The organism is Microbacterium sp. SLBN-154, assembly GCF_006715565.1.
Taxonomy (GTDB): Bacteria; Actinomycetota; Actinomycetes; order Actinomycetales; family Microbacteriaceae; genus Microbacterium.
On record NZ_VFNL01000001.1, the window covers coordinates 1,290,971 to 1,406,313 of the forward strand.

100 protein-coding genes, 1 tRNA gene and 1 riboswitch (2 of these 102 running past the window's edge) are annotated in these 115,343 nt (G+C 70.1%); of the genes, 60 read left to right on the forward strand and 41 right to left on the reverse strand.

What is annotated here, in order from left to right:
* The 3 genes in view from FBY40_RS06410 to FBY40_RS06420 are tightly spaced (at most 17 nt apart) and all read left to right on the forward strand, a layout consistent with a single transcriptional unit that may run on beyond the window.
* On the forward strand, positions 1-422 hold the 3' portion of the coding sequence (locus FBY40_RS06410) for an ABC transporter ATP-binding protein (protein ID WP_200829938.1). The gene continues 349 nt to the left of window position 1, outside the view; the window shows 422 of its 771 coding nt (coding positions 350-771); its start codon lies off the left edge, out of view; the stop codon is at positions 420-422.
* A complete protein-coding gene (locus FBY40_RS06415; RefSeq protein ID WP_141937336.1) occupies positions 419-1,291 on the forward strand; it encodes an ABC transporter permease in 873 nt (290 codons plus the stop codon). The genes FBY40_RS06410 and FBY40_RS06415 overlap by 4 nt, the downstream gene beginning before the upstream one ends.
* A gap of 17 nt (positions 1,292-1,308) precedes the next feature.
* Positions 1,309-2,319 (forward strand): ABC transporter substrate-binding protein, encoded by a 1,011-nt coding sequence (locus tag FBY40_RS06420; protein ID WP_141937337.1) that lies wholly within the window; start codon positions 1,309-1,311, stop codon positions 2,317-2,319.
* On the opposite strand, the gene FBY40_RS06425 is transcribed toward FBY40_RS06420, so the two are convergent.
* Positions 2,320-3,225, reverse strand: a complete 906-nt coding sequence (locus FBY40_RS06425; protein ID WP_200829939.1) for a LysR family transcriptional regulator — start codon at positions 3,223-3,225, stop codon at positions 2,320-2,322. It abuts the gene before it with no gap.
* A gap of 103 nt (positions 3,226-3,328) precedes the next feature.
* Between FBY40_RS06425 and hisD the strand changes: the two genes are divergently transcribed.
* From hisD to FBY40_RS06440, 3 genes are read left to right on the forward strand one after another with little or no spacing between them, the layout of a single operon-like run.
* Positions 3,329-4,663, forward strand: a complete 1,335-nt coding sequence (gene hisD / locus FBY40_RS06430; RefSeq protein ID WP_141937341.1) for a histidinol dehydrogenase — start codon at positions 3,329-3,331, stop codon at positions 4,661-4,663.
* A 16-nt stretch (positions 4,664-4,679) separates the two neighbouring features.
* Positions 4,680-5,540: a nitrilase-related carbon-nitrogen hydrolase gene (locus FBY40_RS06435; RefSeq protein WP_141937343.1), complete on the forward strand. Its 861-nt coding sequence runs from the start codon at positions 4,680-4,682 to the stop codon at positions 5,538-5,540.
* Positions 5,537-7,018 (forward strand): purine-cytosine permease family protein, encoded by a 1,482-nt coding sequence (locus FBY40_RS06440; protein ID WP_141937345.1) that lies wholly within the window; start codon positions 5,537-5,539, stop codon positions 7,016-7,018. Before FBY40_RS06435 ends, FBY40_RS06440 begins: the two co-directional genes overlap by 4 nt.
* Here FBY40_RS06440 and FBY40_RS06445 read toward each other — a convergent pair.
* A complete protein-coding gene (locus tag FBY40_RS06445) occupies positions 7,003-7,710 on the reverse strand; it encodes a MerR family transcriptional regulator (RefSeq protein WP_235014634.1) in 708 nt (235 codons plus the stop codon). The genes FBY40_RS06440 and FBY40_RS06445 overlap by 16 nt on opposite strands.
* A 79-nt stretch (positions 7,711-7,789) precedes the next feature.
* Here FBY40_RS06445 and FBY40_RS06450 point away from each other — a divergent pair, with 79 nt between their 5' ends.
* Together FBY40_RS06450 and FBY40_RS06455 are read left to right on the forward strand one after the other, a co-directional pair.
* Positions 7,790-8,236, forward strand: a complete 447-nt coding sequence (locus tag FBY40_RS06450) for a DUF6194 family protein (protein ID WP_141937347.1) — start codon at positions 7,790-7,792, stop codon at positions 8,234-8,236.
* Between the two features lie 3 nt (positions 8,237-8,239).
* Positions 8,240-8,776, forward strand: coding sequence for a putative immunity protein (locus tag FBY40_RS06455; protein WP_141937349.1), 537 nt, complete (start codon positions 8,240-8,242; stop codon positions 8,774-8,776).
* Here the strand turns inward: FBY40_RS06455 and FBY40_RS06460 are convergent.
* Positions 8,766-10,238 carry an HNH endonuclease gene (locus tag FBY40_RS06460; RefSeq protein ID WP_141937351.1) on the reverse strand — a complete coding sequence of 491 codons (1,473 nt, stop codon included), beginning with the start codon at positions 10,236-10,238 and terminating at the stop codon, positions 8,766-8,768. The two genes, FBY40_RS06455 and FBY40_RS06460, sit on opposite strands and share 11 nt — an antisense overlap.
* 356 nt (positions 10,239-10,594) lie before the next feature.
* On the opposite strand from FBY40_RS06460, the gene FBY40_RS06465 reads away from it, so the two are divergent.
* On the forward strand, positions 10,595-11,557 hold the full coding sequence (locus FBY40_RS06465; protein ID WP_141937353.1) for a CPBP family intramembrane glutamic endopeptidase: 963 nt from the start codon (positions 10,595-10,597) through the stop codon (positions 11,555-11,557).
* A 248-nt stretch (positions 11,558-11,805) separates the two neighbouring features.
* Here the strand turns inward: FBY40_RS06465 and FBY40_RS06470 are convergent, their stop codons facing one another.
* A complete protein-coding gene (locus FBY40_RS06470; protein WP_141937355.1) occupies positions 11,806-12,696 on the reverse strand; it encodes a helix-turn-helix transcriptional regulator in 891 nt (296 codons plus the stop codon).
* A 453-nt stretch (positions 12,697-13,149) separates the two neighbouring features.
* Here FBY40_RS06470 and FBY40_RS06475 point away from each other — a divergent pair, with 453 nt between their 5' ends.
* Positions 13,150-13,596, forward strand: a complete 447-nt coding sequence (locus FBY40_RS06475; protein WP_141937357.1) for a VOC family protein — start codon at positions 13,150-13,152, stop codon at positions 13,594-13,596.
* Between the two features lie 204 nt (positions 13,597-13,800).
* The gene (locus FBY40_RS06480; protein ID WP_235014637.1) at positions 13,801-14,538 is read left to right on the forward strand and encodes an alpha/beta fold hydrolase; all 738 of its coding nucleotides are present in this window, start codon (positions 13,801-13,803) and stop codon (positions 14,536-14,538) included.
* A gap of 203 nt (positions 14,539-14,741) precedes the next feature.
* Here the strand turns inward: FBY40_RS06480 and FBY40_RS06485 are convergent, their stop codons facing one another.
* The 11 genes from FBY40_RS06485 to FBY40_RS06535 all read right to left on the reverse strand — a co-directional run bounded on the left by FBY40_RS06485 (position 14,742) and on the right by FBY40_RS06535 (position 27,420).
* Positions 14,742-15,131, reverse strand: coding sequence for a DUF1697 domain-containing protein (locus tag FBY40_RS06485; protein ID WP_141937361.1), 390 nt, complete (start codon positions 15,129-15,131; stop codon positions 14,742-14,744).
* A 280-nt stretch (positions 15,132-15,411) separates the two neighbouring features.
* Positions 15,412-15,966: a DUF2510 domain-containing protein gene (locus tag FBY40_RS06490; RefSeq protein ID WP_200829940.1), complete on the reverse strand. Its 555-nt coding sequence runs from the start codon at positions 15,964-15,966 to the stop codon at positions 15,412-15,414.
* 117 nt (positions 15,967-16,083) lie between these two features.
* Positions 16,084-16,656: a YdeI/OmpD-associated family protein gene (locus tag FBY40_RS06495; RefSeq protein ID WP_141937363.1), complete on the reverse strand. Its 573-nt coding sequence runs from the start codon at positions 16,654-16,656 to the stop codon at positions 16,084-16,086.
* 76 nt (positions 16,657-16,732) lie between these two features.
* Entirely contained in the window at positions 16,733-18,454 is a 1,722-nt protein-coding gene (locus FBY40_RS06500) for a SulP family inorganic anion transporter (protein ID WP_235014639.1), read from the reverse strand.
* Positions 18,455-18,650: 196 nt separating this feature from the next.
* A complete protein-coding gene (locus FBY40_RS06505; RefSeq protein ID WP_141937367.1) occupies positions 18,651-19,742 on the reverse strand; it encodes a fatty acid desaturase family protein in 1,092 nt (363 codons plus the stop codon).
* A gap of 114 nt (positions 19,743-19,856) precedes the next feature.
* On the reverse strand, positions 19,857-20,780 hold the full coding sequence (locus FBY40_RS06510) for an N-acetylglucosamine kinase (protein ID WP_141937369.1): 924 nt from the start codon (positions 20,778-20,780) through the stop codon (positions 19,857-19,859).
* Positions 20,777-21,733, reverse strand: coding sequence for a glycoside hydrolase family 113 (locus tag FBY40_RS06515; protein WP_442922855.1), 957 nt, complete (start codon positions 21,731-21,733; stop codon positions 20,777-20,779). Before FBY40_RS06515 ends, FBY40_RS06510 begins: the two co-directional genes overlap by 4 nt.
* Complete coding sequence (locus FBY40_RS06520; protein WP_141937371.1) at positions 21,730-24,213, reverse strand: glycoside hydrolase family 2 protein; 2,484 nt, start codon at positions 24,211-24,213, stop codon at positions 21,730-21,732. Before FBY40_RS06520 ends, FBY40_RS06515 begins: the two co-directional genes overlap by 4 nt.
* Positions 24,210-25,058, reverse strand: a complete 849-nt coding sequence (locus FBY40_RS06525; RefSeq protein ID WP_141937374.1) for a carbohydrate ABC transporter permease — start codon at positions 25,056-25,058, stop codon at positions 24,210-24,212. The genes FBY40_RS06520 and FBY40_RS06525 overlap by 4 nt, the downstream gene beginning before the upstream one ends.
* Positions 25,055-26,038, reverse strand: a complete 984-nt coding sequence (locus FBY40_RS06530) for a carbohydrate ABC transporter permease (protein WP_141937376.1) — start codon at positions 26,036-26,038, stop codon at positions 25,055-25,057. Before FBY40_RS06530 ends, FBY40_RS06525 begins: the two co-directional genes overlap by 4 nt.
* 62 nt (positions 26,039-26,100) lie before the next feature.
* Positions 26,101-27,420 (reverse strand): ABC transporter substrate-binding protein, encoded by a 1,320-nt coding sequence (locus FBY40_RS06535; protein WP_141937377.1) that lies wholly within the window; start codon positions 27,418-27,420, stop codon positions 26,101-26,103.
* A gap of 267 nt (positions 27,421-27,687) precedes the next feature.
* Between FBY40_RS06535 and FBY40_RS06540 the strand changes: the two genes are divergently transcribed.
* Positions 27,688-28,701: a LacI family DNA-binding transcriptional regulator gene (locus tag FBY40_RS06540; RefSeq protein WP_141937378.1), complete on the forward strand. Its 1,014-nt coding sequence runs from the start codon at positions 27,688-27,690 to the stop codon at positions 28,699-28,701.
* Positions 28,702-28,710: 9 nt separating this feature from the next.
* Here the strand turns inward: FBY40_RS06540 and FBY40_RS06545 are convergent, their stop codons facing one another.
* The gene (locus FBY40_RS06545) at positions 28,711-29,163 is read right to left on the reverse strand and encodes a pyridoxamine 5'-phosphate oxidase family protein (protein WP_141937379.1); all 453 of its coding nucleotides are present in this window, start codon (positions 29,161-29,163) and stop codon (positions 28,711-28,713) included.
* 177 nt (positions 29,164-29,340) lie between these two features.
* Here FBY40_RS06545 and ppsA point away from each other — a divergent pair, with 177 nt between their 5' ends.
* The gene (gene ppsA / locus FBY40_RS06550; RefSeq protein ID WP_200829941.1) at positions 29,341-31,731 is read left to right on the forward strand and encodes a phosphoenolpyruvate synthase; all 2,391 of its coding nucleotides are present in this window, start codon (positions 29,341-29,343) and stop codon (positions 31,729-31,731) included.
* Positions 31,732-31,750: 19 nt separating this feature from the next.
* On the opposite strand, the gene FBY40_RS06555 is transcribed toward ppsA, so the two are convergent.
* The 5 genes from FBY40_RS06555 to FBY40_RS06570 all read right to left on the reverse strand — a co-directional run bounded on the left by FBY40_RS06555 (position 31,751) and on the right by FBY40_RS06570 (position 36,214).
* Positions 31,751-32,251, reverse strand: a complete 501-nt coding sequence (locus FBY40_RS06555) for a GNAT family N-acetyltransferase (protein ID WP_141937383.1) — start codon at positions 32,249-32,251, stop codon at positions 31,751-31,753.
* A 35-nt stretch (positions 32,252-32,286) separates the two neighbouring features.
* The gene (locus FBY40_RS06560) at positions 32,287-33,117 is read right to left on the reverse strand and encodes a universal stress protein (RefSeq protein WP_235015057.1); all 831 of its coding nucleotides are present in this window, start codon (positions 33,115-33,117) and stop codon (positions 32,287-32,289) included.
* Positions 33,118-33,209: 92 nt separating this feature from the next.
* Positions 33,210-33,285, reverse strand: a tRNA-Met gene (locus tag FBY40_RS17300).
* A 56-nt stretch (positions 33,286-33,341) separates the two neighbouring features.
* Positions 33,342-35,138: an arsenical pump-driving ATPase gene (gene arsA / locus FBY40_RS06565; RefSeq protein WP_141937386.1), complete on the reverse strand. Its 1,797-nt coding sequence runs from the start codon at positions 35,136-35,138 to the stop codon at positions 33,342-33,344.
* A gap of 80 nt (positions 35,139-35,218) precedes the next feature.
* Complete coding sequence (locus tag FBY40_RS06570; protein ID WP_141937387.1) at positions 35,219-36,214, reverse strand: helix-turn-helix transcriptional regulator; 996 nt, start codon at positions 36,212-36,214, stop codon at positions 35,219-35,221.
* Positions 36,215-36,275: 61 nt separating this feature from the next.
* Here FBY40_RS06570 and FBY40_RS06575 point away from each other — a divergent pair, with 61 nt between their 5' ends.
* The gene (locus FBY40_RS06575) at positions 36,276-37,340 is read left to right on the forward strand and encodes an ATP-binding cassette domain-containing protein (RefSeq protein ID WP_141937388.1); all 1,065 of its coding nucleotides are present in this window, start codon (positions 36,276-36,278) and stop codon (positions 37,338-37,340) included.
* On the forward strand, positions 37,337-38,146 hold the full coding sequence (locus tag FBY40_RS06580; RefSeq protein ID WP_141937390.1) for an ABC transporter permease: 810 nt from the start codon (positions 37,337-37,339) through the stop codon (positions 38,144-38,146). The genes FBY40_RS06575 and FBY40_RS06580 overlap by 4 nt, the downstream gene beginning before the upstream one ends.
* A gap of 193 nt (positions 38,147-38,339) precedes the next feature.
* Here the strand turns inward: FBY40_RS06580 and FBY40_RS06585 are convergent, their stop codons facing one another.
* A complete protein-coding gene (locus FBY40_RS06585) occupies positions 38,340-38,825 on the reverse strand; it encodes a DUF6326 family protein (RefSeq protein ID WP_141937391.1) in 486 nt (161 codons plus the stop codon).
* Between the two features lie 134 nt (positions 38,826-38,959).
* On the opposite strand from FBY40_RS06585, the gene FBY40_RS06590 reads away from it, so the two are divergent.
* Positions 38,960-39,643, forward strand: a complete 684-nt coding sequence (locus FBY40_RS06590) for a TetR/AcrR family transcriptional regulator (RefSeq protein WP_235014641.1) — start codon at positions 38,960-38,962, stop codon at positions 39,641-39,643.
* Here FBY40_RS06590 and FBY40_RS06595 read toward each other — a convergent pair.
* From FBY40_RS06595 to FBY40_RS06605, 3 genes are all read right to left on the reverse strand, one after another.
* On the reverse strand, positions 39,622-40,185 hold the full coding sequence (locus FBY40_RS06595; protein WP_141937393.1) for a dihydrofolate reductase family protein: 564 nt from the start codon (positions 40,183-40,185) through the stop codon (positions 39,622-39,624). The genes FBY40_RS06590 and FBY40_RS06595 overlap by 22 nt on opposite strands.
* A 79-nt stretch (positions 40,186-40,264) precedes the next feature.
* Positions 40,265-40,897, reverse strand: coding sequence for an alpha/beta hydrolase (locus tag FBY40_RS06600; RefSeq protein ID WP_235014643.1), 633 nt, complete (start codon positions 40,895-40,897; stop codon positions 40,265-40,267).
* Complete coding sequence (locus FBY40_RS06605; protein ID WP_141937394.1) at positions 40,894-41,862, reverse strand: ring-cleaving dioxygenase; 969 nt, start codon at positions 41,860-41,862, stop codon at positions 40,894-40,896. The genes FBY40_RS06600 and FBY40_RS06605 overlap by 4 nt, the downstream gene beginning before the upstream one ends.
* A 132-nt stretch (positions 41,863-41,994) precedes the next feature.
* Between FBY40_RS06605 and FBY40_RS06610 the strand changes: the two genes are divergently transcribed.
* The 3 genes from FBY40_RS06610 (at position 41,995) to FBY40_RS06620 (ending at position 45,303) form a co-directional block, all read left to right on the forward strand.
* Positions 41,995-43,008: a hypothetical protein gene (locus FBY40_RS06610; RefSeq protein ID WP_141937396.1), complete on the forward strand. Its 1,014-nt coding sequence runs from the start codon at positions 41,995-41,997 to the stop codon at positions 43,006-43,008.
* A 187-nt stretch (positions 43,009-43,195) separates the two neighbouring features.
* Positions 43,196-44,161 carry an ABC transporter ATP-binding protein gene (locus FBY40_RS06615; RefSeq protein ID WP_141940060.1) on the forward strand — a complete coding sequence of 322 codons (966 nt, stop codon included), beginning with the start codon at positions 43,196-43,198 and terminating at the stop codon, positions 44,159-44,161.
* Positions 44,158-45,303 carry an ABC transporter permease gene (locus tag FBY40_RS06620; protein ID WP_141937397.1) on the forward strand — a complete coding sequence of 382 codons (1,146 nt, stop codon included), beginning with the start codon at positions 44,158-44,160 and terminating at the stop codon, positions 45,301-45,303. The genes FBY40_RS06615 and FBY40_RS06620 overlap by 4 nt, the downstream gene beginning before the upstream one ends.
* A gap of 345 nt (positions 45,304-45,648) precedes the next feature.
* Here FBY40_RS06620 and FBY40_RS06625 read toward each other — a convergent pair whose 3' ends face one another.
* On the reverse strand, positions 45,649-46,635 hold the full coding sequence (locus FBY40_RS06625) for an aldo/keto reductase (RefSeq protein ID WP_141937399.1): 987 nt from the start codon (positions 46,633-46,635) through the stop codon (positions 45,649-45,651).
* Between the two features lie 181 nt (positions 46,636-46,816).
* On the opposite strand from FBY40_RS06625, the gene FBY40_RS06630 reads away from it, so the two are divergent.
* A complete protein-coding gene (locus FBY40_RS06630; RefSeq protein WP_141937400.1) occupies positions 46,817-47,212 on the forward strand; it encodes a hypothetical protein in 396 nt (131 codons plus the stop codon).
* A 79-nt stretch (positions 47,213-47,291) separates the two neighbouring features.
* On the opposite strand, the gene FBY40_RS06635 is transcribed toward FBY40_RS06630, so the two are convergent.
* The gene (locus FBY40_RS06635) at positions 47,292-48,332 is read right to left on the reverse strand and encodes a lactonase family protein (RefSeq protein WP_141937402.1); all 1,041 of its coding nucleotides are present in this window, start codon (positions 48,330-48,332) and stop codon (positions 47,292-47,294) included.
* Positions 48,333-48,508: 176 nt separating this feature from the next.
* Here FBY40_RS06635 and FBY40_RS06640 point away from each other — a divergent pair, with 176 nt between their 5' ends.
* From FBY40_RS06640 to FBY40_RS06685, 10 genes are all read left to right on the forward strand, one after another.
* The gene (locus tag FBY40_RS06640; RefSeq protein WP_141937404.1) at positions 48,509-49,909 is read left to right on the forward strand and encodes a hemolysin family protein; all 1,401 of its coding nucleotides are present in this window, start codon (positions 48,509-48,511) and stop codon (positions 49,907-49,909) included.
* Positions 49,906-50,955, forward strand: a complete 1,050-nt coding sequence (locus FBY40_RS06645; protein WP_141937406.1) for a CNNM domain-containing protein — start codon at positions 49,906-49,908, stop codon at positions 50,953-50,955. Before FBY40_RS06640 ends, FBY40_RS06645 begins: the two co-directional genes overlap by 4 nt.
* Before the next feature lie 12 nt (positions 50,956-50,967).
* Positions 50,968-53,436, forward strand: coding sequence for an ATP-dependent helicase (locus FBY40_RS06650; protein WP_141937407.1), 2,469 nt, complete (start codon positions 50,968-50,970; stop codon positions 53,434-53,436).
* A 520-nt stretch (positions 53,437-53,956) separates the two neighbouring features.
* Complete coding sequence (locus FBY40_RS06655) at positions 53,957-55,084, forward strand: SseB family protein (protein WP_141937409.1); 1,128 nt, start codon at positions 53,957-53,959, stop codon at positions 55,082-55,084.
* Between the two features lie 50 nt (positions 55,085-55,134).
* A complete protein-coding gene (ligD, locus tag FBY40_RS06660; protein ID WP_141937410.1) occupies positions 55,135-56,169 on the forward strand; it encodes a non-homologous end-joining DNA ligase in 1,035 nt (344 codons plus the stop codon).
* A 555-nt stretch (positions 56,170-56,724) separates the two neighbouring features.
* A complete protein-coding gene (locus FBY40_RS06665) occupies positions 56,725-57,330 on the forward strand; it encodes a hypothetical protein (protein WP_141937412.1) in 606 nt (201 codons plus the stop codon).
* Between the two features lie 92 nt (positions 57,331-57,422).
* Positions 57,423-59,009, forward strand: coding sequence for a S1C family serine protease (locus tag FBY40_RS06670; RefSeq protein WP_160141367.1), 1,587 nt, complete (start codon positions 57,423-57,425; stop codon positions 59,007-59,009).
* A 58-nt stretch (positions 59,010-59,067) separates the two neighbouring features.
* Positions 59,068-61,944 (forward strand): BTAD domain-containing putative transcriptional regulator, encoded by a 2,877-nt coding sequence (locus FBY40_RS06675; RefSeq protein ID WP_141937416.1) that lies wholly within the window; start codon positions 59,068-59,070, stop codon positions 61,942-61,944.
* Positions 61,941-64,700, forward strand: coding sequence for a BTAD domain-containing putative transcriptional regulator (locus FBY40_RS06680; RefSeq protein ID WP_160141368.1), 2,760 nt, complete (start codon positions 61,941-61,943; stop codon positions 64,698-64,700). Before FBY40_RS06675 ends, FBY40_RS06680 begins: the two co-directional genes overlap by 4 nt.
* A 190-nt stretch (positions 64,701-64,890) precedes the next feature.
* On the forward strand, positions 64,891-65,952 hold the full coding sequence (locus FBY40_RS06685) for an ATP-dependent DNA ligase (protein WP_141937421.1): 1,062 nt from the start codon (positions 64,891-64,893) through the stop codon (positions 65,950-65,952).
* A 43-nt stretch (positions 65,953-65,995) separates the two neighbouring features.
* Here the strand turns inward: FBY40_RS06685 and FBY40_RS06690 are convergent, their stop codons facing one another.
* Positions 65,996-67,183, reverse strand: coding sequence for an AI-2E family transporter (locus FBY40_RS06690; protein ID WP_141937423.1), 1,188 nt, complete (start codon positions 67,181-67,183; stop codon positions 65,996-65,998).
* A gap of 177 nt (positions 67,184-67,360) precedes the next feature.
* Between FBY40_RS06690 and FBY40_RS06695 the strand changes: the two genes are divergently transcribed.
* The gene (locus tag FBY40_RS06695) at positions 67,361-68,644 is read left to right on the forward strand and encodes an acyl-CoA dehydrogenase family protein (RefSeq protein ID WP_141937425.1); all 1,284 of its coding nucleotides are present in this window, start codon (positions 67,361-67,363) and stop codon (positions 68,642-68,644) included.
* 3 nt (positions 68,645-68,647) lie between these two features.
* Here FBY40_RS06695 and FBY40_RS06700 read toward each other — a convergent pair whose 3' ends face one another.
* Complete coding sequence (locus FBY40_RS06700) at positions 68,648-69,322, reverse strand: TetR/AcrR family transcriptional regulator (RefSeq protein ID WP_141937427.1); 675 nt, start codon at positions 69,320-69,322, stop codon at positions 68,648-68,650.
* Between the two features lie 104 nt (positions 69,323-69,426).
* On the opposite strand from FBY40_RS06700, the gene FBY40_RS06705 reads away from it, so the two are divergent.
* Positions 69,427-70,164, forward strand: a complete 738-nt coding sequence (locus FBY40_RS06705) for an FAD-dependent oxidoreductase (RefSeq protein WP_160141369.1) — start codon at positions 69,427-69,429, stop codon at positions 70,162-70,164.
* 52 nt (positions 70,165-70,216) lie between these two features.
* Here FBY40_RS06705 and FBY40_RS06710 read toward each other — a convergent pair whose 3' ends face one another.
* Positions 70,217-70,663: a small multidrug efflux protein gene (locus FBY40_RS06710; RefSeq protein ID WP_141940061.1), complete on the reverse strand. Its 447-nt coding sequence runs from the start codon at positions 70,661-70,663 to the stop codon at positions 70,217-70,219.
* Positions 70,664-70,867: 204 nt separating this feature from the next.
* Between FBY40_RS06710 and FBY40_RS06715 the strand changes: the two genes are divergently transcribed.
* Both FBY40_RS06715 and FBY40_RS06720 read left to right on the forward strand, forming a co-directional pair.
* Positions 70,868-72,106 (forward strand): sensor histidine kinase, encoded by a 1,239-nt coding sequence (locus FBY40_RS06715; protein WP_235014645.1) that lies wholly within the window; start codon positions 70,868-70,870, stop codon positions 72,104-72,106.
* Positions 72,103-72,705: a response regulator transcription factor gene (locus FBY40_RS06720; RefSeq protein ID WP_141937431.1), complete on the forward strand. Its 603-nt coding sequence runs from the start codon at positions 72,103-72,105 to the stop codon at positions 72,703-72,705. Before FBY40_RS06715 ends, FBY40_RS06720 begins: the two co-directional genes overlap by 4 nt.
* Positions 72,706-72,717: 12 nt before the next feature.
* Here the strand turns inward: FBY40_RS06720 and FBY40_RS06725 are convergent, their stop codons facing one another.
* Complete coding sequence (locus tag FBY40_RS06725; protein ID WP_141937433.1) at positions 72,718-73,209, reverse strand: hypothetical protein; 492 nt, start codon at positions 73,207-73,209, stop codon at positions 72,718-72,720.
* Between the two features lie 295 nt (positions 73,210-73,504).
* On the opposite strand from FBY40_RS06725, the gene sucC reads away from it, so the two are divergent.
* The 5 genes from sucC to FBY40_RS06750 all read left to right on the forward strand — a co-directional run bounded on the left by sucC (position 73,505) and on the right by FBY40_RS06750 (position 78,253).
* Positions 73,505-74,668, forward strand: coding sequence for an ADP-forming succinate--CoA ligase subunit beta (gene sucC, locus FBY40_RS06730; RefSeq protein ID WP_141937435.1), 1,164 nt, complete (start codon positions 73,505-73,507; stop codon positions 74,666-74,668).
* 28 nt (positions 74,669-74,696) lie between these two features.
* A complete protein-coding gene (gene sucD, locus FBY40_RS06735; protein WP_141937438.1) occupies positions 74,697-75,599 on the forward strand; it encodes a succinate--CoA ligase subunit alpha in 903 nt (300 codons plus the stop codon).
* A gap of 5 nt (positions 75,600-75,604) precedes the next feature.
* The gene (locus tag FBY40_RS06740; RefSeq protein ID WP_141937440.1) at positions 75,605-76,054 is read left to right on the forward strand and encodes a nitroreductase family deazaflavin-dependent oxidoreductase; all 450 of its coding nucleotides are present in this window, start codon (positions 75,605-75,607) and stop codon (positions 76,052-76,054) included.
* Positions 76,055-76,124: 70 nt separating this feature from the next.
* Positions 76,125-76,661, forward strand: coding sequence for a hypothetical protein (locus tag FBY40_RS06745; RefSeq protein WP_141937442.1), 537 nt, complete (start codon positions 76,125-76,127; stop codon positions 76,659-76,661).
* The gene (locus FBY40_RS06750) at positions 76,658-78,253 is read left to right on the forward strand and encodes a polysaccharide deacetylase family protein (RefSeq protein WP_141937444.1); all 1,596 of its coding nucleotides are present in this window, start codon (positions 76,658-76,660) and stop codon (positions 78,251-78,253) included. Before FBY40_RS06745 ends, FBY40_RS06750 begins: the two co-directional genes overlap by 4 nt.
* Before the next feature lie 33 nt (positions 78,254-78,286).
* On the opposite strand, the gene FBY40_RS06755 is transcribed toward FBY40_RS06750, so the two are convergent.
* Positions 78,287-79,765, reverse strand: a complete 1,479-nt coding sequence (locus FBY40_RS06755) for an NCS2 family permease (RefSeq protein ID WP_442922856.1) — start codon at positions 79,763-79,765, stop codon at positions 78,287-78,289.
* Positions 79,766-79,826: 61 nt separating this feature from the next.
* Here FBY40_RS06755 and FBY40_RS06760 point away from each other — a divergent pair, with 61 nt between their 5' ends.
* From FBY40_RS06760 to purH, 3 genes are read left to right on the forward strand one after another with little or no spacing between them, the layout of a single operon-like run.
* The gene (locus FBY40_RS06760) at positions 79,827-81,245 is read left to right on the forward strand and encodes a cell division protein PerM (protein ID WP_200829942.1); all 1,419 of its coding nucleotides are present in this window, start codon (positions 79,827-79,829) and stop codon (positions 81,243-81,245) included.
* 4 nt (positions 81,246-81,249) lie between these two features.
* On the forward strand, positions 81,250-81,876 hold the full coding sequence (gene purN / locus FBY40_RS06765) for a phosphoribosylglycinamide formyltransferase (protein ID WP_141937447.1): 627 nt from the start codon (positions 81,250-81,252) through the stop codon (positions 81,874-81,876).
* Between the two features lie 41 nt (positions 81,877-81,917).
* Positions 81,918-83,522 (forward strand): bifunctional phosphoribosylaminoimidazolecarboxamide formyltransferase/IMP cyclohydrolase, encoded by a 1,605-nt coding sequence (gene purH / locus FBY40_RS06770; RefSeq protein WP_141937449.1) that lies wholly within the window; start codon positions 81,918-81,920, stop codon positions 83,520-83,522.
* Between the two features lie 17 nt (positions 83,523-83,539).
* Here the strand turns inward: purH and FBY40_RS06775 are convergent, their stop codons facing one another.
* Positions 83,540-84,973, reverse strand: coding sequence for a dihydrolipoyl dehydrogenase family protein (locus FBY40_RS06775; RefSeq protein ID WP_141937451.1), 1,434 nt, complete (start codon positions 84,971-84,973; stop codon positions 83,540-83,542).
* Positions 84,974-85,272: 299 nt separating this feature from the next.
* Between FBY40_RS06775 and FBY40_RS06780 the strand changes: the two genes are divergently transcribed.
* The 10 genes from FBY40_RS06780 to FBY40_RS06825 all read left to right on the forward strand — a co-directional run bounded on the left by FBY40_RS06780 (position 85,273) and on the right by FBY40_RS06825 (position 98,858).
* Entirely contained in the window at positions 85,273-86,295 is a 1,023-nt protein-coding gene (locus tag FBY40_RS06780; RefSeq protein ID WP_141937453.1) for a LacI family DNA-binding transcriptional regulator, read from the forward strand.
* A 41-nt stretch (positions 86,296-86,336) separates the two neighbouring features.
* Complete coding sequence (locus FBY40_RS06785; RefSeq protein ID WP_141937455.1) at positions 86,337-87,626, forward strand: extracellular solute-binding protein; 1,290 nt, start codon at positions 86,337-86,339, stop codon at positions 87,624-87,626.
* 1 nt (position 87,627) lies between these two features.
* Positions 87,628-88,614: a carbohydrate ABC transporter permease gene (locus tag FBY40_RS06790; protein WP_141937457.1), complete on the forward strand. Its 987-nt coding sequence runs from the start codon at positions 87,628-87,630 to the stop codon at positions 88,612-88,614.
* Complete coding sequence (locus FBY40_RS06795) at positions 88,611-89,450, forward strand: carbohydrate ABC transporter permease (RefSeq protein ID WP_141937459.1); 840 nt, start codon at positions 88,611-88,613, stop codon at positions 89,448-89,450. Before FBY40_RS06790 ends, FBY40_RS06795 begins: the two co-directional genes overlap by 4 nt.
* Entirely contained in the window at positions 89,447-90,535 is a 1,089-nt protein-coding gene (locus FBY40_RS06800) for a glycoside hydrolase family 130 protein (protein WP_442922857.1), read from the forward strand. The genes FBY40_RS06795 and FBY40_RS06800 overlap by 4 nt, the downstream gene beginning before the upstream one ends.
* Before the next feature lie 21 nt (positions 90,536-90,556).
* Positions 90,557-92,596 (forward strand): hypothetical protein, encoded by a 2,040-nt coding sequence (locus FBY40_RS06805; protein WP_141937463.1) that lies wholly within the window; start codon positions 90,557-90,559, stop codon positions 92,594-92,596.
* A 94-nt stretch (positions 92,597-92,690) separates the two neighbouring features.
* Entirely contained in the window at positions 92,691-94,379 is a 1,689-nt protein-coding gene (locus FBY40_RS06810; RefSeq protein WP_235014647.1) for a DNA-3-methyladenine glycosylase 2 family protein, read from the forward strand.
* Complete coding sequence (locus FBY40_RS06815; RefSeq protein ID WP_141937464.1) at positions 94,376-94,891, forward strand: methylated-DNA--[protein]-cysteine S-methyltransferase; 516 nt, start codon at positions 94,376-94,378, stop codon at positions 94,889-94,891. The genes FBY40_RS06810 and FBY40_RS06815 overlap by 4 nt, the downstream gene beginning before the upstream one ends.
* Positions 94,892-95,151: 260 nt before the next feature.
* Entirely contained in the window at positions 95,152-97,044 is a 1,893-nt protein-coding gene (locus FBY40_RS06820) for an ABC transporter ATP-binding protein (protein WP_141937467.1), read from the forward strand.
* Positions 97,041-98,858, forward strand: a complete 1,818-nt coding sequence (locus tag FBY40_RS06825) for an ABC transporter ATP-binding protein (RefSeq protein WP_141937468.1) — start codon at positions 97,041-97,043, stop codon at positions 98,856-98,858. The genes FBY40_RS06820 and FBY40_RS06825 overlap by 4 nt, the downstream gene beginning before the upstream one ends.
* A 7-nt stretch (positions 98,859-98,865) precedes the next feature.
* Here the strand turns inward: FBY40_RS06825 and FBY40_RS06830 are convergent, their stop codons facing one another.
* Positions 98,866-99,318, reverse strand: coding sequence for a GNAT family N-acetyltransferase (locus FBY40_RS06830; RefSeq protein WP_141937470.1), 453 nt, complete (start codon positions 99,316-99,318; stop codon positions 98,866-98,868).
* Positions 99,319-99,495: 177 nt separating this feature from the next.
* Here FBY40_RS06830 and FBY40_RS06835 point away from each other — a divergent pair, with 177 nt between their 5' ends.
* A complete protein-coding gene (locus FBY40_RS06835; protein WP_141937472.1) occupies positions 99,496-101,715 on the forward strand; it encodes an NADP-dependent isocitrate dehydrogenase in 2,220 nt (739 codons plus the stop codon).
* Positions 101,716-101,751: 36 nt separating this feature from the next.
* On the opposite strand, the gene FBY40_RS06840 is transcribed toward FBY40_RS06835, so the two are convergent.
* The 3 genes from FBY40_RS06840 to FBY40_RS06850 form a co-directional block, all read right to left on the reverse strand.
* Positions 101,752-102,720 carry an acetylxylan esterase gene (locus FBY40_RS06840; protein ID WP_141937474.1) on the reverse strand — a complete coding sequence of 323 codons (969 nt, stop codon included), beginning with the start codon at positions 102,718-102,720 and terminating at the stop codon, positions 101,752-101,754.
* A gap of 40 nt (positions 102,721-102,760) precedes the next feature.
* Entirely contained in the window at positions 102,761-104,281 is a 1,521-nt protein-coding gene (locus FBY40_RS06845; RefSeq protein WP_235014649.1) for a L,D-transpeptidase family protein, read from the reverse strand.
* A 96-nt stretch (positions 104,282-104,377) separates the two neighbouring features.
* Positions 104,378-104,857: a hypothetical protein gene (locus FBY40_RS06850; RefSeq protein WP_141937476.1), complete on the reverse strand. Its 480-nt coding sequence runs from the start codon at positions 104,855-104,857 to the stop codon at positions 104,378-104,380.
* A gap of 122 nt (positions 104,858-104,979) precedes the next feature.
* Here FBY40_RS06850 and FBY40_RS06855 point away from each other — a divergent pair, with 122 nt between their 5' ends.
* The 6 genes from FBY40_RS06855 (at position 104,980) to FBY40_RS06880 (ending at position 111,153) form a co-directional block, all read left to right on the forward strand.
* Entirely contained in the window at positions 104,980-106,161 is a 1,182-nt protein-coding gene (locus tag FBY40_RS06855; RefSeq protein WP_141937478.1) for an ROK family transcriptional regulator, read from the forward strand.
* 68 nt (positions 106,162-106,229) lie between these two features.
* Entirely contained in the window at positions 106,230-107,468 is a 1,239-nt protein-coding gene (locus FBY40_RS06860) for an extracellular solute-binding protein (RefSeq protein ID WP_141937480.1), read from the forward strand.
* A gap of 80 nt (positions 107,469-107,548) precedes the next feature.
* A complete protein-coding gene (locus tag FBY40_RS06865; protein ID WP_141937482.1) occupies positions 107,549-108,544 on the forward strand; it encodes a carbohydrate ABC transporter permease in 996 nt (331 codons plus the stop codon).
* Positions 108,541-109,422, forward strand: coding sequence for a carbohydrate ABC transporter permease (locus FBY40_RS06870; protein WP_235014651.1), 882 nt, complete (start codon positions 108,541-108,543; stop codon positions 109,420-109,422). Before FBY40_RS06865 ends, FBY40_RS06870 begins: the two co-directional genes overlap by 4 nt.
* Positions 109,422-110,381: an ROK family protein gene (locus FBY40_RS06875; protein ID WP_141937484.1), complete on the forward strand. Its 960-nt coding sequence runs from the start codon at positions 109,422-109,424 to the stop codon at positions 110,379-110,381. Before FBY40_RS06870 ends, FBY40_RS06875 begins: the two co-directional genes overlap by 1 nt.
* The gene (locus tag FBY40_RS06880) at positions 110,374-111,153 is read left to right on the forward strand and encodes a glucosamine-6-phosphate deaminase (RefSeq protein ID WP_141937485.1); all 780 of its coding nucleotides are present in this window, start codon (positions 110,374-110,376) and stop codon (positions 111,151-111,153) included. The genes FBY40_RS06875 and FBY40_RS06880 overlap by 8 nt, the downstream gene beginning before the upstream one ends.
* On the opposite strand, the gene FBY40_RS06885 is transcribed toward FBY40_RS06880, so the two are convergent.
* The 4 genes from FBY40_RS06885 to FBY40_RS06900 form a co-directional block, all read right to left on the reverse strand.
* Positions 111,141-111,554, reverse strand: a complete 414-nt coding sequence (locus tag FBY40_RS06885) for an NUDIX hydrolase (protein WP_235014653.1) — start codon at positions 111,552-111,554, stop codon at positions 111,141-111,143. The two genes, FBY40_RS06880 and FBY40_RS06885, sit on opposite strands and share 13 nt — an antisense overlap.
* Entirely contained in the window at positions 111,551-112,924 is a 1,374-nt protein-coding gene (locus tag FBY40_RS06890) for an FAD-binding oxidoreductase (RefSeq protein WP_141937488.1), read from the reverse strand. The genes FBY40_RS06885 and FBY40_RS06890 overlap by 4 nt, the downstream gene beginning before the upstream one ends.
* Entirely contained in the window at positions 112,921-113,388 is a 468-nt protein-coding gene (locus FBY40_RS06895; protein WP_141937490.1) for a YrdB family protein, read from the reverse strand. The genes FBY40_RS06890 and FBY40_RS06895 overlap by 4 nt, the downstream gene beginning before the upstream one ends.
* 68 nt (positions 113,389-113,456) lie before the next feature.
* Positions 113,457-114,986 (reverse strand): family 20 glycosylhydrolase, encoded by a 1,530-nt coding sequence (locus FBY40_RS06900; protein ID WP_141937492.1) that lies wholly within the window; start codon positions 114,984-114,986, stop codon positions 113,457-113,459.
* A gap of 57 nt (positions 114,987-115,043) precedes the next feature.
* Positions 115,044-115,145: riboswitch (ZMP/ZTP riboswitch) on the forward strand.
* 28 nt (positions 115,146-115,173) lie between these two features.
* On the opposite strand from FBY40_RS06900, the gene glyA reads away from it, so the two are divergent.
* Positions 115,174-115,343: the 5' portion of a serine hydroxymethyltransferase gene (gene glyA, locus FBY40_RS06905; protein WP_141937494.1), read on the forward strand. It continues 1,105 nt past the right edge of the window; 170 of the gene's 1,275 nt are visible here — the first part of the coding sequence; it begins with the start codon at positions 115,174-115,176; the stop codon falls past the right edge of the window.

The following is a 115,343-nucleotide window of genomic DNA, read 5'->3' on the forward strand; positions in this document are numbered from 1 at the left end:
AATCGCTCCTGGCAACGGTGGGACTGGCGGGAAGCGAGGCTCGCCACCCCGATCACCTGTCGGGTGGGATGCAACAGCGCGTCGCGCTTGCGCGGCTGCTGATGACGGGCGCGCGCATCCTCCTTCTGGACGAGCCGTTCGGAGCGGTCGACGAGTTCACGCGGGAGAAGCTCAACTTCGAGCTTCTCCGCATCCAGAGAGACACCGGCGCGACGATCCTCCTTGTCACGCACAGCATCACTGAAGCCGTGCTCATGGGTGATCGCGTGATCACGATGACTCCCCATCCCGGGAGGATCGGCCGCGTGGTCGGCGTCGACCTCGGACCCGACCGAGACCGCAGCGTGCTGCGGAGTGCGGCATATCTCGATGCGGTCAACGACGTGCGTGACACCTTCGACACCGATCGGAGCGCAGCGTGAGCGGTTCTGCGCGAAAGGGCGCGGTAGTGTCGGCCCGCGCGATCTGGCCCGCCGCCGGCCTCTTCGTCGTCCTCGTCGTCGCCCTCGAGTTCGTGGCGAGTGTCGGACTGGTCAGTGCCTTCGTCCTACCGCGCCCCTCCGAAGTCTTCTTCTCCCTCTCCGATCTCCTGCTTTCGGGCCGGGTGTGGGAGCACGTAGCCGCCACGACCTTCGAGACGGTGGCGGGATTCCTCATCGGATCGGTCGCGGCATTCGTTCTCGCCGTTCTCGCCTCGATGTCCGACCTCGCGCGCCGCGCGGTCTACCCGTACGTGATCGCCCTTCAGGTCACGCCCCTCATCGCCGTGGCCCCGCTGATCATCGCGTGGCTGGGGTTCGGCTACTCGTCGAAGATCGCCATAGCCGCGCTCATCTGCTTCTTCCCGGTCTTCGTGAACACCGCCGCCGGCATGATGTCGACGGATCGGACCGAGGAGGAGCTCTTCCAGTCGCTGCGCGCCGGGAAGATGCAGACACTCGTACGGCTGCGCCTCCCTCGGGCACTGCCGACCATCTTCGCGGGGCTGAAGACCGCGATGACCCTGGCCCTGATCGGCGCGGTCGTCGGCGAGTTCGTTTCTGCGGAACGCGGGCTCGGAGTCCTCGTCACCCGCTACAGCTATCAGCTCGCCGTTTCGGCGGCGTTCGCCGTCGTCATCCTTCTCACAGCGCTCGGCTTGCTCCTCTACGGCGCGATGGTGCTTGTAGAGCGCTACGTCGTCTACTGGCGATCCGACAGTCGGCTCCTGGCGCGAGAGCGTCGGCAGAGCACCCGTTCCGAACCCACCCCGTCGCCGTCAACCCGCACCGCCGCGGGCGTCGAGACGTGAACGCAAAGGAAGAGAACATGTCCACAGCACTGAAGAGGTCGTTCGCCACCGTCGCGGCCGGTTCCCTGGCCCTGGCCGTGGTCGGATGCAGCATGGGCGGGGGTGGCGAGAACGGGACGGCTACGGTGCGCTGGGCGCAGCCAACCCCGGAGTCGATGGCGTACTTCCCCTATATCGTCGCCGATGAGCTCGGCTATTTCGCCGACGAGGGCGTCGAGGTGGAGCTCGCGCCCACGAGCGAGGACCTGTCGACCGCCGCGCTCGTCTCAAGCGGATCCGTCGATATCGGCGCCGCGTCGGCGGGTGAGATCTTCTTCGCCCTGCAGACCGACCCGGAGTTGACGGTCGTGTATGACGCCGCCAGCTTGTCGCCAGAGGGGATCGTCGTTCCTGCCGACAGCTCGGCGACCAGCGTCGTCGACCTCGAGGGTGCCACCATCGGCATCGCCTCCGACGAGGAACGATCCCTCGTGGCCGCCGCGCTCGAGGCTGAAGGGATGTCTCTCGACGATGTGAGCCTCGTCACGGTGGGTGGCGGCGGCCAGGTGATCGCGAACGAGCTCGACGGTGGACAGTTCGATGCCTTCGCCGGATCCGTCCTCGACTTCGCCGCGGTCCAGGCTGTCGGCTACGAGCTGCGGCAGATCACGCCGGAGGCCATCGCCACTACGCCGTCCGGCGCGTACGTTATCTCAACCGATGCCGAGGAAGACGTCATCGAACGGTTCCTTCGGGCGATGACCCGCGCCACCGCGTACGGTCTGGAGAACCCCGACGAGCTGGAGTCCATCCTCCGCGAGCGCGTACCGGAGGAATGGGAGAACGAGGATGTCGCTCGTGCTCTCTTCGAATTCGGGCTCGAGGTCTGGACGCCCCGTGAGGGCGGGCAGTACGGCACCCTCGACCCCGAGGTGTGGCAGATGGCACAAGATCGGCTGGTCGCCGCCGGGGAGCTCGATGAGGAGATCGACCTGGACCGACTGCTCGACGATCAGTTCATCGAGTCGGCGAACGGCGCGATCGACTAATCACGTAGGGGCGACCTTCGCCAGCATGGTCGTCTCGGCCAGTTCGGCCAGGCGCCGTGTGGCGGGGGAGAGGTAGGTTCCCTCCCGCCACACCAGCGCGACCGTGTCGTACATCGGCTCGGCGAACGGCGTGACGCACACACCCTCGGGGAAGGTCGCGCCCTCGGCGATCGTGCGGCAGACCATGGTGTCGGCGGCTCCCGTGGCGACGAGATTCAGCGCCGTTTCGACATGCTCCACTTCGATGGCGGGCTCGATCGTGAGCCCGCGGAGGCGCGCGCGCTCGAGGAGCTGGCGCCGGGTGGGGTCGTTCCACCCCGCGTAGGCATCGTAGAGCACGAGCTTCGCGCGAGCCACTTCCTCGATGGAGACCGGGCCCTGACCAGGATGCCGCTGCGCGGAGACATAGACCACCTCATCGCGGAAGAGCGGCTTCACCTCGAGGCCCTCGTCGGCGACGGGGAGCACGACGAGACCCGCTTCGATCTCACCGCCCGCCACCGACTCGGCGACGAGCGACGAGTTGAGGCCGACCAGTCGGACCTTGACGTGCGGATGCCGCGTGTGAAACCGCTGCACGAGATCGGAGAGGTCGTAGTAGGCGGCGTTGCGCAGAACGCCGAACGTGCATGTTCCGCCTTCGAGCGAGACCAGCGCGTGGATCGCATCGACTCCGTTCGTGATGGCGGTCACTGCCTGCACCGCGTGCTCCCGGAGCTCCAGCGCAGCGGAGGTCGGTACGAGGCGGCGCGGTCCCCGGGTGAAGAGCTTCAGGCCGAGTTCCCGCTCCAGCCGCGCGACCAGCTCCGAGACCGACGCCTGCGTCGAATCCAGTTCCACCGCTGCTGCGGTGAAGCTTCCGCGCTCGAGAGCGGCGAGGAATGCCTTCAGCTGCGTCAATGTCACCGGTCGCCCCCTCTTGCAGTCTGTCATCCATAGGGTAACCCTGTGGAATCCACAATATGCACTGGGCTTGTGGGGGTACGGCGCGCTCTTTAGGGTGGCTCGCATGCGCTTTTCCCCCCGACTGCTCGACCAGCTGAACGGTTCGTTCGTCCATCTCAAGACCCCCGGGATCGACGCACCGGCGGCACAACGCGACCCCGATGTCATCCGCACGGTGACCGAGATGCTGCAGAACATCGAGCGAGGCGGACTCGACGCCGTGCGCGACTACGCCCGTCAGCTCGACGGCTACGAGGATGGCGACATCGAACTGACGAGCGATGAGATCGCGCGGAGCGGTGACCGGCTCGACCCCGAACTACGCGAGGCCATCGAACTCGGGGCATCCCGCACCCGGGCTTTCGCGGAGACGCAGCGTGCGAAGCTCGTCGACTTCTCCACCGAGCTCGAGCCCGGTCTCGTAACAGGCGTCCGCTATCTGCCGGTGTCGCGCGTCGGCGCCTACCTGCCGGCGGGGCGCTTCCCCCTCACCGCCTCGGCCTTCATGACGGTCGGCGTCGCCAAGGCGGCCGGCGTCCCCTCGGTCATCGCGTGCACGCCGCCGCAGCCCGACGGTCGCGCGAACGATGCGGTGGTCTACGCCGCCCACGTCTCGGGAGTCGACCGTGTCTTCCTCCTCGGAGGCGTGCAGGCGCTCGCGGCCATGGCCTTCGGCCTGCTCGAGGACTTCCCGGTCGACATGCTCGTCGGAGCCGGCAATGCCTATGTCGCCGAAGCCAAGCGTCAGCTGTTCGGCACGGCGGCGATCGACCTGCTCGCCGGTCCCTCCGAGGTCGCGGTCATCTCCGACGAGACGGCTGATCCCGAGATCGTCGCCGCAGACCTGCTCGGGCAGGCCGAGCACGGGCCGAACTCCCCGGCTGCCCTCGTCACGACGTCCGATTCTCATGGTCTCGCCGTTCGCGATGCCGTCGAGCGACAGCTCAAGACCCTGGCGACCGCGTCGATCGCAGGCCCGGCGTGGCGCGACTACGGTTCGATCACCGTCGCAGCCGACCGCGAGACCGCCGTCGCGCTGATGGACGACCTCGCGCCCGAGCACCTCGAGGTGATCACCGCCGATGACGACTGGTACCACGACAATCTGCGCAACTACGGCTCGATCTTCCTCGGCGAGTGGAGCACGGTCGCGTACTCCGACAAGGGGATGGCGGGCACCAACCACGTCCTGCCCACCGCGGGCGGCGCGAAGCACAGCGCCGGGCTCTCGGTGTCTCGGTTCCTCAAGCCGCTGACGTTCCAGCGCATATCCCGCGAGGCGACGCCGAGCCTGGCGCACGCCGTACAGGTCATCTCCGACTCGGAGGGTATGGCTGCGCACAGCGCCACCGCGACCATGCGCCTCGCGACCTACCGACAGCCCGCCCACACGGCCTGAGTGAGGAGCGACGACGATGGAGCACACCGACCAGGGCGACCCCGCGTCGAGGCGAGTGCACGCCGTCGCGCTCAGCCCCCACATCCAGTTCGGTGACGTGGACGGGAACCTCGCCCGTCTCAGCGATGCTCTCGCTGAGGTGTCTGACGACACCGACCAGCTCATCGTTGCCCCGGAACTCGCGACGAGCGGTTACGTCTTCGCGGACCGGGCGGAGGCTCGAGATCTCGGGATGTCGCGAGACGACCCGCGACTTGCGAGCCTGTCCCGCGTGATCGGCCCCCGCACCGTCGCGGTCGTCGGGTTCTGCGAGCGCCACGGTGATGACCTCTTCAACAGCGCCGTCGTCGTCACCCGCGAGGGGATCCAGGCCGTCTATGCGAAGTCTCACCTCTGGAGCGCCGAGTCGACGATCTTCCGCCCGGGCACGTCGGCCGGGATCGTGGTCGACACCGAGATCGGGCGCGTCGGTGTGGCCATCTGTTACGACAACGAGTTCCCCGAGGTTCCTCGCGGGCTCGCGCTCGCCGGTGCCGATATCCTCGCCCTGCCGGTCTGCTGGCCCCTCGTGCCCCGACCCGATGGTGAGCGCGCGCCGGAGATCGTGCAGGCGATGGCGGCGGCGCGATCGTCACGGCTGCCCACGGTCATCGCCGATCGGCACGGCTCGGAGCGCGATGTCGTGTGGACCGGCGGAACCGCCGTGATCGACGGTGACGGCTGGGTCGTCGCCGAAGCCGGCGGCGCCAGCACCGAGACTGTGCTCGACATCACTCCCGGACATAAGGCTCTCGGCCCGTGGAACGACCTCTTCGGCGATCGCCGTCCCGACATCTACGCATCACCCGACCCCCACACCCGAGAGGGATCATCATGAGCAATCCGCAGCCCGAGATCCGAGAGACGCAGGTCGCTCTGCCCGCGACCGGTGGTATCGAGGTCAAGTCGATCGACTGGGTGCCGCTGTCGGAGCGGACCGGCAAGCCCACGAGCCTGTTCTCCCTCTGGTTCATGTCCAACGCGAACCTCACGACGCTGGCGACCGGCATGGTGGGTGTGGCGATGGGCGCCAACCTCATGGTCTCGCTGGTCGCGATCGTCTTGGGCGTCTGCGTCGGTACGGTGTTCACCGCGTTCCATTCGGCGCAGGGGCCGCAGCTCGGTCTGCCGCAGATGATCCAGTCGCGGGCGCAGTTCGGCTACCGAGGAGTGGCGCTCGTCTGTCTGGTGGTCATCGCGAGCATCGTCGGCTTCAACATCTTCAATCAGCTGCTCGCCGGTGATGTGCTCACGACAACGACCGGGGTCGACGCCGGCGCGGGCTGGTACATCCTCATCACCGCCCTTGCGCTGACGCTGGCAATCGTCGGTTATCACTGGATCCACCGTGTGCAGAAGTGGCTGACGTGGCTCTTCCTCGCGACCTTCGGCATCTTCACGGTCGTTGCGGTGGTCGCCCTGCCGCTGCCCGCCGAGGCGCTGTCTCTGGGGGACATCAACTGGCCGGCGTTCCTCGTGCAGTTCGCCGCGGCGGCGGCCTATGCGCTGGGCTGGGCCCCGTACGTGTCGGACTACTCCCGTTACCTTCCCCCGCAGACGAGCCCCCGTCGCGCACTGTTCTACACGTCCGCGGGTGTCGTGGTCGGAGCAGGATGGCTCATGGCTCTGGGTGCCTTCGTCGCGTCGCTGTTCAGCGACGCCGACCCCGTGGGAGCGATCGCTGCGACCGCTGACGCCCTCCTGCCCGGCCTCGGCGTCTTCCTCCTCTGGAGCGCGCTTCCTGCCCTCGTCACGGTCATCACGATCAACATCTATGCCGCCAGCATCGAGCTGATCACGGTGGCTGACTCATTCGTGAAGGTGCGCCCGACCCGGATGACGCGGATCGTCGCGTGCACGATCATCGGCCTCGCGGGGCTGCTGGGCGCCGTGTTCTCGACCGGTGAGTTCCTCGACTCGTTCGGCAGCTTCCTGGTGGTTCTGCTCTACGTGCTCGTGCCGTGGACCTCGGTCAACCTCGTGGACTACTACTTCGTCCGGCGCGGACGCTACGCGATTGCAGAGATGTTCCGCCCGCACGGCATCTATGGGGCATGGGGATGGCGGGGCATCACCGCCTACGTCATCGGCATCGCCGGGATGATTCCGTTCGTCGTCACAACGTGGTTCGTCGGTCCGATCGCCCAGGCCATCGGAGGCATCGACATCGCCCTGTTCGTCGGACTCGGGGCGTCGGCTCTCGCCTACATCCTGCTGGCGCGCGGACTCGACCTCTCGGCGGAGCGTGCGCTCGCTGCGGAGGAGGGCGAGGCCTTCGGCGTGCGATCCGTCTCCTTCGATCAGGCCCGCGGGTGAAGACCGCTCAGCAGCTTGTGAAGATGCCCCGACGCCTCGAGCAGCGCGACACTGCGCCGCGTGAGGTCGGAGAGCCGCTCCTCGAGAAGCCGCCGCGCATCCTCCGTCATCCCGTCGGTGCGGAGCTGACCGAGAAGGCGCGCGATCGGTGGGATCGGATACCCGCCGGCCCTCAGGGCGGCGACGATCCGCGCCTCGCTGATGGCCCTCGCTCCGTACCGACGAGCACGGGCCGCGGCGCTGCGATCGGGGGCGATCAGGCCTTCCTTCTCCCAGTGACGCAGAGCCGAGGTGCGAACGCCGAGCGCATCGGCCAGCTCGCCGATCGACATCACGTCGCGTTCGTCGAAGACGTCGGTGCGGTCAGCGAGAACCGCGTCGAGCCCTCGGAGGGCTTCCCTTATCCGCCCTCGTGATCGCGAGATCTCTGCGTGCAGGTCATCGATGCGTTCGGCGGCGGCATCCATCGGTTCCTCGAGCACCGCAGGCATGATCCGTCGCGCGGGAACAGGTCCGATCGCAGCGGCCAGCGCCCGGTAGGCGCGGAGGGCGACGATGTGACGAGGTCTGTAGCGCCGATATCCGTTCTCGCCCCGGTCAGCGGCGGGGATGACCCTCAGCCGCTCGAGGTCGCGCACCTGCTGTGTGGAGTAGCCGACCTGTCGGCCGGCGGCCGCGGTTGTCAGTGACACCTCTTGAGGGTTACGCACGCCAATCCCTGCCCTTCATACCCCGAAGTCCACATAAGCACATCAAGTTCACGATGGAGTCATGGAGATACAGGAGATCGTCGACGCCGTCCGAGCCTTCGATGGTGTACTCGTGGTCATCCCCGACGAGAAAAGTGGACTGCCCGAGCTCGCGTGGGGTGATGTGTTCCTCTCCTACGCACCCGACGGCGTCACGCCGGAGCGTAGTCAGCCCTACGCCACCGTCGTGACGAAGAACTACCCCGACGATGAGGCGTCGGAGCTTGACGAGCCCGGGCGCTTCCGAGTCAACATCCACGTCGGTCGCGAGCAGGTCGCGTCGCTGACGGATGCTGCTGCGCACCCCGCCGCGGCAGACACGTTCGTGCGGCATCCGCTCTACGGCGACGTCGGATGGGTGGCGGTGGTCAACCCGGGGCCGAAAACGTCCGAACGGGTGCTCATGCTCCTTCGCGACGCGCACGAGGCTGCGCGCGCCCGCGTCATCCGACGTTCGAAGGGGAGCTGAGCCGTGGGTTCGCCGCAGACGCTGAGCGGGACAGACCGTCGCCTCGTCGCGGCGTGGGCGGCGGATTGCGCCGAGCGCGTGCTGCCGCTGTTCGAGCGTGTTGCGCCGGATGACCCGCGCCCGCGCGATGCGATCGCACGGACCCGGGCCTTCGCCCGAGGAGAGCTCGAAACCGCCGGCGAGATCCGCCGCCGCTTCGTCGCCGGTCGTGCGGCTGCCGGTCTCAGCGACGCGGCAGCAGTGGCCGCAGCCCGGGCGGCGGCGCAGGCGGCTGCCGTCGCCCACATGGGTGCACATTCACTCGGGGCGGCGGCCTACGCCGCGCGGGCGGCACGTCTGGCAGCGCCCGGAGATCCCGACGCAGCCGCCAGGGAGATCCGCCGGCAGATCGGGGCGTTGACCGATGAAAGCCAAGCGGCGCTCATGCGGCTGCCCCTTCTCGGGGAAAACACGGCAGGACCGCTCGGCGCTGGACTTCTCGCGCGCGGCGACGTGGCAGCGCACATCCGGCTGATCCAAGCATCGCTGGTCACGATCTGACGCGTGCGTCCACTGCCGATGTCCGGCTTTGCGCTCGCGGACAGCGGCTCCGAGACGCACGAGCCAATCGCTCAGAACGGTGCGGGTTCGTGGGGGTTGTGGGCGGGTTCGTCGGTGATCCGGAACTCCAGGCCCGGGTTGGTCCATTTCGCCCAGAGGTCGTCGGGGAGGTCTTCGTCGGGGGTGAAGTGCACCCCTGGCCGGGTGGGTTTTCGACGTGGATCCGCCCGGTCGGGGAGGTCCACTCGATCACCCCACCGTCGAGTTGCCTGACCCGCCAGGCGGTGAACTGTTTCATGCTGTGGTGCCTCTGGCACAGACAGCAGAGGTTGCAGATCTCGGTCTTTCCGCCGAGGGCGGCGTCGTGGTTGTGGTCGACCTCGCATCTGCGGGCGGGCATCCGGCATCCCGGCCACCGGCAGTGCTTGTCCCTACCTTTGAGGAACCGCACCATCTCCCCGGTCGGCCGGTACGTGTCGGTCGCCATGGTCAACCCCGTGATCGGGTGGACGAGGAGCCGCTCCCACGGGCTGTCACTGTTCCCCGCGAGTAGCCGCGCCGTCTCCGCGTCGATCGGTCCCACCCCGGCGAGGTCGCACGGGACGTCACTCTGCCCCATCAGCGCCATGACGGGGATCACGACCTGCACCTTCGCCGTGATCGCCCCGAGCCTGCCCGGCTGATCTTCACGACCTGCGGGCGTCAGGCTCGGGGCGGCGGTGAGGAGCATGTCAGCGAACACATCCGCCCGGACCTCGTCTAGGGACCGGGTATCCGGCGCGACGTCATCATCCGGCTGCGGTTCCCGCGCAGCGATGACCTCGTTCGCTTCGTCGGTGATGCGTTGGAAGATCGCCTCGATCAGCACCGTGGAGTGCACCGCCCGCAGCTCCGACATCCCCTCCCCGATCGGGTACCGGACGATCTTCCGCTCCCGAAACGCCCCCGCATGCCGCTCCGTCAAGGTCCGCGGGTTCATCCGCTCCGCGAGGATCTCCAGATCCGCCCGGGCACGACCCGGGGTCTCGTCCAGACAGATCTCCGCCGCAAGCTGATCGAACTCACCCCTCAGCTCCGGCGGCAACCGTCGCCCGACATCCTCCACCACCGCGACATGCGCGCGAGTGATCAGCCCCTTCTCCAAACAGTGCACCGTCGCGGGGTAATCCTTCACCAACGCGAATGCGCTGTCGATCTGCCGTTGCACGGACCGGTCCGACAGCCGCACCGCCGCCGCGATCTCGGCCGCCACACCCCGCAGCGCCATGTCCCGATCCCGCACCACCGCGGTCCACCCCTCCGCCAGCCGCGCCGCGAACGCTCCCGCCTCAGCAAGCGCACGCGTCTGCTCGGCCTCCGCCGCAGCCAACGCCGCCTGCGCAGCCTCCACCCGTGTCAGCACGTCGGTCAGCTCAGACCGGTCCTCGTCACTGAGGAGAGTGAGCCGCGGGTTCGAACGCATGTATGAAGCATCCCACCTACCTCCGACATCGGGTTTCGAATCCTCTCCGACAAGGCTGCCCTACCCAACAGCCACCCAAGCGGCACGCTCCGGACTCCGCCCGGCGGGCCGGTCCCACTGCGCGCAGCGGACCAAGACGATGACCCCGTCGACAACCCCTCCGGCGTAGTACATCAGCATGGCGCCTGTTTCGGCCACGCCAGCGCGACACCGAGCGAAGGGCGCGCGTAGATCTATCTCGCGAGGATGCTCTGCGCCGCCATTGCCGCGAGCAGCACAGCCCCTCGAAGTCCTCAAGCTGGCGCGCCACCCGCCCACGGTGTAGCGTCCATCGTACTTGCGGCCGGGAGGTAATCGTGCTCGCACTGATGCGTCGCTTTCCGCTGATCTCCTTCTTCACGATCGCGGTCGCTCTGTCGTGGATTGTGGTGCTCGTCCATGTCGTGCCGCAGCCGAACCTGCCGACGACGTGGGTGACCATCGTCTTCATTACCGCGGGTCCGTGCGTCGCGGCGTTCGTGATGCAGACCGTTCTCCACGGCCGCGCCGGCGTGATGCATCTTCTTCGGCGACTGGTGCGAGTGAAGGTGAGCTGGATCTGGTACGTGGTCGTTCTCGTCGGCATCCCGCTGGTGCTCGTCCTCGGGACCCTTCCGCTCCCGGGCGCGGTCGAATCCTTCGACCCGACCGTGTCTCCGGTGCCGCCCGCTCTGCCCGGACTGCCCGGCGGATGGGCCAGCTACGTGGGATACTTCGCGCTCGTGCTCTTCGTCGGCGGACCGCTGCTCGAAGAGCCCGGATGGCGCGGCTTCGCTCTGCCCAGGATGCAGTCGAAGCTCGGCTACTGGGGACCGCTTGTCGGCACGCTGTTCCTCGGTGTGCTGTGGGCGCTCTGGCACTTCCCTCAGTACATGATGCCGACGTGGGCGGCTCAGAACGGGGGATTCAACCTCCCCGCGATGCTCATCTACATCGCCAGTGTGATTCCGATCGCGGTGATTCTGACGTGGATCTACAACCGCACCCGGGGCAGTCTCTTCATGACGGTGCTCGCCCACACGTCGGTCAACGCGTTCTCGATCTATATCGGTCCCCTGTTCCCCGCGCAGGCGGGGAGCCTGGTCAATGGTTTCATCGGCTTCGGCGGTGCCGCGCTTCTGCTCATCGTCTTCACGAAGGGTCGTCTCGGCTTCGACCACTACCTGCGGGAGGTCCCGGCCGACGAGCTGCGCCTGGACGGCGCCGACGGAGCCTCTGCCGTTGACCGAACGTCTGCGAAGGGGCCATCGACCGAGAGTTCAGCGGCGGGCCGGCTGTGAGCCGATGCGAGAGCCCGCCGTCGTCGGAGCTCGTGGACTGACCTCCGATGCGCTCGCCACTGGCCGGGTCGACCGCAGTGCGCGTCGTCGACACCGACGAGCAACGCCTCGACAGCAGGAAGATGCCGATGAGACGCGAGCTGGGCCGACGTGCCCGTTTATGCAGCAGTTGAAGGGTGCGTTTTCGTGCCAAGATCGAGCGGCCGCGTCGGGGGGCCCGAGCGTGCACGTCGAGATGGAGAAGCTCGTCATCCCTCCGCGAACCGGTCCGCCAACTGCCTCCGCGAGCTGATCCCCAGCTTTCGGAAGACCTTGCGCAGGTGATAGTCGACCGTGTTCGGGCTGATGAACATCGACGCGGCGATCTCGGCGTTGGTCGCGCCGCGCGCGGCGAGCAGAGCCACCTGACGCTCCTGGTTGCTCAGAGGGTCCACCGGCGCTGAATCTGACGGGACCGAGCCGCCCGCGGCGAGGATTTCGCGCCGCGCCCGCTCGGCGAACGTCGTCGCCCCGACAGCCTCGAAGTCGCGAAGAGCCTGCTCGAGCTGCCACCGGGCGTCGGAGCGCCGACGTACCCGGCGGAGCCACTCGCCGTAGAGAAGACGCGTCCGCGCGGCGTCGCCCCGATGCGTTGACGGGAACTGTGCGACGGCGTCGGCGAAGTGGTGCTCGGCACCCGCGTCATCCGACAGCAGCGCCAGGGATCTCGTGAACAGTGCCCGCGCCACCACGGAGCCGCTCGCGTCGGCGTACACCTGGATCCGGTCGAGCGCCCACTCCGCCGCCGCACGGTTGCCACTGCGAACGGCGCCCTCGACATACTCCGGCAGGTGATGGAAGCTCGCCTGCAGAAAGGGATGCCGCACCAGCGGCGTCAGCCGCTCGAACGCCGACTCGTACGACCCGGCCGCGATCTCGTTGATCGCGATCGCTCCCAGGGCCATCCGCGAGATGCCGCCCCATCCCGCCTCGTGGATGGCGTGGGTGATCTGCTCCACCACCGTCGACGGCGTGCCCTGCCACGCGAGGAGAGTTGCGTTTACTGCCTGCTCGTCACCGAAGCCCAGGGCGCGACGAAGTTCGGCAGACTGCTCCACATAGTCGAGTGCCGCCTTCGGGTTCACACGACTGAGCTCCACCGCGCTCAGGATCCACGTGCAGGCATCCACATCGCGGAGCGCGCCCGTCGAACGCCCGATCTCCGCCGACCGCCGCAGCAGCCGCTGAGCGAGGGTGCGGCACGTCTGGCAGCGCCTGGAGATCCCGGCTGCCTCTTCTCGGGGAGAACACGGCAGGACCGCTCGGCGCTGGACTTCTCGCGCGCGGCGACGTGGCAGCGCACATCCGGCTGATCCAGGCGGCGCTGACGACGCGATGAACGCCGCTGTTGAAAGCGCTTTCACCGGCGGATGGCACGGTGAAGGCGCGTTGGATGGAGCTCCACTGGCGCGAAATGGTTACCGGGCGCAGACGAATCCTCAGCCGTTCCCGGCTGCGCTCGGGTTGACTTTGACGCAGCGTCAACGAGCAAGCGGAGACCTATGACCAACTCACCTGACCTTCTCGAGGGCGTGACTCGTGACATCTACGGGATGCCCGCCTTCATCTCGCTCGATGTCCGTGACGTCCGCGCTGCCGCCGAATGGTTCACCGGCGCGCTCGATTTCATCGAGCTTTTCGCCATGCCTCCTGGTGATGACCCGACTCTCATCCACCTGCGGCGATGGAGGTATCAGGACATCCTGCTACGCCGCAGTGAGGACGATGCACATGTGGGCGTCGGCATCCAATTGTCCGTGTCTGCGACCTACGACGAGCTCGACGGTCTCGCGGCCCGCGCACGCGCCTACGGGCAGGCCGATGTCGATGGTCCGGCCGATACGCCATGGAACACCCGGGACCTCGCCCTGGTCGGCCCGCAGGGGCTCCGGATCGTTCTGACCGCTCGACGTCCCGCACCTTTGCGGGACGCAGCCTTCACCGCGAACATGGAGCGGTGGTCAACCGAACAGCAACAAGCGAACGACACGTCGCGCTGACGGATCCCTAGGTCCCTGGGGCGGGCGAGTCTGTCAGTGCAGGCGCTGGGGCCGGCGTGGGTGGACTCGAATCCGCAGCCGACCTTCCCCCACGGGTCACCAGAGCACCCACCACTACTCCTGCGGATTCGCACCTCCGCCGTTCGGAACGGTCCCGCCGGCAGGGCTCGGTTGCTGGAGGGATCTGTGGAATAGGGTGTGCGGATGAGTGAGCGGGATCCTTGGTTCGAAGAACGCGGGTCTGGCCCGGTCCTTGTGGCGTTGCACCCTGGCGGGACGGATTCACGCTCGCTCGCACCTTTGATGGCGCATCTGGACGGGTACCGCCTCATCTTGGTCGATCGTCCTGGCCACGGCCGCTCCCGCGACGTCGCTGGCGAATGGTCTTTCGACGAGATGGCCGACAGCGTCGCCGAGGTCCTCGCAGCTTCAGCGCCAGAGGGAGCGCACATCTTCGGATGGAGCGATGGCGCGATCGTGGGATTGGCGCTCGCACTGCGTCATCCGCACCTCGTGCATTCCCTCGTTTTCGGGGGCGGCGTGTTCCACCGCGATGGGTGGCTGAACGGAGTACTCGACGGTGAACCTCCGGCCTTCATGGCCGATGCGTATGCCGAGGTGTCACCCGATGGCGCGGAGCACTGGCCCATCGTGATCAGGAAGGCGGAGCAGCTGCATCTGCGCGAACCGACGTTCACCGTCGAGCAACTGCGCACTCTCGTCGTGCCGACGCTCATCCTCGTCGGGGATGACGACGAAGTGCGCGTGGACCACCTGCTCTCCATGCTCGAGGCCGTCCCCGACGGCGAGCTCGCCGTGGTCCCCCGCGCGACCCATGGGCTCATCGTGGAAAAGCCCGAACTCGTCGCCCGTCTCATCCGAGATTTCCACGCCGACGAGAAGTCGGATGGGGTCGCACCGATCCGGCGAGCCACACGATGAGGGATCCGTACCCGCTCAGCCGGTCATCCGATGGCATCGGATGGATCGGCGGACTGCGCCGCGAGAAGTCGTCACGGACTTTCGTGGCGGTCCAGTAGTCGGAGCACAGTTCCCAAAGACCGCGAGGTCGCGGGGCCGCCGATCGTGCGCTCGACTGCGGGCGTGCCGTTGCTCTCGCGCTCTCTCTCGTTGAGCACCACGACCTAGCCCGGGCCGGATGCCATCATCCTGCAGCGGCGGCGCTCCGCTTCGTGCGTCGCGAGCTGGTGGTTAATGTCCAGCGTCCCGCCCGAGTGCACCGTGAGCTCCATGCGCGACAGCGTCGGGGAGCCCTCCCAATCCCGAGCGATAGCCGCGAGGTCGGATGCGGGCATCACGAAGCAGTCGCGTGGAAAACCCCGGGCGCCCAGCATCCCAACGACGTCAGCGACGATCCCGTCAGCATCCGCCGCCTCGAAGACGACGGTTCCGTTGCTCTGGAACGGCATCGCGTCGTCAATTCCTGCCGAGACGAAGGCCTCCACGATCATCGCGGTAGAGGGGTGCCCACGCTGACCCTGATTGACGTTTCGCAAGAAGGCGACGGACAGCACACTTGCACGATAGCCGTCTGTGCAATGTCACCCGGAGCGATGGTGGATGAGCCTCCTTTCTGAAACGCGTCCCGATCGTCACGACGGGACAGCGCCCGACGGGGTGGCGGTGGATATTTCGGGGTCGGGCGTTTCGTCTCGCTGCGCTCGCTCAACGACCGGCGCGGGTCGGGCGTTTCGTCTCGCTGCGCTCGCTCAACGACCGGCGCGTCCCGGTCGTTGAGCGAGGGTGCGGAGCATCCGAGACGAAACGCGTCGCAGCATTCCCGTGCGCGGCTCGTTACGGCCCCATCGACCGCACGGCGTTGGCGCGGCGCACCAGGCTGGGGAGGAGGAAGAGGTCGACCACCCACCAGATCGCCGCCGCGATGATCATCGGTATCCCGATCAGCAGGATCGACAGCAGCCACCCGCCCCACCACAGGACGTTGAAGACGATCGCTGACGGGATGAGGCCGAGGTAGAAGCGGTGCGCGGCGACGCCTCCGAGGAGGAGCAGGAAGAGGTAGGCGATCCCCACGTCCTTGGCAGGCGCGCCGTTCTGGGGCGCCGGCGGGGCGAACGGCCCCCACTGCGATCCGTCCCACCACCGCAGCGCTCCCGTCGGACCGGGATACCACCCGGCGGGCGCAGACCCGACAAGGGGAGTCATCGGCACGGTCGCGACGGTGGTCGTCGCGCGGGGCGGTGGCAGGTACGGATCGAGCGCCTCATACTCAGCGGTTGCGCTCGGCGCGCCGACGACATCGGCCGACCAGCTCTTGCCGTCCCAGAAGCGCTTCCCTCCCGCGGGAACGTCGTACCAGCCGGCCGGGGGAGTCGGGGGAGGGTTCATCGTCGTGGTCCTTCGCTTGGCATCACCGGTGGCGCGCCCGCCCAGAGTAACTCTCGAAGTCCTCCGTGACCGGGGTGCAGGGCATCTTCCCGGCTGCCACGCCGCCGCAGATCCGCCCTAGTGAATCGTCTCGCCGCGCTGGAGCATGGCGACGTACTGGGCGACGCGCGCAGCGCGCGACTTCGCCCGCTTGAGGTTGCTGATGCGGAAGGTCATCGCGAAGCGGTTCTGCGCAGACTGCGCGGCGAACGCGGCGGCAACCTGGGGATCAGCGTCCAATGCGGCCTGCAGTTCGGCGGGAATCGCGCCGTCGCTCTGGCGGTAGGCGGCGTCCCACCGCCCATCGGCTTTCGCGCGGTCGATCTCGCGCTGCCCGGCGGGGCGCATCCGTCCCTCACGCACCAGACGCTCGGTGTGCGCGATGTTGACCTTCGACCAGACTCCACGGGGGCGGCGCGGAGTGAAGACCTGGAGGAAGTAGTCCGCGTCGAGCGACTGCTTCTGCCCGTCGATCCAGCCGAAGCACAGGGCCACGTCGAGCGCTTGGGCGTAGGTGATGCCCGGCTCGCGTGATGAGGTCTTGCGAACGCGCAGCCTCACGCCGTCGGGGCCGGGATCGGACTCGAGCCAGCGCTCCCACTCCTCGACCGTGTCGACGTGGAACTCGGGCTTGTCGGAGGTCGCGACCATGCTCGAAGGGTAGACGTCCGCGCCGACACAGCGCCGTCGGCGAGTGACGACTCACGTCGCAGCGCCGCGGCAGAGCTCAGCTGACGGCCCCATCGCCCGCGCTCTGAGCGAGCTGGGCCTGGACGGCGCGGTGAACGTTGCCGTGGATGTGATCGGTGCCGATCCGGTCGAGCACGCCCTCGGCATCCAGCGCGGGGGTCACCTGCGGCTTGATCCGTGCCAGTCGCAGGGCGATTGCCTGCGCTTCGGCGAGGTCGACGAGCTCAGTGAGTTTCGCCGCGCCCTGCGAGTCGACGAAGGCGACGCCCTCCAGATCGATCACGAGGGCCGTGATCGGCGGCTCTCCGGAGACGATCTCGCGCACGCGTTCGTCGAACGCCTCGGCGGTGGCGAAGAACAAGCCGCCGTCGAGACGGATCACCGCGATGCCGGGGAACGTCTCATCCGCGGGGTTGAGGCCGATATCGCGGAAGACCTGCGTGCCGGGCTCGCGGCCGAGGAGCGGCATGGCGGGCCGGGTCGACACGAAGATCAGCCACAGAAGCGACAGGGCGATGCCGATCACGATCCCGAAGAGCACACCCGACGAAAGCACGCCCACCGTCGCTGCCACGGCGATCCAGAAGTCGAATCTCGACACCCGCCGGAGGCGGGAGAACTCCGTGAGGTCGATCATTCCGAAGACGACCGCATCGATGATGACCGCTCCCAGCACCGCCTTCGGCAGATCGGAGAAGAGCGGTGCGAGGAAGATCAGCGTCAGAATCACCAACCCTCCCGTGGTCAGCGACGCGACGGGAGTCCGGGCCCCGGCCGATTCGTTGAGCGAACTGGCGGACAGGCTCGTGGAGACCGGCATCCCCTGAACCAGACCCGCGCCGACGTTCGCCATGCCCTGCGCGACGGCCTCCTGGTTCGGGTCGATGCGGTAATGGTGTCGGGTCGCGAACGAGCGGGCGTCGCCCGCCGTCTGCGAGAACCCGATGAGCAGCAGCGCCAGCGCCGCGATCACGATCTCGGGAACGTTCTGCACGACGATGTCGAGGCTCGGCACCTGAGGAACGGGAAGACCGCTCGGCACCGCGCCGACCAGCGCAACGCCTCGCTCGCCCAGATCGAGCAGGGAAGAGGCGAGAAGTCCGCCGACCACGAGCACCAGGGCACCCGGGACCTTCGGCGCCCAGAATCGCAGGGCCAGGATGACAGCGAGAGCCGTGGCGCCGACCAGCAGGGTCGGAAGATGGATGTTGCCGAGACCGACGATCCACGACGCGAATTCGCGCCAGACGGTGTCGCCGTCGGACGATGTCCCGGTCAATTTCGGCAGCTCGCCGACGACCACGTCGAGGGCAGCCCCGGCGAGGAACCCGGTGACCACCGCCCTCGAAAGGAACTGGGCGATCCAGCCCATCCGGAACAGCGCGAGAAGCAGGAGAAGGATGCCGGTGACCACCGTGATCGCGGCCACGAGCTGCGCGGCATCGCCGCCTGTCACTCCGGTCACGATGACCGCGCCCCCGGCTACGGTCGCCAGCGCCGAACTCGGACCGGTCGAGATCTGCCGCGACGTGCAGAACAGCGCGTAGATGATCGCGCCCGCCGCCGCGGCGTAGAGGCCGTTTTGCACGGGTACGCCCGCGATCTCGGCATATCCGAGGTTCTTCGGCACGATCATCGCCACGACGGCGACACCCGCGATGAGATCGGGGCGCAACCACCGTCGCTCGTACCGTGGCAACCAGTGCACGATCGGGAGGAAACCTCCGGTGCCGCTCCCCGCCGCTGTCTTCACGCTCACCTCCGACCGAGGGCTGGAACCGTCCGGGCACGGTCCGCGTGCTCTCATCCACTGCGCGGCGGGGTGCTGCTGTGCCGGGGCCGGCGGCCCACCCACGTCAATGTGGACCGAGAGCGTGCCCGGGGCATCATCCGTGCGGGATGATTCCCGCGCGATGCGGACGCGACGGCGGGGGCCGAACCCGCACCGCCTTCGGCTACACGGCCTGCCGCTGCTCCAGGAGGGGGCAGGCGAACGGGTCGCGCTCGCCGAGGCCGACCCGGTTGATGTATCGGACGACGATGGCATACGACTGCCAGAGTCCGGTCTGTGTGTACGCGACGTTGTGCGCGCGACAGTAGTCGGCGATCATCCCGGACGCGGCCCGGAGGTGCGGGCGGGGCATCGAGGGGAAGAGGTGATGCTCGATCTGGTAGTTCAGTCCTCCCATGACCGTGTCGAGGAGCACGCTGCCGCGGATGTTGCGGCTCATCAGCACCTGACGGCGGAGGAAGTCGAGCTTCAGCTCGGCGGGCACCAGGGGCATCCCCTTGTGGTTCGGCGCGAACGACATGCCCATGTACACACCGAACAGACCCAGCTGCACGCCGAGGAAGGCGAGCGCGATCCCGGGAGAAAGAACGAGGAACACCAGCGTCAGGTAGGCCACGATGCGCACGGTGAGGAACGTGATCTCCACCGGTCGACGTCGAAGCGGCTCACGCGAGAACACCCGCCGGATGCCGGCGGCGTGCAGCGAGAGGCCCTCCAGAAGCAGAATGGGGAAGAAGAAGAGCCCCTGGTGGGCCATGAGCCAGCCGGCAGGGCCACGGCGCCGCTGCTCCGCCTGATCGGGCGTGAACGAGATCACCGGGAGCTCGATGTCGGGGTCGGAGCCGATCTTGTTCGGGTTGGCGTGGTGGCGGGTGTGCTTGTGCTGCCACCATCCGTAGCTCATCCCCACGAACAGGTTGCCGATGACGAGCGACGTCCAGTCGTTCCAGCGGCCCGAGCGGAAGATCTGCCGGTGCGCGGCGTCGTGGCCGAGCATCGCCACCTGGGTGAGGATGACCGCGAGCACCGCTGCCGTCAGCAACTGCCACCACGAGTCGCCGATCCAGATGAACACCAGCACGAACGCTGCGAGCACGACAGGCACGGCGAGGAGCTTCGTCCAGTAGTAGCCGTACCGGCGACGCATGAGCCCGCTCGAGGTCACCAACCGTGACAGCTCGGTGAAGTCGTTCGCGAGCTTGGGGCTCGTCCGCCGCACGGCAGAAGACGCGTCAGGGTGAGTGATCGATGTCATGGCGTGTCCTCTGTGATCCACCCGTGGCGCGCTCTCGCGTCACACCGATGTCAGGGTCCAGGGCATCCGATTACAGAGTAGGGGCGTCACGACGCGGTGACCACAGGGGTTGACTCACGCCACCGACACGTGCGAGAGCAGTGGGTGGCCCGGGCCGAGGCGGGCGAGCTCGGCCGTACCGTCGACCCCGGCGCCCTGTGCGGGGCGAAGGTGCGCCCGCGGATGCCGGAGGGCGAGCTCGTGCGCGAAGCCGGCGCGGATGACCTCGGCGCGGAAGACGCCGCCGATCGCGGCGACCTGGGCCTGGGCATCCGGGTCGTCGGCGACGCGGTCGAGGGCCGTCGCCACGGACAGCGCCAGCTCGGCGGCGGCGCGGCGACAGATGTCGGCCGCCACCTCGTCGTCGGCGGCGAGTTCGGCGACACCGCGCGCGAGCGCGGCGATCTGAGCCACCCGGTCGTCGGCACCCTGCAGCTCGATGTAGGCACTCTCGACCACGGGCCACCGCTCGGCGACGAGCCCCGAGAGCGCAGTGCGCGGACCACGCCCGTCGTAGGCGCGCATCACGGACTCGAGGGCCTCGCGGCCGATCCAGTAGCCGCTGCCGGCGTCGCCCATGATGTTGCCCCACCCGTCCACCCGTGCGACGCGGTGCTTCCCCACGGCGAGGGTGACCACACCGGTTCCGGCGGCGACGACGGCGCCCGGACGATCGCCGAGCGCCCCGAGGTAGGAGGTGACCGAGTCGTGGGCGAGGAGCACCCGATCAGGTGCCTCGGCGGCGACCGCGGCGCGCAGCGACGAGGCATCCGACTCCGCCTCGGTGAGGCCCGAGACCCCGGCCGCCAGCACGTCGATGCGCACCTCGTGGTGGCGGGCTGCGGCGATCGCGACCGACGCCAGCTGCGGCAGCAGCGGCTCATGGGTGCGGATACCGGGGAAGACCTGATCGACCGGCGCCGCCCCGTGCGGCGCGACGCGCACCTTCATCCCCGTCTGGCCGGCGTCGATCGCGACCACCGCGCTCCCCGCAGTCATCGCGCAGCCTCCCTCTGCCAGCGGTGGTACGTCTCACGCATGTGCTCACCCGCGGGTTTGCCGTACGGGCAGTAGTCGTCGTTCTCGGCCGCATCCTCGCGCGCGTACAGCCGCGCCGGCCAGTCCCAGAGCATCAGCCCGCCCACCCAGTCGCGGCTCTCGCATGCGGCGAACATCTCGGCGTAGTACGCGCGCTGCTCCTCTCCCGACGGCGCGCCGGCGAGGCCCCAGTCGTTCGGCAGCCGCGCCGACCCCTCGCGGCTCGGGCACCCCGCCTCCATGAAGAAGAACGGCTTGTCCTCGCGCGTCACCACGGCCTCGATCCGGTCGAGGTGCCGCGTCCAGGTGCCGGTGGGGTAGTAGCCGCTCGAGGAGATCACGTCGACGGCATCCCACCAGGTGATGTGATCCTCTTGGTATTTGTCGCAGTTGTAGGTGAGCGGACCGGAGTACACCGCGCGGATGTCGGCGATGAGCGCCCGCCAGTGCGACTCCTGCCCGTCGGCGCGCACCATCTCGCAGCCGATGCAGAGCATCGCCACGCCCTCCGCCTCGGCGATCCGGGCGGCGTGCAGCAGAAACCGCCGGTATGAGGCGAACCACTGCGTCCATGACGGCTCGCCCGGAACATCCCAGTCGAAGAAGCCGATGTGCGCCCGCCACGTCCCGTCGGCGACGTTCACCACGGGCTTGAGCACCACTCTCAGCCCGAGCCGGTGGGCGCGACGGATGGCTGCGACGATCTCATCGTCGGTGACCGTGGGTTCGTTCTCGAACGGGATGTCGGTGGAGAACGCGGTCGCCTGCTCGGCCGCGTACGCCAGCGCCGTCCAGGTGACCCCGTGCTCGGCCATCGCGGTCATCGAGGCGTCCGCCGCGGGAGTGTCCCACTCGCCGCGGATGCCGACCCAGCCCCACGTCATGCCGCAGACCGGCCTGCCATCGAGCGTCACGGGCTCACCAGTTCGTTGAGGGTGCGAGCCACGCGCGGGGCGGCCAGCTGCGCAGCATCCAGGGGGCCCTCGTGGCGGATGCGCACAGTCGTGCGCTCGCCGGGAAGGAGCGTGATGAGGCCCTCCTCGGCGTGCGCCGCCGGGTCGACCTTGTCGACGAGGAAGGTAAGGTCGCGCACCAGCGAGGTCGCGGTGACGGTGACGGCGCTCCCGCCCTCGGCGGGGGAGACCTCGAGGTCGAACTCCGCCGGAGGAAGCGCGCTGTCGCGCGCCTCGGTGAAGAACCACGTGCCGCGCACATCACCGGCGTCCGCGATCAGGAACTCGGCGTTCGCGGCATCCGTCTGCGCCAGCTCGCTCGGCAACGCGAGCGTCGCCGTCCCACGCGCAGCGACGGCGTACCCGAGCGACTCGGCCGCGCGGACGTCGCCGCCGAAAGTGAGACGACGCACGTGCAGCGTGCCCGACCACTCCTCGCCGGTGTCATTCGTCACGATGGCCGCCAGCCCGCCATCACGCGGCTGGAAAGAGACGGTGCGCGGCGCGAAAGCGCGCCGCAGCGCGTGGAAGAGCGGCTTCGGCCGCTCATCGCCGTCGATCGCCGCCCACGAGGTGACCGGCCAGCAGTCGTTGAGCTGCCACACGATCGCGCCCATGGTGTGCGGCGCCCACGAGCGGAAGTGCTCCAGCGCCGTACGCACCGCGATCGCCTGGTTCAGCTGCATCGCCCAGTGCCAGGTCTCCATGTCGTCGGGCACGCGCAGGTGCGGTACGAGCCCGGCGGCGAGCTTGACGTTGCCCTCCATCGCCTTCTGGTGCACGATCATGCCCGGCGACTCGGGTGTGAGCGGGTCGTCCGACACCGAACGGCGGAGGGTCGTCCACGCGGGTGGGCCCTGCCATCCGAATTCGGCGACGAATCGTGGCCGGTGCTCGCGGTAGGTGAGCCAGTCCTGCCGGTTCCACTGCTCCCACAGGTGCATCGACCCGTGCTCTTCGGCGTTCGGGTGCTGCCCGCCCGGGCTGAAGGGACTCCCTGGCGCGTACGGCACGTGCGAGGCGAGCTCGGAGATGAGACGGGGAAAGAGGTCGTAGTAGTAGTACGCGCCCCAGGTGCGCCCGTCGAGTCGGCGCTTCCAGTCCCAGTCCTCGTAGCCCCAGAGGTTCTCGTTGTTGCCGGTGAGCAGGACGAGTGAGGCATGGGATGCCAGACGCACGATGTTCTCGCGTGCCTCCGCCTCGATCTCGGAGCGCAGCGGCTCCTCCTCGGGGTACGCGGCGCAGGCGAAGAGGAAGTCCTGCCAGGTGAGAAGGCCGAGCTCATCGCACAGGTCGTAGAAGTCGTCGCTCTCGTAGATGCCGCCGCCCCACACCCGGATGAGGTTGAGGTTCGCCTCGAGGGCCTGGCGCAGCCGCCGCTCGTACCGGGCACGGTCGACCCGAACCGGCAGGGCGTCGTCGGGGATCCAGTTCGCACCCTTGACGAAGACCGGCTGGTCGTTGACGACGAGGGTGAACGGTGTACCGGCGGCATCGGGAGCGGTGTCCCACTTCACCGTGCGGAAGCCCACGCGGCGCTCGGCGGTGTCGACGGTCTCCTCGGCTTCGAGCAGGTCGACCGCCACCTGGTACAGGTGGGGCTCGCCGTAGCCGGCAGGCCACCAGCGCTCGACCTGGTCGAGCTGAACCTGAACCGTGACGTCGTCGTCGCCTGCCGGCATCGAGACGACGGTCTCGGCCTCGTCGACACGGAGCCGGACGCGCAGATCATCCGTTGCCGTCCGCGCGGCATCCGCTCGTTCGATGTGGACGGTCGCGGCGACGCGTCCTCCCTCGCCGTCGGGCGCGGCGTGGGTGCGTACCTCGGCCAGCCGCGCGGTCGACCACGACTCCAGGCGCACCTCTCGCCAGATGCCGGAGGTGAAGGTGGCGATTCCCCAGTCCCAGCCGAAGTTGCAGGCCGATTTGCGGATCGCCTCATAGGGGAGGGGATAGGGCCGCGGGCGGGCGCCGAGCGCCACACTCTGCGCGTTGGCGTAGGGCACCGGCGCGGTGAAGTGCACCACGAGGTCGTTCTCACCCTCGCGGAGCAGCCCGGCTTGGTCGAGCGGGATGCGGCAGGAGCGGTGCTGATTCGCCGTCTCGGCGACGGTGCGCCCGTTGACCTCGACGCGGGCGACGGTGTCCAGTCCGTCGAAGACGAGGTCGTGGCGCTGGTGGCCGTCAGGGCCCCACGAGAACGTCGTGCGGTAGGTCCAGTCGACCCGGCCGATCCAGGCGAGGAGCGCCTCGTTGTCGTCGAGGTACGGGTCGGGAATGAGGCCGGCGGCCAGCAGGTCGGTGTGCACGCAGCCGGGCACCTCCGCAGGCACGGGCACGTCGATCACCTGCGTCCGCAGCGCGTCGGGCACCGGGCCCGCGGTGGCCTGCAGGGTCCATCCGTCGGTGATCGGGCGGCGGATGAGAGGGGTGAGGGTCACTTGACGGCTCCGGCGGTCAGGCCGCGATAGATCCAGCGCTGCAGAGCGAGGAACGCGACGAGGGTGGGGATGATGACGAGGATCGTTCCGGCGGCGATGATCTCCCAGTTCGCGCCGAACGGTCCTTTGAACCGGAACAGCGACGTGGAGATCAGGCCCTCCGACGGCAGGTACAGGAAGGGGAGATAGAACTCGTTGTAGATGGCGATGCCCTTGATGATGACGACCGTGGCGATCGCGGGCTTGAGCAGCGGCAGCACGATGCGCCAGTAGATCGTCCACCGGTTCGCGCCGTCGATCATCGCCGCCTCGTCGAGCGAGACGGGGATGGACTGCATGAACTGGATGAAGATGTAGATCGAGATGATGTCAGTGCCCATGAACAGCAGCACGAGCGCCGCCATCGAGTCGTAGAGCCCCAGGCCGTTGATGATCTGGAACGTCGCGACCTGGCTCGTCACCCCGGGGATCAGCGTGGCGACGAGGAAGAGCCCCACGACGAGCTTCTTTCCGCGGAAGCGGAACCGGTCGAGGGCGTAGGCGGCGGTGGTGCCGATGAAGATCGTGCCCACGAGCGAGAACGCCAGCACGATCGTGGTGTTGATGAACCCTTCGACCATGCCGCCCTGCTCGAAGGCGATCACGAAGTTCTCGATGTTGAACCACGACCCCGGGGCCTCGAAGGGCCCGGTCGTGCCGATCTCCTGCGAGGTCTTCAGGCTGGCGATCAGCACCACCGACAGGGGCACGAGCGTGACGACGACCCCGGCGATGAGCGAGAGGTACTTCACGGTCGCGCCGATCGAGCGGCCGGCGCGGGGAGGACGAAGGGCGGTCGCACTCATGTCAGGTCCACCTTCTCGTCGGGGAACACCCTGCGTTGCACCCAGGTCACGATCAGCACGATCGCGAGCAGCACGATCGCCATGGCCGACGCCAGCCCGACCTGTCGGAAGGTGAACGCGGTCTGCAGGGTCTGGATCACGAAGGTCGAGGTGCCGTTGGCGCCGCCGGTCATGATGAACGGGATCTCGAAGACAGAAAGGCTGCCTGCGACGGCGAGGATGAAGCTGAGCCCGATGATCCGACGGATGCCGGGAAAGGTGAGCGCCCAGAACTGCTGCCAGTCGTTGGCGCCGTCGATCTCGGCGGCCTCGTACAACTCGCGGGGGATCGACTGCATCGCGCCGAGGAACAGCACGAAGTTCATGCCGGTGTAGCGCCAGACGCTCGTGCCGGCCAGGGAGAAGTTCGCCACGTCGGGGTCGCCGAGCCACTGCGGGGTGTCGGCCACGCCGAACCAGCCGAGCACGGTGTCGAGCGTGCCGCCGGGCTGGAAGAGGTAGAGGAAGACGAAGCCGATCGCGACGCCGTTGATGAGGTAGGGGAAGAAGAGCACCCCGCGGAAGAAGTTCGAGAACCGGGTGCGGGTCGACAGCAGCGCGGCGAAGTACAAAGCGATCGCCATCTGCACGAAGGCGCCGATGAAGTAGTAGATGCTGACGAAGAACACCCCGAACACGCGAGGGTTGGTGAACACCTCGAGGTAGTTCTGCAGTCCGATGAAGTTCTGCTCTTTGTCGATGCCGTCCCAGTCGGTGAGGCTGTACCAGAGCATGTTGGCCGCAGGCAGGTAGGTCAGCAGAAGCAGCAGACCGACCGCGGCCGCGATGAAGAGGTAGGGCGTCAGTCGATTCAGGATGCTGCGCGGGCCGGCCGGGCGGCGGTCACGGCGCCGGCTGGGGCGCGGCGGCCGGGGGGAGATCGGGACGATGGCGGGACCCGGCGCGGCGGGGGCGTCGGGGGCTGCGGCGGTGAACGACATGATTCCTCCGTGGTTCCGGCCGGGGCGGGATGCCCCGGCCGGAACCGATCAGTGGTGCGGGCTCATCCCACCTGAGCGCGGGAGTCGGCCCACGCGGTGTTCAGTTCCTCGAAGTACGACTCCTTGTCGCCGTCAGCGGCGCCACGGGCGATGTCGACGAGCTTCTGGCGGTAGATGTTGCCGTAGAGGTCGATCTGCGCGCCGTCGGCGATGTCGTTGACGAGCGACTCCTCGCCAGCGGGGGCGGGGCTGAGCTCGAGCAGCTCGACGCCCTCCTCCTCGAGTCCGCCGAGGTTCGACGGCAGCGGGTCGGTCGTGAGTGCCGAGACCATGCCCTGCGTCTCAGTGAAGCCGGACTCCTCCAGGAGGAAGTCGATCCAGGCCTTCGCCGCGGCCTTCACGTCGGAGTTGACGTTGATGCCGAGGTTGTAGTCGCCGCCGACCATGGCGTACTGGGTGCCGTCGGACGCGGTGGCGGGAAAGGTCATGTAGCCCACGACATCCGCGGACTCGCCGTTGTCTTCCGCGGCGGCCTGCAGCTGCGAGATCGCCCACGATCCGAGTCCCATCACGCCGATCTTGCCGGTGGCGAAGTCGACCTTCGACTGCTCCCAGTTGGTGGTGAGCGGGTCGTCTTCGGTATACCCGCCGGCGACGGCGTCGAAGATGAGCGAGTCGATGGCGTAGATGTCGGTGCCCTCGGTCCAGGGAGCGTCCTCCGTGGTCATCGCGTTCATCGCGTCGGCATCGCCGCTCGGGGCGCCGATGTTGCTGGTCCACTGGCTGAGCGGCCAGCCGTCCTTGTAGTTCGTGTACATCGGGATCGCGTCGGTGTTCTCCTCGATCGCCTGCAGCGCCGCGAGGAACTCCTCCTCGGTCTTGGGCACCTCGGTGACGCCCGCCTCTTCGAAGACGGCGGTGTTGTAGACCAGGCCGTTGGCGTTGCCGCCGAGTGCGAGACCGTACTGCACGCCGTCGAAGCTCTTCGGGGCCAGGAACCGGTACGTGCCCTCGAGGTCGTCGGTCTGGCCGAGCGGCTCGAAGTAGTCGGCGAACTGGTCGGGCTGCACGCTGTTGGGGATTCCCAGCACGTCGCCGTAGCTCTCCGTCGACAGGCGGGTACGCATCTCACCCTCGTAGTCGGTGATTCCCTCGAAGGTGACCGAGGCGTCGGGGTACATCTCGGTGAACTGCTCGGCGTATGCCTCGAAAGTGCCGTCCTGCACCAGGTCGGTGCGCCAGGTCACGAAGGTCACCTCGCCCTGCACCTCGCCGTCGATGGTGTTATCGGGGTCGTCGGCCCCTGCGCCACCCGCGCAGCCGGCCAATGCCAGTGCGCTCACCACCCCGAGGGAGGCGATCGCAATCGTCTTGCGCCTCATGTGCATCTCCTTTGCAGATTCACCGTTGATCCGTCTGTGCGGCCGCGACCTCGCGGCGTCTCGGTAGACGATATGACCCAATGTCCTACGTTGACAAGACGAGCTGACAAGGTTGTCCGGGCTTGACCAGTGGGCATTTCTCCGGCGAGAATCCCCTTGATCGGGTATTTTCACGAGTCATCCGGTTGAAGAGGAGGTTCGGATGTCCCATTTCATGTCCACGTCAGACATGACTGATTCCCACGACGTCGACGCGGGCGGAAGTCGATGACCTCGCAGCGTGCGACCGTCGAAGACGTGGCCCGGTTGGCGCATGTCAGCGCCAAGACCGTGTCGAGGGTGTTCAGCCAACGCGAGCTCGTCGCCCCCGAGACGGCCGAACGCGTGCTCGCGGCGGCCAAGCGCCTGCGCTTCCGCCCCAACGCCCTCGCCCAGGGGCTCCGCCGCGGCGGCAGAACACGCACTATGGGCCTCATCATCGGCGAGCTCGGCAACCCGTTCTACTACAAGGTCGCCTCGGGCATCGAACGCGTGCTGCGAGAGGAGGGATACGGGCTGGTGCTCGCCACGACCGACGACACCGAGGAGGGCGAGGAGCAGGTCGCCGAGACGCTCCTCGGGCAGCGCATCGACGCACTGCTGCTCATCCCGGTCAGCCGCGACCAGGGGTATCTCGAGGGCGAGCGGCAGCTCGGGACGGCCGTCGTCAGCGTGGACCGGCCGGCGCGCAACCTCATCGCCGACTCGGTGGTGCTCGCCAACCGCGCGGGCGTGGCGGATGCCACATCCCGGCTCATCGCCCACGGCCACCGTCGCATCGCATACGTGTGCAATCCGGCAGCGGTGTACTCGCAGGAGGAGCGGCTCGCCGGACGCCGCGCGGCGCTCGCCGCCGCGGGGATAGACGACGCCGCCCGGTGGGAGCTCTTGGCGGACGATCCCGCTGAGCCGCCCGAGCGGCTGGTGGGCCAGCTCCTCGATGCAGCCGAACCGCCGACGGCGATCATCGCGGGCAACAACCGCATGACGATCGGAGCGCTGCGCGCCCTGCGCGCCCGAGGCGACGACACCACCGCCCTGATCGGGTTCGACGACTTCGACACCGCCGACCTCATGGGGGTGACGGTGATCTCGTACGACCCGGTCGACCTCGGCCGCCAGGCCGCCCGGCTGGCGCTCGAGCGGATCGAGGACCCGACCGGGTTCAGTCGTCAGATCGAACTGCCGACGTGGATCATGGAGCGCGGCACGGGCGAGCGACCGCCACGCGGGGTGGGGTGACGAGCGCCGTCACGTCCACTGATCGTTCGCGGCGGCGTCGTACCGGTCGGGCTCCGGTCCACGCTGGAAGCGCCGGCCCGTGATCGACGTCGGCGACAGACGGACCCAACGGTATTTGAGGGTCGGGATCCAGGGCGTGAGCGGCAGAGCCTCGGCCGCGTCGATCTCGCTCTGCAGTTCGAGGCGGGCCGCTATCCCCTTGAACACCACGCTCGCGGCACCGTCGTCGTCGTACTCATCGACCTCGAATGCGATGCGGGGGTTCGCCGACAGCTCCGCGAGCTTCGACCCGGGCGCCGTGCGGAACAGCACGTGCGGCCCGTCGGTCACGTAGTTGATCGGGAAGATGTCGGGCTCCCCCTGGATCGACACCGCCAGGCGACCCACCTGACCACGTGCGAGCAGGCTCCAGCACTCGTCCTCGCTGAGGCTCCACACGGGGGCTTCGGTGATGTCATCCATCGGTGTGCTCCTTCTCGCCCTCGGTGTCGGGAGGAGTCTCCCGGCCCGCCCCGGCGGGCGCCGGGACATTGGTCCCGCGGCATCCGGGTCGTGGCCCGGCAGGACCTTCGACCCGGGCTGGTTCCGACCATCCCTCGACACTGACCCTGCATCGGACGAACGAGGTCGGGAGAGGGCATGATGGCCGCAGAACAGGGGAGCAGCGTCATCCCGCTGTACGAGATCGGTATGGCGGACCTGCCCCAGGTGGGTGGGAAGAACGCCTCCCTCGGCGAGATGATCTCGCGGCTGGCCTCGAGCGGCGTGCGGGTGCCGGGCGGGTTCGCCACCACGGCGCGGGCCTATCGCGCCTTCCTCGCCGCAGACGGACTCGCAGATCGCATCGCGCGGATGCTGGCGGCGCTCGACGTGTCCGACGTCGCAGCGCTCGCCCGGGCGGGAGCCGAGATCCGCGCGATGATCAACGCCCAGCCCCTTCCGGCCGACCTCGAACGCGACATCCGCGACGCCTTCGCCGCCGTTGTCGACGAGACCGGGGGCACCGACATCACCTGGGCGGTCCGTTCGTCGGCGACCGCCGAAGACCTGCCGGATGCGTCCTTCGCCGGGCAGCAGGAGACCTTCCTGCACATCGCCGGCGTCGAGAACATCCTCGCGGCCATCACGAGGGTGTTCGCCTCGCTCTACAACGACCGCGCGATCGCCTATCGGGTGCACCAGGGGTTCGCGCACTCCGATGTGGCGCTGTCGGCCAGCGTGCAGCGCATGGTGCGCTCCGACATCGGCGCGTCGGGTGTGATCTTCACCGTCGACACCGAGTCGGGGTTCCGCGACAGCGTCCTCGTCACCAGTGCCTATGGGCTGGGGGAGGCGGTGGTGCAGGGCGCGGTCAACCCGGATGAGTTCCTCGTGTACAAGCCCGGGCTCCGGGCCTGCCGGCCCGCGATCCTCCGTCGGCGCCTCGGCGAGAAGACCATCGCCCTTCGGTTCGCCACCGAGAGCACCGTCGGACACAGCACGTCGTTCGAGGACGTTCCCGACAGCGCGCGCTCGCGGTTCAGCATCACCGACGACGATGTCGCCGAACTCGCACGATCCGCGCTGGTGATCGAGGAGCACTACGGCCGGCCGATGGACATCGAGTGGGCCCGCGACGGGCAGGAGGGTCGCCTGTACATCCTGCAGGCGCGTCCCGAGACGGTCGTGTCGCGGGAGGATGCCGTGACCCTCGACCGCTTCGTGCTGCGCGAGCACGGCGACCTTCTCATCTCGGGTCGCGCGATCGGTCGCCGCATCGGCGTCGGGCGGGTGCGGGTGATGTCCTCGGCCGAGCACATGGAGCGGGTGCAGGACGGCGACGTGATCGTGGCCGACATGACCGATCCCGACTGGGAGCCGGTGATGAAGAAGGCCGCCGCGATCATCACCGACCGCGGCGGTCGCACCTGCCACGCAGCGATCGTTGCGCGCGAGCTCGGCATCCCCGCCGTCGTCGGCACGGTCACCGCCACCCGCGAGCTCACCGACGGGACGCTCGTCACGGTCAGCTGCAGCGACGGTGACGAGGGGCACGTGTTCGCCGGACGTGCGGACTTCTCGGAGGAGCACACGCGCATCGATCGGATGCCGCCGATCCCGGTCGAGCTGATGATGAACGTCGGCGCACCCGATCAGGCGTTCGCCTTCGCCGCGCTCCCCAACGCCGGGGTGGGGCTTGCCCGACTGGAGTTCATCATCAACGAACTCATCGGCATTCATCCGCAGGCGCTGCTCGACGTCGCGGCGCTGGATGAACCGCTGCGGGACGAGATCATGCTCCGCACGAGCCCCTACGGCGGACCGCGGGAGTTCTTCGTCCGCCGCCTGGCCGAGGGCGTCTCGACCATCGCGGCCGCGTTCGCACCCAAACCGGTGATCGTCCGCACGAGCGACTTCAAGACCAATGAGTACGCGCATCTGCTCGGAGGCGAGCGATACGAGCCGCAGGAGGAGAACCCGATGCTCGGGTGGCGGGGAGCGTCGCGCTACGTCACCGACCGGTTCGCCGACTGCTTCGCGATGGAATGCGACGCGCTGCGCCACGTCCGTGACGCCATGGGTCTGACGAACGTTAAGATCATGATCCCGTTCGTCCGCACGGTCGATGAGGCCGCGGCCGTGGAGCGGGTGCTCGCCGAGAATGGCCTGCGCCGGGGGGAGAACGGCCTCGAGGTCCTGATGATGTGCGAGATTCCGTCGAACGCCCTGCTCGCCGATCGCTTCCTCGACCACTTCGACGGGTTCTCCATCGGGTCCAACGACATGACTCAGCTCGTCCTCGGCGTCGACCGGGATTCCGATCTCGTCGCGGAGGCTTTCGACGAGCGGAACCCCGCCGTGCTGAGCGTGCTGCAGATGGCGATCGAGGCCTGCAATCGAAGAGGGCGCTACGTCGGCATCTGCGGCCAGGGCCCGTCGGATCATCCTGATCTCGCCGACTGGCTCGTCCGCCACGGCATCGGATCGATCTCTCTCAACCCCGACAGCATCATCGAGACATGGCTGTCGCTGGCGAAGCGTAAGACCTGAGAGGGGCAGACCGCGGTAATCAGAGGTGCATGCTCAGCACGATCCGGTATGAACCGTCCGCCCGCCGATCATCTTCGACGCGGTGCATCCCGATCTTGTGCGCCACGCGCTGCGAGGCGAGGTTGTCCGGGTGGATGATCGCGACGAGTTCCTCTACGCCGGTGCGATTCCGCGCATAGTCGCGGCAGGCCGCAGCGGCCTCGGATGCCATTCCCCGGCCTTGCCACCGCGGGGCGACGTGATACCCCACCTCGAGCTTCCTCGCCCCGTTGACGTCCTGCCACGTCAGCCCGCAGTCTCCGACGAAGTCGCCCTCGTGCGTCTCGATGATCCAGAGCCCGTGACCATGCTCTGCGTAGTTGCGCTGGTTCCAGGCGATCCAGGCGGCGGCCTGCTCGCGCGTCTTCGGTGCGGGGTAGAACCGCATGACGTTCGGATCGCCCAGGAGGCCGGCCATCTCGTCGAGGTCTTCCGGCAGCATCTGCCGGAAGCGAAGCCTCGCCGTGTCTCCGGGAACCACTCCTGCACGATAGCGAACGTCGTCGACCTCGGCCGTCAGCGCCCCGACGGCACCACGGCGACGGGAACGTCGAGGCGGCCGATGAGGTCTTGCCCGACCGATCCGAAGAATCCCCCGGCGAGGAGCCCGCGGCCGTGCGTGCCGAGCACGAGGAGGGAACTGTCGCCCGCGGCCTTGCTCAGGACCGACACGGCATTGTCGTGGATGAGGACCTGATCGACGGCGAGGCCGGAGAAGTCCCGCTGGAGGCGCTCGATGGTCTCGTGCATGAGCTGCTCATGCTGCGCGCGCACGGCGCGCGGCGCAGACGCCGTCGCCGCTGCCGCCGCCGGTGCACCCGTGGGGAGGATCGGACCCGACCAGGCGTGCACGATACGGAGGGTCTCGCCCGCCGCGGCCGCTTCCGCCGCAGCGAAGGTCAGCGCCGCGTCGCTGGACCTATCCGTCGCAAGACCGACCGTGACCGGTCCGCTCGTCTCGGTCCATCCCGAGGGGACGATGCAGGTCGGCACCGTCGCCATCGCGCTCACGCGGAGCGACATCCACCCGTGCAGCGCTTCGCGGATGGAGTGACCGTTGTCGACGCCGATCACCAGGATGTCCGCGTCCTCTGCCGCATCCGTCAGGGCGCGCGGCATGAGGCCGTCGATCCGCGTCGCCTCGACCGGGAGGGCGGGGTTGGCCGTGCGGAGTCGCTGCTCGGCACGGGCGAGATCCTCCTCCGCCCTGGGCTGATCCTGCAGGAACGGGTTGGTGATGAGGACGACCTCCACGCGCGCCTGACGGCGCAGCGCGCGATCGGTGACCCAGTCGAGCGCAGCGTCTGCGCCATCGCTGGCGTCGTAGCCCAGCAGAATGCGTTCCATGGCCACCGTCCGTCCTCGTGGCCTCGACGATAGGGAAAGCGGCGACGGACTGGTGGGGACCTAGGTCCCACGCGGGAGGGTGCCGCCTGTCGTGGACGCGACGGCGGGAGTCGAACCCGCAACGCTGCCGGATATGAGCCGGAGCCCGGGACCGCCCGGATCGCCGCGATGCCCTCGACGTTACGTGAGGGCGGCGACAGCGGCGAGGAATGTGAAGGAGAGTGTCAGGGTGTGACGGCGTGTGTCGTCGGGCGATCTTCGACGCCCTGCGGAATCCCGCCCGTCAACGCCGACAGCCGCGCGACGCCGACCGGCTCGTCGGGCAGCAGCGGGACGATCGCGATGCGATCCGCCCGTTCCCGGATGCGGGCGATCTGGGCGACCTCGTTGCGGGCTCGCGTCCGCAGGAACGGCGAGTGGGGGTGCGTCGCGGCGATCGAGTTGTTCGCCACCCACGCCCAGGGGTGAATGCCGGCACGTTCCAGGTCGTCCTGCAGCCCCGTCGCTTCCAGCACGGGTGTCGTCTCGGCGAGCGTCACGAGAAGGATCTTCGTCTGTGCGGGGTTCTGCAGTCGCATCAGGGGCGTCGAATAGGCCATGTTCACGGCTCCCATCTGGCGGGCGATCTCGCGATGGTACGAGCCGGCTGTGTCGAGGAGCAGCAGGGTGTGTCCGGTCGGTGCGGTGTCCATCACGACGAACTTCCGTCGGGAGTCGTGAATCGCCCGAGAGAACTGGTGGAAGACCGCGACCTCCGCGGTGCACGGCGACATCAGATCCTCGGCCAACGCCGCGCGTCCCGACTCGTCCAACTCCTTCCCCTTCGTCGCCATGACGTGCGCACGGTACTGCTCGAGTGCGATGTCGGGGTCGATCCGTGTCACGGTGAGGCCGTCGACCGCCGCGCCGAGCGTTTCGTCGAGGTGGGCGGCAGGATCGGTGGTGGTCAGGAGCACCTCGTGACCGCGGTGGGCCAGGGCGAGGGCCACGGCAACGGCGACGGTCGTCTTGCCGACACCGCCCTTGCCCATGCACATCACCAGACCAGGCCCGTCGCGCTCGATCTCATCCACGAGGGCGACCAGGGGCGCGTCCGGCAGAACGGCGGTCTCGGCGGCATCCCTCACCGCCTCATCCGCGAGTTCGGGGTCGAAGAACGTGCGGACCGCTTCAAGGCCGACCACGTCGCGTGCCTTGAGCTCCAGAACATCGCGCGGCAGATCGGCGATCGCCGCCGGAACGGCCGACAGCGCGGCAGCTTCCCGACGACGCAGCGCCACTGCGATCGGCTCGTCGCCGGCTCTTTCGGGGAGGACGCCGTTGATCACGACGAACGCATTCGTCATGCCGATCGCGGTCACCTCGGCGAACGTGCGGCCGATCTCCTTCAGCGCGGACGGTTGCGGGCGGGCGACCAGGATCAGCCGGGTGCGGTCGGGATCGGTGAGCGCCGAGACCGCCGCTGCGTACGTTGCGCGATGCTTCTCCAGCCCGGCGAGGGGACCGAGGCACGACGCGTCTCCGCCGGTCGACAGGAACCGCGTCCACGATCCGGGCAACTGGAGGAGGCGGATGGTGTGCCCGGTGGGAGCGGTGTCGAAGAGGATGTGGTCGTATCGCCCGTATGCGGTGTCATCCGTCAGAAGCTGCGTGAACTCATCGAAGGATGCGACCTCGGTGGTGCACGAACCCGAGAGCCCCTCGATGACCCCGGCGATCTCCGGTTCGGGCAGCAGCCCTCGGAGGGGCCCGATGATGCGCTCCCGATAGGCGTCGGCCGCTTGCGCGGGATCGATCTCCAGCGCATCGAGGCCCGGAACCGACGGGATCTCCGTGACGGCGTTGCCGATCGCGATGCCGAACACCTGGCCGAGGTTGGACGCGGGATCGGTGCTCACGAGCAGGACGCGCTGCCCCAGGGTCGCGAGGTGCACGGCCGTGGCGCACGCGACCGATGTCTTGCCGACGCCGCCCTTGCCGGTGAAGAACAAGAACCGTGGTGCGTTCGCGAGGAATCTCATGACACCGCTCATCTTCCTCCGCCTCCCTCGACGATGCGGGCCGGAGGTCCTTCGAGCCGAAGCCTCGTCATGGTGCGCGCTCAACGACCGGGAGCGCGAGCGGGCGGCGCAGGAGCGTCGAGGGCGCGCAGCATCCGCTCGAGCACCTCACGCAGTTCGGCGCGCGACGGCTCGGCAAGGTCGGTCGTGTAGTCGACCCCGGCCGGGATCCACGACAGGCCATACATGGTCTCGCGGAAGTCGGCGCCACCGACGGGCCACCGCGTGTGCGCAGCATCCTCTTCGGTCGCACCCTGCCCCCAGATGCCGAAGTGCTCCTTCATGACGTCGATGGGCAGGTCGATGACCGCATCGGCCTCGACGGGCTGACGCGTCCACGAGCGGGCGACGAGGATGAAGTCCTCGACCTCGTCGGGGGTCAGCGGCCGCGGCTCGAAGAGTACCCGGGTGTGCTCGACGCGGGCGAGCCGATCGACGCGGAAGGTGCGCCAGTCGTCGCGCTCGAGGTCCCAGCACAGCAGATACCAGTGCCGGTCGGCGGGGGCGAGCGCGTGCGGCTCGACGCGGCGGCGCGTCTCGGCGCCGGTCATCGAGGTGTAGTCGAACCGCACCCGCTCGTGGTCGCGGATCGCCAGCGCCAGCTCGCCGAGCACCTCGCTCGACACCGCCGCGCCCGACTGGATCCCCGCCGGCTGCACCGCGTCGGCCAGCGCCGTGACCCGGCGCCGGAGCGGCGCGGGCAGCACCTGCTCGAGCTTCGCCAGCGCTGTGAGGGTCGTCTCGGGTCCGCTCACCAGCCGCTGGGATGCCGCGACGCGCAGTCCGATCGCCATCGCGACCGCCTCCTCGTCGGTGAGGAGGAGCGGCGGCACGGCGCTGCCGGCCTCGAGGCGGTAGCCGCCGGTGATGCCCGGCGTCGACTCGATGCGGTAGCCGAGATCGCGGAGGCGCTCAACGTCTCGTCGCACCGTGCGCTCGGTCACGCCGAGCCGCGCGGCGAGTTCGGTGCCGGGCCAGTGCCGATGCGTCTGCAGCAAATTCAGCAGAGCGAGCGCGCGGGTCGTGGTGTCGGACATGCATCGATTCTGCCCGTCATCGCGGACAGGATCTGTCCGGGTGCGCTCCTACCTTCGACCCATGGCGAACCAACCGATCATCGAAGCGCAGGGGCTCACCAAGCGCTTCACCGTCAAGAAGAAGACCGTGGCGGCGGTCACCGACCTGACGTTCGAGGTGCAGCGCGGCGAGCTCGTCGCGTTCCTCGGACCCAACGGCGCGGGCAAGTCCACCAGCCTGCGCATGCTCACCACTCTCCTGCCACCCACGTCCGGCAACGCGCGGGTGGTCGGCCACGACATCCTCCGTGATCCGGCCGGCGTCCGCGCTCGCATCGGCTATGTCGGTCAGTTGACGAGCGGGAGCTTCGCGCAACGCGCGCGGGACGAGCTGCTCAGCCAGGGCGCGTTCTACGGGATGGGCCGCGCCGCGGCATCCGCCCGGGCCGACGAACTCATCGAGTCGCTCGATCTGTCGGGATTCGCGACCCGCACCGTGCAGCAGCTCAGCGGCGGGCAGAAACGGCGGCTCGACATCGCGCTCGGGCTCATGCACGCCCCGCCGCTGATCTTCCTCGACGAACCCTCCACGGGTCTCGACCCGCAGAGCCGGGCGAACCTGTGGGCGCACATCCTCGACCTGCGCGAGCGATTCGGCACGACGATCTTCCTCACCACGCACTACCTCGAAGAGGCCGACCGTTATGCCGAACGCGTCATGGTGATGGACAGGGGGCGCGTCATCGCCGATGACACCGCCGCGCGGCTGAAGGCCGAACTCGCCGGCGATGTGCTGACCCTGGGGTTCAGAACCGCGGATGCCGCGGAGCGCGCGCTTCCGGTCGTGGCGGCGCTGAGCGGGAGGGACGTGCGGCGCGTCGAGGGGAGCGATGCCGCTGATCTGGCTGTGACGGCGCCGGACGGCGACCTGCTGCTGCCCCGCGCGGTGCGCGAGCTCGACGCCGCGGGTATCGAGGTGGTTCGTGCGACGGGGGTCCCGCCGACGCTCGACGACGTGTTCCTGAGTCTGACCGGCCGGACCCTGCGCGACGCCGACCAGCCGGTCGACGAGACCGAGGAGGCGGCCGGGTCCGCCGCCGATGAACACCAGGCCGCCGAGGCCGCAACCGAAGGAGTGGTGCGATGAGCACGCAGACACGTCAGCCCGTGGCATCCGATCGTCCCGACACCGTGGTGCGACCGAACGTCGCCCGCGACACCTGGAACGTGCTGAGCCGGGAGCTGCGACCCACGCTCCGCGACCCGTTCACCGTGATCTTCAGCCTGGTGCAGCCGCTGGTGTTCCTCGGGCTCTTCGCGCCGCTGCTCGTCGGGCAGTCCGGTGAGCCGGTGAGCGAGACGCTCCGCTGGTTCGTGCCCGGGGTGCTGGTGATGATCGTGCTGTTCGGCACCGGGGCGACCGGGTCGAACCTGCAGTACGAGATGATGACCGGCTCGCACGAGCGGACGCTGGTCGCGCCGATCTCGCGGGCGTCGCTGCTGGTCGGGCGGGCGCTGAAGGAGACCGTGCCGATCGTGGTGCAGGCGATCATCATCGTGCTGATCGCTCTGCCCTTCGGGTTCCCGGTCGATGTGGCCGGGATGGTGATCGGGATCGTGCTGCTCGCGGTGTTCGGCGTGGGGCTCGGGTCGCTGTCGTACACGCTCGCGATCAAGACGAAGGACCGCGAATGGCTGTTCTGGGGAGTGCAGCAGACGCTGATCTTCCCGCTGCTGATCCTGTCGGGCGTGCTGCTGCCGCTCGACGACGGTCCGGCGTGGATGCGCGCGGTCGCAACGGTGAATCCGATCAACTGGGTCGTGCAGGCCGAGCGGGCGCTGTTCGCGGGTGACCTGGCGGCGCCGGTGGTGCTGTGGGGCTGGGTCGCGGCGCTGCTGCTGGCTGCGGTGGGGCTCGCCGTCGGGGTGCGGGCGATGCGCAAGAGCGACTGAGGGGGTCGGGGTGGGCCTAACTCCTGCACTATCGGCACGGAGGTGCCTCACAGCGGCTGTTCGCGCTCTCCGGTGTCGATTCTGCAGGAGTTAGGGCACTTCAGGTGCCGCCCTGGCCTTCCCCCGTCACCTTCTGCCGTCCATCGCGACGTTTCGCGGCGGAAGTTGACGGGGGAACGGGTCGAGGCGGGCGTCAGTGCCGGGCGAGCTGGCCCGCAGCGGCAGCTGACGTGTCACTCGTCGCCGTGCCGCGTGGCCAGGTCCAGGCCGTACGGAGGATGAACGCCAGGATTAGCAGCTCGACGCCGATCGAGATGGCGTAGAACACCGCCCACTCCCACGTCGAGCCGGCCGCGTTGAAGATCGAGTACGGGATGAGGAGCGCCGCGACGACGAGGTTGAGCGTTCGATTGACCCGCGCCGGCAGCGTCGTCGAGAGCACCACCATCACGGCGGGCAGCGAGACGGTCACCAGGAAGATCGTCAGCAGCGTCGCGCTGATGTCGAAGCGCCACACCAGTCCGTCGAGGATGCCGTCGACGACGCCCGGCTTGTAGAAATTCAGGACGTCGACGTAGACGTACAGGAACATGAAGCTCGTCCAGGCGGCGGCGAGTTTGGCGCGCACGGACATCGGGGCGCTGTCGAGCGGCGGCTTGGGTGAGATCGAGGTGGTCATGGCGTCTTCTCTCTCTGCGAGGGCGGGCCGGCTGGCCCACGGATGCGGGACGCCGGCTTCTCGTACACCGTACGTCGTACGCTGTACTATGACCCGTACGCTGTACGGTTGTCAAGACGGGCGAAGGGAGAACGGTGTCAGTCGATGAGGGAGGTGCTGCGGCGCCCGCGGGTCTGAGCAGGCGTCGGGTGGTTCTCGAGGCGATCCGGCTGGCCGACGCGGAGGGTGTCCATGGGCTGAGCATGCGACGGCTCGCGACCGTGCTGAATGCGGGGGCGATGACCCTCTACCACTACATCGCGAACAAGGAGGAGCTGCTCGACGCGATGGTCGACGTCGTGTTCGAGGAGATCGCGTTGCCGCGCGAAGACGCCGAATGGCGGGAGGCGATCCGCGATCGCGCGCTGTCGGCTCGGCGGGTCCTGGCCCGCCATCGATGGGCGATCGGGTTGCTCGACACGCGCACTGCGCCGGGCCCGGCGAACCTCCGCCATCACGAAGCCGTGACCGCGTGCCTGCGGAAGGCCGGTTTCTCGGTCTCGATGGCCACGCACGCCAACTGGGTGCTCGACAGCTACCTGTACGGCTACGCGCTGCAGGCGGGTGGACTGTCGCTGGACACCCCGGATGACTTCGCCGAGGCGATCGACGACGTCTACCTGCCGCAGCTGCCGGCAGAGCAGTTCCCGTACCTCAGCGAATCCGCCGCGACGCTGGCCGCCGCGGGGTACGACCCGTCGGAGGAGTTCCTGTTCGGCCTCGACCTGATCCTCGATGGGCTGGAGGCGCGGCGCGGTCAGACGGGGCGCGGGCGATAGCGCAGCAAAACCACGCCGTTGCCGAAGCGGCGCTCGCCGAGCAGCTCGAGATCGAGTCGGATGCCGGCGGGCAGGCCCGGCTTCCCGCCGCCGACCGAGACCGGCGCGACGTAGAGCTGCACCTCGTCGACGAGGCCCGCGCGCAGCGCCTGGCCCGCGAGGTCGGCTCCGCCGATGAGGAGGTCGCGGTCAGCGGCATCCTTCATCTCGCGCACCACCACCGGATCGAAGGCGCGCTCGATGCGGGTGCGTGCCGTCGGCGTCTCGATCTGGGTCGATGAGTACACGATCTTGTCGGTGTCGGCGAACGCCGCCGCGAATGCGGCGAGCGCGGGCGACTGCGCGGCGAAGGACGGGTCGATCTCCCAGACCGCCATCTTCTCGTAGAGGCGCCGGCCGTAGACGAGCGTGCCGATCGACTGCATCAGCTCCGTGTGCGCGGCGAAGACGTCTTCGCCGGGCGGGAGGAAGTCGAAGCTCCCTCGTGGATCTTCGATGAAGCCGTCGAGGGAGACGTTCGTCGTGTAGATGAGCCTGCCCACCACCGCCTCCTCGCGTCGTCGTCCACGCTACTCTCGGGCACCCTCCCGCGAACCACGGAGGGGAGCGGGGCGGCGCGGGTCAGTGCGCCGCCAGCCACTCCCGCGCCGCGTCGACGTCGCTCTGGGCGAGGCCGTGGCCGCCGGGGCGGACGTGCCGCTCGACTCCCGCGCCGTGCGCCTGAGCCACCTTGACCAGACGGTCGACGCTCGCCGAGGGTGCCATCGGATCAGCGGCACCGTTGAGCAGTACGAGGTCGACTGCCGAGACGTTTCCCATCGGGTCGCGGTCGGCGAAGGGGTACATCCCGCTGAACGCCACGACCCGATCGAGGGCCTCGGGATGCAGCAGCGCTGTCGCCAACGCGATGTTCGCGCCGTTCGAGAATCCGGCCGCGATGATCGGCATGTCGCCGAGCCCGTACCGCTCCCGTGCAGCGGCGAGGAACCCGGCGAGCTCACTCGCCCGCGCGATCACGTCGTCGACGTCGAACACCCCCTCGCCCATGCGACGGAACCACCGCGTCATCCCCTGCTCGCTCACCCGTCCGCGGGGCGACAGCACGCCCGCCCCCGGCCACAGGTGCGACACCAGCGCGGTGATCTCGCGCTCGTTGCCGCCGGTGCCGTGGAGGGTCAGCAGCACCGGGGCGTCGGAGTCACCCGGCTCGAACAGGTGCGGCCACGCGTCGAGGTCGATCGCGGCCCCGCTCACGCGGCGACCTCGGGGTTGTTCTCGGTCGGCAGCGACACCGGCTGCACCCGCGCCTCGATCGCCTCGCGGGAGGGCTCGAGCCACGGCGGCAGCTTCAGCGAGCGGCCGAGTTCGAGCAGGGGCTCGTCGATGTCGAAGCCGGGGGTGTCGGTCGCGATCTCGAAGAGCACCCCACCCGGCTCGCGGAAATAGATGCTCGTGAAGTACTGCCGGTCGAGGATCTCGGTCACCTGGTGTCCGCGTGAGACGAGGTCGTTGCGCCACGCCTGCTGCGTCTCATGGTCGGGCACCCGGAACGCGATGTGGTGCACTGTGCCGCCGGCGGTCAGGCCCTCGGGCGCGAGACCGGATGCGTGCACGTCGACGAGGGCACCGGGGCCACCGGGGCCGGCGGCGAGGCGCGTGCGCCCGCCCTCCTGCTCGACGATGCGCATGCCGAGGTCGTTCACCATGAGCCCGACGGTGCCTTCTGCGTCGCGGACGGTCAGGACGCTGGAGTGCTGCCCGCGGATCGCGTACTCCGCCGGCACGCTCTTGGAGTCCCACGGGTCGCGGGGGTCGTCCTCGTTCGTGGCGACGAGCTCGATCTGCAGCCCGTCGGGGTCGCGAACGAGCAGGCGCTCCTCGCTCGAGCTCGTCGAGGTGATCTTCGCCTCCGACCCGACCGACGCGAAGTGGTCGACCCACCAGCCGAGCGACCCGGCGGGAACCGAGAACGCCGTCGAGGTGGACTGCCCCGCCCCGATGCGGCCGGGTGCGATGCCGCGCCACGGGAAGAAAGTCATGAGGCTGCCGGGGCGGCCCGCCTCGTCTCCGTAGTAGAGGTGGTACGTGCCGGGGGCGTCGAAGTTGACGGTCTTCTTGACCAGTCGAAGCCCGAGTCCGGTGATGTAGAAGTCGATGTTCTTCTGCGGGTCTCCCGCGAGCGCGGTGACGTGGTGGAGCCCCTGTGTGGCGGCGGTCATGATCTCTCCTGAAGTCCGATGCCGGATGATGTCTATGCAAACGCATGAATCATCTGTTTCATTCCAGGATGCCGCAGAGCGGCCGATCACGACAGGTCGGGCGTGGGCCGCGGCATCCGTTAGCGTTATCGGATGGCGACGGTGACACGGCGGGGCATCCTCGCCGGCGTCGCGGCCGCCGTGGCCGGGGTGCTGGCCGTCGGCTTGGTGACCGCGGTCGTCCTCACCACTCTCCAGGTGCTTCCCGCCGGAGAGAGCCCGGTGGTCGATGACACCACGATCGGGGTTCAGCTGACGGGTGCGGCCGCTGCCGACACCGGACGAGACGCCTTCATGGCGTGGCTGGCCCGCGGCATCCTCCTTCTCGCCCTCATCTGGGGTGTGATCGGCATGTTCGCCGCACGCACGCGGCTGGTGCGTCGGCCGGGGGCCGCGGCCGCGCGCGCGAGCTGGCTGGGCTCGACCCGGCCCTGGCGGGCCCGGGAGTCGACGCTCGGCCTGCTGCAGCTGGACAAGTGGCTGCTCATCCTCGTTCCAGGAGCCCTGCTCCTTGGCACGCGGGCGGTGCAGACCTCGTTCCTCTCGTGGGTGCACCTTGTGATCGTGATGAGCGGATGGTGCGTGACCGTCCTCGTGCTGCGCGCGCTCGTAGGTGCGCGCTCGCCGTGGCCGGTGCTGGCCGCCGCCGGGGGTGCGGTGGTGCTGCGCTGCGTGTGGACACTGATCCCGGTCGCGATCGGGGGCCCGGCGGCGGCGTGGTCGGCCCTGTGGACCGAGCCGGTGCTGCGCTGGATCTATGCGCTCATCGCGGCGGTGCTGCTCGTCTGGGTGTTCGTCGCGGCGGCATGGGCGCTCGTGATGCAGGTGGGTCCCAGGGCGGCCACCGGGTTCGTGCTCGCGGCGATCGGTGCGGGGCTCGCGCTTCCGGCGCTGGTCATCGGGATCATCGGCGGGCAGACCGTCGCGGAGGCGTGGGCGACCTCGCTCGCGCCGCTCGGCGGACTGGCGGCTGCGCCGTACGTGTGGCTGGAGTTCCCCGTCGCCGCGGCCTGGTGGGCGGCGACGGCCGGCGGCGTGCTGTGCGTCGTCGGTGCCGCGCTGGCGTTCCCGGCACGGGGCACACGTGCCGGCACGCTTCCTGAGTGAGATTCTCGGAAAACGTACATCCGGTGTTCCTCGGGTTTGTCGGGGCGGCACCCTAGGCTGAGCCGCGTGACCTGCCTGACCGTGATGATGCCAACCCGTGACCATGCCTGACGCCCCCGCGCCCGACCCCTCTGCTGCGGCCGTGGGCGGCGACGGGATCGCCTCGGGCGGGGTCGTCTCGGACGGGATCGTCTCGGAGGGGATCGTCGCCACGCACGTTCGCCGGTCGTTCGGTGATGTCCACGCCGTGCGCGATGTGAGTCTGCACGCCCTCCCCGGCAAGGTCACCGGGCTCGTCGGGCCCAATGGGTCGGGCAAGACCACGCTGCTGCTGATGCTGTCGTCGCTTCTGGCTCCCGATGCGGGCGAGATCCGGGTCGCCGGCATCGACCCCGTCGCCGAGCCGCAGCGGGCGCGCGCCGTCATCGGCTGGATGCCCGACGCGCTCGGGGCGTGGGGTTCTCTCACGGTGCGCGAGACCCTCGTCACGACCGGGCGCCTGTACGACCTGCCGCGCGATGAGGCCGTGCAACGTGCCGAGGCGCTCATCGACTTGCTCGATCTGCGGGCGCTCGCCGGGTCGCCCGCGCGTGTGCTCTCGCGCGGACAGAAGCAACGCCTCGGACTCGCCCGCGCGCTGGTGCACAACCCGCGGGTGCTGTTGCTCGACGAGCCGGCCTCGGGCCTCGACCCCGAGTCGCGCGTGCACCTGCGGGTGCTGCTGCGCCGACTCGCCGACGACGGGCGCACGGTTCTGATCTCGAGCCACATCCTCTCCGAGCTCGAGGAGCTCGTCGACGACGCGGCGTTCCTCATCGCCGGTGAGTCGGTCTCAGCCGACCGGGTCGCGGCGTCGGCGCAGCGTCAGCGGTACTGGCGCGTGCGAGTCGCCGACGGCGATGTGCTCGCCGCGCAGGGCGCGATCGCGGCGGCGCTGGGACGGACGGATGTCACGGGCGACCGCGCCGGCGCGCTCGTCGCCTTCGCGAGCGACGCCGATGCCGCCGTGGGGCTCGCGGCGATCGTCGGTGCGGGGATCGCCGTGGCGGAGTTCGCTCCGTCGACCGGCCGGCTCGAGCAGACCCTGCTCGACCTGCGCGAGGGTGCGGCGGCGACGGGCGATACCTCGACCACGGGGGAGGGCGACCGATGAACGCTCAGCGCATCGCCACCATCATCCGTCTGGAACTGACCCAGCGTGTGCGCAGCGTCGCCTGGTACGTGCTGCTCGGGATCTTCGGCCTGCTGCTGCTCGGCGTGACCGCGCTGACCTTCATCTCGGTGCCGCGCGACGCGTTCCAGGAGGCGGGGAGCACGGCGTACTCGATCATCGTGTTCTTCGTGCTGCTGCTGGTGGTGCTCGTCTCGCCCACCCTCAGCGGCAACGCCATCAACGGCGACCGCGATGCGGCGACGCTGGCGCCCGTGCAGGTGACGCTCGCGACGACGACCGACATCATCGTCGGCAAATTCCTGGCGGCGTGGATCACGGGACTCGCTTTCCTCGTCGTCGCGGCGCCGTTCCTCATCTTCGCCGCGGTGTTCGGCGAGGTCCGGCCCGACGTGCTGCTGGTGTCGCTGGTGATCCTCATCATCGAGGTGGCTATCGTCGCGGGCCTGGGGGTCGCGCTCAGCGGCATCCTCGCTCGTCCTCTCTTCTCGGTGGCGGTGACCTATCTGACCGTGGCCGCGCTCGTCGTGGGGACGCCCATCGCGTTCGGGCTCGTGGGCACGGCCTTCCCGACCGAGATCGAGTCGCGGCAGCGGTACCTGCAGCCGGTGTTCCAGGAGCCGATGCAGGTGCCCGAGGAGTGCATGACGGCCGAGCCCGGGGCGACCTCGCCGTCGCCGGAGTGCGTCGACCTCGGATTCGGGCCCGGGGTGGAGGAGCCCGACTACGTGTGCGGCGAGTGGATGACCTCGACCTACACCGTGCCGCGGTTCGACCGCGTGTGGTGGCTGCTGTCGGCGAACCCGTTCGTGATCCTCGCCGATGCGACGCCGACGGTGTGGCGCGACGGATACCCGGTCGATGCGTTCGGGACGCTCAAGGTCGGGGTGCGCACCGCGCAGATCGCGCCCGAGACGCAGCAGGTCTACGACGAGTGCGAGAACGCCACCCTGGAACCCGGCGAGGCGTACCCGACGGCCGAGGAGCAGGTCGCGGGCACCGTGCCGAGCTGGTTCGTGGGGCTCGGTGTGCAGCTGGCGCTCCTGGCGCTGCTGATGTGGCGTGCCGCGGTGCGGACGCACACGCCGTCGCGGCGGCTTCCCCCGGGCACCCGCATCGCCTAGCGCCCCGCCCCGCCCCGCCCCGCCGCCCCGCCCCGCCCCGCCCCGCGCGAGGGTGCACTCGTTCCGCGCGAGGGTGCACTCGTTCCCCGCGGCGGTGCACTCGCTCCGCGCGGGGGTGCACTCGTTCCCCGCGGGGGTGCACTCGTTCCCCGCGGGGGTGCACTCGTTCCCCGTGAGGGTGCGTTCACTCCCCGTGAGGGTGCGTTCACTCCCCGTGAGGGTGCACTTGTTCATGGCCCTCGAAAGGAGCACCCTCAGGCAGGAGGAGTGCACCCTCGCGGGAGGGGAGTGCACCCTCGCGCTCAGGGAGTGCACCCTCGCGGAGGGGGAAGGCGGGAAGCGCGATCAGCGGTCGACGAAACGGAAGTGCTGCGCGTTGTAGCGCTCGCCCTGAACCCCGATGCGCTGCGCGAGCCGGTCGAGGTCGTCGCGCTCATCCGCGGACAGCGCAACGGTCGTCGCGGCGATGTTCTCGCGGATGCGCTCGATCCGCCGGGTACCGGGGATCGGCACGATCCAGGGATGCTGCGCCAGCAGCCACGCCAGCGCGACCTGCCCCGGCGTCGCCCCCTTCGTCTCCGCGAGCTTCGCGACATGGTCGATGAGCGCGCGGTTGGCCTCGAGGTTCTCCTTCTCGAACCGGGGGAGTGCGCGACGCATGTCGTCGTCGGCCAGCGTCGTCGACGCGTCCATCGTGCCGGTGAGGTACCCGCGGCCGAGCGGACTGAAGGGCACGAACCCGATGCCGAGCTCGGCGACGACGGGCAGCACATCGGTTTCGGGATCACGCGTCCACAGCGAGTATTCGCTCTGCAGCGCAGTGACGGGGTACACCGCGTGCGCACGGCGAATCGTCCCGACCGATGCCTCGGAAAGGCCGAAGTGCCGCACCTTGCCTTCGGCGACGAGGTCGGCGACAGCGCCGGCGACGTCCTCGATCGGGACCTCGGGGTCGACACGGTGCTGGTAGAAGAGGTCGATGACGTCGGTGCCGAGCCGCCGGAGCGACGCATCGGCGACGCGTCGGATGTGATCAGGGCGGCTGTTGACCCCGACGCTCTTGCCGTCGTGGATGTCCCACCCGAACTTCGTGGCGATCACGACCTGGTCGCGCACCGGCGCGAGCGCCTCGCCGACGAGTTCCTCGTTGACGTACGGCCCGTACACCTCCGCGGTGTCGAACAGGGTGACCCCGAGGTCGACCGCCGCGCGGAGGACACCGATCATGTCCTCGCGGCTGCCGGGGTTCGGGCCGTAGCTCTGCGACATCCCCATGCATCCGAGTCCGACCGCCGAGACCTCCAGCCCTTGACCGAGGGTGCGTGCGTGCATCGTGTCTCACTTTCCGGAATTCAGGCCTTGGGAGGCGATCCGAACGCTCCTCGCATGACGCTACGCCGCGAGGCGCCGGCAGGAAAACGGAGTCGACACATCCCGCCTCGGGGACGCGTGGCGGCCCGGCATCCGTTCATGCACCCTCGCGGGCGTCGGCGACCGGTGGCAGGCTCGACGCATGAGATTCGCCATCGATGCGGCGACAGCGTTGCGACTTCTTGCTGATGGGCGGGATGTCGCGAGCACGCACTCCCTCGTCGCGCCCGCGATCATGCGGTCGGACGCCCTGCGTGCCGTCTACGCCGACGTTCGGGCCGGACGGCTCGATGACCGCGCGGCGAAGCGGACGCTCGAGGCGCTCGCGTCGCAGAGAGTGCGGGTCCTGGCCGATCGGGTGTCGCGAGCGACAGCGTTCGCGCTTGCACGCGAGCGGGACTGGGATGACGCGGGCCCGGCCGAATATCTTGCGGTCGCGAAGCTGCAGGCCGACGCGATCATCACCGAAGACGCGATGCTGGTCGCGGGTGCGGCCGGGGTGGTAGAGGTCGCGGAGTACGAGGCGCTGTTCCGCTGACCCTCCCGGCGGTGCGCACCCTCGGCGGGAGGGAGTGCACCCTCGGCGGGAGTGGGGGAGGGAGGGGAGGAGCGGGGGGTCAGACGAAGCGGACCCAGTTCGCGCCGCGACCGGTCTCCACCTGCTGGACGAGGTCGAGCGCGTCGCCGTGGACCGCGTACAGCGACACGGTCGTCGAGCGCTCACCGGCGGCGACGAGGAAACGTCCGTCCGCGCTCAGCGCGAAGCCGCGCGGCTGCGGCTCGGTGACGAAGAACCGGCTCGGTGACGTGACCGAGCCGTCGGCGCCCACGGCGACAGCCGCGAGGGTGCTCTCGGTGCGCTCGGTCGCCCAGAGGAACGCTTCGTCGGCCCCGAAGTGCAGGTCGGCGCCCCAGATGAGGTGCCCCGCCATCGGGTCGGCGCCGAAGGTGCTGTGCTTCAGGTCCTTCGTCGTGTCGAACGCCGTCGCCGCGTCGACCAGACGCAGCGTGCCGTCGACCGTGTCGCGGGCGTAGCGCAGAACCTCGCCCGAGAACTCCGTCAGCACGTACACCGCATCCTGCGCGGCGCTCACCACGAGGTGACGGGGGCCGCTGCCCGCGGGCGCCGCCACGGTCTCGGGGTCGAGCGGGACGAGCGCCAGGTCATCGTCGAGCGCGTACTGGGCGACGAGGTCGTCGCCGAGTGAGACGAAGTACGCGAAGCGCCCGTCGGCGCTCGGCAGCACCGCGTGCAGGTTCGCGAACTCGACCCGGCTCACCGGCTCGCCGACGACCCCGTCGTCGATCCGGCACGAGATGCCGTACCCGCCGCTGTAGGCCGCGCCGAGCAGACCCGCGCCGTCGCGTGTGAGCGCGAGATAGTTCATGCCGCCGTCGGGGAGGTCGAGCCGTGAGCGCGGCTCGAGAAGACCGCTCTCCCTGTCGAGCACGAGGGTGACGATGCCGGCGGGCTCGCCCTCCTTCGACCCCTTCACTCCCGCGTAGACGAGGTCGCGCGCAGCGTCGACGGCGAAGGTCGAGCACGCGGGGAGCCCCTCCGTGACGGCGAGACGCGTCATCCGCTCTCCGTCGAAACGGAAGACGCTGATCGAGCCGCCTCCGGCGTTGGCAACGAGCACGAGCGCAGGTTCGGTCATCCCTCGATCGTAGGTCGATTCACGGCTGGCGCCGAGTGGCGGGCCTCCGACGATCCCGTATCGTGGAGATCCCCCGCCACTGACCCACGGGAGCAATCCGTGCGCCACCACCGAACCTCCACCGACCAGGAGGGTCGATCTTCGTACCCCCTCCATTCGCGAGGGGGTGAATCCGGATGCTGGCGGCGACACTGACCCTGCTGCTGGGCATCATCGTCACACTGGCGATCATCGTCGCCTGCGGCTTCTTCGTCGCCCAGGAGTTCGCCTACATGTCCGTCGACCGTTCGCGGATGGCGGCCAAGGCCGAGAAGGGCGACGTGCAGGCGAGGCGGGTGCTCTCGATCACCAAGCGCACCTCCTTCATGCTCTCGGGCGCGCAGCTGGGCATCACGGTCACCGGCCTGCTCATCGGGTACGTCGCCGAGCCGCTCATCGGGCAGTCGATCGGCACGCTGCTCGGCGGCGTCGGACTCGACCCGGGGGTCTCCGTGATCATCGGCACCACCGGGGCCCTGCTCTTGGCGACGATCGTGACGATGATCTTCGGCGAGCTGTATCCGAAGAACCTCGCGATCGCGAACCCCGATCCGCTCGCGCGCGCACTCGCCGTCCCCACGCGCATCTACCTGACGCTGTTCGGCTGGCTCATCGCGGTGTTCGATCTCGCCGCGAACGCGCTGCTGCGGCTTCTGCGCATCGAACCGCTCGAAGACGTCGACGAGAGCGCGACCGCCCGCGACCTGGAAGCGATCATCGAGGACTCCCGCGCGAGCGGCGACCTGCCCGATGATCTGTCGAACATCATCGACCGCATCCTGGACTTCCCGCAGCGCGATGTCGAGCACGCGATGGTGCCGCGTTCCCACATCGACTCCATAGGCCCCGACACCACGATCGCCGAGGTGCTGTCGTTGATGTCGACCGGTCACACCCGCTACCCGGTCATCGGCGACGAGGACACCCCGGTCGGCATCGTCAATCTCATCGACCTGCTCCGCGGGCATTACGACCCCTCCGCGCCGGTGTCCACCGTGATGCGCGAGGCGGTCGTCCTGCCGACATCCATGCGGTTGCCGATCGCCCTCGAGCGGATGCGCCGCACCCGCAACGAGATGGCCTGCGTCGTCGACGAGTACGGCAACTTCGACGGCATCCTCACCCTGGAGGATCTGACCGAAGAGGTCGTAGGGGAGATCTCCGACGAGCACGACCTGGACGTGGACGAGGTGACCTCCGACGGCGACGCGTCGTGGACGGTGCCGGGCGACGTCCACCTCGACGAGCTGGAGCGGCTCATCGGGCACGATCTGGAGCGCGACGGTGCGGAGACGGTCGCGGGACTGACGATCAGCGAGCACGGCGACCTCCCGCCGCTGGGTGCCGTCGTGCGGGTCGACCTGCCCGAGCGCGCGGGCGAGGCCGTGCAGGGGCTGAACCTCCAGCGCTGGCTCGAGATCGAGGTGCTCGAGATCGAGCGGCATGTGCCGTCTCGGCTGACCGTTCATCTCCACGAACGGGACCTCGACGCCGAACCTGATGCGGATGACCGCGCGGAGACGGAGGCGGACCGATGAACGGATGGATCGTCGCTCTCATCACGACGCTGCTGATCATCGCCAGCGCCTTCTTCGTCATCGTCGAGTTCGCCCTCCTCGCCGCCCGCCGGCACCGTCTGGAGCAGGAGGCCGACCGCAGTGCGTCGGCGCGCGCGGCCCTGCGAGGAATGAACGAGCTGACGGTCATGCTCGCCTTCGCCCAGCTGGGGATCACCGCCTGCACGTTCCTCCTCGGCGCGATCACCAAGCCGGCGATCGACTACGCCCTCGCCCCCGTCTTGGAGGCGTGGGGCCTGCCCGCGGTGCTCTCGGGCGTGATCGCGTTCATGCTCGCCCTGATCCTGGTGACCTTCCTGCACCTCGTGGTCGGTGAGATGGCCCCCAAGTCGTGGGCGATCGCGCATCCCGAGGTTGCGGCCAAAGCCACCGGCATCCTGGCGCGCGCCCTGACCTGGCCGCTGCGACCGTTCCTCCTCTGGATCAATCACATCGCCAACCGCCTCGTCAGGGCTTCCGGCGTCGAGCCCGTCGAGAAGGCGGCGGTAGGCGGCCAGGATGCGGACACCATCCGCGAACTCGTCGCGCACTCGCGCGAGGCGGGCACGCTCGAGCGGCAGTACTCCGAGCCGATCGCGCAGGCGATCGCCATGAGCACGCGCACGGTGGGGGAGATCGTCCGGGTCGACCGGGCGCCGACATCCGTCCCCGCCGACGCCACGGTCGCCGACCTGCAGCGCGTGGCCGCGGAATCGGGGCACCTTCGCATTCTCGTGGGGTCGACCGCCGAATGCGCCGTCGCGCACGTGCGCGACACGCTGAAGCTCACCCCGACGACGCCGGTCGCCGCGATCGCGCGGAAGCCGCTCGTGGTCGAGCCGGCCGCGTCGGCGTACGACACGCTGCTGCGGATGCGCCGTGGGCGCGTGCAGCTGGCGATCGTCGTGGACGGCCAGCGCCTGCTGGGCGTGGTCACGATCGACGACCTTCTCGGGCAACTGCTTCCCGGACCGGATGCCGCCGCGCAGCCGATCGCGGGAGGGGCGGGTGTCGGGGGCCCGACCTAGACTTGACGGGCAATGACTGACGTCTCTCCGGCCGCGCGCCCCGCGGCATCCGTCCCTCTCATCGTCGACGGCGATCGCGGGCCCCGACCGGGCTCGGGCGCTCGCGTCGACGAAGACCTGCTCGCCGGGCTCAACCCCGAGCAGCGCGAGGCGGTGACCTACCGCGGTCAGGCGCTCCTCATCGTCGCCGGCGCCGGTTCGGGCAAGACCAGCGTGCTGACGCGGCGCATCGCGTCGCTGCTGCGCAACAAAGAGGCGTGGCCGAGCCAGATCCTCGCGATCACCTTCACCAACAAGGCCGCCGGTGAGATGCGCGAGCGCGTGCACCAGCTCGTGGGCGACCGATCGCAGGGCATGTGGATCTCGACCTTCCACTCGGCGTGCGTGCGCATCCTGCGGCGCGAAGCCGAGCAGTTCGGGTTCACCAAGTCGTTCACGATCTACGACTCGGGCGACTCGCGCGCGCTGGTCAAGCGGCTGGTGAAAGAGCATGAAGCGGATGCCTATGGACTGACGCCCTCCGCGGTGCAGGGGAAGATCTCCAAGCTCAAGAACGAGCTCGCCGATGCGGAGTCGTACGCCCGGTCGGCGAACATGAACGACCCGGCCGAGCGAGTCTTCTGCGACGTGTTCGCGGCGTACCAGCGAGAGCTGCAGCGCGCGAACGCGTTCGACTTCGACGACCTCATCGCTCAGACGGTGTACCTGTTCCGGGCGTTCCCGCAGGTGGCGGATGTGTACCGGCGGCGGTTCCGGCACATCCTCGTGGACGAGTACCAGGACACCAACCACTCGCAGTACGCGCTGATCCACGAGCTGACGCGGGCGCCGGGATCCGACGGCGGCCCGATCGCTTCGTCGGGCGGGATGATGATCTTCGACGCGCCGGCGACCGAGGAAGCGGCGTCGCTGACGGTCGTCGGCGACTCCGACCAGTCGATCTACGCGTTCCGCGGAGCCGACATCCGCAACATCAGCGAGTTCGAGCGCGACTTCCCGGGCGCGAAGGTGGTGCTCCTCGAGCAGAACTACCGGTCGACGCAGAACATCCTGTCCGCGGCGAACGCGGTGATCAGCCACAACTTCGACCGGAAAGACAAGCGGCTGTGGACCGACGTCGGCGCGGGGGAGAAGATCGTCGGCTTCACCGGGTACTCGCAGCACGACGAGGCCCAGTTCGTCGCCGACGAGATCGAGGTGCTGCACAAGGGCGGGGTGCCGTACGACCAGATGGCGGTCTTCTACCGCACCAACTCGCAGTCGCGTGCGCTGGAGGAGATCTTCATCCGCGCCGCCGTGCCGTACAAGATCATGGGCGGCACGAAGTTCTACGAGCGCGCCGAGATCAAGGACGCGCTGGCCTACCTCGTCGCCGTGGCGAATCCCGCCGATGAGATGGCGATGCGCCGCATCATCAACCGGCCGCGCCGCGGCATCGGCGACGTGACGATCGAGACGATCAGTCGCTATGCCGCCGACGAGCAGATCACCTTCCGCGACGCGCTCGGCAATGCCTCGGCGCTGGGCGTCGGACCTAAGATCCAGGCGGCGATCGCGCACCTGGATGCGGTTCTCGCCGAGGCATCCGATCTCATGCTTCCCGCATCGGGCGAGCTGCCCCCGCCGACCGCGGTCGCCGACGGGCTGCAGCTGCTGCTGTCGAAGAGCGGCTACCTCGACGCGCTGCGCGCGAGCCGCGACCCGCAGGACGAGGCGCGCGTGGAGAATCTCGACGAGCTCGTCGCCGTGGCCCGCGAGTTCGCGCGCAACAACCCGGAAGGGACGATCGTCGACTTCCTCACCGAGGTGGCGCTGGTCTCCGACGCGGATGACCTGGAGGATGCCTCGGGATCGGTGTCGCTCATGACGATGCACACCGCGAAGGGGCTGGAGTACGACGCGGTGTTCCTCACCGGTGTGGAGGAAGACCTGATCCCGCACCGGATCTCGGCCGGCGAACCGGGCGGTCCGCAGGAGGAGCGGCGGCTGTTCTACGTCGGCGTCACCCGGGCGCGCAAGCGCCTGTACCTGACCCTGGCGATGACCCGCGCGCAGTTCGGCGAAGTGTCGGTCGCAATGCCGAGCAGGTTCCTGCAGGAGATCCCGTCGGATCTGCTCGACTGGCGCCAGTCGCCGGGCGACGTCAACTCACGCGGCGGGACGCAGTCGCGGGCGCTCAACGCGCAGCGGGGCTCCTCGGGGTCGGGCTTCGGCGGGTCGGGGTCGGGCCGGCGGTACGGTGACGACCTCGTTCCGAAGTCGACATCGCTGGAGAAGTTCGCCAACCGCATCCCGGCGAAGGTCCGCGATAACGGCGACATGGAGCTCGCGCCAGGAGACCGCATCCGTCACGACGACTTCGGCGAGGGCCGCATCGACGCGATCACCGGTGAGGGCGCGAAGCGCGTCGCGCATGTGCGCTTCGAGAAGGTCGGCATGAAGAAGCTGCTGGTGAAGATCGCACCGATCGCGAAGCTCTAACCGCACGCTGGCCGCGCGGCCGTGCGTTGTCGCGCGACCCGTCAAATTCTGCTGCTCGGTCTCGATGCGGCCCGCGTTTTCTGACGGGTCGCGTTGACGGGCCGCGCTGGCGGGTCCGCGACCCGTCAGAATCTGCTGCTCGGTCTGGATGCGGGCCGCGTTTTCTGACGGGTCGCGCTGGCGGGCCGCGCTGGCGGGTCCGCGACCCGTCAGGATCTGCTGCTTGCCGTGGTTTCGGGCGACGTTTTGTGACGGCTCGCGGCGGGCGCAGGCAGAACGACGAACGGAGCGGCGCGCTCTGTCGCGCGACCCGTCCGCAACCCAATCCGCGACCCGTTAGATTCTGCTGCTAGGTCTGGATGCGGGCCGCGTTTTCTGACGGGTCGCGGTGACGGGCCGCGCTGGCGGGTCCGCGACCCGTCAGAATCTGCTGCTCCTCGTCGCTGCGGGCGACGTTTTGTGACGGGTCGCGCAGGCGAAGCCGGCCGCGGCCCGCAGGGCCGCCGCGTAGGCTGGCACGATGGCACTCTTCGGGCGACGTAAGAAGACCGACGACCAGCGCGACGACGCGGCTTCGCAGACGGGAACACCCGACCCCGAGGCTCCCGAGACGGATGTCGATGTCGCCGATGCCCCCGGGCTCGCCCCGCGAGAGGGTGAGGATCCCGCGGGGGGCGGTGACGTGGCATCCGCTGCTCCCGCGACCGAGGAGCCGGTTCCGCACGTGAACATCTCGGTGTCGACCTATGGCGCGCCGCGCACGGCGCCGGCTGCGCAGCCGGTCGCCGCCGATTCCGCCGCGAGCGCACCGGCCACCGCCGCCGGCGCACCGGCCGCGGCGCCGCGCACCCCGGGCCCGGCCGAGGCGCCCGCGCCGTCGCAGACGGTTCCGGGTCTCCCCGACAACGGCCTGGTCATCCAGGCGCTGCGCGCGCTTCCCGACAAGCCCGAGTCGCTCGACCTCATCCACGTCGCCCGTCAGCTCCTGCAGGGCCAGCTGTTCCTGCGCATCAAGGGCGACGCCCGGCAGCTGCTCTCGGAGGGCGCGCAGCTTCCGCTCGCCGTCGCGACCGTCGGCGACAAGCAGTACGTGCTGGCCTTCAGTGGTGGGGCAGCCCTGCAGGCGAGCGTGGCGTCGGACGGCGATCAGCAGACATCCGCTGTCGCTCAGCCCGCGGCCACGGTGCTTCGTCACGTGGTCTCGGGAACCTACGCCGGCATCATCATCGACCCGTCGTCGGCGCCCGCGCGCGCGGTGATCCCGCGGGAACTCATCGAGCGGATGCTCGACCAGGCCGACCCCAACGCGCTGGTGAAGCACCTGCTCGCGGGTCCGCGCACGCCCGCCACCGGGGCCGAGATCGTCGCGGCCATGCCGGGGGCGCGGCTCTGGGTCGCGGTCAACGAAACACCCGACGGCAAGGTCGGCGTCGCGGAAGCGCGCGCGAACGGCGAGCGGCTGCTGCAGGTGTTCACGCACCCGCTCGAGGTGGCGGCCATCGGTCGCGGCGACAAGGCCGCCCCGATCACGGCCGACCGGCTGGGGGCCGCGCTCGCCGCCGATGCGGCGCTCGCCGGCATCCTCGTTGACGCCGCCGGCCCGTGGATCCGGCTCGGACGCGAGGACCTCGGCCCGATCCTCCCCTGATGCGCGTCCTGTCCTGACGGGTGTCGTCGGGACGCGATAGCGTCGCCTGCATGGCGAGCCCGTTCACGATGCTGACCGTTCCCGGGCCCGAGGGCGACCGCGAGGTGCGCCTGTCGAACCCCGACCGCGTGCTGTGGCCGGCACTGGGGATCACCAAACGCGAGCTCGCCGAGTACCTCATGGCGGTGTCGGGCCCGTTCCTCGCCGCGAACGGCAACCGGCCGGTGTCGCTGGAACGGTTCCCCGAATCGGTGGAGGGGGAGCGGTTCTATTCCAAGAACCCGCCGAAGGGGACGCCCGACTACGTCGACGCGGTGACGGTGCGGTACAACAGCGGGCGGCGGCATCCGCAGATCGTGCTGACCGAGCCTGCAGCCGTCGTGTGGGCGGCCCAGATGAACACGATCGTGTTCCACCCGTGGGCGTCGCTGACGAGCAACACCGACAACCCCGTCGAGCTGCGGATCGACCTCGACCCGCAGCCGGGCACCGACTTCGCCGACGCCGCCGCGGTCGCGCCCGCCCTGCTTGACGTGCTCGCCGAAGCGGGGCTGACGGCGTTCGTGAAGACGAGCGGCAATCGCGGCATCCATGTGTTCTGCCCCATCGAGCCCGAGTGGGAGTTCCTCGACGTGCGGCACGCCGTCATCGCCGCCGGCCGCGAGCTGGAGCGCCGGATGCCCGATCGCGTGACGACGAACTGGTGGAAGGAAGAGCGCGGGGAGCGCATCTTCATCGACTTCAACCAGGCCAACCGCGACCGCACGATGGCAGGGGCCTACAGCCCTCGGGCGCTCGCAGGTGCGACCGTGTCGACGCCGATCACGTGGGATGAGCTCGCGGATGTCGACCCTGCGGCCTTCACGGTGCGCTCGGTGCCGGAGCGGCTCGCCTCGGTCGGAGACCCGTGGCAGGGGATGCTCGACGCACCGGGGCGCATCGACGTGCTGCTGGAGTGGTGGCAGCGCGACCTCGACGACGGGCTCGGCGAGCTTCCGTTCCCGCCCGACTTCCCGAAGATGCCTGGCGAGCCGCCGCGCGTGCAGCCGAGCCGCAAGAATCCGGAGAACTGGCCGAAGGAGTAGCGCGGTTCGTTCCCCGCGCCGTCGGTTCGGGATGCCGCGGCGCGAGCTCGCGCGCGGCGCGCCTCGTGTCGAGCCTCTCCCGTTCGCCTGTCGCAAACGGCCGTGCGTGGCCGCGCTTCGTGACAGGTGAGTGGGCGAGCGCGCGGGGGTGCCCCGTTCGGCTGTCGCAAGCGGCCCGTGTGGCCGCGCTTCGTGACAGGCGAGCGGGCAGCGCGCGGGGGTCCCGGCACGGCCGGTGCGGCATGCCGTAGCGCGAGGTCGCGCGGTGTGCTCCTCAAACGGGGGTGGTTACCCCGCTTCCCCCGTCACGTTCGGCCCTGGCAGCTCGCGTTTCGGGGCAGATGTCGTCGGGGGAGCATGGGGCACCCCGCTTCCCCCGTCACGTTCGGTCCTGGCAGTTCGCGTTTCGGGGCAGATGTGGCCGGGGGAGCGGATGTCGCGCGGAACATTGCACGAAGATTGCGCGGCGCACGGCGCGCCGAAAACCGCGCAACGGTCCTCATAGCGTCGGCGCGTGCCGGATGACCCGGCACCACGAACCGAGGGGGACCACCCATGCACACCGCACCCGCACCCGCATCCGCCCACGCGCCGGAAGCGTCGACTCCGCTCCAGCGACGATTCGCGGCCGCCGCCGCAGCGGCGCTGCTCGCTGCCGCCACTCTCACCGGCTGCACCTTCACACTCGGGGCCTCCGGCGCCGAACCCGGCGCCACCGAGCCGGCCGCGGCCACGACGACCGACCCCGACCCCGACCCCGACGCCACCGCCCCCGACGTCACCGACCCCGGCGGCACCCGCCCGGCGGGCGGCGACGCGGGATTCGTCGAGACCGAGGCCGGTGCGATCGCGCTCTTCCAAGACCGCTGGTACGACAACTTCTGCTCCAGCGTCAACATCGCGATGGGCGACGAGAACTGCGTCGGCATCGCGATCGAGGCCCTCGAGATGATCGACGGGGCGGCCGACCGCGCCATCGCTGCCGGTGCCGACGATGAGCTCGTCACCGCGGCGACCGCGGCAGAAGACGCCGCCGCCGCGTTCCGCGCCGCCGAGTGCGACATCTCCACCTCGGACACCTGCGTCGGCCCGACCGACGACTTCACCGACGCGGTGCGCGCGTACGGCGACGAACTCACCGAAAGGCTGGCCGCGCAATGAATGCCGCACGCCCTGCAACGTCGGATTGCACGAACATTGCACGGACGAAACGGCTCGCTCCGGCATCCGATTCCGTCCGTAGCTTCGGCGACATGAACACCACCGCACCCACTCGTCGCACTCGATCACGGCTTCTGCCGGCCGGTGCGGCCATGCTCACGACGTCTGCTCTCGCCCTCACCGGCTGCATGAGCTTCGTCACTCCCGAAGTCGCGGAGCCTGCGGGCGTCGGCTTCGACGACATCCAGACCGCCACCATCCAGATCGAGGCCGTCGGCACCTTCGTCTCGCCCGAGATGGGCGGCTATGAAGCCGCCGGTCGCGGCTCGGGCTTCCTCATCAGCGAAAACGGCCTCGCCGTGACCAACAACCACGTGGTCGTGGGGGCCGGCACACTCAAGGTCTGGCGCGGCGGCGACACGAGCGAGACGCTCAACGCCAAGGTGCTCGGCTCGTCGGAGTGTCTCGACCTCGCGGTCATCCAGCTGCAGGAAGACGAGTACCCGCACTTCACCTGGCGTGAGGGCGAGATTACGACCGCGACCGACGTCTACGCCGCCGGCTTCCCGCTCGGCGACCCCGAGTTCACCATGACCCGCGGCATCGTGTCGAAGGCCGACACCGCCGTCGACACCCCCTGGGCCTCGCTCGACCACGTGATCGAGCACGACGCCCGCATCCGCGGCGGCAACTCCGGCGGGCCGCTCATCGACAGCGAAGGGCGCCTGGTCGGCGTGAACTACGCCGGCAACGATCAGTACGACCAGAACCTCGCGATCCACCGCGACGAGGTGCAGGAGGTCATCGAGCAGCTGAGCAAGGGCGAGAGCGTGCTGAGCCTCGGCATCAACGGCACCGCCCTCATGACCGAGGAGGGGGAGGGGCTCGGCATCTGGGTCAACTCCGTCGCCTCGGGGTCGGCCGCCGACAGCGCCGGGGTCGCCCCCGGCGACCTCCTCACCAAGATGGAGGGCGTCTCGGTCGGTGTCGACGGCACGATGGCCGACTACTGCGACGTGCTGCGCACGCACGGTCACGACGCCACCCTGTCGGTGGAGCTGTACCGTCCCGCCGAGGGCGTGTACTACACCGGCCAGTTCAACGGCGAGCCCGTCGAGGCGGTCTCGGTGGCCACGCAGGCCGGCGCGAGCTCGGGCGGCGGGGGCACCGGTGGTTCGGGCGGATCGGGAGCCGTCTCGGCCGAGGAGTACGTCTCGATCGTGGATGACACGGGGAGCGTCACGGTCGATGTGCCGGCCGCGTGGGGCGACCTCGACACGTCGGTCTACACCGATCCGCGCGGCGGACAGTGGGCGCGCATCGATGCCAGCACCGATGTCGCGGCGTTCGCGTCGGGCTGGTCGGTGCCGGGTGTCTCGGTCGTCGCCGCTCCCGCGGACACAGCGACCATCCAGCCCGAGGAGTGGCTGGGCATGACCGCCGACTACCTGGAGCAGTCGGGGTGCTCGCAGGGCGCCATCGACGAGTACACCGACGACCTCCACACCGGGGTCTTCCAGTACTGGACCGGATGCGGCGAATCCGCGGCCGATTATCTGATGCTCGCCGCCTACTCCAACGACGGGCAGTACGTCATCGTGCTCGCGGTCACCGCTCTGAGCGAGAGCGATCTCTACGCGATCGACCACGCCCTGGGCAGCTTCGCCGCCGCCTTCTGAAACCGTGGGGCCCCGACCACCGGGTCGGGGCCCCACCTCACGACAGGATTGCACCACAATGGCATCGGAATCATCACTGACGGCCCCCGCTCCGGTCACCGGTGCGGGGACGACGCGCTTCGCCGAGGGGGGACTGAGCGTGACGGTGGACGTGCGCCTGCTGGGCCTGGTCGAGGTGCGCGTCGACGACGACGTCGTCGCGCTGCGGGGCGACATCCCCAAAGCCCTCGTCGCGCGGCTGGCCCTCAGCGCGGGTGAGATCGTTCCGGCGGAGGAGCTGATCGCGGACGTCTGGCCGCAGCCTCCCGCGAACGTCCTCTCGACCCTGCGGGCCCACCTCTCGCGACTGCGGACCGCCGGCCTCGGTGCGCACCTCGTCGGGGCGCGCGGGGGCTACTCCCTCGATGTGCCCGCCGACCGGGTCGACCTTCTGCGGGTGCGCGCCGAGCTCGCCGCAGCCACCCGTCTCCCGGCGTCCGAGGAGCGCCTGGCCGCCCTCGGTGAGATCGCCGCGCGCGCGGCGCGCGACCCTCTCCCGGGGCTCGACGCCATCCCGTTCGTCGCCGCCGTGCGTGCCCGTCATCTCGCCGATCGGCGCGTGCTCGAAGAAGACCTCGGCGAGCAGGCCCTCGACCTCGGCGACACCGCCCTCGCGACCTCGGTGCTCGCCGGGACGGCACAGCGACACCCGTTCGACGAGCGGCCGGTCCGCCTGCTGGCCACCGCACTCGCGCGCTCCGCGCGCATCCCCGACGCCCTCACCGCCATCGACGCGTTCACCACACGCTTGCGCGACGAGCGGGGCATGGATCCGTCGGCCCGGCTGCAGTCGCTTCGCGCATCGATCGTGCGGGTGGATCCGGAGGTCGTCACGCACCGCGCCGGTGCGGCCGTGCGGCGGGTGGGCGTCGGCATCCCGCTCACCCGCTTCGTCGGGCGCGCCGACGATCTCGCACGCCTCCGCGAGCGCCGTCGCGACCGCCGCCTCATCACGATCGTCGGCCCTGCCGGGGTCGGGAAGACCCGCACCGCCGTCGAACTCGCCCGTGAGGCCACGACCGCCCTCGACGACGAGCAGTACATGGTCGATCTCGCCGACTTCCGTCAGCCCGACGAGGTGGTCGCGGCGATCGCGGCGGTCGTGCGGGCGCGAGAGCTGACGATGGATGCCATCGTCCGACGTCTCCGCTCCGGCCGCATCCTGCTGCTCCTCGACAACGCCGACCACGTGCTCGGCGCGCTCGCCGTCGCGGTCGACCGGCTGCTGCAGGGCACCGAAGGCGTGCGCATCGTGGTGACCAGCCGCGAGCCGCTGCGTCTGTCGGGCGAGGAGGTCGTGGTGCTCCGCCCTCTCGTCGGCGACGCCCACGCCGACGCCTGGCGGCTCTTCGCCGAACGCGCCGCCGACGCGCGCGGCGGTTACGGTTTCGACGACGGCGAGCTCGACGACGCGCGCGCCCTGTGCGCGGAACTCGAGGGCATCCCCCTCGCGCTCGAACTCGCTGCCGCGCGGCTCGATGTGCTCGACGCCGCGCAGGTACGCGAGGGGATCGGCGCGCACGCCTCGCCCCGAGGGCGACACGACAGCGTCCGCACCGCGATCGACTGGACGTTCGGGCAGCTGAGCGAGCCGCAGCGCGAACTGCTGCAGGAGACCTCGAGATTCGCCGGTGCCTTCACCGTCGGGGCCGTCTCCGGAGCATCCGGCCGGCCCTGGGCCGACACCGTCACCCTCCTCGATGAGCTCGTCGGCAAGTCTCTCCTCGCCGTCGAGCGCGGCAGCACCGGTCGCCGTCGATTCCGCATGCTGGAGTCGACCCGCGAGTACCTCACCGAGCGTGAGGACCCGGCGCGGGCGGCGATGTGGCGGCTGCGGTACCGGTGGTGGTTCGCCGACCTCACGACCACGCTCGGCCCGACGCTGCGCACGTTCGAGGCCCGCGACAGCATGGCCGTGCTCGACGACTTCCGCGCCGACCTCACCGAGGCCTTCGAGACGGCGGTGCTGGCCGGCGATCGCGACGCGGCCGTGCGGCTGGCGGCAGGACAGGCGCAGTACTGGTTCCTCCGCGGCCTGATGGTCGAGGGCCGCAGCCGTCTGGAGCGGGCCCTCGAGCTGCCGGGCGATGCCACCACCCTCGACGGAATCGCGTGGCTGGAGCTGGCGAACCTCGCCTACCAGACCGGCGACGCCGCGGCCGGCTTCGGCGCCGTCGCGCGGGCGCGGGCCGAGGGCGAACGGCTCGCCGATCCGTCGGTGACCGCGGTGGCGCTCGCACGCGAGGCATACGGCCGGGCGATCTTCGGGCAGGCCGACGTGGGGGAGACCCTCCTCGCGCAGGCGCAGCACCTCACCGGCGAAGCTCAGGCCTGGGCGCGGGCCGAGGTGCACATGTCCGAGGGTCAGATCAGGCGGGCGCAGGGGAGGACGGATGACGCGCTGCACGCGCTCCGCTCCTCGTACCGGATCGCGGCGTCGATCGGCTACACGTGGATGATCACGACCTCGAAGTACGTCACGGCGAAGACCCTCGTCGACGCGCGCCGACCGAAGGAGGCCATCGACGTCGCGGTGGGGGCGGTGGAGGAGGCACGCGCGAATGAGGACGCCGCCGGCGCCCTGGCGGTGGTGTTCGTCATCGCGGGGGCGTGCGCCTTCGTCGAGCGGCACGAGATCGGGGCGCGGCTGCTCGGCGCCGTCGAGGAGATCGGGCGGCAGTACGACTACAGCACCGCCGCCGTCGAGGGAGAGGATGCCGCGCGTCTGCGCGCATCGCTCAGCGTCGGGATGACTCCGGCCGAGTTCGCGCATCAGTACGAGCAGGGCCGGCGATGCGGTTGGCCCGACGTGCGCGAGATGCTCGCACGCCTGCCGCGTCGGGAGTTCTCGATGGCTGCGGACCCGTCACCCGCCGACGCGGACGCGTCGCCGTGACCGCCGTGCGGATCCACCTGTTCGGAGGGCTTCGGGTGACCGGGGAGGGGGCGCCGCCGCCGGTGCGCGGCGCGATCCCCGAGGCCATCCTCTGTCGCCTCGCCCTCGACCCCGAGCGGTTGTTCACGACCGACGAGCTCGTCGAGGCGCTCTGGCCCGCGGCATCCGACAGCGTCGTCTCGAGCCTGCGCGCCCATCTGTCCCGCCTGCGGACGCGAGGATGGGGCGAGCTGCTGCCGGGCGGGCGCGGGGGATACCGCCTGGCGGTATCCCCCGAGGCGGTCGACGTGATCCGGTATCGGCGGTTGCTCGAGGCCGACGGCACCCGGACGGACGACCCCTCGGCGCGCGCGGCGGTCCTCGCCGAGGCCGAGGCGTTGTGGACCGGGACGCCGCTCGCGCGGGTGACGGAGTTCCCGTTCGCGCCGCCGGTGATCGCCGAGCTCGGGATGCTGCGGCGCGCCGCTGCTGCCGAGCGCGCCGATCTGGAGACGGCCGCTTCGCGGCCGGCCGCGGCCCTCGCCGCCCTCGCGCCCTGGGCGGACGACCTCGAGGACGACGAGGTGGGGGTGCGGCTCGCCGGGGCCCTCGCCGAGGCGGGGCGCACCGCCGACGCGCTCGCCGAAGTGGACCGCCGCGTCGCGCATCGGCGCCGTGCCGGAGGGACAGTGCCGGAGGCATGGGCGCGACTGCGCGATCGCATCGCCCGTGGGGAGGACGGGCGCGCGGGCGTCGCCGGTGCGGGCGGTGGCGCTTCGGGCGGATCCGCGCGGCCGCGCGATCTGATCGGGCGCGCGGTCGAACTCGACCGCATCGCCGACGCGCGGGCGCAGTCGCGGCTCGTGACCCTGACCGGGCCGGCCGGAGTCGGCAAGACCCGCCTCGCCGCCGAGGTCGCCCGCCGCGGCGCGGGCACCGACGACGACGCGCAGTGGTTCGTCGATCTCACCGTCATCCGCTCTCCCGACCGCCTGATCGGGGCGGTCGCCGAGACCCTCGGCTGTGCGAGTGAGATCGACGGGATCGCGGCGGCGCTCGGCGGTCGGCGGACCCTCGTCGTGTTCGACAACGCCGAGCATGTCCTCGGTGCGACGGCCGCGCTCGCTGCCGCGCTCCTCGAACGCTGCGCGGGGCTCGGCGTGCTCGTGACGAGCCGCGAAGCGATGCGGATGGCGGGGGAGCGTGTCGTGACCGTCGAGCCGCTCCTGGGCGGAGCGTTGGACGACGCGGTCGAACTCTTCCTCCAGCGCGCGGGTGAGAGCAGCGGGATGACGGGATGGACCGCCGAGGACCGCGATGCCGTGCGACGCCTGTGCGTCGCGCTCGACGGGCTTCCGCTGGCGATCGAGCTCGCCGCCGCGCGACTCGACGTGCTGAGCCTCGACGAAGTCGCCGGGTCGTTGGAGGCCCTCGGGCCGCAGGGAAGCGGCGCGGGCCGGCACGATTCGCTCGACGCCGCGATCGACTGGAGCGTCGGCATGATCTCCGACGACGAACGACGCACGCTCGGTCAGCTGGCGCGCTTCTCGGGGCCGTTCGGCCTCGATGCCGTGGCCGGCATATGCCGGGTCGAAGGGGCCGATCCCCGCGAGTCCACCATCGCACTCGTCCGTCGCTCGCTCGTCGTCCCCGCCGGCTCGGGCGGAGGGGAGCGCCGGTTCCGGCTGCTCGACACGGTCAGACGCTACGCCCGGTCGCACCTGCAGACCGAGACTGACATCGAGTGGGACGCGCGGCACGGGCGCTGGATGGCCGACTACGCCGGCCGGACGGCGCCGCTCCTGCGCTCCGCGTCGGCGCCGAAGGCGCGAGCCTCGCTGCGTGGCTACGCGGCTGATCTGCAGGATGCCACGGCCCGTGCCATCCGCTCGGGGGACCGCGCCCTGGCGGTCGAGCTCGTCGGGTCGCTGGCGTGGTTCTGGTACGAGCGCGGGCAGGCGGACGAGGCACTGAACCTCATCGATCAGGCGCTCGCCGCGCCCGGACCACGCCTCCCCGGACCCGAGGCGCGCGCGCTGTATGCCGCGACCTTCATGCAGGCGGTGGGCGGAGACCCCCTGGGGACCGTGCACGCGCTCCGACGCTTCGCCGAGGCCGCCGACGCCGCCGCCGACCCGCCGCACGCGATGATCGCGCACACCCTGCTCGGCTCGCTCGCCGCCGTGGAGGGCAACATCGAGACGCGGGAGGCCGAGCTCGCGATCGCCGAGCGATGGCGCGCCGAGGTCGGAGAAAGCGACCGATGGGCGATCGCTGATCACCTCTACATCCGGGGTGATGCGCTGCGGATCGCCGGCCACCCGGCGCAGGCGCTCGACAGCCTCGAGGAGGGCTACCGCCTGGCCACCGAGATCGGTCACACGTGGACGCTCGCAGCGTCGTGCTACATCACCGGCAAGGTGCTGACCGAGGTCGGACGGCCGCGTGATGCGGTGGGGATCCTCCGCACCGGCGCCGCCCACTCCCTCGCCCGTGAAGACCGGATCAGCGCGCTCGCCGCAGTCAACGCGATCGCGGTCGCGCTGGGGGAGCTCGGGCAGTTCGACGATGCCGGCGAACTCTTCGGCCTGGTCGACGCGCTCGGACCGCGCTTCGGGTTCCACCCCGTGGCGTCGGACGGATCGTACGCCGAGCCGTTCCGCGCGCGGACCGCCGCTGCGCTCGGCAGCGCGTGGGATGCGGTGCGCGCCCGCGGCGCCGCGCGCGACGTCGCCTGGGCGCTCGAACGCGCAGCGGCGGTCGCCGCTCGACCCTGACCGGCCTCACCTGTCACGAAGTGTCGCTGCGGGGCGCGTTTTGCGACCAGCGTGCCCGCGGCGCGCCCGATGGTCGGGCGCTGCGGACGTTCACCCGTCATGACGTGCTGTCGCGCGGCGCACGTTGCGACCAGCGTGCCTGGGGCACGGCGGGATGGCGCGACACCGGCGCGCACGCGAGACTGAGGCGATGGACCTTCCCGTCATGCCCCCGGTCGCGCCGATGCTCGCCAAGTCGGTCTCGGCGATCCCCGACCTCGGGCATGTCGAGCCCAAATGGGACGGGTTCCGTACGATCGTGTTCCGCGATGGCGATGAGGTCGAACTCGGAAGCCGCAACGAACGGCCGATGACGCGGTACTTCCCCGAGCTCGTCGATGCCCTTCGCGCCCAGCTTCCCGAACGGTGCGTCATCGACGGCGAGATCGTCGTCGCCACCGACGGCGGCCTGGATTTCGAGGCCCTGCAGCAGCGCATCCACCCCGCGGCGAGCCGGGTGAACCTGCTCGCCGCCCAGACACCCGTGTCGTTCATCGCCTTCGACCTGCTCGCGCTCGGTGACGACGACCTCACCGGCCGGGCGTTCTCCGAGCGTCGTGCGCTTCTGGTCGAGGCGCTCTCGGGCGTCGAGCCGCCGATCTACGTCACGCCCGCGACCGGCGACCCCGCCATCGCGCAGGAGTGGTTCGAGACCTTCGAGGGCGCGGGCTTGGACGGGGTGATCGCCAAACCCCTCGACGGCACATATCAGCCCAACAAGCGCACGATGTTCAAGATCAAGCACGAGCGCACCGCCGACTGCGTGGTCGCGGGATTCCGCTGGCACAAGACGGGGCCGATCGTCGGCTCGCTCCTCCTCGGCCTCTACGGCGACGACGGCACCCTGCACCACGTCGGAGTGACGGCATCCTTCCCGATGGCTCGGCGCAAGACCCTGCTCGACGATCTCGCTCCTTACCGCGACGTCGATCTCTCCGCCCACCCCTGGGGCGGCTGGGCCGAGCACGCCGCCGACGGCACCCAGCTCGCGGGCGCGGGCAGCCGGTGGAACGCCGGCAAAGACCTCTCCTTCGTGCCGCTGCGCCCCGAGCTGGTCGTCGAGGTCGCGTACGACCACATGGAGGGCGAGCGTTTCCGCCACATCCCGTCGTTCCGGCGCTGGCGCCCCGACCGCGACCCGCGCTCGTGCACCTTCGCGCAGCTGGAGGTGCCGGCGAGCTTCACCCTCTCCGACATCCTGCCGGGGCTTTGAGCCCAGAGGGCGCCTGACCTGCTCGCGCGCTGCCGAGTCCGCGCTACACCGCCGGTTCGACCGCCTTCTTCTGCGCCCAGCGGGCGGGCTCGTTCGGCCCGTTCCACACCTTGATCGCGCCCCAGACGACCGCGGTGATCGGCACGGCGAGCACCGCACCGAGGATCCCGCCGAGCACGGTGCCGATCGTCAGGGCGATCAGGATGACGAAGGCATGGAGCTTCAGCGTCCGCCCCATGAGGACCGGCTGCAGGAAGTTGCCCTCGAGCTGGTTGACGAGCACCACCACCCCCACCACGAAGAGGGCGTTGACCCAGTCGTTCGCGACGAGGGCGACGAGGGCTGCGAGGATGCCGGCGACGGTCGCCCCGACGATCGGGATGAACGCCAGGAGGAACACCAGCACCGCCAGCGGCAGCGCGAGCGGCACCTGCAGGATGACCAGGCCGATGCCGATGCCGACGGCATCGACGAACGCGACCGCGGCGGTGCCGCGCACGTACGACCCCAGCGTCACGACGGTCTTGTCGCCGATGCGGCGGGCCCGCGCCTCGTTCTCGCCGCGGAAGGGGCGGAGGAGGAATTCCCAGAGCCACGGACCGTCCTTCAGGAAGAAGAACAGCACCACGATCATCAGGATCAGCCCCGTGACGAAGTTCGCCAGCACGCCGACTCCCGCGAGAGCGCCGCTGCCGAACTGCGCGCTGGTGACGAAGTCGATCACCTGGTCGCTCCACTCCTGGATCTGGTTGTCCGTAGGGGCGAAGGGCAAGGTGTTGATCCAGGCGACCAGCTGCTGGAACCCCGCCTCGGCCTGTGAGTAGAGGTCGTCCCACTGGTTGCGCACCGCCCAGACGATGAGCCATCCGGCGAGCCCCAGCACGATCACGACGGCGAGCATGGTGATGAGCGTCGCGACGACCGAGGGCACGCCTCGGCGGCGAAGCCACGACATCAGCGGCGCGAAGGCGCAGGCGAAGATGAGGGCGATGATGACGGGGATCCAGACGACCGTCACCTGCTGCAGTCCGATGACGGCGAGTGCGGCGATCCCGATGACGATCGCGATCTGCAGCGAACGGGTTGCGACCTTGCCGAGCCCGTCGGCCCAGAGGCCGAGGGCGACGGGTGCTTTGGCGGCCTTGGCCGCGGCCGACCCGGCGTCCGCGGCGGAGCCGAGCGCCCCGGTATCGAAAGCGTGGCGGCGCGGGGCGCGACGGAAGAGTCCCATGGCTGAACCATACGACTCCCGTCGCCGTGCGCCGGGGTGGTTGCGCGGCAGGTCGCGCGGGCCTAGGGGTCTGCGATCCGGGCGCGCCCCGCGCCGGCGCCACGGCCCGGCACCATCCGGAGCGGATGCACCCCTGAGCCTTGAGACCCAGTGTCACCGCATGCGAGACTGGATGTCATGACGTCTTCGCCGACCCCCACCGAGAACGACAGCGCAGATCTCGCCGGCGCCCCGCGCAGCGCCCTCCCGGGTGACCGCGCCGGTGCGTACCGGGTGACCGATCCGCTCGACACCGACTACTACGGCGTCTTCGCCGACATCGGCGGTGCCGAGCGCGACGCGTGGTCGCGTGCCCGCGTGCTGATCTCGGAATACGGCGATCGGTCGGCAGCGCAGTGGGATGCCGGCGAATACGACATCTCGATCGTTCGCCGTATGGGCGAACTCGACCTCTTCGTCGACGGGATCGAGCACGAGGGCCTGACCGCCCTGTCGCCCCTGGCCGCGGGGCTGGTCAACATGGAGATCTCGCGCGGCGACGGATCGCTCGGCACCGTGCTTGCGGTGCAGGGCGGCCTGGCGCTGCGCACCCTGGCCCTGTTCGGCAGCGACGCGCAGAAGGCGCAGTACCTGCAGCCGATCGCCCGCGGTGAGGTGCTCGGCTCGTTCGCGCTGACCGAGCCCGACCACGGTTCCGACTCGGTCTCGCTCGAGACCCGCGCGACGCGCGCCGGTGACGGCGGCTGGATCATCGACGGTGCCAAGAAATGGATCGGCAACGGCGCCTCGGGAGGGGTCACCTTCGTCTGGGCCCGCGTCGAATCGCCGGGCGCCGACGACCACGGCAAGGTGCGATGCTTCCTCGTGCCGCAGGAGACCGAGGGCTACCACGGCGAGCCCATCACCGGGAAGGCGTCGCTGCGCGGCATCCATCAGGCGCACATCACCCTCCGCGGCGTCCGGCTTCCCGCCGACGCGGTGCTGCCGGGCAGCCGCAGCTTCAAGGACGCCTCGACGGTGCTCTACGCCACACGGTCGGGGGTCGCCTGGTCGGCGCTCGGCCACGCCACCGCCTGCTACGAGGCGGCACTGCAGTACTCCCAGCAGCGCGAGCAGTTCGGCAAGCGCCTCGCGGGATTCCAGATGGTGCAGGAGCGTCTCGCCCAGATGCTCTCGGAGCTCACCGCGATGCAGCTGTACTGCCGTCATCTCGCCGATCTGGAGGCATCCGGAGGTCTGCGACCGACGCAGGCGTCGCTGGCGAAGTATCACAACACCCGCACCGCCCGCCGCATCGCCGCCACCGCGCGCGACCTCCTCGGCGGCAACGGGATCCTTCTGGAGTACGGCGTGATGCAGCACATGGCCGACATCGAGGCCATCCACACCTACGAGGGCACCGAGTCGATCCAGGCGCTTCTGCTCGGCCGCGACATCACGGGTGTGAGCGCGTTCGCCTGAGCGCTACTCCGAGAGTGCCTCGCGCAGGCGCCGCGCCACCTCAGCGCTCGGCGTCCGGCGCGGGAACACCGCGACGACGAGATCGTCGGGCGCCGGAGACGACTCCTCGGGGAGCACGCCGAACCGCCGGCGCGCGTCATCCAGGGCGCGCTTGAGCACCGACACCGGCACGCGTCTCGGGCCGCGGATCAGCCGCCTGAGCACGTGGTTGTGCACCGCGGTGACGAGCGCCGAGAAACCCACCGCGTCGAGCGGGTCGAGGCCCGGCAGGGCGTGGCGGAGGTACTCGTCGAAGAGGCGCTCGTAGCGGAAGACCGTGACGATCTCGCGGTCGCGCAGCGCCGGGATCTGCCGCACCACGGCATAGCGTCGCCGGGCGAGGTCGGGATCGGCGGCGAAGTGCTGATACACCTGCACGGATGCGTCGCACACGGCCGCCCACGGATCGTCGTGCGGCTGCGCGAGGAAGGCCCGGAGTTCTTCGAGCAGGCCCTCGTGGTCGGCGAAGACCACGTCTTCCTTGCCGCCGTACTGGCGGAAGAACGTCGAGCGCGACATCCCCGCCGCGCGCGCGATCTGATCGACCGAGGTCTGCTCGAACCCCTGCGTGTGGAACAGCTCGACCGCGGCCGCCACGACACCGGTGCGGCCGACGAACGCAGGATCGGCGTCGCTCACGGTCCGAGCTTAGCGGCGGGGTCGTCGGGGAACACGGCGGGTGTGGTGTGCGCCCGTTTGTCAAGGCCATGGTCCGGTTCGGTTCATGGTCCTTCACTGTGTTCATGTCCCTTTTCGCCGCCGCCGTGAACACCACAGGCCACGCGCTTCCGCGAGGTGAGCGTTACGACGTCGTGGTGGTCGGGGCCTCGCTCACGGGTCTCGTCGCGACCCTGATGCTCACGCAGTCGGGCCGTCGGGTGGCGCTCGTCGAAGCGGGGGTGATCAGCCCGGCTCGTCCCGGCGGGAGCCGCGATGCGAACGAGGAGACCGCGCTGGCCGCGGCGCTCGTCGCCGCCGGTGCCGCCCTGCACACCCGCACGCTCGTTCACGCCGTGACCTCGGCGAGTCCGTGCCGGCTCGACACCGAGCACGGTCCGCTCTTCGCCGACCAGGTGGTCCTGGCCACCGGCGCGCGCGACGCCGAGTCCGTCTACCGTCCCGGCCCGACCCCGTCGCGCTGGCGCGCGGCGTCGTACCTGCTGCCGGCGCCGACAGCACCGATGCCGGGGGCGGATGACACGCCACGGCGCTCGACCGATGCCATCGGACCCGCGCCGACGGTGGGCAAGCTCCCGCGTTCGCTCGGTCGCATCCGATTCGTCACCTCCTGCCACGGGCGGGGCCGGACGCGCGCGGCCCCCGCGGCGCTCGAGGTGGTCGCCGACATCCTGCAGCTCGCCCGTGTCGAGCGCCCCGGGTGGAAGGTGACACTTCAGAAGTCGCAGACGGCGCAGCCTGCGCCGGTCGTCAGAACCGCCCGGAAACCCGACGCCCCGCCCGCGACCTCATCGGTCGCGTAGCGGGGCAGCAGAGCTCTCGCGCGGCGGGGCGTCAGGGTCGGCGAGCCCCCACTCAGCCGACGAACGTGATCACACCGGTGATGATGAGCGTGATGAGAGTCGTCCACAGTGCGATCGCGACGGCCTGCCAGAACAGCACCTTGCCCGGGGCGACGCCGGTGGACACCAGCGCGGCGGCGGTGAACTGCGTCGGCACCAGCAGCGGGCCGAGGAGGCTCACGCCGGGGGTGCCGTAGCGCTCGTAGGCGCGCATGACCTTCTGGCGACGCGGCGACAGCTCCGGTGCTTCGCGCCCCCCGCGCGTCGTCACCGCGGTGCGGACCCGGGCGCCGGCGAAGACGACCACGGCGACGCAGAGGAAGTTTCCGGCGAATCCGGCGATGCCGGCGACCACCGGATGTATGCCGCCGATGATGCCGATGGCCGAGGCGCCTTCGCCCTCGATGAAGGGCACGGCGCCGGCGAGGGCGACGATGAGCGGCCGGAGAAGCTCGGGCATCTGAGCGACGAGGTTCTGGAAGCCGAGAACGAGGTCGGCGATGGGGTTCACGGTATCTCCCTGTGGATCGGACGGGGCCGTCTATTGGACGGTGATTCCATCCCACGCGATCGACGCCCGCGGCGGCAGTGTCGGAGCGTCACCTGCCACCGGGAAGATGCCGCGGGCGAGGTGTGACAAAAGTCATGGTCGTACTGTGGCGGTGTGACCGACGCATCCCGTCCGACCGTCGCCGCCGCGCCGCAGCCGGCCGCGCGCGCCTTGGCGCGCGGGGTGACGGCGACCTGGTGGTACACCGCGGGGTCGGTGATGATCTTCCAGGCTGTGACGCTGTTCTTCTGGCTCCTGTCGGCGCTGGCCGACGGCGATGCTCTGCAGGTCGCGATCTACCTTGCCGCGGCGGCGGTGTCGCTCGCCTCGAGCGTGCCGCTCCTAGCCCGGTACGGCCGCCGCCGGAGGATCGACGACGCCGACGAGGAGGAGCGGTTCTCGGCCACGGTCTTCTGGTCGTTGCTTGCTTCGGCGGTCGCGGCTGTGGCGATCGGAGTGATCGCCGGATCGGTGCTGTCGGCTGCGGCGCTCATGGCTCTCGCGGTGATGCTGCTGCGCTGGCGCGGGGGTGTGCGCATCCGCTTGATCGCCGGGGTCGTCGTCGTGCTGATGGCCGTCTGGGTCCTCGAGAGCGCGCTCACCGAAGCGAGCCTCGGCGGCGAGGTCGTCTTCGTCTACAACCTGTTCTCGGTGCTGCTGCCGCCCACGGCCGTGGTGTGCCTGTGGTGGTGGGACATCGTCCTCGCCCTCGACGAGGCCCGCGCCGCGGAGGGGCGGCTCGCGGCCGCTCAGGAGCGGCTGCGGCTCGCGGGCGATCTGCACGACCTGCAGGGACACCACCTGCAGGTGATCGCCCTTCAGCTCGAGCTGGCCGAGCGGATGCTGCCGCGCGACCCCGACGCGGCCGCCGAGCAGGTTAGGCTCGCGCGGGCGTCGGTCGATGAGGCCCGATCCGGCACCCGCGCACTCGCCGCGCGCTTCCGCGGCGTTCCGCTGCCCGACGAGCTCGCCAACGCGGCCGATCTGCTGCGGGCGGCGGGCCTCAGCGTCGAGCTCGACATCGACTCGCGTGCCGACGCCGCGCCCGCCGACATCCTGGGCCCGGTGGTGCGCGAGTCGACGACGAACATCCTCAAGCACGGCGGTGGCGCGTGGGCGCGGTTCCGTCTCGCCCTGGACGAGCGAGCCGACGGCCGGGTGTGGCGACTCGGCGTCAGCAACGACCTGTCCGCCACCGCCGCGCCCCCGCCCGCGGCGACCGCGGGATCGGGGCTTCCGGGCATCGCCGAGCGCGTCGGCTCGGTCGGGGGCGCGGCGCAGTGGGATGCCGCGCCCGAACGATTCACCCTCGAGGTCACCGTGCCTGCAGCATCCGTCGGAGGTCTGTCATGATCCGCATCCTCATCGCCGATGACGAGGACATGATCCGCTCGGCGCTCGCGGCGCTCCTGCGGCTCGAAGACGATTTCGAGGTCGTCGCCGAGTGCCGCGACGGCGAGGAGGCCGTGGCCGAAGCGGTGCGGCTTCGCCCCACCGTGTGCCTGCTCGACCTCGAGATGCCGAGGCTCGACGGCGTCGACGCCGCCGCGCGCATCCGCCGGCAGGCGGGGTCGAAGTGCGTGGTGGTGACGCGGCACGCGCGACCGGGAGTGCTGCGCCGAGCGCTCAGCGCCGGGGTCGACGGTTTCCTGCCCAAGTCGCGCCCGGCGCAGGACGTCGCTGCGGTGATCCGCGACGTCGTCGCCGGGCGGCGCTACGTCGACCCCGAGATCGCGGCCGACGCGCTCACCGACGAACGGAGCCCGCTGACCGACCGCGAGCTCGATGTGCTGCGTGCAGGATCTCGCGGTGAGACGATCGCCGAGATCGCGGCGACCCTGCACCTCTCGCCCGGCACCGTGCGCAACCACGTCTCGGCCGTGCTGGGGAAGCTCGGCCTCGCGACGCGTCAGCAGGCGGCGATCCTCGCGCGCGAGCGCGGGTGGATCTGAGGGCGGTCGTTCTCAGTAGCGCTGGAGCGGATCGTGGTCGGACATCGCGAAGCAGGCGCTGAAGCCCGAGATCATGAGCTGGGTGTTGTCTTCGAGAGCGGCGATCCCCAAAGTCAGGCCGTCCACCCGAAACAGGTCGAGGGCGGCGCCACCGCCGCCGAGCGCGCTGGTCCGCTGCGTCCAGCCCGGTCTGTCCGCCCACTCGGCGGCGATGTCGTCGATCAGCGACGCGGTGTCGGTGTCGGGGGAGATGACGACGGCACTCGCTCCCGGCCAGGTGTAGGTCTTCCCGTCGTCGCAGGGAAGCAGCGAGGCGGTCTGGGGTGAGTCGAGGTCCTCGATCACGACGTCGTCGGGAATCGCTGCGCGCAGCTGCGACTGCGCATCCATGTAGTCGGCCTTGGCGTGCTCGAGGGTCAGCGGCCCATCAGCGGGGAACGGGGTGCACGCGGCGAGTGTCACGAGCAGGAGGCCGGCCGCCGTGGCGGCGATCCCTCGCCTCATCCTCACCACCCCCGTTGATGACGATGGTGGGTCCGCGCGACGCCCCTCGTCATGCCGACAACGCTACGCCGAGTGCGGGGCGGTCGAGGGAAGGTGCCGCACCTGGGTGAAGACGAGAGCGGCGCCGCGACGGCGCGCGTATGCCCTCGGGAGGGATGGCGCAAGGGGCTCGGCGTCGAGACAACCGGGATGAGGCGGTCCGCCGCCGGTAGTAGGGTAGGGGACTGGTCGATATCTCGACATCGAGATTTTCTTGACCCACACACCCCACCGTTCGCCCAGCGAAGGACTCTCTGTGGATCTCTACGAGTACCAGGCCCGCGATCTGTTCGAGAAGTACGAGGTGCCGGTTCTCGCCGGCATCGTCGCCGACACCCCCGAGGAGGCGAAGGCCGCCGCCGAGAAGCTCGGGGGCGTGGTCGTCGTCAAGGCGCAGGTCAAGACCGGAGGCCGCGGCAAGGCCGGCGGTGTCAAGGTCGCCAAGACCCCCGACGAGGCCTACGAGGCCGCCAAGGCCATTCTCGGCCTCGACATCAAGGGCCACGTCGTCAAGCGCGTGATGATCGCCGCCGGCGCCCGCATCGCCCAGGAGTTCTACTTCTCGGTGCTGCTCGACCGCGCCAACCGTTCCTATCTCTCCCTCTGCAGTGTCGAGGGCGGCATGGAGATCGAGCAGCTCGCCGTCGAGAAGCCCGAGGCGCTCGCCCGCGTCGAGGTCGATCCGCTGACCGGCATCGACCACGCCAAGGCCGTCGAGATCGCCCGCGCCGCGAACTTCCCCGACGACCTCGTCGAGCAGGTCGCGAACGTCTTCGTCAATCTCTACGACGTGTACAAGGGCGAGGACGCCACACTGGTCGAGGTCAACCCGCTCGTCCTCACCGAGGAGGGCGACGTCATCGCGCTCGACGGCAAGGTCACGCTCGACGAGAACGCCGAGTTCCGTCACCCCGGCCACGCGCGCCTGGAAGACAAGGACGCCGCCGACCCGCTCGAGGCCAAGGCCAAGGAGAACGACCTCAACTACGTCAAGCTCGACGGCGAGGTCGGTGTCATCGGCAACGGTGCGGGCTTGGTCATGTCGACCCTCGACGTCGTCGCCTACGCCGGGGAGAACCACGGCGGCGTGAAGCCGGCGAACTTCCTCGACATCGGCGGCGGCGCCTCGGCAGAGGTCATGGCCGCGGGCCTGGATGTCATCCTGGGCGACCCTCAGGTCAAGAGCGTGTTCGTGAACGTCTTCGGCGGCATCACCGCGTGCGACGCGGTCGCCAAGGGCATCGTCGGGGCTCTCGCCGAGCTCGGCTCCACTGCCACCAAGCCCCTGGTCGTCCGCATCGACGGCAACCGCGTCGAGGAGGGCCGCCGCATCCTCCAGGAGGCGAACCACCCCCTGGTCACGCTCGCCTCGACCATGGACGAGGGCGCCGACAAGGCCGCCGAACTCGCGAACGCCTGACCCGCAGCATCCGGATAAGGAACAAGAAATGTCGATCTTCCTCACCAAGGACTCCAAGGTCATCGTCCAGGGCATCACCGGCGGCGAAGGCACCAAGCACACCGCTCTCATGCTGAAGGCGGGCACCAACGTCGTGGGTGGCGTCAACGCCCGCAAGGCGGGCGCCACCGTGCTGCACAAGGACAAGGACGGCGCCGACGTCGAGCTTCCCGTCTTCGGGTCGGTGGCCGAGGCCATCGAGAAGACCGGTGCCGACGTCTCGATCGCGTTCGTCCCGGCCGCGTTCACCAAGGCCGCGATGATCGAGGCGATCGACGCCGAGATCCCGCTCCTGGTCGTCATCACCGAGGGCGTGCCCGTGGGCGACTCGGCGGAGGCCTGGGCCTACGCCACGTCCAAGGGCAACAAGACCCGCATCATCGGGCCGAACTGCCCCGGAATCATCACCCCCGATGAGGCGCTGGTCGGCATCACCCCGGCGAACATCACCGGCAAGGGCCCCATCGGCCTGGTGTCGAAGTCGGGCACCCTGACCTACCAGATGATGTTCGAACTGCGTGACATCGGCTTCTCCACCGCCATCGGCATCGGCGGCGACCCGATCATCGGCACGACGCACATCGATGCGCTGGCCGCGTTCGAGGCCGACCCCGAGACGAAGGCGATCGTGATGATCGGTGAGATCGGCGGCGACGCCGAGGAGCGCGCGGCCGACTTCATCAAGGCGAACGTCACCAAGCCCGTCGTCGGCTACGTCGCCGGCTTTACCGCGCCCGAGGGCAAGACCATGGGCCACGCCGGCGCGATCGTGTCGGGCTCGGCCGGAACAGCGCAGGCGAAGAAGGAAGCGCTCGAAGCCGCGGGCGTCAAGGTCGGCAAGACCCCGTCCGAGACTGCGGCCCTCATGCGCGAAATCGTCGAGGGGCTCTGAGTCCGGTGCCGCTGAAGGGCGAGTACAAGCCCAGCACGTCGCAGTGGGCGCGCGAGCAGGCCGAGCAGTACGAGGCCTCGGGCGGAACCGAGGCCAATCTGCTGCGGGGTGTGCCGATCATCGTGCTGACCACGGTCGGCGCGAAGAGCGGTGGCCTGCGTAAGACGGCGCTCATGCGCGTCGAGCACGAGGGCCGCTACGCGGTCGTCGCCTCGAAGGGCGGCGCTCCCGAAGAGCCCGCGTGGGCGGCGAACATGCGCGCGCACGCGCACGTGGAACTGCAGGACGGCGCGGTCAAGCGCGATTACCTGGCGCGCGAGCTCTCGGGCGACGAGTACGCCCAATGGTGGAACCGCTCGGCCGAGGTGTGGCCGGACTACAACGAGTATCAGAAGAAGACCGACCGCAAGATCGCACTCTTCGTCCTCGAGCCGTTCGAGCCGTCCTCGGAGTAATCCCCGAGAATCCCGGGAGGACGCCGCGCCGCGCCGTGGTCGGGCCGGATCGCCGGTCTACGATCAGGCCGTGAGGTCGGAGATCGCCCTGGTGATGGCGTGCATCGGCGCGCTCGGTGCGGCGGCGGGGATCGGTCTCGCGGCCGCGGTCGCTATTCCGCCGAGCCTGGCGAACCTCGGTGCCACGGTGTACGAGACGCCGACCGAGGTCACGATCGCCGACGCCTCGGTGAGTCTCACCGCGCCGGCGGGCTGGGTCGTCCGCCGCCCGCCGTTCGACGGCGACGAGCTGACCCTCACCAGCCCCGACGGGCGACTCGAAATCGCGGTCACCGAGCTGAGCGGGGGCTTCGACACCGCCTACGCCGACCTCGTCCGCGGAGGCGACGCCGAGGGGGCCGAGGCCGTGACCGAGACCCTGTCGTCGGGTTCGCGCACCCGGCACACCGAGCTCCTCGACGAAGAAGGCGGCGTCGTCCTGGCGGCCGTCGGCGATGAGCGCGGTCCGGTCAGCGCGGGGATCGTCGCGCGCGTCAGCGACGCGAGCGTGGGCGATTACCGCTACGCGATCGCCGAGGTGCTCGACACCGTCCGGGTGCCCTCGTGAATCGGCGCCCGAGGCGGCATAAGGCGTCGCAGGGCCCGCGGGACCGCCGCCGCACGCTTCCCGTCGTCCTGATCGGCGCCCTCGCTCTCGTCGCGTGCGCACCGGCGACGGATGCCGCCTGGCGGCCGGCCGCCTTCCCCGCCGCCCGGGTAGCGGTGACGGAGTTCCCCGCCGCCATCGATCCCGCCACGGTGCCGGCGCTTCGACCGATGCGCATCCGCAACGACGAGGTGGGGGTTCAGGCCCGGGTCGCGCTGCTGCCCGGCCGCACGCCGCTGAACGACCGTGTCGTCGGCGCGGTGCGCGAGGCGATCGGGGCCCGCGAAGCGGCCACCGGCGTCGCCTACGCACCCCAGGTGCAGTCGCGCGGCGCGGGACTCGGCGAGCGGATGTGCATCGCCGGATCGACCCGGCTGCCGGCCGCCGAACTGCTCACCGACCCGCGTCTCGGCCCGGCGAACGGGTCGGGCACCGCGGTGGCCTGCGACATCGTCGCCGCCGCCGGGCCCTACCTCGGTGTGCGGGTGCGGACGGTCTCAGGCGATGCGACGGCGATCGGGGGCGATACCTCGATCACGCTCTACACCGATCTCCGCTCCGGCGAGACCGTGTCGGCCGACGCGCTGTGGACCTCCGAGGCGGGGCCCGCGCTGTGGGGAGACATCGTCGAGGCACTCCGGCGCGACGCGGGCGCGCTCAGCCTCGCTCCGGTGCAACCGCCCGACGAGGCCGGCCTCGCCGTCATCGGCGCGGCGCTCGCCCGTTCCGTCCCCGCCGGGGACGCCGTCGTCGTCGAGGTGCCGGCCGGGTTCAGCCCGCTCGAACTGCAGGCGCTCGGTATCGCCGCGACGACCGAGCCGATGCCGGTCGCCGTTCCCGTCGAGGTCGCGACGCCGTATCTCACGCCGTTCGGAGCGGGACTCGTCGGCGCCGTGGCATCCGCTCTTCCCTACGAAGCCCCGGCGATCATCCCCGCCGGTGCCGACGCGATCGACTGCGAACTCGTACCGTGCGTGGCCCTGACCTATGACGACGGCCCGTCGGAGTACACCTCCGGCATCCTCCACGAGCTGGGTGCCCGCGGGGCGGCGGCCACGTTCTACGTTCTGGGCGAGAAGGCCCGGGGCTGGGCCGACACCCTGCGCCGCATGCGCGACGAGGGCCACGAGATCGCCAACCATTCGTGGAATCACCCGAGCCTGCCCTCCCTCACCGATGAGCAGGTCGCCGCGCAGCTGCGTGACACGAGCGCGGCCATCCAGAACGTGGTGGGGACCCGCCCGACGAACTTCCGTCCGCCCTACGGCGAGTACAACCAGAATGTCCTGCGGATCGCGGGGCTTCCGGCGATCCTGTGGGACGTCGACACGTTCGACTACCAGCGACCCGAGGTCGACACGCTCATCTCCCGGGCCGTCGATGCTCCCCGTCCGGGCTCCATCGTGCTGATGCACGACATCCACCCGGGAACCGCGGCCGCCGCCGCCGCCACCTACGACGGCCTGCTTGATCGCGGGTTCTCGCTGGTGACGGTCACGCAGATCTTCGAGGGCGACGTACCGGCCTCGGGGGCGTGGACCTCGGGGCGGTGACCTGCGGCACCGACCCGCAGTACGCCGCGGACGTCAGGCTCCCAGCAGCGTCTCGATCGGGCCGCGGGCGAAGTAGACGACGAACCCCGCCGACACGACCCACAACAGCGGACTGATCTCCCGTGCTTTCCCGGCGAAGACACGCACGATCACCCAGGAGACGAAGCCCGCGCCGATGCCGTTGGCGATCGAGTAGGTCAGGGGCATCACCGTCACGGCGAGGAACACCGGAAGCAGCACCGAGAAGTCGCTGAAGTCGATCGCCCGGATCTGCGACATCATCAGTGCGCCGACGATCACCAGCGCCGCCGCGGCCACCTCGGTCGGCACGATCGACACCAACGGCGTGAAGAACATGGCGACGAGGAAGAGGCCACCGGTGACGAGGTTGGCCAGGCCCGTGCGGGCTCCCTCGCCGATGCCGGCGCCGGACTCGATGAAGACGGTGTTGGACGACCCGGAGGTGTACCCGCCCGCGACCGCGCCGACGCCCTCGACGATCAGCGCCGAGCGCAACCGCGGGAAGTTCCCCTGCGCGTCGGACAGGCCGGCCTCCTTCGCCAGGCCCGTGAGGGTGCCCATGGCGTCGAAGAAGTTCGTGAAGACCAGGGTGAAGACGAGCATGAGGGCGGCGAGGATGCCGATGCGGGCGAACGCGCCGAAGAGATCGACCTGACCGACCAGCGCGAGATCGGGCAGGCTCACCCACTGCGCGGGGAGCTCGGGCACCGACAGCCCCCAACCGCCCGGAGTGTCGACGGCCGAGCCGAGGTTCCACACCGCTTCGACGATCACCGCCAGCACGGTGCCGCTGACCAGTCCGATGAGGATGCCGCCCCGCACCCGTCGTGCCATGAGGATGCCCGTGAGCAGCAGCGTGAAGACGAACACCAGCGTCGGGACCGTCCCGATCGAGCCTTCCACTCCGAGCCCGACCGGGGGCGAGCCGACACCGGTGGCGGTGACGAACCCGGCGTTGACGAACCCGATGAAGGCGATGAACAGACCGATGCCGACCGTGATGGCGAGCTTCAGCTGCAGGGGCACGGCGTCGAAGATCATGCGGCGCAGGCCCGTCGCGGCCAGGAGCACGATGATGAGGCCGTTGATGATCACCAGGCCCATCGCCTCGGGCCAGGTGACCTCTCCGACGACGGAGACGGCGAGGAACGAGTTGATGCCGAGGCCCGCGGCGAACCCGAACGGCAGCCGGGCGACCAGGCCGAACAGGATCGTCATCACGCCCGCCGTCAGTCCCGTCACGGCGGAGAGCTGAGCGAAGTCCAGGCTGTTGCCGTCGACGTCGACACCGCTGGAGAGGATGATCGGGTTCAGGATGACGATGTAGGCCATCGTCACGAACGTGACCACCCCGCCGCGCACCTCGGCGGCGACCGACGAGCCCCGTTTCGTGATCTCGAAGAACCGGTCGAGCCGGTTCTTCGGGGTGCCGTCGTCGTGCCGGCTCGATGTCGCGGCGCCGATCGTCGGCGCGTCAGATGTGTTGCTCACTGAGACCTCCCCCTCGACGTTAGCGGGTTCCGGCGACGCCGATCGGTAGGGTCGTTGAGGCATGCAACGCTTCGTGGTCGCTCTTCTCGCCGCCGTCGACGCCGCAATCGCGGCGGCGATCGGCCTTGCGCTGATCCTCGCGCCGGCGACGCTGCTGTGGGTGTTCGGGTTCGGCACCGACGCCGACTGGTCGGCGCTGTGGGCCGCGACCGCGTCCGTGTGGCAGCTCGGCCATCTCGTGCCGCTGGACATCACGCTCCCACCGATCTACCTCACCGCCGCCGGCATCGACGAGGCCGCGGCATCCTTCTCGCTCTCGCTCCCGCCGCTCGCGCTGGCGGCCCTCACCGCGGCCCTCGCCGCGCGCACGGGAGTGCGGGCATCACGGTCGGAGGCGTGGGAGAGCGGGCTCATCGGCGGGATCGTCGTCTTCACGGCGCTCGCCGCGGGCATCGCGCTCACCGGCGTCAACCCGCTCGCCGCCGCACCGCTCGGGGTCGCGATCGCCCTGCCGGCCCTCGTCTTCGCGATTCCGGCGACCCTCGCCGCGCTCATCACCGAGTGGCGCGAGGCCGACGTCGGACTCATCGCCCGCGCCCGCGACGCCCTCGAGCACCGGATCGGCGAGTCGGGTCTCGCGGCGGTGTCGGAGACCACGCGCGGCGTGGGGATCGTCGTCACCGGGTTCATAGGCGCGGGTGCGGCCCTCCTCACCGTGGCGCTCGTCGCCCACGGCCCGCAGGTGGTCGCGCTGTCGCAGGCCGGCAACGTCGACGTGCTCGGGGCGAGCGTCATCGCACTCGGCCAGCTCGCCTATCTGCCGACCCTGGTCATCTGGGCGGCTTCCTTCATCGCCGGCCCCGGCTTCGCCGTCGGCGCGGCGACCACGGTCGCCCCGGCCGGGACGCAGGTGGGCGTTCTACCGCCGGTGCCGCTTCTGGGCGTCATCCCCGAATCGACCACCTCGTGGCTCCTCCTGCTCGCGCTCGTACCGGTCGCTCTCGGAGCGCTCGCCGGATGGATGGTGCGTTCCCGCCTGGTCGCCGACCACCCGCGTGCGATCGCCGACGGGTGGGGCCTGCGGGCGACGATCGCCGGCGCGATCGCCGTGCTGTCGGGGGGCGCCGCGGCGCTCCTCGCGCAGCTCGCCGGCGGTTCGATCGGGCCGGGGGCGCTCGCGCAGGTGGGCCCGGCGCCCGGCGCGGTCGGTCTGGCCGTCGGCGTCGAGGTGCTCGTCGGGTCGGCGATCCTGCTTGCGCTGCCGTCGGGGCGGGAACGCGGCGACGACGATGTCGAGGGGTGGCGGGTGTGGGAGCCGCAGCCGCCGGCCGAGTCCGAGGCTTCGCCCACGGACGCCGCGCAGCACATACCTCCCGTCGGCGGCGCACCGAGCGGCGAGCCCCCCGAGAACCCCGACCAGACCGACACCCAGCCGCTCTTCCCGCACCCCCGGCGCGGCGGGGGCTCGCCGCTAGACTAGGCCGGTGCTCACCGTCGCGGTCCTCATCTCGGGCGCGGGGTCCAATCTCCGGGCGCTCCTCGAGGCCGCGGCCGAATCCGACTATCCGGCGCGCATCATCGCCGTCGGTGCCGATCGTGAGGCCGACGGATTCGCGCATGCCGAGACCTTCGGTGTGCCGACCCTCCTCGTGCCGTGGCGCGGCGCCGCCGAGCGCGAGGCGTGGGGAGCCGAACTCGATGCGCAGCTGCGCGTCTGGAACCCCGACCTCATCGTGCTGAGCGGGCTCATGCGGCTCCTCCCCGCCGCCTTCGTGGAGTCGTGGAGCCCCCGCATCATCAACACCCATCCGGCGTACCTTCCCGAGTTCCCGGGAGCGCACGCGGTGCGCGACGCCCTCGCCGCCGGCGCGACCGAGACCGGCGCGAGCGTCATCCTCGTCGACACCGGCGTCGACACCGGTCCGATCCTCGCCCAGGAGCGCGTGCCGATCCGTCCGGATGACGACGAGCACCGCCTCCACGAGCGCATCAAGCCCGTCGAGCGACGCCTCATGATCGACGTGGTCCGCCGGATCGCGACCGGCGACCTCGACCTCGCGCGCGCCGCGGCTTCCGGGACGCCGGCGTCACCGACATCCGCTCCCGCCTGACCCCTCGCATCGAAACCCCGCTCGCCTCGAGAAGGAGACCCATGGCCGGCCCGAGTCACGACCCGTCCCTGTACCGCGACCGCGATGTCGTGCCGATCCGCCGCGCTCTGGTGTCGGTGAGCGACAAGACCGATCTGCTGCCGCTGGCCGAGGCACTCGCCTCGTCCGGCGTCGAGATCGTCTCGACAGGGTCGACGGCGGCGACGATCCGCGACGCCGGATTCCCGGTCACCGACGTCTCGTCCGTGACCGGCTTCCCCGAGTCGCTCGACGGACGTGTGAAGACCCTGCACCCGGCTGTGCACGCGGGGCTCCTCGCCGATCTGCGGCTGGAGGACCACGAGCGTCAGCTCGCCGAGCTCGGCATCGGCGCCTTCGAGCTCGTCGTGGTCAACCTCTATCCGTTCGTTCAGACCGTCGCCTCCGGCGCCGAGGGCGACACGGTCGTCGAGCAGATCGACATCGGTGGTCCCGCGATGGTGCGCGCGTCGGCCAAGAACCACGCCAATGTCGCCATCGTCGTCTCTCCCGAGTCGTATCCCGCGATCATCGAGGCTGTCCGCGGCGGCGGCACCACTCTGACCCAGCGGCGCGAGCTCGCCGCCCGCGCGTTCGCGCACACCGCGTCGTACGACACCGCGGTGGCGGCCTGGTTCGCCGAGGGGACGCTCGCCGAGGAAGACCTCCCGGCGCACTTGACGATCAAGGCCGAGCGTCTGGCGACCCTCCGCTACGGCGAGAATGCGCATCAGCGCGCGGCGATCTACACCCGGGTCGGTGGACACGGCATCGCCCAGGCCACGCAGCTGCAGGGCAAGGAGATGTCGTACAACAACTACGTCGACGCCGATGCGGCCCTGCGCGCGGCGTTCGACATGGTCAAGCCCGCGGTGGCGATCATCAAGCACGCCAACCCGTGCGGCATCGCCGTCACGGCGCCGAACGCCCTCGATCCGATCGCATCGGCGCACCTGCGGGCACACGAGTGCGACCCGGTGTCGGCCTTCGGCGGCGTCATCGCAGCGAACCGGACCGTCACGCTGAAGATGGCCGAGAACCTGCGTGACATCTTCACCGAGGTCATCGTCGCGCCCGACTTCGAGCCGGAGGCGCTGGAGGTGTTCCGGCTGAAGAAGAACCTGCGCATCCTGCAGCTGCCCGCCGACTGGCGGCAGGAGCGGATGGACGTGCGTCTCGTCTCGGGCGGCCTGCTGCTGCAGGACGCCGACCGGTTCCCCGACGACATCGAGTCGGTCGCGAAGGACTGGCAGCTGGTGTCGGGCGACCGGCCCGCGGAAGACGAGATGACGAACCTCATCTTCGCCTGGAAGGCGTGCCGCGCGGTGAAGTCGAACGCCATCGTGCTGGCGAAGAACTCCGCCACCGTCGGCATCGGCATGGGGCAGGTCAACCGGGTCGACTCCTGCCGTCTCGCCGTCGAGCGGGCGGGTGAGCGTGTGACCGGCTCGGTCGCGGCATCCGATGCCTTCTTCCCCTTCGCCGACGGGCCGCGGGTGCTCATCGACGCCGGCGTCTCGGCGATCGTGCAGCCCGGCGGATCGGTGCGCGACGACGAGGTCATCGCCGCTGCGCGCGACGCCGGAGTGACGATGTTCTTCACCGGGGAGCGGCACTTCTTCCACTGAGCGCGCGGCGGCGCCTCTCAGGAGGCCGTCGGGCGACCGTACTCCTCGAGGAAGCGGAGCCACACCTCGCTCACCGTCGGATACGACGGCACCGCATGCCACAGCCGCGAGAGCGGCACCTCGCCGACGACGGCGATCGTGGCGGAGTGGAGGAGTTCGGCGACATCCGGGCCGACGAAGGTCGCTCCCACGAGCACCTCGCGCTCGGTGTCGATGATCGCGCGCGCTCGCCCGACGTAGTCGTCCGACACCGTCGATGCCCCCGCGACCCAGGACAGGTCGTAGTCGATGACCCGCACGGTCAGGCCCGCCTTCTCGGCGGCGGAGGCGGTGAGTCCGACCGACGCGACCTCGGGGTCGGTGAAGGTCACCTGCGGCACGGCGGCGTGATCGGCCGTCGCGACGTGGACGCCCCAGGGCGCGTCGTCGACCGCAGCGCCCTTCGCGCGGGCGGCGATGACGTCGCCGGCGGCGCGCGCCTGGTACTTCCCCTGATGGGTGAGGAGGGCGCGGTGATTGACGTCGCCGACGGCGTAGAGCCAGTCGGTGCCGCGCACGAGCATCGTGTCGTCGACGTCGAGCCAGGAGCCGGCCTCGAGCTCGACGCTCTCCAGACCCAGGTCGGTGGTGCGCGGGACGCGGCCGGTGGCGACCAGCACGCGCTCGGCCGCGACCTCGGATCCGTCCGACAGCTCCAGGACGGCGAGCCCGTCGTCGGCGGCGCGGGCGCGCGTGACCTCGACGTTCGTCCGCACGTCGACCCCGAGCCCGCGAAGCGCCTCCTCGACCATCTCTCCCGCGAACGGCTCGGCGCCGCCGAGCAGCCCCGAACGAGCCACCAGCGTCACTTCTGTGCCGAAACCGGCGTGCGCGGTCGCCATCTCGGCGCCCACGACCCCGCCACCGAGGATCGTCAGGGATGCGGGAGGATGCTGCACCGCGGTCGCATCGCGACTCGTCCACGGTTCGACCTCGCGCAGCCCCGGGATGTCGGGAAGAAGCGCCGCCGAACCGGTGCAGACGGCCACCGCGTGTCGCGCGATGAGGATCGTGTCGATGCCCTCGTCGTCGGTCACCACGACGCGCTTCTCGCCGTCCAGGCGCGCGTGACCGCGGACGAGGTCGATCTTGGCCTTCTGGAGCCACTGCACCTGCGAGTCGTCGTTCCGCTCGTGGGTGATGCGGTCGCGGCGGCGCAGCACCGCGGACACGTCGAGGTCTGCCGTCACCGCCTGCTTCGCGCCATCCACTGCCTTCGCCGCCCGCAGCGCCGCAGCACTTCGCAGCAGAGCCTTGGACGGCATGCACGCCCAGTACGAGCACTCGCCGCCGACGAGCTCGGCTTCGACGATGGCGGTCTTCATGCCCCCCTGCACCGCGCGGTCGGCGACGTTCTCGCCCACCGCCCCGGCGCCGATGACCACGACGTCGTACTCACGGGTGATGTCCATGGACCCGACCCTAACGCCGCGCACCCGCGCGCGGCGAGGTTGCGGGTCCTCCCCTCGAGCCACGGGCGTCGGAGATTCGCGCGTAGTTCGGAGCGTCCAGCGCGTTCACCCCGAAGATCGCCGCATTCTCCGAAGTTCGGGAGGAGTGCGGCCAAGGCGGGCAGGAGGGGTCGGCCAGGCGGCGAGGAGGGGCGCTGGGCGGAGGGGAGCCGCGCGGAGGGGTTGCGCGCAGGACTAAACCGCTTTAGGGTTGCACTTAACCGGTTTAGAACCCGGTTCACGACACGAAGAGGTGACGGATGACGCAGCACGCCCGCCCCACCATCGCCGACGTCGCACGACGTGCGGGGGTCAGCAAGGGCCTCGTCTCGTTCGCCCTCAACGGTCGTGCCGGAGTCGCCCCCGACACGCGGGACCGCATCCTCTCCGCCGCCGCCGAGCTCGGCTGGAGCCCGAACCTCCGTGCCCGCTCCCTCAGCGTCGGCCGCGCCTTCGCCTGCGGCCTGGTGATCGGGCGCAGCCCCGATGTCATCGCCGCCGATCCGTTCTTCCCCTCGTTCATCGCCGGAGTCGAGGACGAGTTCTCGGTGTCGGGCCAGGTCCTCGTGCTCGCCGCGGCGACTCCTGGCCGTCAGGAGGCCGAGACCTACCGGGGCCTCGCCGCCGACCGACGCGTGGACGGCGTCATCCTCTCCGACCTCCGCGCCGGTGACGAGCGCATCGCGCTCATCAGCGAGCTCGGTCTTGCCGCCGTGACCCTCGGTGTCCCCGACGTGGCGAGCCCCTTCACCTCGATCTCGGTCGACGACGGCGCAGGCATCCGCCTCGCCGTCGACCACCTCGCCGACCTGGGGCACACCGACATCGCCCATGCGGCCGGTCCCTTCTCGATGCTCCACGGCCGGCACCGTGCGGCGGCGTTCGAAGACGCGGCGGCGGCCCGCGGCATCCGCTCCCGCACCGTCGAGACCGACTTCAGCGCGGCAGACGGCGCCCGCGTCACGGAAGAGCTGCTGGATGCCGCCACGCCGCCGACCGCGATCGTGTACTCCAACGACAACATGGCCATCGCCGGCCTGGGGGTCGCCCAGCGGCGAGGCCTCGACGTGCCGCGCGACCTGTCGATCACCGGCTTCGACGACATCGAGATCGGTCGTCACGTCCACCCCGCCATCACGAGCGTCTCCACCGACGCCCGCGGATGGGGCGCGGCGGCGGCGCAGGCGCTGCTCGAAGCCATCGCCGGCGCCGAGGCCGGCGCGATCGACCTCCCCGACCCCCGGCTCGTCGTGCGCGCCTCCACCGGCGCGCCGCGCGGCTGACACCACCCGCGGGCACCGCCCGCACGCACAAGGAGATGAACATGCGACGACGCATCATTCCCGTGGCGGGAGCCGCCGCGGCCATCCTCGCCCTGAGCGCCTGCAGCGGCGGCAGCGGCGGCGGCGGCGCCGGCGGCATGGACAGCCGCGGCGACATCACGATCTGGTACTCCAACAACGAAGCCGAGATCGCCTGGGCCGAGCAGATGGTCGAGGCGTGGAACGCCGAGAACGCCGACGAGCAGATCACCGCTCAGGAGATCCCCGCCGGGTCGTCCAGCGAAGAGGTCATCAGCGCGGCCATCACCGCCGGCAACGCCCCCTGCCTGATCTTCAACACCTCGCCCGCGGCGGTGCCGGAGTTCCAGCGCCAGGGAGGGCTGGTCGACCTCACCGAGTTCGAAGACGGCGAGGACTACATCACCGAGCGCTCGGGCGACCTCGCAGAGCAGTACCGCTCGGAGGACGGCGGCTTCTACCAGATGCCGTGGAAGAGCAACCCCGTGATGATCTTCTACAACAAGGCGCTCTTCGCCGAGGCCGGACTCGACCCTGAGAACCCGTCCCTGTCGACCTACGACGAGTTCCTCGAGACGTCCCGCACCCTCAGCGAGGCGGGCGTGGCCGAGTACGCCATCAACCCCGCACCGACGAGCGAGTTCTTCCAGTCGTGGTTCGACTTCTACCCGCTCTATGCCGCAGAAACCGGTGGTACCCAGTTGGTCGAGGACGGGGCCGCGACCTTCGACAGCCCCGAGGGCGAAGCGGTCGCCGACTTCTGGCGCACCCTCTACGCCGAGGGCTTGGCCGGCCAGGAGCAGTACCAGGGCGACGCGTTCGCGGACGGCTACGCCGCCATGGCGATCGTCGGCCCGTGGGCCATCTCGGTCTACGGCGACACCGTGGAGTGGGGCTCGGTTCCGGTCCCGACGTCCGGTGGCACCGCGCCCGACGAGACCTGGACCTTCAGCGACGCCAAGAACGTCGGCCTCTTCACCGCCTGTGAGAACAAGGGCACCGCGTGGGACGTGCTGAAGTTCGCCACCAGCGAGGAGCAGGACGGACTGTGGCTCGAGGCCACGGGCCAGATGCCGCTGCGCCAGGACCTCACCGGCACCTACCCCGACTACTTCGCGGCGAACCCCGCCTACGAGCAGTTCGGCGACCAGGCCTCGCGCACCGTCGAGGTGCCGAACGTGCCGAACTCGGTCGAGATCTGGCAGACGTTCCGCGACGGATACTCCGAGGCGGTGATCTTCGGCGAGGGTGAGATCCCCGCGTTCCTCTCCGGCACCGCGACCGAGGTCGACGACCTGGCGGCGGGAGACTGAGATGACCGTCTCCACCGGCACTCCCGGTCAGGGCGCCGACGCGCGCTTTGACCGGGAGGCGCCCGGACGGGACGGCGCACGAGGGTCTGAGCGACCGAAGGGGATGCTGCGCCGCATCCTGGGTTCGCATCCGCTGGGCCTCGTCTTCGCCGCGCCGTATCTGATCTTCATCGGCGTCGTCTTCGCGTACCCGATCGTGTTCGCGGTGTGGATGTCGTTCCACGATTACTTCTTCGCCGCGCCCGGGGCGGTCGTGGACCGCCCGTTCGTCGGGTTCGACAACTACGTCACGGTGCTGAGCGACCCCGACGTCTGGCGCTCGTTCGGCAACGTGGGGATCTTCCTCGTCATCAACGTGCCGCTGACGGTGGCGTTGTCGATGCTGCTCGCCACGGCGCTGGATCGCGTCGCGCGGGCGAAGACCTTCTTCCGCGTCGCCTACTACGTCCCCTACGTCACCGCGTCGGTGGCCGTGGTCGCGGTGTGGCTGTTCCTCTTCTCGGGTAACGGCCTGGTCAACAACATCCTCGGCCCGCTCGCGCCCGACCCGTCATGGCTGATCAACTCTGCGCTGGCGATGCCGACCATCGCCCTGTTCGTCACGTGGAAGGGACTGGGGTTCTACATCCTGCTCTACCTCGCGGCGCTGCAGAACGTGCCCCGCGAGCTCTACGAGTCGGTGTCGATGGACGGCGGCGGCCGCATCCGGCAGTTCTTCTCCGTCACGGTGCCGAGCGTGCGCCCGGCCACCCTCCTCGTGGTGCTGCTGGCGACCATCACCGGGGCGAACCTCTTCACCGAGCCCTACCTGCTCACCGGCGGGGGCGGACCCAACGGCGCGTCCACCTCCCCGGTGCTCCTGATCTACCAGCGCGGCATCGAGCAGGGGAACCCCGACATCGCCGCGGCGATCGGGGTCATCCTCATCATCTTCGTGCTGGTCATCGCGGCGCTCCAGCGCCGCTTCGTGGGAGGGGAGGACCGATGAAACGCGCACTCGGCAGTTCCGCCGCGATGTACGTCGTGCTCAGCCTCGGCGCGCTGGCGTTCCTCTTCCCCTTCTACTACATGGTGATCGGGTCGCTGCAGACGACGGTCGATCCGTCGCCAAGTGGAGCATTCCCCGACCCCGGCAACCTCACGCTCGACAACTACGGCGCCATCAACGCGCGGATCGACCTGCTGCAGGGCCTGGCGAACTCGGGCATCTTCACCGGCGGTGTGATCCTCGGCACCGTGGTGTTCGGCGTGCTCGCCGGGTACGCCCTGGCGGTGCTGCACTGGCGGGGGAGGAGCGCCACCTTCTCGCTCGTGCTGCTGGTGCAGGTCATCCCGTTCCAGCTGCTGATGATCCCGCTCTACGTGATGATCGCCCGGGATTACGGGCTCGCCGACTCCTACGCCGGCATGATCCTGCCGTTCTTCATCAACTCCACCGCCATCATCATCTTCCGTCAGTACTTCCTGCAGCTTCCCAAAGAGCTCTTCGACGCCGCCCGCATCGACGGCGCCGGTGAGCTGCGGCTGCTGTGGAACGTCGCGCTGCCGCTCGTGCGCCCGGCGCTCCTGACGGTGGTGCTGCTGACCTTCATCGGCCCGTGGAACGAGTTCCTCTGGCCCTTCCTCATCACCAAGGAGGCCTCCATGCAACCCCTCGCGGTGTCGCTGGCGAACTTCCTGTCGAACATCGCTGCGTCCACCGCCAACCCGTTCGGCGCGACCCTCGCGGGCGCCGTCGTCCTGGCCGCGCCCGCCGTCGCGCTGTTCCTCGTCTTCCAGCGCTACTTCACCAGCAACGACCTCGGATCCGGAGTGAAAGGATGACCATGACATCCCCCCTGACCACCGTTCCCTATCGGATGACCCGCGTCGGCGTCGTGATGACACCGACCCCCGGCGACCCGCAGGAGGCCGAGGGGGTGCTGAACCCCGCCTCGGGTCGCAGCCCGGACGGCACCCTCTACCTCCTGCCCCGGCTCGTCGCCGAGGGCAACGTCTCACGGGTCGGCCTCGCCCGCGTCGTGCTCGACGACGGCGTGCCGGCGGGAGTCGAGCGCGAGGGTGTCGTGCTCGAGCCCGACCGCGGGTGGGAGCGGGGAGCCGACAACGCCGGCGTCGAAGACCCCAGGGTCACCTGGATCGAGACCCTCGGGCTGCACGTGATGACCTATGTCGCCTACGGTCCGCTCGGGCCCCGGACCGCGCTCGCGGTCTCGCCCGACCTCCGTCAGTGGCGCCGCCTGGGTCCCGCGCTGTTCCGGTACGACGACGCGCTCGACATGGACCTGAACCTGTTCCACAACAAAGACACCGTGTTCTTCCCCGAGCCGGTGTCCGCACCCGACGGCACGCTCAGCCTCGCCGTGCTCCACCGCCCCATGTGGGATCTCGGTGAGACCAGGCCCGGCCAGGGCGTGCGGGTGCCCGCCGGTGTCACCGACGAGCGCCAGTCGATCTGGATCAGCTACGTCCCCCTCGATGCGGTGCGCGAAGACATCGCGAACCTCGTGCTGTGGGAGCAGCACCGCTTCGTCGCGGGGCCGGAGTTCGCGTTCGAGGAGGTCAAGATCGGCGGCGGCCCGCCGCCGCTGCGCGTGCCCGAGGGGTGGCTGGTGCTCCACCACGGGGTGACGGGCGTCATCGACAACGCCTTCTCCCAGCAGCAGAAGGTCAACTACGCCGCCGGGGCGCTGCTGCTCGACGCCGACGACCCCAGCCGGGTCATCGCCCGCACCCCCGAGCCGCTCCTGCGGCCCGAGACCGACGACGAGCGCAGCGGCATCGTGCCGAACGTCGTCTTCCCCACCGCGATCGAGGAGATCGACGGACGCCATTTCGTCTTCTACGGCATGGCCGACTCCAAGATCGGCGTCGCGCTGCTGGAGCGCACCGACGCACCGACGCACTGACCGACTGAGAAGGAGAAGCACATGAACACGCACGCACGACGAGGTGCGCGCTGGGCCGTCGCCGGCGCCGCCGTGGTGGCGTTGACCGTGGGGCTCGTGAGCCCCGCGGCAGCCTCCGCGCCGGCTCCGTCCGGGGTCGCGCCCGCGGCATCCGTCCCCTCCGCGCCGCTGACGAACCTCGCGCACCTGGACTTCCTGCTCGACCAGGCGACCCCGCCCGCGGACGTCGAAGGGCACACCACCTACAGGCTGGCCGAGGAGCCCGCCCTGACCTTCCCCTGGACCTACGCCGACGCCCGGGGCGGCGGCACGTTCGAGCGGGTCGGCGGCGGGCCCCTCGACCCCGAGACCGGGTACTGGGGGCAGGGGGCGTACAACGCCGACGACATCTCCCGCGCCGCGGTGGTCTACCTCCGGCACTTCGAGCAGACGGGCGACGAGGCGAGCGCCGACAAGGCCTACGAGCTTCTGCGGGGGCTCACCTACATGCAGACCGTGACCGGCCCGAACGCCGGGAACGTCGTGCTGTGGATGCAGCCCGACGGCACCCTGAACCCCTCGGCCGAGCCGATCGAGCTCCCCGACCCGTCGGACTCGGGCGCCAGCTACTGGCTGGCCCGCACGATCTGGGCGCTCGGCGAGGGCTACGCCGCCTTCGCCGACGTCGACCCCGCGTTCGCGTCCTTCCTCGACGAGCGGCTCGATCTCGCTCTCCAGGCCCTCGACCGGCAGGTGCTCTCGCGCTACGGCGAGTGGACCGAATCCGACGGACTGCGCGTTCCGGCGTGGCTGATCGTCGACGGAGCGGATGCCTCGGCCGAGGCCGTGATCGGACTCGCGGCGCGGGTGGCCGCCGGACCCGACGCGCCCGCGGCGCGCGACGCGCTGGCGAAGCTCGCCGAGGGCATCGCGGCGATGTCGGCCGGTGACGAGAAGTCGTGGCCGTACGGCGCGGTGCTCCCGTGGGCGCAGTCGCGGAGCATGTGGCACGCGTGGGCGTCGCAGATGCCGGCGGCTCTCGCTGTGGCATCCGACGTCCTCGACGACCCGTCGCTGCTCGAACCCGCCGTGGCCGACACCGCCGTCTTCACCCCGACGCTGCTGACCGCCGGCGGGGCGGACAACGGCTGGTTCCCCAGCCCCACCGACCGGGTGCAGATCGCGTACGGTGTCGACTCGCGCGTGCAGTCGCTGCTGTCGGTGGCGGATGCCACGGGCTCTGCCGGTCTCGAGGGTCTCGCGGGCCTGCAGGCGGCGTGGTACTTCGGTGCGAACCGGGCGGGGGAGCCGATGTACGACGCCGCGACCGGTGTCACCTACGACGGGCTCCAGCCCGACGGCTCCATCAACCGCAACAGCGGTGCAGAAAGTGCCATCCACGGCCTGCTGACGATGCTCGCCCTCGATGCGCACCCCGCCGTCGCGGCGCGCGCCACGGCGCTGACGACCGTCAGCGTGCAGGACGGGCTGCGTGTCGTCGAAGCCGAGGCCGCCGTGACCACCGACGGCACCGTCACCACCCCCGAGTCGTGGACGGGCGAGTCGAGCTGGTCGGGTGACGCCCTGACGCTCGCCTCGGGGGAGGAGGCGACCTGGGATGTCGGTCCCGCAGACACGCGGCGCTGGCTCGAGCCGGTCGTGTGGTCCGACCCCGGCGAGACGTCGAGGTCGACCTGGCGGTCGGGCGGGCAGCTCACGGTGACAGGACCCGCGCAGGGCATCTCGCCGACAGCGGGCGTGCTGCTGCCGTATGCGTTGACCGCCCCGCTGTCGGCGAACCGTGACGAGGTCAGCGTGAAAGCCCTCAGCGGTGAGCTGATGCTCGACGCGATCCTCGTGCGCCCGTGGCTGTCGCGACTCGTGCTCGAGGGAGACGGTGCGCGCACCGAGCTCGTGCAGTCGACCGCGACCGGCACGCAGCGAGCGACCCTCGGCGCCGACGGGGTCGAGTCGACGATCCGCGTCTTCGACGAGACCGGAGAGCTCGTGCGCACCACCTCGGTGACGGGCGAGACGCGCGTCGTCGTCCCGCGCGGGGGGTTCGCGCTCGCCGAGGGCTGAGTCCGGAACACACACGGGGGTGGGTGCCAGGGGCACCCACCCCCGTGTCCGATTTCCGCCGGAACCTGTCCCCCGAGCGTGACAGGCTGGGGTCATGACGACTCCTGAGACGGCGCCTCCGCCGGTGCAGGGCACGCCCCGCGAGATGGGCTTCGCCGAACGCTACCGGGTCATCCAGTCGCGCGACCGGCGCTTCGACGGGCAGTTCGTCACCGCGGTGCGCTCGACGGGTATCTACTGCCGGCCGAGCTGCCCCGCCCGCACACCCAAAGAGCAGAACGTCACCTTCTTCGCCACCTCGGCCGCCGCGCACGAAGCCGGCTATCGCGCGTGCAAACGCTGCCTGCCCGAAGCGGCACCCGGATCTCCCGCCTGGGACATCCGCGGCGACCTCGCCGCCCGTGCCATGCGACTCATCATCGACGGCGTCGTCGATCGCGAGGGAGTGCCCGGCCTCGCCCGGCGACTCGGCTACTCCGCGCGCCATCTGACCCGTCTGCTGACCGCCGAACTCGGCGCGGGCCCCCTCGCCCTCGCTCGGGCGCAACGCGCCCACACCGCGCGCACCCTCCTCGTCGGCACCGACCTGTCCTCGGCGGATGTCGCCTTCGCCGCGGGCTTCTCCAGCGTCCGCCAGTTCACCGACACGATCAGCGAGGTGTTCGGGATGCCGCCGCGCGACCTCCGCGCCAGGCGCCAGGCCACCCCGGGGTCAGTCGTCGTGCCCGGGACGAGCGACCCCGCCCCCGGAACGATCGATCTCGCCCTCGCGCTCCGCGGGCCCATCGACACCGCGGGACTGTTCGGCTGGATGCGCGCGCACGCCGTTCCGGGCGTCGAGCGCGGCGACGCGGCCTCGTTCGCGCGGGTCGTGCGGCTGCCCGCCGGACCCGCCTGGTTCGAGGTGCGCGAGGAGGGTGGCCGGCTGCGCCTGCGCGCCCGGCCGTCGTCGCTGAACGACCTGAGCACCCTCATCGCCCGGGTGCGGCGGCTGTTCGACCTCGACGCCGACCCGCTGGCGGTCGACGAGGCGCTGTCGATCCACCCCGAGCTCCGTGCTGCAGTGGCCGAGATCCCGGGTGTGCGCGTACCCGGGGCGATCGATGCCGATGAGATGCTTCTGCGCGCGATGATCGGCCAGCAGATCAGCGTCGCCGCGGCGCGCACGATGCAGGGGCGGCTCGCCGCGGCCCTCGGCACCGACGTCGAGACCCCCGGGGGATCGATGACGCTCTTTCCCGATCCGCAGGTGATCGCCGAGCGTGGCCACGAGGTGCTGCGGGGACCGGCGGCGCGCGTGCGGTCGGTCATCGCCGTCGCCGCGGCGCTGGCCCAGGGCACCCTCGCGCTCGGCCCGGGCGACGACAGGGCCGAACAGCGCCTCCGACTGCTCGCCCTCCCGGGCGTCGGCCCGTGGACGGCCGACTACGTGCGCATGCGCGTGCTGGGAGATCCCGATGTGCTGCTGCCCGGCGACGTCGCCGCCCGCACCGGGGCAGCAGCCCTCGGCCTCCCCGCCGACCCCCGCACCTTCACGGCGTGGGCCGAGCGCACCGCGCCCTGGCGCAGCTACGCGATGGCCCACTTCTGGTACGCGGCACCCGTGACGCGAGCCTGGCGCGCCGATGCCGCCGAGACCCCGCGGACCACCACGACCCCCGCGAGCGCGGGCAGCCGTATGGCCGACCCCGCGCCCGACGCTTCACCCGCGCCACCTGTCGCCCTGCGCCCCGCCGATCACGCATCCGTCACCGCACCGACCCGCCGGAGGACCGCCTCATGAGCACCGCGATCATCCAGACCCTCGACACTCCCGACGGCGCCTTCACGATCCTCGAGCGCGAGGGTCTCGTCGAGGCGTCGGGGTGGACCGCCGACCACGCCGCGCTCCTCGCGCGCCTCGCCGCGGCCCGCCGCCCCGACGCGGTCGTCGAGGGCGACACCGAGGCGGCCGCTGCGGTGGCCGCCTACTATGCCGGCGACGCGACGGCCATCGACGCCGTCCCGGTCCGCCAGCACGGCACGGCCCTGCAGCGAGCCGGATGGGAGGCGCTCCGCGGCATCTCACCGGGTCAGCCGCTCACCTACACGGCGTTCGCCGCCCGGCTCGGCAACCCTCGCGCCGTCCGCGTCGCGGCCTCGATCTGCGCGCGCAATGCGCCGGCGCTCTTCGTCCCGTGCCACCGCGTGCTCCGCTCCGACGGCACCCTCGGGGGATTCGCGTGGGGACTCGAGGTCAAACGCTCACTCCTCGATCGCGAAAGCCGGTTCGCCCTGTCGCGAACTGCCTCTTGATCACAGCCTCTTCCCAGGTTTAGTCTGGAGGGCTGTCGCGACCGCGGCGGCTTCGGATCACCCCACACCCTGGAGGATGCCATGTATCAGGTCGACCACGTCGCGAAGATCGCCGCCGTCCTCCCCGCGGCGCGGTAGCTCGCAGCTTTCGGGTTCTCTTCCGGCATAACCGCCGCGCTCCGAGCGTTTTCGTTCGAGCAGCGCTTCTTTCCGCGTCTCGCCACGAGTGAGCGCTTCTCCGCCACGTCCCACCAAGGATCATGACTTCCTCCGCTCCGCCCGCGTCATCCGCGAAAGCCCACCTGTCCACCGCCCGCGCACTCGCGCGGCTGCTGCCGTTCGTCCGTCCCGTGCTCCCGCGCCTCGCCCTCGGCGCCGGCAGCGCGCTCATCGCCAGCCTCCTCGCCCTGGCCATCCCGCTCGTCCTCGAGGCGATCATCCAGGGGCCGATCAACTCCGGTGACATCGGCCTCATCGGCTGGGGCGCCGCCGCCATCCTCGGGCTCGGCATCGCCGAGGCGGCGATGGTGTATCTGCGTCGCTGGTTCGTGCTCGCCCCCGCCACGATGGTTGAGTACGAGCTGCGTCAGACGTTCTACTCCCGCCTGCAGCGTCTTCCGGTCTCGTTCCACGATCGCTGGCAGTCGGGACAGCTGCTCAGCCGGATGATGCAGGACATCAGCACGCTTCGCCGGTGGATGGCCTTCGGCCTCGTGCTGCTCGTGGTGAACGTGCTGACGATCGTCGTCGGCACCGCGCTGCTCTTCCGCTGGCACTGGCTCCTGGGCACCGTGTTCCTCGTGGTGTCGGCGCCGCTGTGGTACGCCGGCTACCGGTTCGAGAAGGCGTACGGCACGCTGGCCCGCCAGAGTCAGGACCAGGCGGGCGACCTCGCGACGTCCGTGGAGGAGAGCGTCCACGGCATCCGGGTGCTGAAGGCCTTCGGTCGAGGCAAGCACGCCCTCCAGAAGTTCGCCCGCCAGGCCGAAACCCTCCGCCAGACAGAGCTGCGCAAGGCCCGCGCTGTCGGGTGGATCTGGTTCTGGCTGGTGATCCTGCCCGACATCGCCTTCGCGCTGTGCCTGGGCACCGGCATCTACCTCGCCGCGACCGGTCAGCTCGAGGTCGACGCGCTCATCGCGTTCTTCGCCATGACCACCGTGCTGCGCTGGCCGATGGAGTCGATCGGGTTCCTCTTCTCCTTCACCCTCGACGCGCGGACGGCGACCGACCGCATCTTCGAGGTCTTCGACGAGGAGAACACGATCACCGATCCCGCCCGGCCGGTGCAGCTGTCGAACGTGCGCGGTCAGCTCGCCTTCGAAGACGCCCACTTCCGCTACCAGGACGCCGGCGCCCACGAAGCCGATCTGCTCAACGGCATCGACCTCGTGCTCGAGCCGGGGGAGACGATGGCGCTCGTGGGGCTGACCGGAAGCGGCAAGACCACACTCACCACCCTGCCGACGCGTCTCTACGACGTCACCGCCGGGCGGGTCACCCTCGATGGGACGGATGTCCGCGACCTGACCCTGAAGGAGCTCCGCCGTCACATCGGCATGGCCTTCGAAGACGCGACGCTGTTCTCGCAGACCGTCCGCGAGAACATCCTCCTGGGGCGCGAAGACCTCGAGCCGGGCTCGGAGGAAGCCGATCGCATCCTGCACGAGGCGCTCGGGGTCGCGCAGGCGAGCTTCGTCTACGACCTCCCCGACGGCGTCGACACGGTCATCGGCGAAGAGGGGCTGAGCCTCTCGGGCGGCCAGCGTCAACGTCTCGCACTCGCGCGGGCGGTGGCGGCCCGACCCAGCGTGCTGGTGCTGGACGACCCGCTGTCGGCGCTCGACGTCGACACCGAAGCGCTCGTCGAAGACGCGCTCCGCGTCGTGCTGAAGGACACCACCGCCCTGGTGGTGGCGCACCGCCCCTCGACCGTCATGCTCGCCGACCGCGTCGCGCTCCTGGAAGCGGGGCGTGTCACCGCGGTGGGCCGCCATTCCGACCTGCTGCGGGAGAGTGAGCACTACCGGCACGTCATCTCCAGCCTCGAGCTCGCCGAGCGCGAGGCGCGTGACCCGTCGCATGTGCTCGAGGCCTCGGCCGAAGACCGCGAAGAACCCTTCGACGCCCTCGAGAAGGAGGTGACCCGATGAGCTCGGCCACCGTCACCGGAACCAGCGGCGAAGACCGCTCCGACTACACCCGGGAAGAGAGCCGCGCCATCCGGCGCCGCTCGCTCCGGCTGCTCGGGTCGCTGATCGCGCCCGTGCGCTGGCAGCTGGTGCTCGCCGCCGCGGTGCTCGTCGTCTCCACGGCGCTGCGCGTCGCCGGCCCCGCGCTCATCGGATTCGGCATCAACAACGCCCTGCCCGCCGTGGTGGACCGCAACGACTGGATGCCCACCATCGTCGTCGTGGGCCTCTACCTCGTCAGCGGCATCGGCGGAGCCGCCCTCATCGGATGGTACGTGGTCGTCGCCGCACGATTGACCCAGGCGGTCATGCTCGACCTGCGCAAGCGCATCTTCCTGCACACCCAGAAGCTGAGCCTGGAGTTCCACGAGTCCTACACGTCGGGCCGCATCATCTCGCGGCAGACGAGCGACCTCGACACCATCCGCGAACTCCTCGACGGCGGGCTCAACGAGCTCGTCTCCGGCATCCTCTTCGGTCTGTTCACCCTCATCGCGCTGCTGCTCGTGGACTGGCAGTCCGGCGTCATCCTCATCATCATGGGGATCCCGCTCTTCCTCCTCATGCGCTGGTTCTACAAGCGCTCGCAGATGGTCTACCGCCAGTCGCGGGTGGTGAGCGCGTCGGTGATCGTGAAGTTCGTGGAGTCGATGACGGGCATCCGCGCCGTCAAGGCCTTCCGACGCGAGGAGCGCAACGACAAGGAGTTCGGCGACCTCGCCCTCAGCTACCGCGACGTCAACATCCGCTCCATCCGCCTGTTCGGAACGTTCGAACCGGGCCTGATGGCGGTCGCCTCGGTCGCCATCGCGATGGTGGTGCTCTGGGGCGGCATCCGGGTGTCGACCGGAGCGCTCGGGCTCGGATTCCTGCTGTCGGCGGTGCTGTACGTGCGGAACTTCTTCTCGCCGCTGCAGGAGGTGGCGTTCTTCCTGAACTCCTACCAGTCCGCCGTCGCGGCGCTGGAGAAGGTGTCGGGCGTGCTGGAAGAGCAGCCGACCGTTCCTGACCCCAAGCGCCCGGTCGACCTGTGGTCGGCGCGCGGGCACGTGCGGTTCGACGGCGTCACCTTCGGATACGGGGATGACCGCGTCATCCTGCCCGACTTCACCCTCGACATCCCTGCGGGCCAGACGATCGCGCTCGTCGGCACGACCGGGGCGGGGAAGTCGACGCTGGCGAAGCTCGTCTCGCGGTTCTACGACCCGACGATCGGATCGGTCTCGCTCGACGGTGTGGATCTGCGCAACCTGCACCCGAAAGACCTGCGGCGCGCGATCGTCATGGTCACGCAGGAGGCGTACCTGTTCAGCGGGACGGTCGCAGACAACATCGCCCTCGGCAAGCCCGACGCCACCATGGACCAGATCCGTGCCGCGGCGCGGGCGGTCGGCGCGGAGGCCTTCATCGAGAAGCTGCCCGACGGGTACGACACCGACGTGAACAAGCGCGGCGGCCGGGTCTCGGCGGGGCAGCGTCAGCTGATCTCGTTCGCCCGTGCCTTCCTCGCCGACCCCGCGGTGCTGATCCTCGACGAGGCGACGGCGTCGCTCGACATCCCGAGCGAACGCGCGATCCAGGAGGCGCTGCAGACCCTGCTCGCCGATCGGACGGCGATCATCATCGCCCACCGCCTGTCGACCGTCGCGATCGCCGACCGGGTGCTGGTGATGGAGCACGGCCGCATCATCGAGGACGACACCCCCGACGCGCTCATCAGCGGCGACGGCAAGTTCGCCCAGCTGCATCGGGCGTGGCGGCAGTCCCTGGTCTGACGCGCGGCTAGAGGGAGACCTCGGCGATGACCTCGCCGTACTCGGTCTCACCGACGGGCGTGAAACCGACCCGGCGGAAGAAGGCCTCGGGGCCGCCTTCGCCGGCCTCGTAAATCACGTTGACCGAGCTCATACCGCGCGAGCGGGCCTCGGCGAGCAGCTGCTCCACCGCGAACCGCCCGACACCGCGGCCCTGATCGTCGGCGTCGACGTTGATGCGCCAGAGCACGGAGCGGAAGTACTCCTGGGGGAAATCGGGGTCGAAGTTGGCGCTGACGAAGCCGACCACCTCGTCGCCGTCGAGCACCACCCGCTGCCACGACGTCTGCGGGTTGACCACGGTCGCGGCGATCCCGTAACTCACCGGCGAGAGGAACTCCTCCTGGCCGGGCTTCAGGGACATGTTGTTGACCGCGACGATCGTGGACGCGGACAGTTCCTCGAGGCGAAGTTCGGCCATACCCGACAGGCTAGCGAGAAAGGTCTCGTCACGCGCGCCGAGGTCGCTCGATGACACCCGAGACCACCTCCCTAAGTATCTCGACGTCAAGATACTTGAGCCGGTTGGGATAGGGTGGGATGCGACGTGAACGACAGTCGAACGACGGCCGGCAGAGGCCGCATGAAGGACAGTGACGTGACGGAATCCACCATCATCTACACCTACACCGACGAGGCGCCCGCGCTGGCGACGGCCTCCTTCCTGCCCATGGTGCAGGCGGTGACGCGCACCGCGGGTGTGGACATCGAAACCCGCGACATCTCGCTGGGCGGCCGCATCCTCGCCGCCTTTCCGCAGAACCTGACGCCCGAGCAGCAGGTCGGCGACGCCCTCGCCGAGCTCGGCGGTCTCGCCACGCTTCCCGAGGCCAACATCATCAAGCTTCCCAACATCTCCGCGTCGATCCCGCAGCTGAAGGCTGCGATCGCCGAGCTGCAGAGCCAGGGATACGACATCCCCGCCTATCCCGACGAGCCGAGCACGGTCGAGGAGAAGGACATCCGCGCCCGCTACGACCGCATCAAGGGCTCCGCGGTCAACCCGGTGCTGCGCGAGGGCAACAGCGACCGTCGCGCGCCGCTGTCGGTGAAGAGCTACGCGCGCAAGCACCCGCACCGCAACAAGCCGTTCGCCGAAGGGTCGAAGACCCGGGTCGCGACCATGGGCCACGACGACTTCCGTTCGAACGAGAAGTCGGTGCTGATCCCCACCGACGATGTGCTGACGATCCGCCACGTCGCAGCCGACGGCACCGAGACGGTGCTCAAGGACGGCATCAAGGTGCTCCCCGGCGAGATCGTGGACGCCACGTTCCTCTCCGCGAAGGCCCTCGACGCCTTCCTCGCCGAGACCATCGAGACCGCCCGGGCCGACGACGTGCTCTACTCGGTGCACCTCAAGGCGACGATGATGAAGGTCAGCGACCCGATCATCTTCGGCCACGTCGTGAAGGCCTTCCTCCCCGACGTCTTCGCACGCCACGGCGCGGCTCTCACCGCGGCCGGTCTCACCCCCAACGACGGACTCGGCGCGATCCTCGCCGGACTGTCGAAGGTCGACGGCGGCGACGAGATCGCAGCGGCCATCCGTGCCGACCTCGACGGCGGACCGCGCCTGTCGTACGTCAACTCCGACAAGGGCATCACCAACCTCCACGTCCCCTCCGACGTGATCGTCGATGCGTCGATGCCCGCCCTGATCCGCAACGGCGGCAAGCTCTGGGGAGCCGACGGCGGCGAAGACGACACGCTCGCGGTCATCCCCGACTCGTCCTACGCGAGCGTCTACCAGACGGTCATCGACGATTGCCTCGCGCATGGTCCGCTCGACCCGGCCACGATCGGCACCGTGCCCAACGTCGGGCTCATGGCCCAGGCTGCCGAGGAGTACGGCAGCCACGACAAGACGTTCGAGATCTCGGCTGCGGGCACCGTCCAGGTGGTCAACGCCGCCGGCGATGTGCTCATCGAGCACGAGGTGCAGGCGGGCGACATCTGGCGGGCGATGCAGACGAAGGATGTCGCGATCCGCGACTGGGTGAAGCTCGCCGTCACCCGTGCCCGCGCCACCGGCGCTCCCGCGGTGTTCTGGCTCGACCAGACCCGCGCCCACGACGCCACGCTCATCGAGAAGGTGCACACCTACCTCGCCGACCACGACACCGACGGCCTCACGATCGAGATCCTCGCCCCCGCGGAGGCGACGCAGTACTCCCTCGACCGCCTCCGTCGCGGTGAGGACACGATCTCGGTCACCGGCAACGTGCTGCGCGACTACCTCACCGACCTCTTCCCGATCCTCGAGGTCGGAACGAGCGCCAAGATGCTGTCGATCGTGCCGCTCCTCGCCGGCGGCGGGCTATTCGAGACCGGCGCCGGCGGATCGGCGCCCAAGCACGTGCAGCAGCTCGTCGCCGAGAACTACCTCCGCTGGGACTCGCTGGGCGAGTTCTTCGCCCTCGCCGCATCGCTCGAGCACCTCGCCGATGTGACCGGCAACGGCAAGGCGAAGGTGCTGGCCGATACCTTGGATGCCGCGACCGGGACCTTCCTCGAGAACGACAAGTCGCCCGGCCGCGCCCTCGGCACGATCGACAACCGGGGGAGCCACTACTACCTCGCGCTGTACTGGGCGCAGGAGCTGGCTCGCCAGAGCGCCGACCCCGAGCTCGCCGCAGCCTTCGCGCCCATCGCCGAGGCGCTCGCCGAGAACGAGCAGCGCATCGTCGATGAGCTCATCGCCGTGCAAGGTTCGCCCGCTGAGATCGGCGGCTACTACCGTCCCGACCCCGAACGGGTCGCGCAGGTGATGCGCCCCTCGGCGACTCTGAACGGGATCATCGACGGCATCGCCTGACCCGGTCGCCGAGCCGCCGCCACGAGGGCGGGCCGCCTACAGTCGCTCGCGCAGGAACGCCGCCTGCACAAGCCACTGGTAGGACTGCCCGCCCTCGTGCTCGTTGAAGGGGTAGACCTCGATCGCCTTGTCGTCGACCGGCACGCGGTTGTACGCCGCGAACACCGTCGACGGCGGGCAGATCATGTCGTGCAGGGCGGCCGAGAACAGCGCGGGCGCGGAGATCCGAGCGGCGAAGTTCACGCCGTCCACGTACGACAGGGTGCGGAAGACCCGCTCCTCGGCGCCCCGGTGCACCCGGAGGTAGCGCACGATCTCCTGGTACGGGTCGGCGTCGGTGAGGCCCACGGCGCGTTCGAAGTGGCAGAGGAACGGCACGTCGGGCATCACGGCGCGAAGACCTTCGACCAGCCCGCCCACGGCGATGGCGATCCCGCCCCCCTGGCTGCCGCCCGTGACCGCGACGCGGGCGGGGTCGATCTGCGGCAGCCCGCGCACGGCGTCGACGGCACGAACGCCGTCGGTGAAGAGACGTCGGTAGTAGTACGTCGCGGGGTCGTCGATGCCGCGGGTCATGAATCCGGATGCCGCGGGCCCCGACCCATGCGGGTCGGGTGTCTCACCGCCCGAACCCCAGCCGCTTCCCTGCCCGCGGGTGTCCATGAAGAGGTGGGCGTACCCAGCGTTGGCCCAGGACAGACGCTCGTGGGGGAGTCCGCGGCCGCCGCCGTATCCGTTGAACTCCACGACGGCCGGAAGGGGTCCGTCCGTGCCGCGCGGCACCCACAGCCAGGCCTTGACGGGGTCGCCCGCGAAGCCCGGGAACGTCACGTCGTAGGTGTCGATGAGGGTGAGGGGCGTGGCCACCGGAGTGACGACGACGTCGCCGCCCGCGGCGCGGGCGGCACCGATCGTACCGGTCCAGAACTCGTCGAAATCGGCCGGTTCGGCCACGGTGGGGCGATAGGTCGTCAGGTCGGCGGGGCTCAGATCGAAGCGGGGCACCGGGTCAGCGTAGCGCCCTCCCGGCGTCGATCGCCGCGCCTCAGGAGTAGACGCTGACCTCGGTGCCGGTGGCGGTCCACTCGTAGATGAAGCGTGCCGCGTCATCCCACATGTTCACGCACCCGTGGCTCTGCGGGAAGCCGAGCGACGAGCGGAAGTTCGATGCGCCGTGGAACGCGATGTCGGGTGCGAACCACGTGATGTAGGGCACGTCCTCGGTGCAGTAGCTGTTCACCGCATCGGGGTTGTAGCAGAGCGCGCCCATGTCCTGGATGCGGGTGTAGGCGAAGACGGTGAAGTTGCCGGTCGGGGTGGGCGTGGCGGCGGTGCCCGACGAGATGGTGAACGACTCCACCATGTTGCCGTTCTCGAACAGGTAGGCCCGCTGCGCGCTGAGATCGACCTCGACCGAGCGGGCGAGAGCGACCGTGGTGAAGGGCGTCTCGGTGACGCCGAGCTCGATGACGCCGTCGCCGGCGGTGATCTGCGAAGCGGCGTCGGCCGCGAGACCGTCGGTGGACTCCAACGCCCGACCGTTCACGCCGGCCACGTCCTCGCGCAGGACCGCACCGGCCTTGTTGGTGATGACGGTGGCGTTGACGGCCTCACGGTTGACCAGGCCGGGCAGGGTGTCGATGACCGACTGGATGCCCGCCTGATCGACCTCGATCGAGATCGTTCCGCGGTCGCCGTCGCCGAGGGTGATCCAGGAGGCCACGACGGCGCGGTCGAGCGGTACGGTCCGCTCCTCGCCGATGTAGAACCCCGCGGTGTCGAGCATGGCGTTCAGTCGCGAGGCGGTTGCTTCCGCGATCGTCGTGGTGGTCTCGGCCTCGACCGCGGCGAGCGACGGTGCGACCTCGACGCGCTGCTCGCCCGCGAGGAACGCATCCTGCAGACTCTGCCGCACGGCATCGGCGTCGATGCCCTCGCCCGCAACGGCGGGCGTGACCTGGTAGCTCGCGGAGGCCGCGTCGAAGGCGACAGCGGCGTCGACGGGTGAGACGGAGAGCTCGGGGGCGGCGGCCTGCAGCGCCTCGGCGGCGAGCACCGGATCGAGCTGCACCTCGGCGTCGACCGGGGAGGGGAACCAGCCGGTCGGGTTCCACATGGGGTGCTCGGCGAAGGCGGTCTCGGCGAGAGCCTGCGCGTCGACGGTGGCTCCGAGGTCGGCGCCGGTCAGCTCGGCGTCGCCACCGGGCCCGGTGAGGACGACCGTCGTCTCGGCGAGACGGTTCTCGATCGCGGCGGCGGCGGCTCCGGGGGTCATGAAGCCCACGGGTACTCCGGCCACCGCCGTGCCCGGAGCGATGAGGAAGACGGATGCCGCGACCATGCCGATCGCGGCGGCCGCAGCCGTCACACCGATCCAGAGGCCCCAGCGGCGCTTCTTCGGAGCGGGTTCCGCGGGCGCCCAGGCGTAGGTCGGTGCGTCTGCGCCGGGGACGTCGGACGACGGCGCGTCGGTGACGTCGTCAGCCTGCGGCTGGGTGGAATCGACAGCCTGCGGCTGCGGTTCAGCGGCCCCGTCGGCATTCGGCCGGGTCACAAGGTCAGTCACGCGGTCCCCCCGACTGCGTCAGTGTCGTCATTCCATGCTAAACGACGCCGTCACCGGCGAGGACAACGGTCTTATCACGACCCGGCGTGCGACGACTCAGGGCGCGCAGAGCTCCTGGAACTTCGTCACGGTCACCTGGAACGACTCGCCGATCGCAGCGGCATCCTCGATCTGGGTGAGGTCGCCGCTGGCGACGGAGTCCATCACCTCGGCGGTCTGCGTGAACATGTCCTGGAGCTCGGGCAGAAGTGCGGCGATCTCGTCGTTGGTCACCTGCGAGGCGGCGGAAGCCAGGCTGTCAGCGGCGGCGCGGGCGGCCTCGGCGACGGCGCCGGGGTCTTCGGCCGAGGCCTCCTGGAACTCGGTGGTCGCCTCGGTGATGCTGTCGGAGATGAGAAGGCACGCGTCCTGCGTGGACTGACCGCCGTCGCCCGAGGTGTCGGACGACCCTTCGTCGGTGGTGCCCTGCGAGGGCGCGGAGTCCTCGGAAGGGGAGGCGGCGGGCGCACCCGTGCACCCGGCGAGGGCCAGGACGGCGAGCAGGCTGAGGGTGCCGATGGTGGCTGTGGATCGCATGGCGACCTCCTTCGTCGACCTCCACCCTAGGTCAGTGGCGTTGATCACGAATTCGTAAAGACTCCTTCCAGATCGACATCGCCTCTTGCGCGGAACTTAGTTCGTAAGGTGTACTAACAAACATGACCCCGGTCGACACCTCTCGCACACCCCTCGGCGGCACGGCCTCCCCGGCGCCGAGTCTGCCGCCGCGCGGGCGCCGTCAGACCGCGAAGGTGCTGCCCGAGCAGGCGCGTCGGCACAACCGTTCCCTGGTGCTGCAGACGCTCTTCCACGGCGGGGCGATGAGCCGTGCCGACCTGGCCCGGGAAACCCGGCTGACGCGCGTGACCATCTCCGACCTCGTGGCGGAATTGATCGCCGACGGTTTCCTGGCCGAGTTCGGCACCCGCGAGGCGGCCGGTCCCGGCAAGCCCGCGATCCTCGTCGATCTCGACCGCGCGGGTCACCGGATCGTGGGCCTCGATCTGTCGGGGAGCGAGACCTTCATCGGTGCGGTGCTCACGCTGGACGGCGAGATCGTCGCCCGGCACGAGGTGGCGGCTCCGGCGGCGGCCGCCGACGTGGTGGACACCGCGGTGGCGCTGGCGCGGTCGCTCGTCGCCGACGCCCACGCTCCCGTCCTCGGCGTCGGTGTGGGAACCCCCGGTGTCGTCGACGAGCACGGCGTGATCCTCGCTGCGCCGAACTTCGGCTGGGTGGGTTTCGACTTGGAACGCGCGCTGACCGACGCCCTGCGGCTGCCGGTCCTGGTGGCCAATGACGCCAACGCCGCCGTCCTCGCCGAGTACACCCTCGGGGGAGCCGCCGACGACGTGATGCTCATCAAGGTCGGCCGCGGTGTCGGCGCGGGACTCCTCACCGGAGGCACCCCGCTGCGCGGCTCGCGCTTCGCCGCGGGCGAGATCGGCCATGTCACGGTCGGCACCGACGGCGGCCCGCAGTGCGCATGCGGGAAGATCGGATGTCTCGAGGCGTGGCTCTCGGTCCCCTCGCTCACCGCGCGTCTCTCCGCCGCATCCGACGACGCCTCCCGCGAGAGCGTGCTCCGCGACGCGGGGGAGCGGCTCGGTATCGCGCTGGCTCCGGTGGTCGCCACCCTCGATCTGTCCGAGATCGTGCTCTCCGGCCCTCCCGAACTGCTCGAGGGGCCCCTCGCGGAAGCCACCCTCGACACCCTGCGCGCCCGCACCCTCGCTCCCTTCCACGAGGGGGTGCGCATCCGAATGACCTCGCACGGTCAGGACATCGTTCTGCGCGGCGCCGCCGTCATGGTGCTCTCCGGTCAACTCGGGGTCTCCTGATGCCCTTCCACTTCCGCTCCCCGCACACCCGGTCGGTTTCTCCGACCCCACCCAGAAGAAGGAACGCTATGAAGAAGACGCTCGTGAGCGCCGCCCTGCTCGGGGTCGGCGCCGTGGTGCTGGCCGGCTGCGCCGGCGGCACGGGCTCGGCAGGCTCGGACGAAGGTGCCGAGATCCGCGTGTGGCTGGTCGGCGCCGACACGCCGCAGGAGGCCCGCGACTACCTCGTCGAGACGTTCGAGGCGGACAACCCCGGCTCCACCCTCGTGATCGAGGAGCAGAGCTGGGAGGGGCTGGTCGACAAGCTCACCACCAGCCTGTCCAGCTCCGACAGCCCCGACATCGTGGAGTTCGGAAACACACAGGCGCCCGCCTTCACCTCCGTCGGCGCCCTCCTCGACCTCAGCGACGAGTTCGAGGCCCTGGGCGGTGACGACCTCCTGCCCGGCTTCGTCGAAGCCGGTTCGTACGACGGGGCGTTCTACGCACCGCCGCTGTACTCCGGTGCCCGTGTGGTGTTCGCCGATCCGGCGCTCGTCACCGAGGCGCCGGCGACCCTGGATGACTACATCGCCTCGGCGACCGCCCTCGCCGAGGCGAATCCCGGAAAGTCGGGCATCTACTTCGCTGGTCAGGACTGGTACAACGCCCTTCCGTTCATCTGGGAGAACGGCGGCGAGATCGCCGTCGAATCGAACGGCGAGTGGGACGCGCAGTTGAGCTCGGACGAGTCGGTCGCCGGCCTCCTCCAGGTGCAGGAGCTGATGACGACGGCGTCGACCGCCCCCAAGGACGGCGACAATGCCGAGCCGTGGACTCCCTATTGCGAGGGTTCTGCGATCCAGTTCTCCGCTCCGAACTGGGCCCTGGGTCTCGCGAGCGCCTGCGAGACCGAGAACCCGCCCGCCGCTCCGCTCGTCTATGCGCTTCCCGGCATGGATGGAGGACCCGCCCAGGTCTTCGCCGGCGGGTCGAACATCGGCATCTCGGCCCGGTCCGCCAACCCCGACCTCGCCAAGGAAGCGCTGGCGATCATCCTCAGCGACGAGTTCCAGACGATCTACGGCGAGAACGGCCTGATCCCCGCCAAGAAGTCGCTCGCCTCCACCCTCGGCGACTCCCCCGAAGCGGCTGCGTTCGCCGAGGCCGCGAGCAACGCCAAGCTGACGCCCGCGTCTGCGAACTGGGCCGAGGTCGAAGCATCTCGCGTTCTGGAAGACTTCTTCGTCAAGATCGCTCAGGGCGGTGACGTCGCCGCGCTCGCAGCCGAGGTCGACACCCAGATCGAGGACATCCTCAACGGCTGATTCCTCCCTCCGGGCCGGCGGTGTTCGCGCCGCCGGCCCGGCCCCACGACCCGGTTCGCAACCACCCCTGGAGACCCGCCATGTCGACGCTGCACAGCGACGTCAGCCCCGCCGTGAGTGCGGTCGACGGTGAACGCCTCGTCGCCCCCGCACCGCCGCCGAGCCCCGGCAGGCGCCGAGCGCTCCGCCCCGGCACCCTCACCCCCTACGCCCTCCTCACGCCTGCGCTGATCGTCCTCGCCGCCATCACCGGGTGGCCGCTCGTGCAGCTGGTGATCATGTCGTTCCAGGAGTTCGGCCGGGCGCAGGTCTTCGGCGCCCCGCCGGAATTCATCGGCCTCGCCAACTACATCGGCATCCTCACCGATCCGCAGTTCTGGCAGGTGCTCACCCGTTCGCTGCTCTTCGCGGCGGTGTGCGTGGTCGCGACGATGGTGCTCGGCATCCTCATCGCTCTGCTGATGCGACGCCTGGGCGCGGTCATCCGCACCCTCGTCTCGATCGGACTGCTGCTGGCGTGGGCGATGCCCCCGCTGTCGGCGACGATCGTCTGGGGCTGGATCTTCGACACCCAGTACGGCGTGCTGAATCAGGTGCTCTCCCAGGTGTTCGGCCTCGAGCAGTTCGCGGGGCATTCCTGGCTCATCGAGCCGCTGAGCTTCTTCTTCGTCGCGACGATCATCATCGTGTGGGGCGCGATCCCGTTCGTCGCCTTCACCGTCTACGCGGGACTGACCCAGGTTCCCGACGAAGTGCTCGAGGCCGCGCAGCTCGACGGGGCGGGTGCGACGAAGCGGTTCTTCCTCGTCATCGTGCCCTTCATCCGCCCGATCCTCGTGGTCGTCACGATCCTCCAGGTGATCTGGGATCTGCGGGTGTTCACCCAGATCTACGCCCTGCAGTCGATCGGGGGTCTGGCGGAGCAGACCAACACCCTCGGGGTGTACATCTACCGGGTCTCGCTCGGCGCCGGCGACTTCGGCGTGGGCGGAGCCATCTCGGTGATCGTCGTGCTGCTGCTGGTGGCCCTGTCGATCTTCTACGTCCGCCGCAACCTCCGGGAGGAGTCGCTGTGACCACGCTCGCTCCCTCGCGGAACCTGACGTCTGCGCGGACCCGCCGCCGTGTCGCATCCGTCTTCGCGGCCGTTGCGGGCTTGATCGTCTTCGCGTGCTCGGTGTTCCCCGTGTACTGGATGGTCAACACCTCGCTGCAGCCCAACGGCCAGGTGCGCGGCAGCACCCTCCGCCTGTGGCCCGAGAATGCCACCCTCGAGAACTACCTCGGCGTGATCTTCGACCATGACCGCGCGCCGTTCCTTCCCGCGCTCGGTAACTCCCTCGCCGTGACCCTGCTCACCGTCGCGGTCTCGCTGGTCTTCGCCTTCCTCGCCGCGCTCGCCGTGACGCGGTTCCGCTTCCGCAGCCGCGCGGCGTTCATCGTCACGATCCTCATCATCCAGATGATCCCCGCCGAGGCGCTCATCATCTCCGTCTTCCGCCTCATCGACGGCTGGCAGCTGCTGAACACCGTCATCGGCCTCACCGCGGTCTACCTCGCGACAGTCCTCCCCTTCACGATCTGGACTCTTCGCGGCTTCGTCAACGGCGTGCCGATCGAGCTCGAGGAGGCGGCCATGATCGACGGGTTGAGCAGGTCGCAGGCGTTCTGGCGGGTGACCTTCCCGCTTCTCGCCCCCGGCCTCGTCGCCACCGGCGTCTTCGGATTCATCCAGGCCTGGAACGAGTTCGTCTTCGCCCTCGTGCTCAATCCGCGCCCCGAGGCCATGACCCTGCCCGTGTGGCTCCGCACCTTCCTCGACCCCAACGGCGGCATCAACTGGGCCGAGCTCATGGCAGGATCGACGCTCGTGTCGATCCCGGTCGTGGTGTTCTTCCTCATCGTGCAGAGCCGGATGACGTCGGGTCTGGTCTCCGGGGCGGTGAAGGGCTGATGCGGGTCGGATTGGACGTCGGCGGCACCAAGACCGAAGCGGTGGCCCTGGACGACGAGGCGTCGGTCGTCGCGCGCGTGCGCCGCTCCACCGCTTTCGGCCCCGAGGGTGTCATCTCCTCGATCCTCGCGGCGGTCGAGGAGGTGAGCACGCGCGCCGGCGGGCCGGCGACATCGGTCGGGATCGGGATGCCGGGACAGATCGTCCCCGGCTCGGGCGTCATCTCCCACGCGGTGAACCTCGGCGTGCGCTCCCTCGACGTCGCCGCGGTGGTCGGCGCCGCCCTCGCGGTACCCATCGACGTCGAGAACGACGTCAAGGCCGCCGCGCTCGGCGCTGCCGTGCTCCGCCGATCTGCGACGGTGGGGAGCTCCGGCGCTGCGGAGTCGGGCCTTGCCTACCTGAACCTCGGCACCGGAGTGGCCGCGGGGCTCGTCACCGGGGGAGCCCTCTGGCGTGGATCCCGCGGTGCGGCAGGTGAGATCGGCCACCTGAGCGTCGACCCCGCCGGACCCCGGTGTCGCTGTGGTCAACGCGGATGCATCGAGGCGCTCGCCGGAGGCCGCGCCATCGCCGAACGGTGGGAGAGGCCCGCGGCACTCCCCGTCGCCGACGTGTTCGACTGCGTCGACGCAGACCGATCCGACAGCGCCGTCCGTGACCGGGCGCGGGACCTTCGCGACGACCTGGTGCGCGGGGTGGCGGCGGCGGTCCGGGTGCTCGTCCTCACCGCCGACGTGGACGTCGTCGTGCTCGGCGGCGGGCTCACGGCCCTCGGCGACCGACTCGTCACGCCGGTGCGAGCGGCGCTGCGGCGAAGCGGCGAGACCTCGCCGTTCCTGCGGTCGCTGCACCTCGACGAGCGGATCGAGCTCCTTCCCGCCGGATCGCCGGCCGCGGCGCTCGGTGCAGCCCTGCTCGGCGCCGAGCGGGGCGAGGAGGTGCTGACCGTTGGCTGAGATCGTCATCGTCGACAGTCCTGACGCCGCCGGCGCCCTCGTCGCCGCCGAGATCGTCCGTCTCATCGGTGAGAACCCGCGGACGGTGCTGGGACTCGCCACCGGGTCGACGCCCCTTCCGGTCTACCGGGCGCTCCGGGAGCAGACCGCGGGGATCGACCTGTCCGGCATGCGGGGCTTCGCCCTCGACGAATACGTCGGAATCGCGCCCGACCACCCCGAGAGCTACGCCTCGGTCATCCGCCGCGAGGTCGTCGAACCGCTCGGCCTCGACCCGGCGCTCGTGCATGTGCCCGACGGCGACCTCGAGCGCATCACCGTGTCGGGCGAGGAGTACGAGCAGGCGATCGACGACGCCGGCGGGGTGGATCTCCAGATCCTCGGCATCGGCACCGACGGCCACCTCGGGTTCAACGAGCCGGGGTCGTCGTTCGCATCGCGGACGCGGGTGAAGACGCTCACCGCCCAGACCCGCCGCGACAACGCCCGCTTCTTCCCGAGCCTGGACGACGTGCCGCGGCACTGCATCACGCAGGGGCTCGGAACGATCCTGCGCGCGCGACACCTCGTGCTCCTTGCCTTCGGCCAGGGCAAGGCCGCGGCGGTCGCCGGTGCCGTCGAGGGCCCGCTCACCGCGTCGCTTCCGGCATCGGCGATCCAGTTGCATCCGCACGCCACGGTCGTCATCGACGAAGAGGCCGCTTCGCAGCTCCGATTCGTCGACTACTACCGCTACGCCTGGGAGAACAAGCCCGACGCTCAGGGCCTGTAGTCCGCGCCCCACACGAGAGGCAGCAGCACGACGCAGAGGGGCGCGAGCGGCGTCTGCGCGGCATCCTCCCTCGTGATCCACCGGGCCTCGGCGATCTCCGCCCGCGGCGCAGCGTCGGCCGGATCGATCTCCAGTCGGAACGCGTCGGCGACGACATCGTGGCCCGGTTCGTTGGCGGCGGCGGTGCGGAAGACCCCGAGCGGATGCAGCGACGCGGCCGTGACCGAGAGGCCGAGTTCCTCCCGGAGCTCGCGCACGAGTGTCTCGGCGGGGTTCTCGCCGGGTTCGGGTTTGCCGCCGGGGTTCATGAACAGCCGCGTGCCGGTCTTTCGCACGAGGAGCGCGCGGCCCGCGGCATCCGTGACCACCCCCGCGCTCACACGGATCGACGGCGGGTTCACGCGAACACTTTGCCGGGGTTCAGGATCCCCTGGGGGTCGAAGACGCGGGCGATCTCGCGCTGGAGCCGCCACTGGTCATCGCCGAGCTCGTCGGCGAGCCAGCGGCGCTTCAAGACGCCCACCCCGTGTTCGCCGGTGAGCGTGCCGCCGAGCCGCAGCGCCGCGCGGAACAGCTCGTCGGCGGCCTCCCACACCTCGGCGGGAACCTCGCCGGGTCCCGGGTAGATGAAGTTCGGATGGAGGTTCCCGTCGCCGGCGTGGGCGACGGTGGGGATGGTCATGGCGTACTCCCGCTCGATGCGCGCGATCTCGTCGAACATCGCCGGGAGGGCGCTGCGAGGTACGGAGACGTCTTCGATGAGCGTGGTGCCGAGGCTCTCCATCGCCGGATGCATCGACCGGCGGATCGACAGCAGCCGCTCGCCCTCTTCCGGGTCGTGTGAGAGCGCGACCGTACCGCCTGCGGCGGCGAGGATCGCGGCGATCTGATCGGCCTCGGCGCGTGCGGCGGCGCCGTCGGTCTGGATGGTCAGCTGCGAGGCGCCGGGCGTGGGGTGGGGGAGGTTCAGCAGCGCGTGGACGGCGGCCAGAGACGCGGCATCCATCAGCTCCATGATCGCCGGCTGGATGCCCGCCGCGGTCACCGCCGCGGAACCACCGGCAGCCGCGCGCACGGTGGGGAAGGTCGCTGCGATCGTGCAGACCTCCCCGGCGGTGAGGCGGCGGAGCTTCAGGGTTGCGCCCACGATCACGCCGAGGGTTCCCTCCGAGCCGATGAAGAGCGAGGTGAGGTCGAGGCCCGTGACGCCCTTGACGGTGCGGTGCCCGAGGGAGAGCAGCCGCCCGTCGGCGAGGACGACATCGAGGCCGAGCACCGCGTCGCGGACCACGCCGTACTTCGCGCACAGAAGGCCGCCGGCCCCGGTGGCGATGTTGCCGCCGACGGTCGAGATGGCCCGGCTCGCCGGATCGGGAGCCCACCACAGTCCGTGCGGGGCGAGAGCGGCGTTGAGATCGGCGTTGAGGATGCCGGGTTCGACGACCGCGATCAGGTCGTCGGCGCGCACCTCGAGCACCCGGCGCATCCCGCGGACCGAGAGGGCGATCTCACCCGCGCCGGCGTTCGCGCCGCCGGCGAGTCCGGTGCGCGCCCCCTGGGTGACGACAGGGGTCGAGGTCTCGCTCGCGACGCGGAGGGTCGCCTGCACATCGGCGACGTCGCGCGCGTGGATGACGGCGAGGGGCGGGCCGGAAGCGGCGTGGCCGGACTTGTCGGCGCGCGCGGCCTCGCGGGCGGCGTCGGAGTCATCCACGCGATCGCCCAGCGCCGCGCGGAGCGCGTCGAGCACTGCGCGGACGTCGGGGGTCACGACGACAGCTGTCGCCGGCCGGCGAACACCCCGGCGGTGACGGCGATGACGCCGAAGACGACGCCGACCCAGACCGCGCCGAGGTCCCACCACGCGAGGACGGCGGCGGCATAGACGAGCAGCTCGACGAAAGCCCGCACGAACGGGTGCACCGCGAACACGGCGCGGGGCGAGACGAACAGCGCCCAGATGAGGATCGCGATCACCGGGGCGCCGATGCCGGCGACGATGTTCCAGGGGAGAGGCCAGGCGACGAAGCCCCAGAAGGCCAGCGAGACGAAGGCGAACAGCTCGCAGACGAAGGCGAGGATGTCGATTCCCGACAGTGGTGCACGGGTGCCGGCGGGGCGCCCCTCTGCCGGCGCTTGCGGCTGCTGGGGTGCGACGTTCGGCGTCGGCGCGGGGCTCGATCCGGAGGTGCGCCCAGCGTCCGTCCGCGGTGTCTGGGTGGGCTCTTCGGGCATTGCTCCAGTCTAGGCGCGGGGGTGCGCCCTGAACCCGGGATGCCGGGGGTTGGCTCCGGCAACGGCGCTCACTCCTGCGCCCACGGGATCCGGCCGTCGGGATGGAACGCGATCCCCTGTCGCCGCCAAAGCGGGCCGAGTCCGCCGACGCGGCGGCGGAACGACTCCCACGAGCGCTCGGGGGTGGAGCCGAGGGGTGCCGACCACGCCGCTTCGGCTGCGGCGGCCAGGCGCGGGAACATCATGGTGTCCAGGCCCGCGAGGTCGTCGATGGTCTCGGTCCACACGGCCGCTTCGACGCCGACGATGTCGTCGTCGTCGATCCCGTCGATGATCGATGCCGGATCCCACTCGTAGGCCCGGCGGACGCTCGTGGGGCCGTTCGCCCAGGTGAGGCCGCGGGGGGTGTCGTCGTCGTACTTCATGTCGAGGTAGACCGCGTCGGCGGGGGAGAGGATGATGCCGCTCGCGCGGCGGACGAAGGCCAGAGCCGCGTCCGTGCTCTCGGCGTCGGGGGTCGTCAGGCCCCAGTACTGCCCGACGGTCTCGGGGGCGACGTCGGCGCGTCCCGCGTCGTGCCACGTCAGCGGAACCTTCCCCAGATCGGCGACGAGCTGGGTGACGCGCGAGAGGAAGGCGTCGTACTGGTCGGGGGCGGTGCCAAACGCCTCGTCGCCGCCCAGGTGCAGGTACGGACCCGGCGTGAGGTGGGCGAGCTCCCCGAGCACGTCGGCGACGAAGTCGAACGTCGCCTCGTCGTCGAGGCGGAGCGAGGAGAACCCCACGCCGAGCCCGGTGTACGGCATCCCCGCTGTCGGGAGGGCCTCTCCGCGGGTGCCGGCCTCAGCGGCGAGCTCGGGGGTCACGACGGGGTCGGCTGCGAGATGCGGGTAGGCGAGGCCGACGGCGTGGGTATGCCCCGGCAGATCGATCTCGGGGACGACGGTGAGGTGGCGGGCGGCGGCGTACGCGACGATCTCCTGATAGTCCTCGCGCGTGTAAAAACCTCCCGGACCGCCGCCGATCTCCGAGTTCGACGCAGCCGCGGTCAGGGCGGGGTGCGCGTGCAGCTGCAGACGCCACCCCTGGTCGTCGGTGAGGTGGAGGTGCAGGTGCGTGAGCTTCAGGCTCGCTGCCCGGTCGATGACGGCGCAGACGTCTGCCACCGGGAAGAAATGGCGCGCGACGTCGAGCATGAGCCCGCGATAGGCGAAGCGGGGTGCGTCGTCGACGCGGATGGCGGGGACCAGCCAGCCCTCGGATGCAGGGCTGAGCAGCTGCGCCAGGGTGTGGAGGCCCGCGGCGAGCCCGGCGGCGTCGGCGGCCGAGATCTCGATGCCGGTGTCGCCGGCGACCAGCCGGTACGCGCCGAGCGGTGCGATGTCGGATCCCAGCGACAGAGTGAGCGCGGGGGCGGATGCGGAGACGTCGGAAGGCAGAGCGAGGGTCTGCGCGGTGGCCGCGGAAAGGATGCGGCGGGCCGCCGCCGCAGCATCCGGATCCGCGATCAGCGGGGTCTGCGCAGTCAGGACGAACGGGGCGCCCTCGATGGCGATCACCGAGCGGGGGAGGGGGACGAGGGCCGGAATCGCCGTCATGTAAGGATCCTTTACAAAAAGCGGTCCGATCAGCCTACCGCCCGCGATCCACTATGCTCGGGGTGTCGCGACTGGCGTTGAGGTGGGACACCACCGGGGAGCGACCGGGAGTCATCCGTCCGACCGCAGAGCATCCGACCGCACGCCTGGGCCGATGTCCGATCCGCCGCTGTGGAAGGAGACCGTCGTGTCCGATCCGATCTTCAACGCCCCTCTTGCCGAGGTCGACCCTGAGATCGCCGACGTGCTCGAGCGCGAGCTCGACCGTCAGCGGGGCTTCCTCGAGATGATCGCGTCCGAGAACTTCGTGCCGGTCTCGGTGCTGCAGTCGCAGGGCTCGGTGCTGACCAACAAGTA

Bases quoted from the DNA above. Each gene is read 5' to 3' on its own strand.
- FBY40_RS06420 (WP_141937337.1), top strand. From the start codon at position 1,309: ATGTCCACAGCACTGAAGAGGTCGTTCGCCACCGTCGCGGCCGGTTCC.
- hisD (WP_141937341.1), top strand. From the start codon at position 3,329: ATGCGCTTTTCCCCCCGACTGCTCGACCAGCTGAACGGTTCGTTCGTC.
- FBY40_RS06435 (WP_141937343.1), top strand. From the start codon at position 4,680: ATGGAGCACACCGACCAGGGCGACCCCGCGTCGAGGCGAGTGCACGCC.
- FBY40_RS06440 (WP_141937345.1), top strand. From the start codon at position 5,537: ATGAGCAATCCGCAGCCCGAGATCCGAGAGACGCAGGTCGCTCTGCCC.
- FBY40_RS06450 (WP_141937347.1), top strand. From the start codon at position 7,790: ATGGAGATACAGGAGATCGTCGACGCCGTCCGAGCCTTCGATGGTGTA.
- FBY40_RS06460 (WP_141937351.1), bottom strand. From the start codon at position 10,238: ATGCGTTCGAACCCGCGGCTCACTCTCCTCAGTGACGAGGACCGGTCT.
- FBY40_RS06475 (WP_141937357.1), top strand. From the start codon at position 13,150: ATGCCCGCCTTCATCTCGCTCGATGTCCGTGACGTCCGCGCTGCCGCC.
- FBY40_RS06480 (WP_235014637.1), top strand. From the start codon at position 13,801: ATGAGTGAGCGGGATCCTTGGTTCGAAGAACGCGGGTCTGGCCCGGTC.
- FBY40_RS06490 (WP_200829940.1), bottom strand. From the start codon at position 15,966: ATGAACCCTCCCCCGACTCCCCCGGCCGGCTGGTACGACGTTCCCGCG.
- FBY40_RS06495 (WP_141937363.1), bottom strand. From the start codon at position 16,656: ATGGTCGCGACCTCCGACAAGCCCGAGTTCCACGTCGACACGGTCGAG.
- FBY40_RS06505 (WP_141937367.1), bottom strand. From the start codon at position 19,742: ATGACATCGATCACTCACCCTGACGCGTCTTCTGCCGTGCGGCGGACG.
- FBY40_RS06510 (WP_141937369.1), bottom strand. From the start codon at position 20,780: ATGACTGCGGGGAGCGCGGTGGTCGCGATCGACGCCGGCCAGACGGGG.
- FBY40_RS06525 (WP_141937374.1), bottom strand. From the start codon at position 25,058: ATGAGTGCGACCGCCCTTCGTCCTCCCCGCGCCGGCCGCTCGATCGGC.
- FBY40_RS06530 (WP_141937376.1), bottom strand. From the start codon at position 26,038: ATGTCGTTCACCGCCGCAGCCCCCGACGCCCCCGCCGCGCCGGGTCCC.
- FBY40_RS06535 (WP_141937377.1), bottom strand. From the start codon at position 27,420: ATGAGGCGCAAGACGATTGCGATCGCCTCCCTCGGGGTGGTGAGCGCA.
- FBY40_RS06540 (WP_141937378.1), top strand. From the start codon at position 27,688: ATGACCTCGCAGCGTGCGACCGTCGAAGACGTGGCCCGGTTGGCGCAT.
- FBY40_RS06545 (WP_141937379.1), bottom strand. From the start codon at position 29,163: ATGGATGACATCACCGAAGCCCCCGTGTGGAGCCTCAGCGAGGACGAG.
- ppsA (WP_200829941.1), top strand. From the start codon at position 29,341: ATGATGGCCGCAGAACAGGGGAGCAGCGTCATCCCGCTGTACGAGATC.
- FBY40_RS06560 (WP_235015057.1), bottom strand. From the start codon at position 33,117: ATGGAACGCATTCTGCTGGGCTACGACGCCAGCGATGGCGCAGACGCT.
- arsA (WP_141937386.1), bottom strand. From the start codon at position 35,138: ATGAGATTCCTCGCGAACGCACCACGGTTCTTGTTCTTCACCGGCAAG.
- FBY40_RS06570 (WP_141937387.1), bottom strand. From the start codon at position 36,214: ATGTCCGACACCACGACCCGCGCGCTCGCTCTGCTGAATTTGCTGCAG.
- FBY40_RS06575 (WP_141937388.1), top strand. From the start codon at position 36,276: ATGGCGAACCAACCGATCATCGAAGCGCAGGGGCTCACCAAGCGCTTC.
- FBY40_RS06580 (WP_141937390.1), top strand. From the start codon at position 37,337: ATGAGCACGCAGACACGTCAGCCCGTGGCATCCGATCGTCCCGACACC.
- FBY40_RS06585 (WP_141937391.1), bottom strand. From the start codon at position 38,825: ATGACCACCTCGATCTCACCCAAGCCGCCGCTCGACAGCGCCCCGATG.
- FBY40_RS06605 (WP_141937394.1), bottom strand. From the start codon at position 41,862: ATGACCGCCGCCACACAGGGGCTCCACCACGTCACCGCGCTCGCGGGA.
- FBY40_RS06610 (WP_141937396.1), top strand. From the start codon at position 41,995: ATGGCGACGGTGACACGGCGGGGCATCCTCGCCGGCGTCGCGGCCGCC.
- FBY40_RS06620 (WP_141937397.1), top strand. From the start codon at position 44,158: ATGAACGCTCAGCGCATCGCCACCATCATCCGTCTGGAACTGACCCAG.
- FBY40_RS06625 (WP_141937399.1), bottom strand. From the start codon at position 46,635: ATGCACGCACGCACCCTCGGTCAAGGGCTGGAGGTCTCGGCGGTCGGA.
- FBY40_RS06630 (WP_141937400.1), top strand. From the start codon at position 46,817: ATGAGATTCGCCATCGATGCGGCGACAGCGTTGCGACTTCTTGCTGAT.
- FBY40_RS06635 (WP_141937402.1), bottom strand. From the start codon at position 48,332: ATGACCGAACCTGCGCTCGTGCTCGTTGCCAACGCCGGAGGCGGCTCG.
- FBY40_RS06640 (WP_141937404.1), top strand. From the start codon at position 48,509: ATGCTGGCGGCGACACTGACCCTGCTGCTGGGCATCATCGTCACACTG.
- FBY40_RS06645 (WP_141937406.1), top strand. From the start codon at position 49,906: ATGAACGGATGGATCGTCGCTCTCATCACGACGCTGCTGATCATCGCC.
- FBY40_RS06650 (WP_141937407.1), top strand. From the start codon at position 50,968: ATGACTGACGTCTCTCCGGCCGCGCGCCCCGCGGCATCCGTCCCTCTC.
- FBY40_RS06655 (WP_141937409.1), top strand. From the start codon at position 53,957: ATGGCACTCTTCGGGCGACGTAAGAAGACCGACGACCAGCGCGACGAC.
- ligD (WP_141937410.1), top strand. From the start codon at position 55,135: ATGGCGAGCCCGTTCACGATGCTGACCGTTCCCGGGCCCGAGGGCGAC.
- FBY40_RS06665 (WP_141937412.1), top strand. From the start codon at position 56,725: ATGCACACCGCACCCGCACCCGCATCCGCCCACGCGCCGGAAGCGTCG.
- FBY40_RS06670 (WP_160141367.1), top strand. From the start codon at position 57,423: ATGAACACCACCGCACCCACTCGTCGCACTCGATCACGGCTTCTGCCG.
- FBY40_RS06675 (WP_141937416.1), top strand. From the start codon at position 59,068: ATGGCATCGGAATCATCACTGACGGCCCCCGCTCCGGTCACCGGTGCG.
- FBY40_RS06685 (WP_141937421.1), top strand. From the start codon at position 64,891: ATGGACCTTCCCGTCATGCCCCCGGTCGCGCCGATGCTCGCCAAGTCG.
- FBY40_RS06690 (WP_141937423.1), bottom strand. From the start codon at position 67,183: ATGGGACTCTTCCGTCGCGCCCCGCGCCGCCACGCTTTCGATACCGGG.
- FBY40_RS06695 (WP_141937425.1), top strand. From the start codon at position 67,361: ATGACGTCTTCGCCGACCCCCACCGAGAACGACAGCGCAGATCTCGCC.
- FBY40_RS06705 (WP_160141369.1), top strand. From the start codon at position 69,427: ATGTCCCTTTTCGCCGCCGCCGTGAACACCACAGGCCACGCGCTTCCG.
- FBY40_RS06710 (WP_141940061.1), bottom strand. From the start codon at position 70,663: ATGCCCGAGCTTCTCCGGCCGCTCATCGTCGCCCTCGCCGGCGCCGTG.
- FBY40_RS06720 (WP_141937431.1), top strand. From the start codon at position 72,103: ATGATCCGCATCCTCATCGCCGATGACGAGGACATGATCCGCTCGGCG.
- FBY40_RS06725 (WP_141937433.1), bottom strand. From the start codon at position 73,209: ATGAGGCGAGGGATCGCCGCCACGGCGGCCGGCCTCCTGCTCGTGACA.
- sucD (WP_141937438.1), top strand. From the start codon at position 74,697: ATGTCGATCTTCCTCACCAAGGACTCCAAGGTCATCGTCCAGGGCATC.
- FBY40_RS06760 (WP_200829942.1), top strand. From the start codon at position 79,827: ATGCAACGCTTCGTGGTCGCTCTTCTCGCCGCCGTCGACGCCGCAATC.
- purH (WP_141937449.1), top strand. From the start codon at position 81,918: ATGGCCGGCCCGAGTCACGACCCGTCCCTGTACCGCGACCGCGATGTC.
- FBY40_RS06775 (WP_141937451.1), bottom strand. From the start codon at position 84,973: ATGGACATCACCCGTGAGTACGACGTCGTGGTCATCGGCGCCGGGGCG.
- FBY40_RS06780 (WP_141937453.1), top strand. From the start codon at position 85,273: ATGACGCAGCACGCCCGCCCCACCATCGCCGACGTCGCACGACGTGCG.
- FBY40_RS06785 (WP_141937455.1), top strand. From the start codon at position 86,337: ATGCGACGACGCATCATTCCCGTGGCGGGAGCCGCCGCGGCCATCCTC.
- FBY40_RS06790 (WP_141937457.1), top strand. From the start codon at position 87,628: ATGACCGTCTCCACCGGCACTCCCGGTCAGGGCGCCGACGCGCGCTTT.
- FBY40_RS06795 (WP_141937459.1), top strand. From the start codon at position 88,611: ATGAAACGCGCACTCGGCAGTTCCGCCGCGATGTACGTCGTGCTCAGC.
- FBY40_RS06800 (WP_442922857.1), top strand. From the start codon at position 89,447: ATGACCATGACATCCCCCCTGACCACCGTTCCCTATCGGATGACCCGC.
- FBY40_RS06805 (WP_141937463.1), top strand. From the start codon at position 90,557: ATGAACACGCACGCACGACGAGGTGCGCGCTGGGCCGTCGCCGGCGCC.
- FBY40_RS06810 (WP_235014647.1), top strand. From the start codon at position 92,691: ATGACGACTCCTGAGACGGCGCCTCCGCCGGTGCAGGGCACGCCCCGC.
- FBY40_RS06815 (WP_141937464.1), top strand. From the start codon at position 94,376: ATGAGCACCGCGATCATCCAGACCCTCGACACTCCCGACGGCGCCTTC.
- FBY40_RS06820 (WP_141937467.1), top strand. From the start codon at position 95,152: ATGACTTCCTCCGCTCCGCCCGCGTCATCCGCGAAAGCCCACCTGTCC.
- FBY40_RS06825 (WP_141937468.1), top strand. From the start codon at position 97,041: ATGAGCTCGGCCACCGTCACCGGAACCAGCGGCGAAGACCGCTCCGAC.
- FBY40_RS06830 (WP_141937470.1), bottom strand. From the start codon at position 99,318: ATGGCCGAACTTCGCCTCGAGGAACTGTCCGCGTCCACGATCGTCGCG.
- FBY40_RS06850 (WP_141937476.1), bottom strand. From the start codon at position 104,857: ATGCGATCCACAGCCACCATCGGCACCCTCAGCCTGCTCGCCGTCCTG.
- FBY40_RS06855 (WP_141937478.1), top strand. From the start codon at position 104,980: ATGACCCCGGTCGACACCTCTCGCACACCCCTCGGCGGCACGGCCTCC.
- FBY40_RS06860 (WP_141937480.1), top strand. From the start codon at position 106,230: ATGAAGAAGACGCTCGTGAGCGCCGCCCTGCTCGGGGTCGGCGCCGTG.
- FBY40_RS06865 (WP_141937482.1), top strand. From the start codon at position 107,549: ATGTCGACGCTGCACAGCGACGTCAGCCCCGCCGTGAGTGCGGTCGAC.
- FBY40_RS06875 (WP_141937484.1), top strand. From the start codon at position 109,422: ATGCGGGTCGGATTGGACGTCGGCGGCACCAAGACCGAAGCGGTGGCC.
- FBY40_RS06895 (WP_141937490.1), bottom strand. From the start codon at position 113,388: ATGCCCGAAGAGCCCACCCAGACACCGCGGACGGACGCTGGGCGCACC.
- FBY40_RS06900 (WP_141937492.1), bottom strand. From the start codon at position 114,986: ATGACGGCGATTCCGGCCCTCGTCCCCCTCCCCCGCTCGGTGATCGCC.